The following is a 115,343-nucleotide window of genomic DNA, read 5'->3' as shown; positions in this document are numbered from 1 at the left end:
GACCTGGCCGCACCAATCCTCGCCCAGATGCTGCAGGGCCAAGGCCGTATCGGAAAAATCCGCGGAGGGGCGGAACAGGACAACCCGCTCCAGGTCGCCCACCGACAAGGTCTCCTCCCACACCTGGTGCAGGCCGCGCTCGTCCTCGCTAAAGCCCAGGGTGTAGGCGTCCGATCCTGTGCCCACGGTCAGCTTCAGGGCACCATCGCTCACGGTGCCGATGATGGGCAGCGCTGGGCGCGGATCGCCTACCGGCGCGGCCAGGGTGCCCGTCACTTTGCCACCATCGATGTCGAGCGTCGCGATCCCCACCCGGTAGGGCTCGAACAAAGGCAGGCCCAGCGTCATGTAGTGCTCCGCCGCAGCGGCGGCGGCCGTGGCGCCCCCCAAGCCCGCCGCCAAGGCGAAAGCCGCGAAGAGCGGCGCCCGGACGCGCCACGAGGCGCGAAGTGGCTTGAGGCATCCCCACATGATGAAATCCCTTCCTTCCCTGGCTCAGCCGCTCGCCCCGCCCACCGCGGCACGGCGGGCGCCGACGGCCGGCCCACAGGCGCGCCCGCGAGGCGCGACGGCTTCTCTTCCTGCTGGAAATGGATTGCGGATACTTTAATGCCGGGAGGTGCAATCCAAGAGGTGCACGGCCCAGAGCCCACGCCGCCCCATCCGGATATCACGCCATGAGCGCCCCCTTGAGCCTTCCGCGCAGCTTCACCGCCACGACGGCGGACCAGCTTTCCATTCACATCCAGGACTGGGGGTCCGGCGAGGGGCCGGAAATGCTGTTCATCCACGGCTTTTCCCATTGCGGCCTCGCCTGGATGCGGCAGGTGGGCGCGCCCGCGCTTTCCGGATTCCGCAAGGTGACATACGATTTTCGCGGCCACGGCGGCTCCGACAAGCCGCTCGACGCCCATTTCTACAAGGAACCGGAGCGGTGGGCCGACGAGCTTGCCACCGTCATCGCCGCGAGCGGACTGAAGCGCCCGATCCTGGTCGGGTGGTCCTATGCGGGACGCATCATCGGCGATTACCTAAAGGTTCATGGCCACGCCGGGATCGGCGGCATCGTGTTCGTGGATGCGGCCACGGCCAACGACCGGGCCTTCTACGGCACCTGCAACCGCCTGATGCGGCAGATGTGCTCTGCCGACCTCGCACAGAACATTGATGCCACCCGGGCCTTCGTGCGCCGCTGCTTCGCGGGCGAGCAGCCGCAGGAGCTGCTCGAGACCCTGGTCGCCCTCAACATGGTGGTGCCGGCGCAGGTCCGCGCCGCACTGTTCGACCGGCCCGCCGACTATGAGGACGTGCTGCGCCGCCTCGATATCCCGGTGCTGGTGATGCAGGGCGAACAGGACGACGTGGTCGCCCCGGCCATGGCCCATCACATCGCGCAGATCGTGCCCGCCGCTCGGCTCGCCCTATTTCCCGTGGGTCACGCCCCCTTTCTGGAGGCCCCCGACGCCTTCAACACCATCCTGGCGGACTTTGCCCGCGGCGTCGCCACCTGACACGTGCGCTGCAACGCAAGCGTGGCTTTTGAATCGCACCCCCGCAAAAAGCGAGCCCGCCCTCGCCAAGGGCGGAACCAGGGCGCCACAAAGCGGTTGCGGCCATGCCCATTCGTGGCGGAAAAATGGATGCCGCGCACGCGGGGGCGGCGCGCATCGCAGACATTGAGTTCCACTGGCCCGGTGATCCCTCACCCGGCCAAGGACACGAGGCTGAACGCCATGATGCACCTGAAAGCCATCGCCGCCGTTGCGATCGCGGCCGCGCTGGTTTCCGCGGGCCACGCCCGGGCCGATGATCGCTATGAGCTGTTCCCGTTCGCGAAGCTGTTCCTCACCACGCCATCCGACGTGGGGGTGGCGAGCGGCTCCTCGCCGATCCCGCGCCAGATGGTGTCCTTCGACAAGAAGTACAAGCCCGGCACCATCGTCATCTCCACCCCCGAGCGGCGGCTTTATTATGTGACCGCGCCGGGCCAAGCCATCCGCTACGGGGTGGGCGTCGGCCGCGACGGATTTCAATGGTCGGGCGTGAAGACCATCAGCGCCAAGCGCGAATGGCCCGGCTGGACGCCGCCGGCGCAGATGCTGAAGCGCCGTCCCGACCTGCCGCGCTACATGCCCGGCGGCCTCGACAATCCCCTCGGCGCGCGCGCCATGTATCTCGGCTCCAGCCTCTATCGCATCCACGGCTCCAACGAGCCGGAAACCATCGGGCAGGCGGTGTCCTCCGGCTGCATCCGCATGACCAATGATGATGTGGTGGACCTCTACGGCCGGGTGCGGGTCGGCACCGTGGTGTACGTGCTGCGCTGACCGCGCGGCCGCCCAAGACTTCCCTGTTGCGGAGCGGCCGGATCCGCCCTCGGGCGCGGGCGCCCGCAACGGGGAGACGACTGGAGCGGCGTGTAGGGACGTGATGCAGAGCGGGTAAACGGCTTGCCGCCCGTTTCATGATCCCGGCCAAGGCGCCCCGAAGCACGAGCAGAACACGGACCGATGCCACGACGGATGGGAACGCTCACGCCCACCCTTTGGCGCCCTTGACCTACCGGCGGTTCCCGGCGCGGCGCTCAGAGGTCGTCGCGCTCGGGCAGTGCCACCAGGATGAGCACGCCGATTACCACCGTATAAATGTGAAATGCCCCCTCCTGGCCGTTCCACTCCCTGGACTGCCACATGGCGAAATATTCGCCGGCCACCACCATGAAGCCGAAGAACCACAGGAGGAATGCCAGCGCGGCCCCAAGATAGACCAGGCCTTTCGCCCGCCCGAAGGCGATGGCGGACGCGCGCAGACAGAGCGCCATGGCCACGGCGCCGCCGGCCAGCAACAGCCCGCTCATGGCCTCGGTTGCGATGATGGCGGCGTAGACCGCGCGCCACACCCGCTCGTCGGTGATCGCACGGCCCATCAGGGCATTGCCCGGAAAGGTCGTATCCATGCTCAGCACGTGGCCGACGAAGGCGTAGTTCGACCCATAATCAATGATGTTGTCGTAGGCGACAACCAGCGCGTAGGCGGCAAGCGACGCCGCCGTCACGATCTTCGCGATTCGAAGCTCCATCCCCGCCTCCCGTGCCTTGGCGCATAACAGCATGCGGGCGAGGAGGATGCCTCCCCGCCGTCAGTGCAGCCGGAGGCAGGATAGCTCAGCGCCGGCGGAAATTCTGCTGGCGGCGGGCGCCGGGAGGCGGCGCGGAACCCTCGGCCTTGTGACGGAAGTTGATGCGCCCGCGGTCGAGATCATAAGGTGACATCTCCACCACCACGCGGTCACCCTCGATGGTGCGGATACGGTTCTTCTTCATCTTGCCGGCGGCATACGCCAGGATCTGGTGATCGTTGTCGAGCCGCACGCGGAAATTGCCGTCGGGCAGCACCTCGGTCACTGTGCCCTCGAACTCCAGCAGTTCTTCCTTCGCCATATATAGTCTTCTCCAATAACCCTCCGTGCGGAGGTGGAATGGCGGGCCTTATGCCACGTTTGAACGTTCGGGCCCATAGGGTGTCGTGCACGCGGGGCGCATTTCAGTGCCCCGCGCGTTTTTCAGATCAACGGACGGGGCGCTTGGCGCCACCGCCACGGGTTTCCTTCTGCTGGCCCTGCCGGTTCGGCACCGCCTTCATGAAGCCGATCCCGCCCATCTCGCCACCGCCGGCCCGCGTCGTGCGCTCGCCCCTGTTGGCGCGGCCCTCGGACGGACGCGCCTCGGAACGGCCACCGGGGCGGCCTTCATCATGGCGCGGCTTCGCGGGACGGGCCTGCTGCGATCGCGGGGCCTGGGCCTCGCGCCCCTCGCCACCACGCGCGGCACCATCGCGAGTCTCCGTACGCGCCGCGGCCGGGCGCTTCTCGCGCCGGGCTCCGTCCTCGCGGGCGCCATCGCGGCGTCCGCCGCCGTCCTGACGGCTCTCCTGGCGCGTCTCCTGGCGGGTGTTATCCCGCCGTTCGCCGCCCTGGCGCGACCCGCCACCGTTGCGCCCGCCGTCGGGGCGGCGCTGACGACCGCCGGGGCGCGATCCCCGCGCCTCTTCCATGGCATCCACCGGTGACACGGCGATAGGCGTGCCCGCGGGCACGTCGAAGGCCGCGCCCGCACCGCGTCGGTCGGTCGAGGGGATCTGAATCTTGATAAGCCGCTCGATGGCCCGCAGGAACGCCCGCTCCTCCTGATCGCAGAACGAGATGGCGATGCCTTCCCGGCCCGCGCGGGCGGTGCGGCCGATCCGGTGCACATAGCTTTCCGGCACGTTCGGCAGATCGAAATTGATGACGTGGCTCACGCCCGTGACGTCGATGCCGCGGGCCGCGATGTCGGTCGCCACCAGGGTGCGCACGGCACCGTCACGGAAGGCCGCAAGCACGCGATCACGCTGATTTTGCGACTTGTTGCCATGGATCGCCTCGGAGGCGATGCCCACCTTGGCGAGCGCGCGCACCACCTTGTCGGCGCCATGCTTGGTGCGGGTGAACACCAGGGCCCGGTCGATCTCCTCCTTGGAGAGAACCTCGGCCAGAAGCAGAGCCTTGTTCGCCTTGTCCACCAGCAGCACGCGCTGGTCGACCCGGTCCGCGGTCTTCGCGACCGGGGTCACCGCCACCTGCACCGGATCACGCAGCATGGTCCCGGCCAGTTCCGCGATCGCGGACGGCATGGTGGCCGAGAAGAACAGCGAGTGCCGCTTGTGGGGCAGGCGGCGCACGATGGCGCGGATGGCATGGACGAAGCCCATGTCCAGCATCTGGTCGGCCTCGTCGAGGACGAGCACCTCGACCTGATCGAGCCGCACCGCATTGTTTTCCGCAAGGTCGATGAGGCGACCGGGGGTGGCCACCAGCACATCCACCCCGCGCGAGAGGGCGCGGATCTGCCGGCCCATGGGGACGCCACCGATGGCGAGCGCCACCGAGACGTTCGCATGGCGGCCGAACTTCAGGAAATTGTCCACAATCTGGCCGGACAACTCACGGGTGGGCGAGAGCACCAGGGCCCGCACCGCCTTCGGCTCCGGACGGCGCGCATGGCGCACCAGGCGATCGAGAATGGGAAGAGCGAACGCGGCGGTCTTGCCGGTGCCGGTCTGGGCAATACCGATCAGGTCGTGGCCGGCGAGGATTTCAGGGATGGCCTGGGCTTGAATGGGGGTCGGCGTCACATGCCGCTCTTCGGTGAGGGCACGGACGATAGGCTCGGCAAGGCCGAGGGAAGAAAAAGAGGTCAAGCTCTGTCTTTCATGGGCGAACGGCGCCGCGGCGCGCACGCGTGGCGGTCACGCGGCGACACTGCTCGCGAGGATCTTCGACATCCCGCGTGGCCAGGGGTGTCCAAAAGAAACATGGAATTCGGGCTAAGCCGCCTGAGACGCTTCCAGGATTGAAGCTCCGAGCGGTCTCCGCTACGCGGCCCGACAGTGCCGCCCTGTTCCGAAATCGCTCACAGTCCAGTCCGGACATCGGAGGCGATCACCTAAAGGCGGATCACTATGACAGTGCATATGACGCATCCCCATGACGATTTCAAGGCGAGCCGCCGAAACCCGCGCTCTTTTTCGGTGCGCCGGTTTCGGCGGCACGCGCGGGCGCATCGTCGGCGACCGGCAACCGCCGTTCGCTTTTCCGCCGCACTGCGAGGCCATAAACATCTCGCACATGCCACATTGGAGTGTGCGAGGCGACCCTCACGGACCCGGACCGCAACGATAGGGGTGCCGGGAGGAAGCAAGCATGTTCGATCCGCAGGTATTGATCAGCGCAACGCAAACCTTCGTGCAGCAGCATCAGGCGCTCGCACCGGCGGTGGTGTTCGCGCTCGCCTTCGGCGAGTCGCTGGCGCTGGTGTCCTTTCTCGTTCCGGCCACGGTGCTCCTGCTCGCCATTGGCGCGCTCATCGAGGCATCGGGGCTCCATTTCTTTCCGATCTGGCTCGCGGCGGCGGCCGGCGCCGCGCTGGGCGATGCCATTTCCTACTGGTTCGGCTTTTACTACAAGGACCGCGCGAAGACCTTCTGGCCCCTGTCGCGCCGGCCCGATCTGGTGGCCAAGGCCGAGGATTTCTTCACGCGTTTCGGCGTTTGGGGCGTGGCGGTGGGGCGGTTTTTCGGCCCGGTGCGGGCGGTGGTGCCGCTGATCGCCGGCATCCTGGCCATGCGCCAGAGCCATTTCCAGATGGCAAACGTGGCCAGCGCGGCGATCTGGGCCTTTGCCATGCTCGCCCCCGGCGCGGTTGCGCTCCGCCTCTTCGGCGGCTGACCGCCGGCAGCTTCAGATCCGGCGGTGGGCTCGAACAGAGCCTGCCCTGACCGTGCGGCAATGCCGTACCTTGTCTCCCCTGCTGATCCTATATATGAACGGATACATCAATCGGGGAGAGTATTGCCATGATCGATTTTGCCATCCGGCGGCGCGGCCTCGTTCTGGGTCTCGTCCTCGCCACCGCCTTTTTCGGCGCCGCCCGCGCGGAGCAGCCGGCGACAGCGACCGCCGCCGCGGCCGACAGCACCGTCACCACCTTTGCCGCCGCCAGCCTCACCAATGCCTTCGAAGACATCGGCAAGGCCTATGAGGCCAAGGGCAAGCCCAAGGTCCGCTTCTCCTTCGCCGCCTCCTCGGCCCTCGCCAAGCAGATGGAAGCCGGCGCGCCGGCGAACATTTTTGCCTCCGCCGACCTGAAGTGGATGGACTATGTGGAGAAGAAGGACCTGATCGTGCCTTCTTCCCGCGTGGTGCCCATCGGCAACGCGCTGGTGCTGGTGGCCCCGGCCGACAAGGCCAAGCCCGTCACCCTCGCCAAGGGCATGGACATCGACGCCCTGCTCGGCCCCAACGGCCGCATCGCCACCGGCCTCACCGACAGCGTGCCGGTCGGCATCTATGCCAAGACCGCCTTCACCAATCTCGGCGTGTGGGACAAGGTGTCGCCGCGCATCGTCGGCGCCGAGAGCGTGCGCGCGGCGCTCGCCCTGGTGGAGCGCGGCGAGGTGCCTTACGGCGTGGTCTATGCCACCGACGCCGCCATTGCCAAGAATGTGAAGGTGGTCGCCATCTTCCCCGCCGACAGCCACCCGCCGGTGGAATACCCCTTCGCGCTGGCGAAGGGCCACGACACCGCCGAAGCCAAGGCCTTCTTCGCCTTCCTGACCAGCCCGGAGGCCAAGGAAATCTACAAAAAGTATGGCTTCGTGGTGAAGTGACCCGCCTCGGCCAAAGGCTCGGCCGTCAGCGCCCGTTTTAGCCCCGTCCGACCGAAGGGCGCCCGGTGTGAAGAACTTCTTCGCGCCGGGCGCCCTTCGGTTTAGAATTTTTTGCGACATTGCCGTCCGGAATTTTCACATGCTGCTGACCCCGGAAGAATGGACAGCGGTGGCCCTCAGCCTGAAGGTCGCTTTCTGGTCCACCATCTGGAACATGCCCCCCGCCATTCTCGTGGGGTGGATCCTGTCCCGCACCGAGTTTCCCGGTAAAGGCGTGTTTGATGGCCTGGTCCACCTGCCCTTGGTTCTGCCCAAGGTGGTCGTTGGCTACGTCCTGCTCATCACCCTCGGCACGCGGGGCTATCTGGGCCAATATCTCTACGGGTGGTTCGGCCTCAGCCTCATGTTCACCACCGCCGGTGCCACGGTGGCCGCCGCCGTGGTGAGCTTTCCCCTCACCGTCAACGCCATCCGGCTCGCCATCGACGGCGTGGACAAGGGCATCGAGACCGCCGCGCGCACCCTCGGCGCCAGCAAAATCGACGCCTTCTTCACGGTCACCCTGCCGCTGATGCTGCCTGGCATCCTCTCCGGCGCGCTGATCTCCCTGGCCTCGGCGCTGGGTGAGTTCGGCGCCACCATCACCTTCGTCTCCAACGTGGAAGGCCAGACCCGCACCATCCCCCTCGCCATCTACAGTGCCACCCACATGCCCGACGGCGATGCCATGGCCCTGCGCCTCACCATCGTCTCCGTCATTCTTGCCCTCGGCGCCCTGGTGCTGGCGGAAATGGCGGACCGCCGCATCAAGATCGCATTGGGGCGGGTATGATCGAGATCGACGTCAGCCTCGCCCGCAACACCGGTTTCACCCTCACCGCGCAGTTCACCGCGCCGCAGAGCGGCGTCACCGCTTTGTTCGGCCGTTCAGGTTCGGGCAAAACCACCATCATCCAGATGGTGGCGGGCTCCGTGCGCCCCGACCAAGGCCAGATCCGGGTCGGCGACGAGGTCTTTCTCGACATGGCCAAGGGCATCGACCTGCCCATCGAGAAGCGGCGCGTAGGCTATGTCTTCCAGGATGCGCGGCTGTTCCCGCACCTCTCGGTGGACAACAACCTGCGCTATGGCCAGCGCCGCGCCCGGCACGCGCATTCCATCGGCTTCGAGGCCGTGGTGGACATGCTGGGCATCGGCCATCTCCTGAAGCGCCGGCCGCACACTCTCTCCGGCGGCGAGCGCCAGCGGGTGGCCATCGGTCGGGCGCTGCTCGCACAGCCGCGCCTCCTGCTCATGGACGAGCCCCTGGCCTCCCTCGACGAGCAGCGCAAGCTGGAGATCCTGCCCTACCTGGAACGATTGCGGGACGACCTGAAGGTGCCCATCCTCTATGTGAGCCATTCCATCGACGAAGTGTTGCGCCTCGCCGATACGGTGGCGGCGCTGCAGGACGGAACGGTCCTGGCCTGCGGTCCGCTGGCCGACGTGCTCTCGCGGCCGGAACTGCTACCGGTACTCGGCCGCTTTGACCTTGGCACGATCTTCGATTGTGTGGTGAAAAGCCACGATGCGGACCTTTCCTTGTCCACCATCACCTTCGCCGACGGGGAACTCAGGGTGCCGCTGGTGGATCGGCCGGTGGGCGCCCCGGTGCGGGCCCGCATCCGCTCACGCGACGTGTCCTTGTCCCTGTCGCGGCCCATCGACGTGTCCGTGACCAACCGACTGGCCGGCACCATCGGCTCGCTTCGGCGCGAGGGCGGTCCTTATGTGAATGTCGAGGTGAAGCTCGCCAACGGCAAGCTGCAATCCCTCGTGACGCTGGAGAGCGTGGATCGGCTGGCCCTTGAGGAGGGGATGCCGGTGTGGGCCATGATCAAGGCGGTGGCGGTAGACAGCCGCTCGCCCACCTTTCCCGTGCAGAACGAGCCCTTCAACCCGCCTTCACATTCAGCGGGTCCGAACCTTCGTCTGGTCGCCGGACGTTCTCTTCCGCCAGGGCTTGAGTGAGTTCCCCGAGGCTGGCGCGCGTGGCCTTTGCGGCCTGACGCTCCATCGCCCGGTAAAGGGCAATGAGCCGCTCGCCGAAGGCGGTAACCTCCGTTCCGGCCCCGCGCCGTCCGGGAAACGTGAGGATCACCTTCTGCTCGAACATGTGGTCGAGTTCGTCCACCAAGAGCCATGCTCGACGATAGCTCATGCCGATCGCCTTGGCCGCCGACAGGATCGAGCGGTGCTCGCGAATGGCTTCCAGCAGCATGATCTTGCCGGGCCCGAGGCGCCGCCCGTCCGGGAAGTCGACGCGCAGGAACAGGCGGGAAGATTCGTCCTGGGTCACGGGCTCTCCTCTGCGGCTTGGCGCCAGCGCGGCGCGCTCCATGACATGGAAGCGCGGTGACGGAGGGCCGACACCGTGACCTCCGATCTCACGATCCTGCCGCCCGATGCCCACTTGCGCCACCACGGCGCCCGCTGCTGCCCATTGGAGAAGATGCGTCCAAGTGCCGTGCACGGCAAGAGCAGCCCCGTGTGATTTTGCGCCAATGGGTGCACTTTCCCGTGCCCTTCACCGGCGCGCGGCCCAATTGAAGCGGAGGGTGGAGGATCCCGCCCGTGCCGCCAGGCAGGTGTCAGGCCCGCGCCGGCCGGCTGAGCTGCCTCGCCTTGGCGATGCGGCTGTTGACGAGGTTGGACAGCACCACGATCACCGCCACCGTCGCCCCATAGGCGATCACCTGCATGCCCGTGGGCTGGGCGCGATATCCCACCAGGGTGCGCAGCACACGGCCGATGGCCCCCTCGTCGGACAGCAGCCAGCTTGTGTCCCACACCGGGTCGGCCAAGGACTGGATGAAGCCGGCATCCTGCAGGATGCCCACCACCTGAGCCGAAAGCCCGGCCGCCAGCAGGGTGATGACGAAGGCCGTCACCTTGAACAGATACTTCAGCGGAACAGCCACCAAGCCGCGATAGAGGATGAAGGCCACCACCGCCCCGGCGAGCAGGCCCGCCAGCCCGCCCACGACCACGTTGGGCACGCTCTCCATTCCGGTCGACATGATGCCATAGACGAACAGCACGATTTCCACGCCCTCGCGCAGCACCGCCATGCCGACCACAATGGCCAGAGCCGTGAGGGGCTTGCGACCCTCCTTCACGTCCTTGCCCACGGCCTGCATCTGGACGACCATCTCGCGGCCGTGGCTTGCCATCCACACCACGGTCCACACCAGCATCACCACCGCCACCGCCAGGATGGAGGCATTCAGCAATTCCTGGCCCGAGCCATCGAACAGATTGGAGATGCGCTCCGCGAACAGCGCCAGCACCGCGGAGCCCAGGATGCCGCCGAGCACGCCCGCGCTGATCCACAGCCCGCGCCCGCGAATACCCTCCGACGCGGCCAGCACCACGCCGATGACGATGCCCGCCTCCAGCACTTCACGAAACACCACGAGAAGGGCCGCCAGCATCTCACATCTCCTTATCAAGCCAAGCCAAAGCAGGTGCGCGGGCGGGTCCGCCCTGGGCCATCCGGACCGCGGCCGCGCCGCTGCCCGCGACCCCTGCGACGGCGCGGAAGCGCAAAACCGCTCCCCGAGAAGAGTTCACAACCAATTTAGAATATCTCAAAAGTAATGACGCGCGTCACCGGGCGAACCCGCATGAGCGCATGGCTCAGTCCTACCACCGAGCGTGCCCCATTGTCAGCCGGCTGGTCGCAATTTGGAATGAGTTTAAATTCAAGAATTCGCATCAGTCTGAGAATAAAATATGCTCTCCCATGGCTTTGCGAGAAATTGCACACAATCTGGCGTGCCTGCGCAAAGCGATCCGGGGCGATCACGAAAGCGCCATCCCCCGCCAGGCACCCGCATTTGTTCTTTTTGTCAAATCCAGAACAACGCGTCCGATCTCCGACATTTTTCTTGATTGGTGACGAATGGACTTCGATTTTACCCATCGGAATGGCTTTATAGAACAATTCCATCATTCGTGGGCGATCTTGCGGGGGGCAGAAGGCGTCCCTAATCTGCCGGCGCTGGGGAGGCGGGCCGATTGCTACCGCCCCTGACGTCCGAACGAGCATGACCAGAACCAGGAGACCAGGTTGATGCGCGCGCATTTCATTGCCGGCGCGATCGCCGCCGCGGTGAGCTTCGTGTCGCCGGCTTTTGCCGACGCGCCCAAGCCTCGCGATGTGATCACCCATTATGCGGACCTCGCGGAGGCGATGTACGGAGCCTCGTACGACACCGCAAAGCAGATGCAGCAGTCCATTGACGCCTTCGTCGCGGCGCCGAGCGCGGAAACCCAGCAGAAGGCCAAGGACGCATGGAAAAGCGCCCGCACCTTCTACCAGCAGACCGAGGCGTTCCGATTCGGCAACAAGCTCGTCGATGACTGGGAGGGCAATGTGAATGCCTGGCCGCTCGACGAGGGGCTCATCGACTATGTCGAAAAGTCGAAATACGGCGAGACCTCCGACGAAAACCCGCTCTACACCGCCAATGTGATTGCCTCCAAGACGATCCGCATCGGCAAGAAGACCATCGACGTCACCAAGATCACTCCTGAACTGCTGCACAACCTGAACAGCGCGGGCGGGGTCGAGGCCAATGTGGGCTCCGGCTGGCACGCCATCGAGTTCCTGCTGTGGGGGCAGGACCTCAACGGCACCGGCCCCGGCGCCGGCGCGCGCTCCTGGACCGATTACGACCTGAAGAACTGCACCAATGGCAATTGCGACCGGCGCGGGCAGTATCTGAAGGTTGCCACTCAGACCCTGGTGGCCGATCTCAAGGACATGACCGACCTGTGGGGGGCCAAGGGCGCCGCCCGCAAGGCCCTTCTGAAGAAGAAGGACAATGCCGGCCTCGCCGTCATCTTCACCGGCCTCGGCTCGCTGTCCTACGGCGAGCTTGCCGGCGAGCGCATGAAGCTCGGCCTCATCCTCCACGACCCGGAAGAAGAGCACGACTGCTTTTCGGACAACACGCACAACTCGCATTATTATGACGAGGTGGGCATCCGCGACGTCTATTACGGCCGCTTCACCAAGCCCGACGGCACCGCCGTCACCGGCCCGTCGGTGGCCGATCTGATCCGCGCCAAGGACCCCAAGATCGCCGACGAGATCGACCAGAAGTCGGACGCCGCCCTGGCCGCGATCAAGGCCATCAAGGACACCGCCGATTCCGGTGAAATGGCCTATGACCAGATGCTCGGCGAAGGCAATGAGAAGGGCGCCAAGCTCATCCAGGCCGGTGTCGACGCCCTGGTGGCCCAGGCCCACGCCATCGAGCGCGGCGTTTCCGCCCTGAAGCTGCAGATCAAGGTGGAAGGCTCCCAGAGCCTGGACGACCCCTCGGCCGTCAACAAGAAGTGAGGCGGTGACGGTGATTTCGCGTCGCGCAGTACTATGGGGAGGGGCCGCGGTGGGAGCCGCGGCCTTCGCGCCTTCTGCCCTCGGCGAAGAGGTGCCCAAGGCCATCGACACCCTGCCCCCGGACGCCCCTCAGCGCCGCCTGTCGCTGGTGGCGGACGAGATCGAGGTGCCGCTGCTCGGCGCGGACAAGCCGCCCACGTCCCGGTTCTGCGCGTATAACGGCAGGCCGTTTCTCACCTTGCGCGCGCCGCAGGGCACGCGCCTGATGGTGGAGTTCGAAAACAAGCTGCCGGACCCCACGACCGTGCATTGGCACGGCATCCGCGGCCCCTACATCTTCGACGGCGTCGCCCCCATCACCCAGCCGATCGTGCCGGCGGGCGGACGCTTTTTCTACAATGTGCCGCTGCCCGATCCCGGCTTCTATTTCTTTCACCCCCATTGCGACGAGACCGGCCAGGTGGGGGCGCGGGCTGGTGGGCCTGCTGTTCGTGGAGAACCCGCGCGAGGCGCAGGTTCGCTTCGATGTGGAACACATCATCGCGGTGAAGGACTGGCGGCTGGATGACGCCGGCCGCTGGCTCAAGATGTTCACGGACGAGGGCGCCTCGACGGCGGGCACCTTCGGCACCGTGCGGGCGGTCAACGGTTCTCCCGTGGCGCCGCGGGTGGAGGCCCCCGCCTATGGCGACGTGCGGGTGCGCACCATCATCGCCGACGCGACCCGCGTCATCGATTTCGGCTGCGATACCGACGACGCCGCTGTGATCGCCGTCGACGGACAGGCCATCAAGCCGTTCCTGCTGAGCGAAGCGCCCGACGACATCTGGCGCATGGGTCCGGCCATGCGGCTCGATGTGCATGTGCGGATGCCGGGTCCCGGCCAGGAGGTGAAGATCTACGATTATCGCACCGCCGAGCCCTATCTGCTCACGACCCTGGTGGCGGTGGACAAGGGACGGAAGAAGACCCCCTTCAAGCCCAAGGCCCTGCCGACCCCGACCGAGCTGCCCCTGCCTGACATCGCCAAGGCGACCCACCTCGACTTCCTGGTACAGACCGCGGCGGGGGCCACCGCCATCGCCCCCGCGTTGCCGCCAGACGATCCCCTCGCCAAGGCGCTGATCGATTCCCTTTGCGTCGGCGACAAGACCTTCTGGGCCATCAACCGCAACTCCTGGGGCGCGGGGACCGACCTGCGCCTGCCGCCGCCGCTCAACGTTCTGAAGGACGGCGAAAGCTATATTCTCACCATCACCAACGTGAGCAAGCATGTGCACCCGATGCACCTGCACGGCCATGTGTTCAAGGTGCTCTCCTCCTCCAAGAAGAAGAAGCTGCCGCAATTCCTGGCTGATACGGTGCTGGTCGAGCCCAACGAGAGCGTCGACATCGCCTTCAAGGCCACCAGCGGCAATTGGGTGTTTCATTGCCATATTCTCGAACACATGGATTCCGGCCTCATGGGCTGGTTCCGGGTGGCGTGATGGCGCCGCGCCGGCCGCATCGGTCGCCGCGCGCGCTGCGCGTCGCCACCCTCCTCGCCTGCGCGGTGACGCTCCTTGCCACGCCCGCATTGGCGCTCGACAATCTCGACATGCAGATCGGTAAGGCGCTGTTCAAGCGGCCCTGGACGCCGGCTCCCACCACGACCGAGGCCGACGACGGGCTCGGCCCCCTGTTCGATGCCCGCTCCTGCGCCTCCTGCCACCCCGGCAGCGGCCGCGCCGCCGCCGCCTTTGACGCCACCGGCCAGGTGGACGGGCGCGGCATGGTGCTGATGATCGGCCAGCCGGACGGGGCCGCCGACCCGGTCTACGGTCGCCGCCTCCAGATCGATGCGGTCCCCGGCCTCACCGCCGAGGGCATCATCGCCGTGGATGATGCCGCCCTGCCCGATGGACGCCGCGCGCGCAAGCCGCGCCTCGACGCCCTCGCCTATGGCCCCCTCGACGCCAAGAGCGGGCTGTCCCTGCGCGTCGCGCCGGACCTGCACGGGCGCGGCGCCATGGCCGCGGTGACCGACGCGACCCTGCTCGCCCTCGAGACGGAACAGGCCGCCGGCGCCGACGGCGTTTCGGGCCATGCCCGGCGCATTCCGCAAAAGGACGGCAGCGTGCGCATCGGCCGCTTCGGCTGGAAGGCGAACCACCCCACCATCGAGAGCCAGAGCGCGGAAGCCTTTTTCCTCGACCTTGGCCTGTCGAACCCGCTCCACCCCGAGCCCTGGGGCGATTGCACGGCGGCGCAGGCCGCCTGCCGCGCCGCGCCCCATGGCGCCCGCCCGGCCGGTCCCGATGGCGTTGCCGGCCTCGAAATCGGCGATGCGGTGCTTGATCGGGTGGTGGCCTATGTGGCGTCCCTGCCCACGCCGTCCGCCGGCACCCTGGCCAATGCCGGCGGCGCGCGGCTGTTCGCCTCCGTCGGCTGCGCCACCTGCCACCGGCCGGAACTGCCCACCGCCGACGGCGGCAAGGCCCGGATTTATTCCGACCTGCTGCTGCATGACATGGGTCCCGACCTGGGTGACACCATGCCGGAGCCCGGAGCGGGCGCGTCCGACTGGCGCACCGCGCCTTTGGCGGGTGTCTCCGCGGCCATTGCCCGTGATACCGGTCTTCTCCACGACGGGCGCGCGCGTTCGGTGTTGGAAGCGGTCGGCTGGCATGGCGGAGAAGCCGCCCCGGCGGCGGCCCGGTTCCGCGCCTTGTCCGACCATGACCGCACCGCGTTGATTGCCTTTGTGTCGTCCCTCTAGGTTCTGGAAGTCGCACCGGATGCTTGAGAACATTGCCCGCCCAGCCCTCGCCACGGCGCGCAAGGCCCTCGCCGGCCTCGCCTGCGCCGCCGCGTTCACGCTGTCGCCGGCCGCCCATGCCGCCAACCCCACCTTCGACGCGGCAAGCGTCATCGAGAGCTGGCTGCTGCCGCGTTACGACGCGCTCACCAGCGCCGCCGATGCGCAAAAGTCCACCTGGACCAGCTTCTGCGCCAAGCCGGACGCCACCGGCGTGCCGACCCTCAAGGACGCCTACGGCAAGGCCGCCGACGCCTGGAACGCCGTGGAATTCATCACCTTCGGGCCGATCAGCCAAAATCTGCAGGCCGACCGCTTCAACTTCTTTCCCGATCGGCGCAACGGCATCGCGCGCGGCATGGCGGAGATGATTTCCGACACCGACCCGGCCCGTCTCACCCCGGAGCGATTTCCCCAGGCCAGTGCCGCCGTGCAGGGCCTGCCCGCCCTGGAGCGGCTTTTGTACGAACAGGGCGCGGCGGACGCCCTGGTCTCGGGGCCGGAAGCGGCGCGGCGCTGCGCTTTCGGGGTGGCCATCGCCACCAATCTCGCCACCATCGCCCACGATGTGCGGGGCCAGTGGGGCGACCGCGGCGGCGGCCTTCTGGGGGGTCTGGCGACCGGCAAGGGCGACCCGGCCCTGTTTCCCGATGCCGCCGCTGTGCCGGGCATGATCCTCACCGACCTGTCCGGGGCCTTCCAGCGGGTGACAGACACCAAGATCCTGCCCGTGCTCGGCGCCGGCCCCAGCGAGGCCAAGCCCCTTTCGGCCGACAACTGGCGCTCGGGCCGTTCGGGCCGGGTGGCGGTGAACATGGTGAAGAGCGCCGACGCCCTGCTGCGCGCCATCTCCGCCCAATTGCCGAGCCGCCCGCAATGGGTGGTGAACCGCGCCGCCACCGAGGCCGATGCCGCCGCCGACAAGCTGCCGGCCGACCTCGGCGCCGCCGCGCAAACGGCAAGCGGAGCGGCGGCCTTGCAAACCGCCATCAAGGCCTTCAAGGCGGCGCAGATCGTGGTCTACCGCCCGATCGCCTCCTATTTCGGCATCTCCCTGGGCTTCAACGCCCTCGACGGGGATTGAGGCGCACCATGACCGACCTCCCGCTTTCCCTCCCGTGCCGAGATGCCCTGGCATCTCGGCGGCCGGACACGCGCCCATGACCGCCCTCTCCCGACGCGCCTTCGCCGCCGGCGCCCTGCTGGCGGTTCCAGCCTTCTCCGGTCTCCGCGCCGCCGAAGCGGCCCCCGGCGCGGGGTGGCTGTCCACCGCCGGCATGGGCGAGGGCTTTGCCGCGGTGTCGGTGGATGCCGCAGGCGAGGCCGAGGTGGACGCCCCGTCCGCGGCGCGGCTCCACGGGATCGAGGCAAGCCCCACGGCGCCGCTGGCGGTGGCGGTCGGTCGCCGGCCGGGCAAGCGCGCCGTGGCGTTCCGCCACGATGGGGGCGGCAGCATCGCCACCTTCGAGCCCGGAGCCGGCCGCGTGTTTTCGGGCCATGGCCGCTTCACGCCGGACGGGCGCTTCTTCCTCACCGCGGAAATCGAACACGCGCAGGATGGCGATGGCCGGCGCACCATGGGCCGGGGCATGCTGGCGCGGCGCGAGGTGGCGGCCGGGTTCGCCATTCGCGACGAGTGGCCGACATATGGCGACGGCCCGCATGATCTCATGCGCTCCGGCAATGCCCTGGTGGTCGCCAACGGCGGTATCGAGCCCAATACGCCCGAGGCCCGCGACGCCGACATCACCGGCTCCACCATTGCCCTCATCGACCCCCTGTCGGGCGCGCAACGGGGCGAGGGGCGGCTCTCCGCCGACCTGTCCAGCCTGTCGCTCCGCCATCTGGCGCGCGACGGCCGGGGCGGCACGGTGGTGGCCGCGCAGGAGCTGCTCAACGACGGTGTTGCCCGCCCGCTGTTGTTCCGCATCGCGGCCGACGGCGCCGTCACCCCGTTCGAGGCGCCCGACAATGCCTGGCGGGAGCTGCGCGGCTATGTGGGCTCGGTGGCCTATGACGCCTCCGGCCGGTTCGTCGCCTGCGCCTCGCCGCGCGGTGGGCGGGTGTCCGTCTGGCAGGCCGATGGACGGTATCTCGGCGCGGTCCCCCTCACCGACGGATGCAGCCTCGCCATGACCTATGAGGCCGGCGCCTTCATCGCCGCCAGCGGCTATGGCGAGGTGGTGCGCATCGCGGTGAGCGACGCCGGCGTCGCCATCGTGGCGCGGCACACCGGTGGCCCCCGCTTCGACAACCATATGGTGCGCATCGGCTGACGCACCCCTGCCCCGGGCACGATGGGCTCGGGGGTATGAACCAATGCGCGATTGTGCTCATGTTGCCGATGCCGGCGACCGGCCGGCGTGTGGAACATGAGGTCGCGCCATGAAATGGGTCGTTCTGGTGGGCAGCGTCCGCAAGGGCTCCTTCAACGCCGCCATCGCCCGCGCGCTGCCGGGTCTCGCGCCGGAAGGCGTCACCGTCGAGATCCTGCCGTCCATCGCCCTCCTGCCCATCTATGACGGGGACATCGAGGCCGCCGGCATTCCCGAGGCCGTGACCGCCCTGTCGCAGGCCGTGGCGGCGGCCGATGCCCTGGTCATCGTCACGCCCGAGTATAATTACTCGATCCCCGGCGGCCTCAAGAACGCCATCGACTGGCTGTCGCGGCTGAAGGAGAAGCCGCTGAAGGGCAAGCCCACCCTCCTCCAGTCCGCCTCCATGGGCGGCTTCGGCGGTGCCCGCGCGCAATATCACCTGCGCCAGGTTCTGGTGTGCCTCGACATGCCGGTGCTGAATGTGCCGGAGGTGATGGTCGCCCAGGTGCACACCAAGGTGACCGACGGCGCCCTGACCGACCAGAGTACCCAGAGCTTCATCGAGGGCCAGCTCGCCGCCTTCCACGATTTCGTGCGTCGCCAGAAGGCCGGCGCCAGCGCCTGAGCGGCTCCATCCGGCGCACCACGCCCCCCTGCGCAGCCCCCCGCCTGCCGGACGGGGCGGGCAAAAGGCGTTGCAATCCCTCGCCCGCTCGGCCAGCATGGCGGCCAATAAACGGGTTCTTTGCCATGGACCCGACAGCACCGCGTTCAAGACGGTGCCGGGAGGAAACACTGTATGCAGGGATTTGACCGTCGCGACGGCCGGATTGCGCCCGCGCTCGCCATGGACGGCACGCGGGACGGTACGGAAGGAAGCCCCTCGGCGGGTTCGGCGGCCGCGCACGACCCGCACGGCCCCCGTGGCGCGGTTTTCTCCGGCCCGCCCAACGCCCTCACCCGGAGCGCCAAGGCGGTCGAGGGGGTGCTGGCGGCGGTGGTGGAGATCCCCGCCGCGCTGCTGGTGGCGGCGGAGATCGTGATCCTGTTCGCCGGGGTCATGTCGCGCTACGTCTTCCACGCCCCCCTCATCTGGTCGGACGAACTCGCCTCCATCCTGTTCCTGTGGCTGGCCATGCTGGGGGCGGCGGTGGCCTTCCGCCGCGGCGAACACATGCGCATGAATGTCGTCGCCGGCATGGTGGGCCCCGAAGCGCGGGCGTTCCTGGAGGTGAGCGCGGTGGTGGCGGGCCTTGCCTTCTGCACCCTGCTGCTGCCCCACGCGCTGGACTACGCGCAGGAGGAAGCCTTCATCCGCACCCCGGCGCTGGACCTCCAGAACGCCTGGCGGGCCGCCGCCTTGTTCACCGGCCTCAGCCTCATGGCGGCGTTCGCGGTGCTGAAGCTCGTCCAGATCGGCCGCCCGCTGCTGGTGCTCAAGGCGCTGGCGGTGGCCGGGCTCATCATCGCCGGCTTCTGGCTGCTGGGGCCGGCGCTGAAGGGGCTCGGCAACTACAATCTCGTCATCTTCTTCGTGGGCGTGGTGGCCTTCTGCGTACTTGCGGGGGTGCCCATCGCCTTCGCCTTCGGGCTCGCCACCTTCGGCTATCTGGCGCTCACCACCCGAACCCCCATGCTCACCATGGTTGGCCGTCTCGACGAGGGCATGAGCCATCTGATCCTGCTGGCGGTGCCGCTGTTCGTGTTCCTCGGCCAGCTCATCGAGATGACCGGCATGGCGAAGGCCATGGTGGCGTTCCTCGCCAGCCTGCTCGGCCATGTGCGCGGCGGCCTGCATTATGTGCTGCTGGGCGCCATGTACCTCGTCTCCGGCATCTCCGGCGCCAAGGCCGCCGACATGGCGGCGGTGGCGCCCGTGCTGTTTCCCGAGATGAAGGCGCGCGGGGCCAAGGAGGGGGATCTCGTGGCCCTGCTCTCCGCCACCGGCGCGCAGACGGAGACCATCCCGCCCTCCATCGTGCTCATCACCATCGGCTCTGTCACCGGCGTGTCCATCGCCGCTCTGTTCGCCGGCGGCCTGCTGCCCGCCGTGGTGCTGGGCGCGGCCCTGTGCTTCGTGGTGTGGCGGCGCTATCGCCACGAAGACCTCTCCCACGCGGCGCGGGCCTCATGGGGCGAAATCGGCCGCGCCTTCCTCATCTCGCTGCCGGCGATCGCCTTGCCGTTCGTGATCCGCGCGGCGGTGATCGAGGGGGTGGCCACCGCCACCGAGGTCTCCACCATCGGCATCGCCTATTCCGCCCTGGTGGGGCTTCTCTTCTATCGCCGCTTCGACTGGCGGCGGCTGAAGCCCATGCTGGTGGACACCGCGAGCCTGTCCGGCGCCATCCTGCTCATCATCGGCACCGCCACCGCCATGGCCTGGGGCCTCACCCAGTCCGGTTTCTCGCGGAGCCTGGCCGAAACCATGACCCACCTGCCCGGCGGCGCCTTCACCTTCATGGCGGTGTCGGTGGTGGCCTTCATCGTGCTCGGCTCGCTCCTGGAAGGCATTCCGGCCATCGTGCTGTTCGGGCCGCTGCTGTTTCCCATCGCGCGGGCGGTGGGCGTGCACGAGGTGCACTATGCCATGGTGGTGATCCTCGCCATGGGCATCGGCCTGTTCGCGCCTCCCTTCGGGGTTGGCTATTACGCGGCCTGCGCCATCGGCCGCGTCGATCCGGTGGCGGGCATGCGCCCCATCCTCGCCTATCTCGTCGCCCTGTTCGCCGGGCTTGTGATCGTGGCGGCGGTGCCGTGGCTCTCCACCGGTTTCCTTTGACTTTCCAGCCGTTTCCCGCGCGGACGCAAGAGGCCGCGCACCAATGCGAAGGTAAAAGCATGACACGCGCGGCCATCGTGGGCTTCGCCCACTCTCCCTTCGGCAAGCTCGAAGACCCCGACACCGAGGCCCTCATGGCCCGCGTCACCGGCGCGGCGCTGGAGCATGCCGGCATCACCCCCGATCAGGTGGACGGCATCTTCGTGGGCGTGTTCAACGCCGGCTTTCAGAAGCAGGACTTCCAGGGCGCCATGCCGGCGCTCTCGGTGCCCGAGCTCGGGCAGGTGCCGGCGGTGCGCTTCGAGAACGCCTGCGCCACCGGCTCGGCCGCCATCAACGGCGCGCTCGACTTCATCGAAAGCGGGCGCGGGCGCATCGCCCTCGTGGTGGGGGCGGAGAAGATGACCGCCAAGTCCAATGCCGAGGTCGGCGACATCCTGCTCAACGCCTCCTACCGCAAGGAGGAGGCGGACATCGCAGGCGGCTTCGCCGGCGTGTTCGGCCGCATCGCGGAGAACTACTTCCAGCGCTACGGCGACCGCTCCGAGGAGATCGCCCACATTGCCGCCAAGAACCACCGCAACGGCATGGGCAACCCGTTCGCCCAGTTCCGCAAGGACCTCGGGTTCGAGTTCTGCAACACGGTCTCCGACAAGAACCCGCGCGTCGCCGGGCCGCTGCGCCGCACCGACTGTTCGCTGGTCTCCGATGGCGCCGCCGCCCTCGTGATCGCCGACGCGGAAACCGCCCGCGGCATGGCCCGCGCCGTGGCGTTCCGCGCCCGCGCCCAGGCCAACGACATCATGCCCATGTCGCGTCGCGACCCCATCGCCTTCGACGGTGCCCGCCGCGCCTGGGCAAAAGCCCTCGCGGAGGCCGGCATGACCCTCGACGATTTGAGCCTGGTTGAAACCCACGACTGCTTCACCATCGCGGAATTGATCGAATACGAGGCCATGGGCCTCACCGCCCCCGGCGAGGGCTATCGGGCGGTGCGCGAGGGCTGGACCCGCAAGGACGGCAAATTGCCCGTGAACCCCTCCGGCGGATTGAAGGCCAAGGGCCATCCCATCGGCGCCACCGGCGTCTCCATGCATGTGCTCGGCGCCATGCAGGTGCTGGGCGAGGCCGGCGACATGCAGATCAAGGATGCCGAGACCGTGGGCATCTTCAACATGGGCGGCGCGGCGGTGGCGAACTACGTCTCCATCCTCGAGCGGCTGAAGTGAGCGATACGCCGCCCGTCAGCCGGCGCGTGATGAACCTGGCGCAATTTCTGCGGCAGGCCGCGCGGCGCTTTCCCGATGCCATCGGCTTCGTCCATGGCGAGCAGGTGCTGACCTTTGCGCAGATGGACGCGCGGGTGGATGCGATGGCGGCGGCGCTGTCCGCCCGCGGCATCGGGAAGGGCGACCGGATCCTGGTGCAATCAAGGAACTGCCTCGAAATGTTCGAGAGCATGTTCGTGGCCTTCCGCCTGGGAGCGGTGTGGGTGCCCACCAACTTCCGCCAGACCCCGGAGGACGTGGCCTATCTGGCCTCCGCCTCGGGCGCCAAGGCGATGATTTGCCACAAGGACTTCCCGGACCATGTGACCGTCGCCCGGGCCGCGGCCCCCACCCTCACGACCCTGGTGGAGATCGGAAGCGCGTCCTTCGGGCCGGATTACAACGCGCTGGTGGCGGCCCATCTCGGCATGCGCTTTCCGGCCGCGGATGTGGAGCGGGACGATCCCTGCTGGTTCTTCTTCACCTCCGGCACCACCGGGCGGCCCAAGGCAGCGGTTCTCACCCATGGCCAGATGGCGTTCGTCATCACCAACCACCTTGCGGACCTGATGCCCGGCACCACCGCGCACGACGCCTCCCTGGTGGTGGCGCCCCTCTCCCACGGCGCGGGCGTGCACCAATTGGTGCAGATGGCGCGGGCGGTGAAGACGGTGCTGCTGGCGGCGGAGAAGTTCGACGCGGAAGAAGCCTGGCGCCTGGTGGAGCGCTGGCGCATCACCAACGTCTTCACCGTGCCCACCATCACCAAGCTGCTGGTGGAGCATCCATCGGTGGATGCCTACGATCATTCGTCCCTGCGTCACGTCATCTATGCCGGCGCGCCCATGTACCGGGAAGACCAGAAATTCGCCCTGCGAAAACTGGGCAAGGTGCTGGTGCAGTATTTCGGCCTGGGCGAAGTGACGGGCAACATCACCGTGCTGCCCCCCGCCCTGCACCACCCCGAGGACGGGCCGGGCGTGAAGATCGGCACCTGCGGCTTCGCCCGCACCGGCATGGAGATCCAGATCCAGGACGAGGCCGGGGCCGAGGTCGCCGCCTTCGAGACCGGTGAAATCTGCGTCTGTGGTCCGGCCGTCTTCGCGGGCTATTACAACAATCCCGAGGCCAATCTGAAGGCCTTCCGCGACGGCTGGTTCCGCACCGGCGACCTCGGCCACATGGACGACGAGGGTTTCCTCTACATCACCGGGCGCGCCTCCGACATGTACATCTCCGGCGGGTCGAACGTGTATCCGCGCGAGATCGAGGAAAAGGTGCTGGAGCATCCCGCGGTGGCGGAAGTGGCCATCCTCGGCATGCCCGACCCCACCTGGGGCGAGGTGGGGGTCGCGGTCTGCGTGCCGCGACCGGGCGCAACCCTCCTGGGCGCGGAGATCGTCGCCTTCCTGAAGGGCAAGGTGGCGCGCTACAAGCTGCCGCGCCACGTCTTCGTCTGGAACGAACTGCCGAAGTCCGCTTATGGGAAGATCACGAAAAAGCTGATCCGCGAGGAGATCACCGCGCGCGGCCTGATGCCGGCGCCGCCGGCCCCCTGACGGCAGGCCCGCCGCCCTTCGGCGACGGGCTCGCGCCTCATGCGGCGGAAATGAGCCCCCCCTCTGCCGTCACCCGGCGCTGGTGGAAGGACGTGTCGCCGAACATCACCTCGATCATGGCGAGGCGCCGGAAATGGTGGGCGCCGATATATTCCATGGTCATGCCGATGCCGCCGTGGAGCTGAACCGCCGTCTGCCCCACAAAGCGCGCCGAGCGGTTGATCTGCACCTTGGCGGCGGACAAAGCGACGCGCCGCTCGTCCGCGTCCTCCGCCTCCACCATCATGGCGGCGTAGAGGGCCATGGAGCGCGCCTGCTCCAACGCCACGAACATGTCCACCGCCTTGTGCTGGAGCGCCTGGAACGAGCCGATGGACACCCCGAACTGCTTGCGGGTCTTCAGATAGTCCACCGTCAGCGTGTTGAGTGCCTCCATGAGGCCCACCGCCTCGGCGCACAGGGCCGCGATGGCGCCTTCCACCACGCGCTCCACCACCGCAAGGCCGCCGCCCACCGCGCCCAGCACCGCATCCGCCGGCACCAGCACGTCGGAGAAGATCACATCGGCCGCGCGACCACCGTCCTGGGTGGGATAGGCCGAGAGGCTCACGCCCGCCGCGTCGGCCGGGACCAGGAACAAGGTGATGCCCGCCCCGTCGCGCCGTTCCCCGCAGGTGCGGGCGCTGACGACGAGGATCTTCGCCGCGTCGGCGTTCAGCACCACGCTCTTGCGGCCATCGAGGCGGAAGCCGCCCTCCACCGCGCGGGCGGTGGTGGCCACGTCATTGAGGTCATAGCGTGCCTGAAGCTCCGAATGGGCGAAGGCCAGCCGTGCCGTGCCGTCGATGAGGCCCGGCAGCACTGCCGCGCGCTGGGCCTGCGAGCCGGCAAGGCGCACCGCGCCGCCCCCTAGGATGACGCTCGCAAGGTAGGGTTCGGGCGCCAGCGCCCGGCCCAGGGCCTCCATCACCACCAGTGTCTCCACCGGCCCGCCACCGAAGCCGCCATCGCCTTCCGCGAACGGCAGCCCCAGGAGGCCCAGATCCGCCAGCTCTGCCCATTTTGCTTCCGCAAAGCCCAAGGGCGCGGCGCGGGCCGAGGCGAGATGCTCAATGCTGGAATAGGTGTCGGCGGCCCAGCGCTGGGCCGTGTCCTTCAACAGGGACTGTTCGTCCGTCAGATCGAAATCCATGCGTCCCTCCTCACAGGCCCAGGATCGCCTTGGCGACCACATTGTGCTGGATCTCGTTGGACCCGCCGTAGATCGACACCTTGCGGTGGTTGAAATAGACGGGCGCGGCCGCGTCCGCCCAGGCGAACAGGGCCTCGGCGTCATTATGCCCGGCATCGGGCCGCTCCGCCGGCAACGCCTGCGGACCCGCCAGCTCCAGGAGCAGTTCGGTGGTGGCCTGCTGGAGTTCCGAGCCCTTGATCTTCAGGATCGACGAGGCCGGATCGGGCTTGGTGGGATCGCGCGTCGCCTGCGCCGCCACCACCCGCATCTGCGTGATCTCCAGCGCTTTCAGCTCGATCTCGACGCCGGCAAGGCGGGAGCGGAAGTCCATGTCGTCCCACATGGTGCCGGCGCCGGCCGGCGTCACCTGCGCGAGGCGCTTGATGCGGGCGATGCGCTCCTTCGACATGCCGATCCGGGCGATGCCGGTGCGCTCGTTGGCCAGCAGGAACTTGGCATAGTCCCAGCCCTTGTTTTCCTCGCCCACCAGGTTCTCCACCGGCACCCGCACGCTATCGAGGAACACCTCGTTCACCTCGTGCCGGCCGTCGATGGTGATGATGGGCCGCACCGTGACGCCGGGGCTCTTCATGTCGATGAGGATGAAGGAGATGCCCTGCTGCTTCTTGGCGGCGGGATCGGTGCGGGCGAGGCAGAACATCCAGTCGGCATATTGACCGAGCGTGGTCCAGGTCTTCTGCCCGTCGATGATATAATGGTCGCCGTCCCGCACCGCGCGGGTCTTCAGCGAGGCGAGGTCGGAGCCGGCGCCGGGCTCGGAGAAGCCCTGGCACCACCAGTCTTCCAGGCTCTTGATGCGCGGCAGGAAACGCTGCTTCTGCGCCTTTGTGCCGAAGGTCGCGATCACCGGGCCCACCATGTGGCAGTTGAACTGCAGGGGCAGCGGTACCGCCGCCTGCATCAATTCCTCCATGAAGATGTAGCGCTGGACCGCGCTCCAGGGCTGGCCACCGTGCTCCACCGGCCAATGGGGCACCGCCCAGCCCTTGTCATTCAGGATCCGCTGGGAGGTCACATAATCCTCCCGCGCCAGCTTGCGGCCCTCGGAGACCTTGGCGCGGATCTCGACCGGGATCTCGTCGCGGAAGAAGCTGCGCACCTCCTCGCGGAAGGCGATTTCTTGTGGCGTGAAGCGCAGGTCCATGGCTCAGGCTCCCGGATGGATTTCAATGAGGCCCGCCGCGCCCATGCCGCCGGCGATGCACATGGTGACGACCGCATAACGGACGCCGCGCCGGCGCCCCTCCAACACCGCATGGCCCACCAGGCGCGCCCCGCTCATGCCGAACGGATGGCCGACCGAGATGGCGCCGCCATTGACGTTGCAGATCTCCGGATCAATGCCGAGAGTGTCGCGGCAATAGACGGACTGGGAGGCAAACGCCTCATTCAGCTCCCACAGGCCGATGTCGGACACCTTGAGCCCCTGCCGCTCCAGAAGGCGCGGCACCGCGAACACGGGGCCGATGCCCATTTCGTCGGGCGCGCAGCCCGCCGTGGCATAGCCGCGGAAGATGCCGAGCACCTCGGCGCCCCGCCGCGCCGCCTCGGTGGAGGACATGAGCACGGTCGCGGAGGCGCCATCGGAAAGCTGGCTGGCGTTGCCGGCGGTGACGAACTGATCGTCTCCCCGCACCGGCTTCAGCTGGGCGAGTCCCTCCAGCGTGGTCTCGGCCCGGTTGCCCTCGTCCCGGGCCAGGGTGACGCTCTCGCGCCGGGTCTCGCCGGTGTTCTTGTCGGTCACCGCCTTTTCAACCGTGATCGGTACGATCTCGTCGTCGAACAGGCCCGCCGCCTGCGCCGCCGCGGTGCGCTGCTGGCTGGCGAAGGAAAAGGCATCCTGCGCCGCGCGGGTGATGCCATAGCGCCGGGCGACGTTGTCGCCGGTTTCGATCATGGTCACATAGATGTCGGGCTTATGGGCCATCAGCCAGTCGTTGCGGAACAGTTCGCGATTGACCGGCTGCACCAAGGAGATGGACTCCACCCCGCCGGCCACCGCCACCGGAACCCCGTCCATGGCGATCCTCTTGGCGGCATGGGCGATGGCCTCCAGGCCGGAGGCGCAGAAGCGGCTGACGGTGACGCCGGTGGCGGTCACCGGAATGCCGGCCACCAGGGCCCCATGACGGGCGACATTGCCCCCCGTGGCCCCTTCCGGATAGCCGCAGCCCATGACAACTTCTTCCACCTCGCCCGGCTCCACCTTGCCGCGAGCGAGCGCGTGGCGGATGGCGTGGGCGGCCATGTCCGCCCCCTTGGTGATGTTGAGCGCACCGCGCTGCGCCTTGCCGATGGGCGTGCGCGCGGTGGAAACGATGACGGCTTCGACCATGAACGCTTCCTCGTGTGATTTTCAGTGTGTTTCGTTCGCCGCGCCGGCCTCGCCCGCGCGCATGGCCGCCTCGGCGGCGGCTTCCACCTCGGCGACCTCGGCCATGAGCACCTTGGGCAGGAGCTTGCCCACCGGGCTGCGCGGCAGCGCCTCGCGGAATTCCAAGGCGCGGGGCATCTCGTGGCGGCCCAGCCGATCGGCCAGGAAGTGCGTCAGCACATCGAGGGTGAAAGGCTCGGCACCCGCCTTCAGCTTCACATAGGCCTTGGCCGACTGGCCTCGATAGGCATCGCTCACGCCGATGACGATGACCTCTTCCACCGCCGGATGCTCGTAGATCGCGTTCTCCACCGCCGCCGGATAGACATTGAAGCCGGACGAGATGATCATGTTCTTGCGGCGATCGACGATCTCGAACAGGCCGCGCGCGTCCATGCGCCCCATGTCGCCGGTGAGGAACCACCCGTCATGGAAGGCGCCCGCGGTGCCCGCTTCGTCATTCAGATAGCCCTTGAACACGTTGGGTCCGCGGATGGCGATCTCGCCCACCTCGCCCGGCGGCAGGACACGGCCCGGCTCGTCCATGGCCACGATGCGCATGGCAAGGCCCGGCAGCGGAATGCCGATGAGCCCCGGCCGCCGCGCCACCTCCCATGGCACGCGCGATCCCGCCGGCCCGGTCTCCGTCATGCCCCAGCCATTGTTGAGCTGGGTGCCGATGAGGGTCTCGATCTTGGCCTGCACCTCGAACGGCAGCGGCGCCCCGCCCGACACGCACGATTTGAGCGAGGAAAAATCCACGCCCTCCACGCCCGGCCGGTTCAGCAGCGCCACCCACATGGTGGGCACACCGGAAAAGGCGCTGGCCTTCAATTCCGACACGTCGTGGATCAGCGTTTCCACGTCGAAGCGCTGGCGCAGCAGCACGGTGTTGCCATCGCGCAGATGGCGCAGCAGCACGGTGGTGAGCGCATAGATGTGGAACAGCGGCAGCACCGCCACCACCTTTTCGGTGCCCGCCACCAGCGGCCGTCCGCCATCGCGCCACAGCCGATACATGCTCACCGCCGCGGTGAGATTGCCATGGCTCAGCATCGCCGCCTTGGGCAGGCCCGTGGTGCCGCCGGTGAACTGGAGCACCGCGATATCATCGACGCCAGGCAGCGGCGCACTCAGGGGCTGGTCGCTGAACAGCGAAGCCAGATCACGCACCCCCGCGCGTTCGGGAACCGGCAATCCCACAGCCTCGCCCGCCCCCCAGCGGGCGTCGTCGCCCACCAGCACCTCGTCCACCACGCCATCGTCGAGCATCTCCAGCGCGCGCGGCAGGAAGCCCGGCAGGTTGGTGGTGACGAGCCGTCGCGCGCCGGTCACCTTCAGCTTGTGGACGATCTCGCGCCGGGCATCGAGGGCGCTGATGTGCACCACCCGCGCGGCAAGCCGCGTCAGCGCGAAGAAGGCCAAAGGATGATAGGGCGTGTTGGGCAGCAGCAGCGCCACATTGTCCCCGCCCCCGACTCCGGCTTGGGACAGCCCGCTGGCGAGCCGCTCCACGTCCCGCGCCAGCTCGCCATAGCTGAGCTGGGTGCCGCGAAAATCGAGCGCCGCCCCGGCGCCCCGCGCCGCGACGCCGGCCGACAGCAGCTCCGGCAAAGTGGTGATCTCCAGCGGCGCGCTCCAATCGCACGCGTCCGGAAACTGCGTTTGCCAGGGGGCGTTTCCGGGCGCGACGACGTGGTCCGGCGCCATCACGCGGCCTCCCGCGCGGCGAAGGAGCCGGCGCCCTCCGCCAGACGCTTCAGCAGCGGCGCGGGCTTGAGGCTGTCATCCCCGGTTTCGGCGGCGAGCGCCTCCAGCGCGGCAACGATCTTGGGCAGGCCCACCCCCTCGGCCCAATGCATCGGGCCGCCGGTGAAGGCCGGCCAATTGTAGCCGTTGACCCAGATGATATCGATGTCGCCCGCGCGCGCGGCAACGCCCTCTTCCAGGATCTTCGCGCCCTCGTTCACCATGGGATAGAACAGGCGCGCCTTTATCTCCTCCTGCGTGAAGCTGCGGCGGGCGATGCCCTGGGCTTGGGACAGGGAGACGATGAGCGCTTCGGTCTCCGGGTCGCGCGTGCCGGCGCGGGCGCCTTCGGGATAAAGATAGAAGCCGCGCCCGGTCTTCTGGCCGAACCGGCCCTGTTCGGCGAGGGCATCCGCCACCGGCGCCTTCACCGCCTTGGCCCCCGCTGCCTTGCGGGCGCGCCAGCCGATGTCGACACCGGCCAGATCCGCCATGGCGAACGGCCCCATGCGGAAGCCGAAATCGGTCACCGCCGCGTCCACCTCATGGGGCAGCGCGCCGGCCATGAGCAGCCGCTCGGCTGCCTCGGTCCGCTTGGCCAGCATGCGATTGCCCACGAAGCCGTAGCACACGCCCACCACCACCGGCAGCTTGCCCAGCTTGCGGCCGATCTCCATCGCTGTGACCAGGACATCGGGCGCCGTCTGCCCGCCGCGCACCACTTCAAGCAGGCGCATCACATTGGCCGGGCTGAAGAAATGAAGACCCACCACGTCCTGCGGCCGCGACGTGGTGGCGGCGATGGCGTCCACGTCCAGATAAGAGGTGTTGGTGGCGAGGAGCGTGCCCGGCCGTGTCAGCCTGTCGAGCGCGCCGAAGATGTCCGCCTTCACGCCCATGTCCTCGAAAGCGGCTTCCACCACGATGTCGGCATCCGCCGCCGCATCGAGCCCCACCGCCGGGGTGATGAGGGAGAGGCGCGCCTCCATGGCCGCCAGGGCGAGCGAACCGCGCTTCACGGACGTTTCGTAATTGGCGCGGATGCGCGCCATGCCGGCCCCCAGCGCCTCGGCCTTGACCTCGATCAGGGTGACGGGAATGCCGGCCTGGGCAAAGCACATGGCGATGCCGCCGCCCATGGTGCCGGCGCCGATGACGGCGGCCTTGCGGATGGGGCGCGCCTTCACCTCCTTGCCGATGCCGGGTATGCGCGCGGCCTCGCGCTCGGCGAAGAAGACATGGCGCAGGGCCTTGGAGGAGGGATCCGCCACCAGCGCCGCGAAATGCGCCCGCTCGGTCGCGAGGGCCGTGTCGAAGGGCTGGCTGAGGCAGGCGCGCACCGAATCGATCAGCGCCGGCACATTGGGGCTGCGCGCGGACTTCTTCAGGGCCTCGGCCGCCGCCGCCTCGAACGCCGCGCGGTCTTCATCGGTGAGCTTTTCGGCCCGGTCGCGGGTCTTGCTCCAGGTCCCCGCCGCGGCAAGGCGCAGGGCCGCCGTGGAGGCCGCGGCAATGAGGTCGCCGCTTGCCACCGCGTCGGCAAGGCCGAAGGCGAGCGCCTTTTCCGCCGGAATCGGGTCTCCAGAGAGCATCAAGGCGAAGGCCGGCGCGGCGCCGATGAGACGCGGCAGGCGCTGGGTGCCGCCGGCACCGGGAATAAGACCGAGCTTGATCTCGGGCAGGCCGAGCCGGGCCACCGGCGCCACCACCCGCCCGTGACAGGCGAGAGCCAGTTCGAGCCCGCCGCCGAGCGCCATGCCGTTGATGGCCGCCACCACCGGCTTGGGGCAATTCTCGATGGCCGCCACCACCTCGGGCAGCGCCGGCGGCAACGGCGGCTTGCCGAACTCGGAAATGTCCGCCCCGGCCACGAACACCCGTCCTTCGGCCGCAAGAACGATGGCCTTCACCGCGCCATCGGCCGCGGCGGCGGCAACACCCGCCGCAATCGCGGCACGCACCGCCGCGCCCAGGGCATTGACCGGCGGATTGACGATGGTGAGCACGGCGACGCCGTTCGAGACCGCGCTGCGAAGCGGAGCCATGGATCCTCCTACGGTTCTGCATTGCAGAATATAAATCTGCATTTTTAGAAGAGGTGCCCCGGAGATCGCATTCTGTCAAGCCTCACGCAGCCCACAATACGGCCACATAATACCTTTCACTCATTGTCGTTCTGATATGCGGAATTGTTGTCTGCATAAATTGACACGACGGGCGAGCGCATGGCATTGATCGATGGCCCTGTGGCGCGCCGCCGCCCACCGGGGTCAGAACGCGGAACAACCGCGCAGCGGGGAGAAGCGACGCAGCCGGGCCCATGGGCTTGCGCTGCCAGGAACGCCAGGACTGAGCGCGCCCTTCCCTTGCCGGTCGAATCGCGGGAGCCGGAATCGCATCCGCCGGGCCGCCCCCGGCCGCGCCTCCGTCCCCACCTGAATGAAGGACATTTTATCCGAACGAGCGCTCGATTGGAAAAATGTCCAGGCGTCGGACACGCTCTGGGAGGAAACTTATGGTCCGCAAGACATCGGCGATCGCGTCCGCGACCCTCGCCCTCGCCCTCATGGCCGGGGTCACCGGCGCCACGGCGCAGGATGCATCCAAGACCGAGCCGAAGACCTTCACCATCGGCGCCCACATGCCGCTCACCGGCTCGCTGGCCCGCTCCGGCCAGGCCTTCAACGAAGGCATGCAGGTGGCCGTGAAGCTGTGCAACGCCGCCGCGCCGAAATATCAGGTCAAGATCGACCTGATCGACGATGAAAGCACGCCCGCGAAGGCCGTCTCCGCGGTTGAAAAGCTGGCGTCCGACGGTTCGGTGGCCATCATCGGCGGCTATGGCTCGAACATCATCGGCCCGGCCTCGGACGCCTCCGACAAGCTCGGCAAGGTTTACATCACCGCCGGCGCGGTCTCCGACGAACTGACGAAGCGGGGCCTAAAGACCTTCTTCCGCATCAACAACAACGCCGGCTATCAGCGCGGCATCGCCACCCTCATCGGCGACCTGAAGCCGGAAAAGGTCTCCATCATCGCCTCCACCAAGGAGGCCCCCGCCCTGCTCGCCGAAGGCCTGGAAAAGGACCTCGCCGCCAAGGGCATCAAGGTGACGGTGCACAAGTTCGACCCCGCCATCACCGATTTCAAGCCGATCATCAACAAGATCAAGCTGCAGGACAAGCCGGACATCATCATGATGTCGGCCTACGAGAACGACTATGTGGGCATCATCCGCGCCGCCAAGGTCTTGAAGCCCAATGTGAAGCTGCTGGTGGGCACCTGGTCGCTCGCCACCCCGAAGATGTACACCGAGTTTCCCGACCTCATGAACAACGTGGTCGGCACCTCCTTCCTCCCGTTCCCGGTCGAGGTGAAGAGCGCGGAGGGCAAGACCTTCGCCGACACCTACAAGCAGATGTACAACAAGGACATCGAATATCTCTCCACCTTGAGCTTCGTGGAGACCATGGTGCTGTGCGACGCTCTCTTCCGCGCCGCCGACAACGGCACCTTGGAAAAGGGCGGTCTCGCCGACGAGATGCGCAAGACCGACCGCGACAGCCTGCTCGGCCGCATCCAGTTCGACGCCACCGGCGACAATCCGAACTTCTCGCTGTCCATGGGCCAGCATCGCAACGGCAAGATCATCCTGGTGTCGCCGAAGTCCGCCGCCAATGGCGAGATCGTCTACCCCGGCGTGCCGTGGTGAGCCCGAGCTGACGCGATCACCCGCGGGCGCACCGCCCCGCCCGCGGGTCCACCCTCCCGGCCCCCCATGTTCCCCCGTCGAGGCGACATGACCGAACTCATTCTGCAGGCGCTGTTTTCCGGCGTGCTCATCGGCGGTGTCTATGCGCTGGTGGCGCTTGGCCTCGCCCTCGCCTTCGGCGCCATGCGCATCATCAACCTCGCCCATGGCGAGCTGGTGCTGCTGGCCGCCTACATGGCCTATCTCGTGGAATCGCGTACCGGGCTCGACCCCTATTTCGCCATCCCGCTCGCCCTTGTGGTGGTGGGGGCCGCGAGCTGGGCGCTGTTCCTGCTGGTGGACAAGATCCAGGACCACCGCGAGCTCAATTCCCTGATCCTCACCTTCGCCATCGGCATCATCCTGACCAACGCCATCCTGCTGATCTTCGCCAGCGACATGCGCACCACCTCCTCGCCCGCCCTGCAGGACGCGGTGTCGCTGGGCGACGTGTTCGCCATGCGCGGCGAGATCATCGCCTTCGTGCTCTCGGTGGTGCTCATGGGCGTGCTGTGGTGGTGGCTGAAGTCGAGCTGGTACGGGCGCGCGGTCCGGGCGGTGTCGTCCAACCGCAACGCGGCGCGGCTGATGGGCATCAATCCCGCCCGCATCGAAACCGTGTCATTCCTGGTGGCGGGCGCGCTCGCCGCGTTCGCCGGCGTCGCGCTCTACACCATGAGCGTGGTGCAGCCGGCCACCGGCCATGCGCTCACGGTCAAGGCCTTCATCATCACCGTGCTCGCCGGCGTCGGCTCCATTCCCGGCGTGTTCCTGGGCGCGGTGCTGCTCGGCGTGACCGAGGCGCTCACCGTGACCCTCGCCTCCTCCGCCTTGCAGGAGCTCGCCGGCATGGTGCTGTTCCTGCTCGTCCTGTTCCTGCTGCCGAACGGCCTGTTCGGCGCGCGCGCCCGGCGCGGCTGAAAGCCAAGACCATGACCGTGACGTCCGCAACCTCCGTATCCGCCGCGATCCGCCGCTCCGGCGGCCGGGGCATGGCCCTCGGCGCCGGCCTCGTCGTGCTCGCGCTGCTGCCGCTGGCGGCCGGGGCCAGCCCCTATCTGCTGGGGCTCCTCATCTCGGCCCTGATCCTGTCGGGCCTCGCGCTCTCCTGGGCGCTGCTGGGCAATCTCGGCGGCATGGTCTCGTTCGGCCATGCCGCCTTCTTCGGGGTCGGCTCCTATGCCTCGGCGCTGCTGGCGGCGAAGCTCGGGGTGCCGGTGCTCCTGGCCATTCCCCTCGGCGGCGTCATCGCCACCCTCTCCTCGCTGGCCATGCTGCCGGCGCTGCGCCTGTCAGGGCCGTATTTCGCCCTGGCGATCCTGGCCTATGCGCAGATCTTCCGCATCCTCGCCACCGAGCTCGACTGGCTCACCGGCGGCGCGGCGGGCTTGCAGCGCTATCCGGGGCTGCCCACCCTGTTCGGCATCAACCTTGCCGACCGGGCCGGCTCCTATGTGCTGGTGCTGGCCTGCGTGGCGCTGTTCGCGCTGGTCTATGTGGTGCTGCGCAAGAGCCACATCGGCACGGCGCTGCGCGCCATTTCCGACAGCGAGGACGCCACCCGTGTGGTGGGGGTGAACGCCACCCTGCTGAAATCCTGGATGCTGTTCCTCTCGGCCTTCATCGCCGGCGTGTTCGGCGCGCTCAACGCCCACATCATCGGCTTTCTGGAGCCGGACTATGCCTTCTCCGGCATCTGGAGCGTCATGCCCATCATCGCCGCGGTGTTCGGCGGCTATCGCAGCGTGCTCGGGCCCATCTTCGGCGCGGTGGTGATCTATCTGTTCGACCAGGTGATCGCCAAGAGCCTGATCCCGGTGGGCCATCAGATCCTGCTCGGCATCCTGCTCGCGGTCATGGTGCTGCTGGCGCCGAACGGACTGTCCGGACTGGTCGCCCGCATCTTCTCGAAAACCGCGGAGAAGCACCATGCTGGAGCTTGATGCCGTCACGGTCCGCTTCGGCGGGCTCACCGCGCTCGCCAACATCTCGTTCCGGATCAAGGCCGGGGAGATCGTCGGGCTGGTCGGCCCCAATGGCGCCGGCAAGACCACCTTGTTCAATTCCATCTCCGGCCTGGTGAAGGCGCGCGGGCGCATCGCATTCGACGGCAAGGACGTCACCGGCCTGCCGCTGCACAAGAGGGCGCGCGCCGGCATCGGCCGCACCTTCCAGATTCCCCAGCCCATGCAGCATCTCTCGGTGCGCGAGAACCTCGCGGTGGCGCAGGTGTTCGGCGCCGGGCGCCACGACGAAGCCCGCATCGACGAGATCCTCGCGGTGATGGAGCTCAGCCACAAAGCGGAGGCGGACGCCGCCACCGCCCTGGCCCTGCAGGAGCTGAAGCGCCTGGAAATCGCCAAGGCCCTGGCGACGGAGCCCAAGCTCCTGCTGCTCGACGAGGTGCTGGCGGGCCTGGAAAGCAACGCCAAGAAGTCATTCATGGTGAAGCTGAAGGAGCTGCACAAATTGTTCGGCCTCACCATCGTGATCGTCGAGCACGACATCGAAACCATCTCGGGGCTCTGCACCCGCGCCGTGGTGCTCAACTTCGGACAGCTCATCGCCGACGGCACCCCCACCGAGGTCTTCAACAATCCGGCGGTGGTGGAAAGCTACACGGGGACCGCCCATGCTTGAGACACGCAACCTTTCCTCCGGCTATGGCGCCATCACGGTCCTGTGGGGCGTGAACCTCACCTTCCGCGAAGGGGCGCTGACCGCCATCGTCGGGCCGAACGGAGCCGGCAAGACCACGCTCCTGCGCACCCTCACCGGCCTTCTGCCCTACACCGGCGACATCCTGATGGGCGGCAAGCCCCTGAAGGGCAAAACCTGGGACCTCGCCGCCCAGGGTCTCGTCATGGTGCCCGAGGGCCGGCTCGTGTTCCGCGACATGAGCGTCGAGGAAAACCTGTGCCTGGGCGCCTATCCCGAGCGCTGCCGCGCCGACCTTGCCGCCAATCTGGAGCGCATGTACGCCTTCTTCCCGCGCCTCAAGGAGCGGCGCCACCAGCTCGCCGGCTCGCTCTCCGGGGGCGAGGCGCAGATGGTGGCCATGGGCCGCGGACTGATGGCGAAACCCCGCATCCTGCTCATCGACGAGCCCTCGCTCGGCCTGGCCCCGGTGATCGTCAACGAGGTGTTCGACATCATCCGCAAGCTGAAGGCGGACGGCACCACCATCGTGCTCATCGAGCAGAACACCCGCATCGCGCTCCAGGTGGCCGACGACCTGCACCTGATGCGCTCGGGCAAGGTGATCCTCTCTGAGAAAGCGGCCGGCATCGATCTGAACCGCCTGCACGACCTCTATTTCGCCCGTGAGGGCGCCAAAGAAGGAACAACGCAAGGAACAAGGGAAGGCACCGCCCCATGAGCACACGCGGAAGGACGCTGCCGGAGGTGTTCCAAGGCAAGCTCGCGCTGCCGGTCATCGCCTCGCCCATGTTCATCGTCTCGGGGCCGGAGCTGGTGATCGCTGAATGCCTGTCCGGCATCGTCGGCGCCTTCCCCGCCCTCAACGCGCGGGCGCCCGACACTCTGGACGGCTGGCTCACGCGCATCAAGGCGGAGCTGGCGGCCGCGCAAGCCGCCGATCCCGCCCGCCGGATCGCCCCGTTCGCCGTGAACCAGATCGTCCACGCCTCCAATGACCGGCTGGAGCGGGACATGGAGACCTGCGTCGCCCATGAGGTGCCGCTCATCATCACCTCCCTGCGCGCGCCCGGCGACGTGGTGCGCCAAGCCCACGCCTATGGCGGGCTCGTGTTCCACGACGTCACCACCGTGCGCCACGCGGAAAAGGCGCTGGAGGCGGGTGTGGACGGACTCATCCTGGTGTGCGCCGGGGCTGGCGGCCACGCCGGAACGCTGAGCCCGTTCGCGCTGCTCGGCGAGGTGCGGCGCTTCTACGATGGGCCGATCGCGCTGGCCGGCGCCATCTCCACCGGCGATGCCGTCCTCGCCGCCCAGGCGCTGGGGGCGGACTTCGCCTATATGGGCACGCGCTTCATCGCCACGACGGAATCCCGCGCCGCGGCGCCCTACAAGGAGATGATCGCCGCGTCCTCGGCGGACGACATCCTCTATTCGCCCTTTTTCACCGGCGTGCCGGGCAATTACCTGAAGCCCTCTGTCACCGCCGCCGGGCTTGACCCGGACGCCCTGCCCCATGCCGACAAAAGCGCCATGAACTTTGGCTCCGCCACGGTAAAGGCGTGGCGCGACGTGTGGGGCGCGGGACAGGGGGTCGGCACCATCGCCGACGTGCCGCCGGTGGCGCAGGTGGTGGCGCGCCTGGAACAGGACTACCGGGCGGCCCGCGCCCGCCTCGCGGCCAGCACCGCGGGATTCGCCGCTTGAGCGGCCAGGGACAGGAGACGCCCATGACGGACAGCCTCATCATCACCGACCCGCATCCGGGCGTGCGCCTCTTGACCCTGTCGCGGCCGGAGCGACGCAACGCCCTCGACCGCGCCACCTATCGCGCCCTGGGCGAGGGACTTGAAGCGGCGGCCGCCGACGAGGCGGTACGCGCCGTGGTGCTCACCGGCGCGGGCGGCTGCTTCACCGCCGGCAATGACCTGGCCGATTTCCAGGACACCTCCAATACGGGCGAGCCCAGTGCCGGGCTGACCTTTCTCAGCGTGCTCTCGACCTTCGAGAAGCCGGTCGTGGCAGCGGTGGAGGGCTTCGCCGTGGGCATCGGCACCACCCTGCTGCTCCATTGCGATCTCGCCTATGCCGGGGCGGGCGCGCGCTTCCGCCTGCCGTTCGTGAACCTCGGCCTGTGCCCGGAAGGGGCCTCCAGCTATCTGCTGCCGCGCATCGCCGGCACCAAGCGCGCCGCCGAGCTGCTGCTGCTGGGCGAGGCGTTCGGTGCGGACGAGGCGGCCGAAGCCGGCATCGTGAACGCGGTGACGCAGGCGGGGGAGGCCCTCGCCCGCGCCCTGGACAAGGCGCAGACGCTGGCGGCCCTTCCCCCTGAATCGCTCGCCACCACCAAGCGGCTCCTGCGCCACGCCACCGCCGCGCCCGTCGCCCGCGCCCTGGGGCTGGAAGCCCAGCACTTCCACGCGCTGCGGCTGCGGCCGGCGGCGCAAGCAGCCTTCGCCACCTTCTTCAAGAGGTAGGGGATGAGCGCTGCAACCGCTCCGAATCCTTGATAATGAGGACCTCCGAGGCCTCCCGCCGGCGCGCCCATGCGCGCGGGGCGGCCGTGGACGGAACCGAAAGCCCCGCCATGAGCCCGAACGACACGCCCCCGCCCGATCTCGACCCCGAAGGCGAGGGCAAGGACGACCGCCACTTCGTCACCGCCCTGGCGCGCGGGCTGGAGGTGCTCGCCTGCTTCAAGCGGGGCGAGACCTTCCTCGCCAATCACGAGATCGCCGATCGCTGCAAGCTGCCGCGCTCCACCGTATCGCGCCTCACTTACACGCTGACCAAGCTCGGCTATCTCCATTTCGTGGAGGAGGTGGGCAAGTATCGCCTCGGCACCCAGCTCATGGCGCTGAGCACGGTGGCGCTGGGGGGGCTGGAGGTGCGCCAGATCGCCCGGCCCGCCATGCGCGAACTGGCCAATTTCTCCAACGCCACGGTCGGCCTTGCGGTGCGCGACCACCTCTCCATGCGCTATGTGGAGTGCCTGCGGGGCCCCGCCGCCATCTCGCTCAACATCGATGTGGGCGTGCGCATGTCCATGGTGCGCTCGTCCATCGGCCGCGCCTACATCTCCGCCCTCACCGAGGCCGAGCGGGTGCCGCTGTTCGAGGAGATCAAGATGCTCGACCCGCTCGCCTGGCCCCCGGTGCGCGCGGATCTGGAAAAGGCGATGGAGGACCACGCGCGGCTCGGCTGCTGCTGCTCCTTCGGCGACTGGCAGGAGAGCGTCAGTGCCATCGCGGTGGGCTTCCGCCCCGGCGGCGGGTTGCCGCCCATGGCCATCAATTGCGGCGCCCCCACCGTCATTTCCGAACCCAGGTTCCTGCTCGACGAGGTGCGCCCGCGCCTGATCGAGATGGTGCGCCGCCTCGACGGCGTGATGGGCGCCTGACGCCTCTTCCCGGAGCCCCTTGCCCATGAGTGAAGCCGTGTCCGACCGTGACGCCCTCGATCTGCCCCTCGCCGGCGTGCGCGTGCTCGACCTGTCGCGCATCCTGGCCGGGCCATGGTGCGCCATGGTGCTCGGCGACCTCGGGGCGGACGTCGTCAAGGTCGAACACCCCGTACGCGGCGACGACACCCGCGACTGGGGCTTGAGGACCGGCGCCACCAACACCTCCTATTTCGACAGCGTGAACCGCAACAAGCGCTCCATCGGCATCGACCTCGCGACGGCGGAGGGGCTCGCCCTGGTGAAGGCGCTGGCGCGGGAGGCGGATGTGGTGGTGCAGAACTTCAAGACCGGCGGCGCCGAAAAGCTCGGTCTCGGCTATGCCGACCTGTCGGCGGAAAACCCGCGCCTCATCTATTGCTCCATCGCCGGCTACGCGCCCGACGGCGCGGAGGCCACCCGGCCGGGTTACGACCTGGTGGTGCAGGGCGAGGCGGGCCTGATGGCCCTCAATGGCGAAGCCAGCCAGCCACCGCTGAAGTTCGGCGTGGCGGCAGTGGATCTCTTCACCGGCCAATATGCCGCCCAGGCCGTGCTAGCGGCCCTCTACCAGCGCGAACGCACCGGGCGCGGCCGCAAGGTGGAGCTGGCGCTGTTCGACTGCGGCCTGACCCTCACCAGTTATTACGGCCTCGAAGCCCTGGCGGAAGCCAAGGACCCGCCCCGCTATGGCAATGCCCACCCCTCCATCGTGCCTTACGGCGTGTTCCGCGCCGCCGATGGGCCGCTGGTGCTCACCGTCGGCAACAACGCCCAGTTCAAGCGCTTCTGCGAGGCCATCATCGACCGCCCGGACCTGCCGGCCGACCCGCGCTTCGCCACCAATCTGGAGCGCTCGCGCAACCGCGCGGCGCTGCTGCCGATCCTGGAGGCGGAGCTGCTGAAGCGTCGCCGCGCCGACCTGCTCGCCGCCCTCAAGGCTGCGGATATCCCCTCTGGGGAAGTGCTGGGCCTGCTCGAAGCCCTCTCCTCCCCGCGCGCGGCCGAGACCGGCATGGTGGTGCGCCGTCCCGCCGAGACCGGCGCGGACCGGAACCTGCTCGGCCCGCCCTATCGCCTTGACGGGCATCGCGTACCGGTCCGCCGCATGCCCCCGCCCCTCGCCGCGGATACGGCCGAGGTTCTCACCCGGGAGCTGAACCGCTCGCCAGAGGAGATGGCGGACCTCGCGCAGCGCGCCATCGTGCGCTGAGACCAGGGGCCGCTGAGACGCAACAAAAAGGGCCGCCGAGACGGTCGGCGCCCGCCGCTCACAGCCGTTCGCGGACCCAGGCCACATCCTCGCGGATGACGCGGGCGGGCGTGCCGGCGCTCAGGGTGCGCGGGGGAAGGGAGCGCGTGAGCGTGGACCGCGCCGCGACGATGCAGCCCTCGCCCACCTCCACGCCCTTGTAGATGCGCACATCCTCGGCGATCCACACATCGTCGCCGATACGGATGTCGCGCGCCGGATTGAGCCGCTCCCGCGTCTTGGCGTCGATGATCGAATGGGAATCGGAGGTGCGCATCCGCACGTCGGACAGCAGGCAGCGGGCGCCGATGGTCACCTTGCGCCCCTCCACCGCCATGATCTTGCCCGCCGCGGTGAAGACCGTGTCCGGGCCGATCTCGATGCTCCCGCCCTCCTCCACCGCGAGAAAGGTGGACATGCGCGTTCCCGCGCCGATGCGGATGACGCAGCCGCCGCTCATGAAACGGATCTGCGCATGACGGAAGGTGACGCCGGCGCCGATGACGAGGTGCGATCCTGCCCCCTCGAACGTCATGTTCACGTCGGCATCGGGCGGCGGCATCGTGCCCTCGAAGCTGTTGCCCGCCTCAACGAACCGCCTCAAAGCCTCAGCAAAGGTCATGGCGTCTCGCCCGCCGTGTGCCGCGCGGCCCACCGACCGCGCTGCGGTGGCAGTCTAAGGAACGGCCTTGGAAGTGCAATCGAAAGCCGGGCTGGCGCCGGCCTCCCCTCGCGCCGGGGCCGGGGATCCGCGCGGCGCCCCTAAGACCTATCGCCGCGCCTGAGCCGGCTGCCATGGCCGTGCCATTCAAGGGGGTGATAAAGGGGCCTTAAGTTTCGACTCGCGCCTGCGATCGCCGGACCCGCGTCCCGGTCGTGGCGCGGCCCGCGCGAAAGCTGAACGAAACCGGCACCGCTTATGCCCTTAGGGCAGACGGGCCGGGGTCGCGCGGCGATCGCCGGAACGGTCCCGCCCCGCGGTCTCCGCCGCAGACATCCGATCCCGCGCCAAGATCCAGCGTCATGACAACGATCACCGCAACCCTGCTGCTTCTGCTCGGCGTCGTCCTCAGCGGCTCCATCAGCCGAGCCCTGCCAATCCCCGTGCCCCTGCCCTTGGTGCAGATCGCGCTCGGCTTCGCCATCACCGCCGTCGCCGACCTCGGCGTCGACCTGAATCCGGACATCTTCTTCCTTCTGTTCCTGCCGCCGCTCCTCTTTCTTGACGGCTGGCGCATCCCTAAAGAGGGGTTACTGAAGGACAAGGGCACCATCCTGGAGCTGGCCTTCGGGCTCGTGGTGTTCACGGTCCTGGGGCTCGGGCTGTTCATCAACTGGATGATCCCGGCGGTTCCGCTGGCGGTGGCCTTCGCCATCGCCGCCATCCTCTCCCCCACCGATCCCATCGCCGTGTCGGCGATCGCCGCCCGCGTGCCCATCCCGAAACGGTTGATGCACATTCTGGAGGGCGAGTCGCTGCTCAATGATGCTTCGGGCCTCGTGTGTATGCGGTTCGCCGTGGCGGCGGCGCTCACCGGCAGCTTCTCTGTGGTGGAAGCCACCGGCACCTTCGTCTGGCTCGCGGCGGGTGGCATCGCCATCGGCGTGGCGGTGACGCTCGGCGTGACCCAGGCCAAGAACTGGCTGACCCACCGGCTGGGTGAGGAAACCGGGTCGCAGGTGCTCATCAGCCTGCTGATCCCGTTCGCGGCCTATCTGCTCGCCGAGCATCTTCACTGCTCCGGCATCCTGGCCGCGGTGGCGGCGGGCATCACCATGAGCTACGCGGAGCAGACCGGCCAGGCGCTCGCCATCACGCGGGTGCAGCGCACCGCCGTCTGGGACATGGTGCAGTTCGCCGCCAACGGCATCATCTTCGTGCTGCTGGGCGAGCAATTGCCCTCCATCATCGCCGGCGCGGCGCGGGTGGTGCGCGAGGCGGGCCACCACGAGCCGGTCTGGCTGCTCATCTATGTGCTTGCCATCAACGTGGCGCTGGCGGCCTTGCGCTTCGCCTGGGCCTGGGTCTCCCTCGACTTCACGCTCTTTCGCGCCGCCCGGCGCGGCCACCATATGGAGCGGCCGAGCTGGCGGCTGGTGGCGGTGACGGCGCTTGCCGGCGTGCGTGGCGCCATCACCCTCGCCGGCGTCTTGACCCTGCCCATCTTCATGAACGACGGCTCCTTCTTCCCGGCGCGGGACCTCGCGATCTTCCTCGCGGCCGGGGTCATCATCGTCTCCCTCCTGGCGGCGAGCATCACGCTGCCCGTGTTGCTGAAGGGCCTGAAGCTGCCGCCCGAACCGACCCACAGGAAGGAAGAGGAGTGGGCCCGCGCCGGTGCCGCCGAGGCCGCCATCAAGGCCATCGAGCAGGCCCAGCACCAATTGGCCGAAGGCCGGCGCGATGCCGACCTCTACATCGAGATGGGCGCCCGGCTGATGGAGGTCTACCGCCGCAGGATCGACGGCCACGCCCGCGTCGGCGCCGACGGCGAGCGCTTTCGCCAGGCCGAGAGCATCGAGCAGGAGCTGCGCCTCGCCGGCCTGCAGGCCGAACGCCGGGAGTTCTATCGGCGCGGGCGGCTCAACGAACTATCCGATGAAATGGTGCGCAAGCTGGTGCGCGAGATCGACCTTCAGGAAACCCGCCTGCTGTCCGACTGAGGACCACCGCGCCCTCAGTCCTCAGCTCTCCGCCGGCGGATCGGCGGCGCGGGAGACCGCCACCAGGTGATCGGCCATCCAGCGGGTGGCCGGGCCGAGCGCGTCACGCGTGCGGTGCACCACGCACATGGGCAGGGACAGGCCCCCCGCCCGACCGTCCCAATCCTCGGGCACGATGCGCACCAGATCGCCCTTGGCCAGATCCGCCGCCACCATGTGGCGCGGCATGGAGCCGAAGCCGAGGCCCGCCCGCAGCATGGCCAGCTTGGCGCCCAGATCGCCGATACGCCACGTCTGGGTCGCATGCACGCCGCGATCGGGCGCGCCGGGGCCGGAGCGCTCGGTGAGCACCAATTGCACATGGTCGCGCAGCTCCGCCGCCGGCACCGGCCCGGTCCGCGCCGCCAGCGGATGGGACGGCGCCACCACCAGCGCCAGTTCCACACCCAGCAGAGGCCGGCGCGTCAGCACCGCCGTATCGGTGGCGGACGCGACAACGATGCCGAGGGCGCAGCTCCCGTCGATCACGAGCTGCGCCGACCGCGACAGGGTTTCCACATAAAGCCGGGTCTGCACCGTGGGGAAATGGGCACGAAAGCCCTTCAGCGCTTCCAGCAGCACCGCCATGGGGAACATGGCGTCCACCACCAGGGACAGTTCCGCCTCCAGCCCGCCGGCAATGCCCCGCGCCTCCATGCGCAGGGCCCCCACCGCCTCGGCGATGCGCCGGGCTCGCGGCAGCAGCGCGCGGCCCGCCTCGTTCAACACCGGGCGATAGCCGTCGCGGTCGAACATCGCCATGCCGCACTGCTCCTCGAGCCGCTGCACGGCATAGGTGACGGCGGACTGGGCGCGGTTCATGGCCCGCGCCGCCGCCGAGAAGCTGCCCGTCTCCACCACCGTGAGAAACACCTGCACCTGATCGAGGGTCAGTCCATCCATATCTTCATCGATTTTTCAGATGATAATTGCCGAATGTTTCTCAGTTTTTTTCGAGGCAGGGAAGACCCATATTCCGCTCATGCAAACGGCGCCCCACGCCGACACGCAAGAAAGGGACATCGCCATGTCCACCCCCCACGGGTCTTTCAGCGCCGGAACCACCACCGCCACGGCCGACCGCAGATGGCCCACCCTGTTCCTTGCCCATGGCGGCGGACCCTGGCCCTTCATGGCCCCTTCGGCCGACCCCGCCGCCCGGTGGGACGGCCTTGGCCAGTACCTCAAGGGCCTGGACGCCGCCCTCGGCGGACGGCCGAAGGCGGTTCTGGTGATCTCCGGCCATTGGGAAGAAAGCCGGCCGACGGTGAACACCGCACCCCACCCCGGCATGCTGTTCGACTATTACGGCTTCCCCGCCGACACCTACCGCCTGAGCTATCCCGCTCCGGGCTCGCCAACATTGGCGGCGCGGGTGCGCGGCCTGCTGGAAGGGGCGGGGATCGCCACCGGCGAGGACGATGCCCGCGGCTACGACCATGGCGTGTTCATCCCGTTCATGCTCGTCTATCCCGCGGCCGACGTGCCCTTGGTGCAACTGTCGTTGCAACGGGAGCTCGATCCCAAGGCGCATCTGGCCCTCGGCCGGGCCCTGGCCCCGCTGCGGGACGAAGGGGTGCTCATCGTCGGCAGCGGCATGAGCTTCCATAACCTGCGCGCCTTCTACAGCCCCGATCCGCGCGTCGCCGCCGCCTCCGAGGCGTTCGACGCCTGGCTGACCGATGCGGTGGAGGACAAGGACCCGGCCGCCCGCGAGGCCAAGCTCGCGGCCTGGGCCTCGGCCCCCGCCGCCCTCGCCGCCCATCCGCGCAGCGAGCATCTGGTGCCGCTGTTCGTGGCGGCCGGCGCGGCCGGTGCCGACATCGGCCGGCGCACCTTCCACGATCACATCTTCGGCAAGGCCTATTCCGGCTTCCAGTTCGGCTGAACGCTCAACCGGTCCACCTTCCGCGTCCCTGTCGGCGAGCAGGGCGCAGGCTGCCCCCGCCCTCGCCGGCTTCAATAGGATATCATCATGCTCTCGAACGACTTCTTCGATGTCTGGCGCCCCCGCGTCCTGTCGGTGCTGCGGATCGCGGCGGCGCTCATGTTCCTGGCCCATGGCACGGCCAAGCTGTTCGCCTTCCCGCAGGTGGCCATGTTCGCCAACCTCCAGCTGTTCTCCCTGTTCGGCCTTGCCGGCGCGATCGAGCTGCTGGGCGGCGTGCTGCTGGCGCTCGGGCTGTTCACCCGGCCGGTCGCCTTCATCCTCTCCGGTCAGATGGCGGTGGCCTATTTCCTGATCCACGCCCCGCAGAACTTCTTCCCGATCTTGAACGGCGGCGAGCTGGCCGCGCTCTACAGCTTCGTGTTCCTGTATTTCGCGGTGGCCGGCGGCGGTGCCTGGAGCCTCGACGCCCTGCGCAAGGCGGCCTGAACGGACCGCCGCGCCTCCCGGTCACCGACACCGACAAGCAAAAAGCCGCCCCGATAACACGGGGCGGCTCTCGCGCGTTCAGACACCGGAGGCGCGCCGGCTCACATCACCCGCCGCTCCGTCCACGCATTTCTTCACGCGGACCGGGCTCCAATCCGCTTGAAAAGGCCCTGGTGTCAGGCCGTGCGGAACATCATGTCGATGCGGGTCTCGCTGGCGCGGCGGATGTGGACGCGGGCCACCTCTTCCGCCTGCTCCGGCGCGCGGGCGGAGATCGCATCGAGGATGGCCCGATGCTCCGCCAGCGCCGACGGAGAGCGCCCCTCGGCCTCGAAGGTGGTGCCGGGCAGCAGGGTCAGCGCATCGGAGAGCTGTGCCAGGGCCTGCGACAGATAGCGGTTGCGCGCCGCCTCGTAGATCGCCTGGTGGAACAGGCGATTGCACCGGGCGGTCTCGCTCGGGTCGTCGAGCACGTCGGCGCTCTGGTCGAGCAGGTCGACCATGGCCTTAACCTCCGATGGCGAGGCGTATTGGGCGGCAAGGGCAGCGGCCGCCCCTTCCAGCACCGCGCGCAGGAAATAGATTTCCCGCACCTGCTGCATGCTGAACTGCGCCACGGCGAGGCCGCGGCCGGGCACCAGCTCCAGCAGGCCGTCTGCGGTGATGCGCCGTATGGCTTCCCGGATGGGGGTCCGGCTAACCTTGAAATGCTCGGCGAGGTCGGCCTCTCGCAGCCGCTGGCCCGGCTGGAACTCTCCCGACCGGATCGCATCGCGAATGCGCTGGTAGGCGTATTCCGCACGGGAAAGGTTGCTATCAGAAGGCTCGTCCATGGTCCTCTGCGCCGTCTGCCGAACGGCCGGCGACGTTCCGCCACCGGCGTCAGCCGTATTCTGTCGTATACTTCGTCTCTTCGCCGGCTGCACCATCGCTGTGCGTCCCAGTGGCAGCCGCGCGCTCTTGTCGCGGCTGCCTGGGGTCCCGGCGTCACCCGTGCGGACGAACCGCCACGATGGTGCGCCCGCGCACATGGCCCGCCAGGATGTCCCCGGCGAGGGCCGGCAGCGCCTCTAGCTCCACCTCATGGGTCACCAAGGCGAAATCCGCTTCGGTGAGCAGGGTGGCGAGGCGCTCCCAGGCCGCGAGCCGCCGCGCCGTGGGACAATTCACCGAATCGACCCCCAGCAGCGCGACATTGCGCAGGATGAACGGAAACACGGTGGTGGCAAGCTCGGAACTTGCCGCAAGGCCGCAGGCGGCCACCGCGCCACCGTAAGCGGTCGCCGCCAGCACATTGGCGAGAATCGCCCCGCCGGCCGTATCCACGGCGCCGGCCCAGCGCTCCCCCGCCAGCGGCTTGCCGGGGCTGGCGTAATCCGCCCGATCGACGATCGCGCTGGCGCCGAGGCCGGTCAGGAAATCCGCTTCGCCGCGCCGCCCGGTCAGGGCGCTGACCTTGTAGCCGAGGCGCGACAGCACCCGCACCGCCACCGAGCCCACACCACCGGCGGCGCCGGTCACCAACACATCGCCGCCGGGCGTGATCCCGTAGCGCTCCAGCGCATCCGCGCACAGCATGGCGGTGAGGCCGGCGGTGCCGATGGCCATGGCCTGCCGGGTGGAAAGCCCCACCGGCAGCTTCACCAGCCATTCGCCCTTCACCCTGGCCCGCTCGGCGAAGCCACCGGACCAGGATTCGCCCACGCCCCAGCCGGTGAGCACCACCTTGTCGCCCGCCTTGAACCCGGCATTGTCGCTCGCCCGCACGGTGCCGGCGAAATCGATGCCGGGGACCATGGGGAAGGTCCGAAGGATGCGCCCGAGCCCCTTCAGTGCCAGCCCGTCCTTGTAGTTGAACGAGGAATATTCCACGTCCACGGTGACATCGCCGGCCGGCAGATCCGCCTCGGTGATCTGCTCCAGGGCGATCGCCTGCCCGCTCTCGGTCTTGCGCGCCAGCAGTGCGCGAAATGCTTCGCTTGTCATGCGACGTTCCCTCCCCTGCCTCATTTGCGGCGGAAGATTCAAAGCCCCGCCGGCATCAGCCCGCCCGAGCGCCTTCCGAAGCGGAGCGGAACCCGTTTCGCGCGGAGACATGCGAGACCGCGACGGACTGGAGCGGACGTCGCACACATCAGGGCGAAGCCCCGCTCCGGCCTTGCCTAGTGCGGCCGGCGCGCCGGCACAAGCCCTGCGCGGGGTCACGGCGCCCGCCGCTCGCGACGGCTTTCGCCCCACCGCCTCCCGGCGTTATAGGTGCGGCGCGCTCCGGCGCGTGAAGGCCAATACGAGGATCAGCCATGCTTGCCGATGTCACCTATCCCAGCGTCCAGCTCCATATCGACGGGGTCTGGCGCGATGCCGAGGGCCGGCGCAGCATCCCGGTTCTGAACCCGGCGACGGAAGAGGAGATCGGCGCCGTCGCCCACGCCTCCCGCGCCGATCTCGACGAAGCCCTGGCCGCCACCACCCGCGGTTTCGACCTGTGGCGGAAAACGTCCGCCTACGACCGCTCCAAGCTCATGCGGCGCGCCGCCGACATCGTGCGCGAGCGGGCCGGCTCGATCGCCCGGCTGATGACGCTGGAACAGGGCAAGCCCCTGGCCGAAGCCCGCGCCGAGACCCTGGCCGCCGCCGACATCATCGACTGGTTCGCGGAAGAAGGCCGTCGCGCCTACGGCCGCGTCATCCCGGCCCGCGCGCCGGGGGTCTACCAACTGGTCATCAAGGAGCCGGTGGGTCCGGTGGCCGCCTTCACCCCCTGGAATTTCCCCCTCAACCAGGTGGTGCGCAAGCTCTGCGGCGCGCTGGCGGCGGGCTGCTCCATCATCGTGAAGGCGCCGGAAGAGACCCCCGCCTCCCCGGCTGAGCTGATCCGCGCGTTCGTGGATGCCGGCGTGCCGGCGGGCGTCATCGGCCTCGTCTACGGGGTGCCGGCCGAGATCAGCGCATACCTCATCGCCCATCCGGTCATCCGCAAGATCACCTTCACCGGCTCTACCCCGGTGGGCAAGCAGCTCGCCGCGCTCGCCGGCACGCACATGAAGCGCGCCACCATGGAGCTGGGCGGCCATTCCCCCGTGATCGTGTTCGACGACGCCGACGTGCAGGCGGCGGCCAGGCAGATCGCGGCGGCGAAGTTCCGCAATGCGGGGCAGGTCTGCGTTTCCCCCACCCGCTATCTGATTCAGGAGAAGGTGTACAACGAGTTCGTGGACGCGTTCGTGGCCGTGGCCAAGCAGGTGAAGGTCGGCAACGGCCTCGACCCCGACACCACCATGGGCCCGCTCGCCAACGAACGGCGCATCCCCGCCATGGAGGCGCTCATCGCCGACGCACGCCAGAGAGGCGCTGAAGTCGCCACCGGTGGCGCGCGCATCGGCAACAAGGGCTATTTCTTCGAGCCCACCGTGGTGACCGGCGTCACCCGCGACATGCGGATGACGAACGAGGAGCCGTTCGGCCCGCTGGCCATGATGCTGCCGTTCTCCGACTTCGACGAGGCCATCGCCGAAGCCAACCGCCTGCCCTACGGCCTCGCCTCCTACGCCTTCACCCGCTCCGCCAAGACCGCCAACGCCGTGGCGAACGCAGTCGAGGCCGGCATGATGACCATCAACCACCTCGGCCTTAGCCTGCCGGAGGTGCCGTTCGGCGGCGTGAAGGATTCCGGCTACGGCTCGGAGGGCGGTTCCGAGGCCATCGAGGCCTATCTGAACCCGAAGTTCGTGTCCCAGGCCGGGGTGTGAGCGCCCAGGCGATCGCCTGAAACGCGGAACGGCGGCCCCAGGGGCCGCCGTTCGTCTTGATGCAGCTATGGCCGGGACAGCCGCGCCGGAGCTCAACCGTCCAGCCGGTCCGTCTCCGGGGCGATGCCCTTGGTGGTGGGGACGCCGTCATCCATGGGGGCCAGATAATCCACCACCATCTGCCGGTAACGGGGCATGCCCTTGTACTCGGCCAGGGCCGGATGCAGATCGCGCAGCACCCGGTGCAGGCGGCGGCGCCACTTGGGCACCTTCACCAGGTCGTTCACCGAGGTCAGGTAGCAGCGGATGCCGAACAGGATGGCGTTGGAGCGCGGCAGCCGGAACAGCGTCTGCAGCTCCACCCGCAGATGCACCTTGTCGCCCACGTTCTCGGGGGTGACCGTGGTCCGGTCCGGCCCCCACACCGGATAGTTCTCCGGCGAGGTGTCGAGGCGCGGGTTGATGGTCATGGTCCAGTTGAGGCGCCGCACCGGCTGGCCGCACTGCAGCCGCAGCAGATACTTGAGGGCGCGCTCGAAAACGCCCTTCTCGTTGGCCAGCGGCACCGGCCCGTGCCACTCCATGAAACTCATGCCGATGTTGAACTCGAACGACCAGTCGGCCTGGGTCGTGACCATGCCGCCGTCCACATAGAGCATGTCCTCGCGCTGGTCCTGGAGCGTGAAATCACCCTGCACCTGGCGCGTGATGTACTCGAACGGCCCGTAGGGCAGGGTTTCCACCTTGCCGAAGGTGAAGGTCTGGTGGAGGCCCAGCGGACGGTTCACCCAGGTCCACACATCCCCCGCCTTCGACAGCGAGAAATGCTCGGGATAGTCCACCGCCAGGCTCTCCATGATGAGCTCCAGCGCGTCCCATTCGGCGGTGAGCATGTGGGGCAACACCTGGCAGCGCTTGGGGTCTTCCTTCAGCACCCGCTCGCGCTCGCGGCACTCGGCCACATAATGCTCGTCGATGTCGAACGCCGCATTGAAGGCGGCCGTGGGGCCACCCTTCACATGCGGCTCGATGTTCACCGAGTACATGTACTCGTCCTCGGGGAACGGGAACGGAAAGCGCAGGATGTCTTCCGCCGATTTCTTGTAGGTGAAGGTATCGCGGAAGGTTTCAGTGGGCTTGAACTGGACGGTCATCGTCTTCCCTCCACGGCTCAAAGATCAAGAACGAGGCGTGGTCCGCGGGCGCGGGACACACACAGCATGATGAGCTTGCCAGCGGCCTTTTCCTCCGCGGAGAGGAAATCGTCGCGGTGGTCCACCTCGCCCTCTTCGACAGCGGTGGCGCACTGGCCACAGGCGCCGCCCCGGCACAGGCAGGAGGCGGCGACACCGGCCGCCTCGATGGCGTCGAGCAGGGTCTCGTTCTCCTTGACCTCCACCTCGAGCCCCGAGCGCTTCAGCACCGCCTTGAACGGCAGACCACCGGTGGCGCCACCGAAGCTTTCCTTGTGCACCTTGCCCGCGGGCCAGCCGAGCGCGAGCGCGGTCGAGGTCACCGCATCCATCAGGGCGTGCGGGCCGCACACATAGACGTGGGTGCCGAGCGGCTGGCGCGCCAGCAGGCCGGCGAGGTCGAATGCCGCGCGACCGCCGGTGTGGATGTGGATCTCCGCGTCGTCGCCGAAGGGCGCCAGCAGCCGGTCGAACACCGGAGCCTCGTCCACCGACGAGAGCTGGTGCATCTCGCAGCGCCCGCCGCGCGCCTTCAGCTCCCCGAGGAAGGAGAGCATGGGCGTGATGCCGATGCCGCCGCCGATCAGCAGGTGCTTCTTCGCCGTGGAGGCCAGCGAGAACAGGCAGGAGGGCATTGCCATGTCCAACACGTCGCCGGTCGCGACCTTGGCGTGCAGGAAGGCGGAGCCGCCGCGCGACTGGGCCACCTTGCGCACGATGATCTCATAGCGCGTGCGCTGCGCCGGCGCGGACACCAGCGAATAGGCGTTCTTCATCACCCTGCCGCCGTCGCGCAGGGTGAGCATCACATGCCCGCCCGCCGGAGCGGTGGGAAACTCGCCGCCATGGGCCGGCTCGAAGGAAAAGCGCTTGAGGGTGGGCGCAAGCTCGGTGATCTCGCGCACGCGCACGCTGAGGGTTCCGGCGGCGGTCATTTATAGAGCTCCTCGGCTTGCGGCACCTCACCGGGGGCCTCGGCGTCCACCTGCACGCCCATGTAGGCGGCGAGGCGCTTGGAGAAATGGTCACGCACGAACAACGCGGCGCCGCAGCCCTTGCAGGTGACGATGGAGGTGGTGACCCCCTCCATCATGGTGCGACAATGGACACAATAGATGCGTCGAGCCTTGGGACCGGCATGGGCAAACTGCATCTCCTGCCGCGACAGGCCGGCGGCGGAGGCGATGTTGAACGCGTCCCACAGGAACGGCTCGGTGCCGATGGCATAGAGGCGCAGGCCCATGGTCTCGCGGTCGAGCCGCTCCTCCAACGCCGACAGCAGGTGCTGCGTGGAGCGGAAAGGCCGCACGGCTCCCGGCGCCTCGTCCATCATGGGCGCCGCGGGCAGCGCGCTGGCATGCGCCACGGTCCAGGTCTCGAAGGCGGAGGGATCGCCCCCCTCCGCCATCGCCTCGCTGGGAATGCCCGCCCCTTCGACCAGCAGAAGCTGATAGCGGGCGGCTTTGTCGCCCGCGATCTTGCTGTAGGTCGGTTTACTCTTGATCCCTTGGTCGCTCATCTCTTTCCCGTTCAGTAGACTGCGATGGAATGGGCGACGATGACAACCACCGCGCCCAGGAGGAGCGCCAGGTAGGGCAGCAGCCCGGCGCGGGTTCCAGAGCCTTCCTCGGCCTTCAGGTGCATGTCTTCCAGCATGGCCGCCGGGAACTGGCCCTTGTCGGTCACATAGTGACGATAGATGAACACCGGCAGGATGAGGGCGGCACACACGAGGCCCGTCACCAGCGTGCCCGCGCCCCAGATATCGGCACCCATGCCGAGCAGGAACATGTTCACATAGGCGAGAACCGCGCCGGTCCCGAGCAGCCAGGTGGGCGCCTTGAACGGACGCTCCCAGTTGGGACGGTCGATGCGGTGAATCCAGGCCGCGTTGAGGTTGAGGAAGTTGAACAGGATGTAGCAGCAGTTCGAGATGGCGAGCACGAACACATAGTCGGACATCAGCAGCAGGATGAGATTGAAGCTCAGGTCCGTCCACATGGCGCGGGTGGGGGCGCCGTTCTCGTTCACATGGGAGAGATACTTGGGCAGCCAGCCATCCACCGACGCCTGATAGAGGGTGCGGGACGAGCCGGCCATGGAGGTGATGATCGCCAGCATGAGGGCGAAGATCAGCATCACCACGATGACATTGTGCACCACCGGGCCGCCCTTGAGCATGCCCGCCATGGCACTGGCTACGCCCATGCCCGAATAGATGTCGGCGGAGAGGATGCCGTCATAGACCGCCGGCGTCACCACGGCGCCCTGCGCATCGAGCACCGCCGGCGTCACCAGCTGGCCCAGACCCAGCACGCCCTGAAACGCGATCGGCACCAGCGTGAACACGAAGATGCACAGAAGGCCGGAATAGAGGATGGCCTTGAAGGTGTCGGTGGCCGGATTCCTGAACTCGCGCGTGTAGCAGACCGCGGTCTCGAAGCCGTAGGTGGACCATGCGGCGATGAACAGGCCGCCCGCCATCAGGGTCACGCCCGCCATATCCCATTGGCCGGCGATCACATGGCCCGCCTCGTCCTTGGCGAGCGGCGCGAACGGGCCGAGATTGGCAAGCAGCACGTCACCGGTCAAAAGCGGCACGAGGCCGATCAGGACCAGCGGCAGCAGCGCCGCGACGCCCAGGATCACCTGCACCCGCGCGGTCTGGCTGATGCCGCGATGCTGGATGGCGAATGCCACCAGCAGCAGCGCGGCGCCCAGGAAGAAGGTGGCGTTGACGCGCAGCGCCAGGCCGGCCTTCAGCCAGCCGAGATCAACCAGCGTGAGCGACCAGGTGTTGATAGCGGAATCCGCGGGGAACAGGATAGAGAGCACATAGCCCGCGGCCAGGCCCGAGCCGATGGACAGCACCGGCGACCAGGCAAGCCAGTTGCACCATACCGAGAACGGCGCCAGCAGCTTGGAATAGCGCACCCAGGCAATGGCGCCATAGACTGAGGCTCCGCCTGACTTATGCGGGAACAGGCCCGCGATCTCCGCATAGGTGAAGGCCTGGAGGAAGCCGAACATGATGGACACGATCCACACCACCCAGGCCGGCGCGCCGACGGTGGCGCCGATGGCCCCGATGGAGAACAGGACGAGCGCCGGGACGCCACTGGCGATCCAGAATGCCCCGGTCCAACTGATCTTTCGGTGAAGCGCGCCCGCCGCTGGGGCAGACGCTGCTTCATTAAGCGCTGCGATGCTCATGGTTTGACCCCTCTTTATGGAGGAGAGTTTCTCCATAAGAAAATTTCTTGTCAATCACGATGTACATCTGACCTTGAGTAAGATCGAGCGGAATTTTTGCCCATTTGTCAGCCTATTTTGAAGGCATGCAGTCCATTTGATGCGCAGCGATGTAGGGCAGTGAAGCTGACGCAGATGTTCCCTGCATCAATACTGCTCACCTCAGCCCAAACAGCAACCATAGCATGTAGCGTATGCGCTAAAGGTTGAGGTGAGGGAGCAGACTGCGGCGTGAGCCGCGGACCTTGAAGCTGGACATCCGCGGAAGCCGGCATCGCCCTGCAGGCGCCCGCCGCGCGCTCAGATCCACATGCGGCGGATCCACATGCGGCAGGTCCGGCTCCGGATCGCCCGCAACGCCCAAGGCCCGCCGGGCGGGAACGCGACTTGCAGCCCCATTCCCGCGATGGAACCAGCGCCTGGCGGCGCTGGACTTTGTATATTTCTCCTCAAGAAAAGTAATTGACACATAATGGGTGTCCTTTCAGGATGCGCGCCACAGGCGGGGGCGAAGGCCTGACGGCCACCCCTGTCGGGATCCACAACCGGGCCATCGGGCCGGCGGTGCGTGCAAATAAGGGGACACGAATGACTGAAAGCGTCTGGCGCCAATCGATTCTCAACGAGCGTCACCGCGCGCTCGGCTCGAAGCTTGAGGAATCGTGGAACAACATGGCGCTTCCCCAGCACTACGCCACCTGCCCCTATGAGGAGACGGCGGCGGTGCGCTATCGGGCCGGCCTCTTCGACGTGTCGGCGCTCAAGATCATCAATGTGAGCGGCAAGGACGCCCTCGCCTTCCTCAATGAACTTGTCACCGCCGACCTCGCCAAGGTGCCCGCCGGCCGCTCCATGATCGCCTCGATCGTGAACGAAGAGGGCGGCCTCATCGACGACGTGCTCGTCTATGTGGACGGGCCGGAGAACTTCCGCCTGTCCCATGGCGGCGGCGCGCTGGAAGAAGCCCTGCCGGTGGTCGCGAAGGGCTTCGACGTCTCCTTCGAGCGGGACGACGACATCCACATTCTCTCGCTCCAGGGGCCCAAGGCGCTCGACATCCTCAGCCCCCACACCCCCATGGACCTGAAGGCCCTGCCCTATTTCGGGCACGGCAAGACCACCTTGTTCGGCGTGCCGGTCTCGCTCGCCCGCGGCGGCTATTCGGCCGAGCGCGGCTATGAGGCTTTCTGCGCCGCCAAGGATGCGGTCGGCTTGTGGGACAAGATCCTGGAAGCCGGCCAGCCGTTCGGCATCATGCCCGTGTCGTGGGACTGCCTCGACATCGTGCGGGTGGAAGGCGCCCTGTTGTTCTTCCCGTTCGACATGCCCCATCCCGACACGACCCCCTGGGAGATCCTCATGGACTGGTCGGTGGACCTGTCCAAGCCGTCCTTCCGCGGCAAGGAGGCCCTCATCAAGCGCAAGGGCACCGAGCGCACCCACCAGGCCGGCCTCGACGTGCTCGCCCCCAAGGCGGTCACGCCCGGCTCCAAGATCTTCAAGGATGGAGCGGAAGTGGGCGTGGTGAACTCGGTCACCTACAGCCAGCACCTCATGAAGTCCCTGGCCCTCGTCTCGCTGAAACCGGAACTTACCGCGCTCGGCACCGCCTTCACCATCAAGGACGGCGACGAGACCTTCGAGGCCAATGTGGTGCGCACCCCCTTCTACGACCCCATGCGCCTGCGCACCCACCCGCTGGACGAGCGCGCCTGAGGCGCTCCCATCTCCTTCCGGGGCGGCGCGACGTGCCGCCCCGGACGGCCCGATCTGGCTCTTGCGCGGGCAGATCACTGTTCAAAATTTCAGCACCGTGCCCACAGAACAATATTGATTTCAGGGCTGGCTCTGATTTTATTAATGCAATGAGTTGGCGGCTAGGGTTCCGGCCTCTGAAGAGGCGCTGGTCCGAGAGCTGCTACCCGAGCGGGAGACATCCGCTTGGGCACGGCGGGGCAAAATCCCGGGAGACCTCAGTGGCCAGGAATTGGCATCACTAAAGGTCTCGCCAATTCCAGGTCTCGATTGGAACGCTCGTCAGCAAGACGCGCATCGTACCACGAGGGGAATTGGCGATGTCAGGCAAATACCACATCAAGACCGTCCTCAAGGCCGGCGCGCTGGCGCTCGGTGTGCTCGCGGCGACCCTGCCGCTGACGGCGCAAAGCGCATTCGCCGCGCCGAAGAAGGACTTCAAGCTCGCCTGGACCATCTATGTGGGCTGGATGCCCTGGGGCTATGCCAAGGACGCCGGCATCGTCAAGAAATGGGCCGACAAATACGGCATCAACATCGATGTCGTTCAGGTGAACGACTATGCCGAATCCATCAATCAATACACGGTGGGCGGCTTTGACGCCTTGACCGTCACCAACATGGACGCCCTCTCCACCCCGGCGGTGGGCGGTGTGGACACCAGCGCCGTCATCATCGGCGACTTCTCCAACGGCAACGACGCGGTGATCCTGAAGGACAAGGACAAGCTCGCCGACATCAAGGGCCAGAAGGTGAATCTGGTCGAGTTCTCGGTCTCCCACTATCTCCTCGCCCGCGCGCTGGCCTCCATCAGCCTCGCGGAGAAGGACGTGAAGGTGGTCTCCACCTCCGACGCCGACATGGCGAGCGCCTGGAAGACGCCGGACGTGACCTCGGTCGTCACCTGGAACCCCATTGTCTCCGAGATCCTGGCCGATCCCAAGGCGCACAAGGTGTTCGATTCGTCCCAGATCCCCGGCGAGATCATGGACCTGACCGTGGTGAATACGCAGACGCTGAAGGACAATCCCGCCTTCGCCAAGGCGCTGGCCGGCATCTGGTATGAGACCCTCGCGCTCATGACCGCCGATACGCCGGCGGGCAAGGCGGCCCGCGAAGCCATGGGCAAGGCCTCCGGCACCGACCTTGCCGGCTTCGAGGCCCAGATGGCCGCCACCAAGCTGTTCGCCAAGCCGGCCGAGGCCGCCGCCTTCGCCCGCTCGCCGGAAGTGGGCGCAACCATGGACAAGGTGCGCAACTTCCTGTTCACCCACGGCCTGCTCGGCAATGGCGCCCCGTCCGCGGACGTGGTCGGCATCGCGCTCGCCGACGGCAAGGTGCTGGGCGACAAGGCCAATGTGAAGTTCCGCTTCATCGACACCTACATGTCGGACGCCGCCGCCGGCAAGCTGTGAGCATCGGCCGGGTCGGGGTTCCCCGGCCCGGCGCCTCCCCGCACATCCCCGCGGCACCGGTTCCACCGGCGCAGCCCACCCGACCCCCGCTGAGAGAGGATCGTCGATGCGTCTCGTCAATCGGCTCCCCGCCCCAGGATGGGCCAGAGTCCTGGCGCTGCTGCCGTTCGTCGCGGTGCTGGTGCTTTACCTGATCGCCTCGGCGATGCGCCTCGCCGACAATCCGGCCGACAAGCTCCTGCCCTCCTTCGCCACCATCGGCGACGCCATCGTGCGCATGGCCTTCACGGTGGACATCCGCACCGGCACCATTCCGCTGTGGTCCGACACGATTGCAAGCCTTGGCCGCCTGTTCGCGGGGCTTGGCATCGCCACCCTCATCGGCGCGGTGCTCGGCATCGCCATCGGTGTTCTGCCCTATCTGCGGGCATTGCTGGGGCAGTTCGTGGCGGTGGTGTCCATGGTGCCGCCGCTCGCCATCCTGCCCATCTTGTTCATCACCATGGGGCTGGGCGAAGCGTCCAAGATCGCACTGATCGCCATCGGCATCGCCCCGCTGCTCATCCGCGACATCGCATTGCGCGTCACCGACATGCCGCCCCAGCAATTCGTGAAGGCGCAGACGCTGGGCGCCTCGTCCTGGACCTTGGTGCTGCGGGTGGTGCTGCCGCAGATCCTGCCCCGCCTCATCGATTCGGTGCGGCTCCAGATCGGTCCGGCCTGGCTGTTCCTGATCTCGGCCGAGGCCATCGCCTCCGAAAGCGGGCTCGGCTATCGCATCTTCCTGGTGCGCCGCTATCTCGCCATGGACGTGATCCTGCCCTACGTCGCGTGGATCACGCTGCTCGCCTTCGTCATGGAGATCGCATTGGTGGCGCTCCAGCGCCGCGCCTTCCCCTGGTTCGCCGCCGCGAGGACCGCCCAATGAGCCTCATCAGCGTGCGCCACCTGTGGAAGGAGTACGACGACAAGGTCGTGCTCGAGGACATCAACCTGGAGATCGAGGAGCGCGCCTTCGTGGCCCTGGTCGGTCCCTCCGGCTGCGGCAAGACAACCTTCCTCAAGATGCTGCTGTCGGAGGAGATCCCCACCCGCGGCATCATCGAGCTGGACGGCAAGCCCATCCCGAAGGAGCCCGGCCCCGATCGCGGGGTGGTGTACCAGCGCTATTCCGTGTTCCCGCACCTCACCGTGCTGGGCAACGTGCTGCTGGCCAAGGATCTCGGCGCCCGCGGGCCCGGCACCCGCCTGCTCGGCCGCGTGTTCGGGGCGGCGCGGCGGGCCGCCACCGAAAAGGCGCGCGAGCTGCTCGCGGCGGTCGGCCTCGCCCATGCGGCGGACAAGTATCCGAGCCAGCTTTCGGGCGGCATGCAGCAGCGCCTCGCCCTCGCGCAGGCGCTGATGGCGGAACCGCGCGTGCTCCTGCTGGACGAACCCTTCGGCGCGCTCGATCCCGGCATTCGCGCCGACATCCATGTGCTGATGCGCAAGCTGTGGCACGAACGCGCGCTCACCGCCGTGATGGTGACCCACGATCTGCCGGAGGCCTTTGGCCTCGCCACCCGCGTCATCGCCTTCGAGCGGCGGCGCGACGAGCCCTCGGACGGGGGACGCTACGGCGCCCGCATCGCCAAGGACATCGGCATCTGGCCGCCGCGCGTCGCCGGCGCGCCGAAAGCCGTCTAACCCACCCTTTCCACCCGGCCGGGACGACCCGGCGCGCGCACGGGAACCTGAAGCGGGACGACCCGATCATCCAAGGCGTTGAGACATGACATCATCTTTCGACACCCCCGATGCCGAAAAGGCAGCCCTGATCGCCACCCGCCGCCAGCGTTACGAGCAACTCAAGGCGGCCGGCGACGCCGTCACCCCGCGCGTGCTGCCCGCCCCCACCGCGCGCGACGGCGCGCCCATCGCCCCCGCGAGCGTGCGCCACGCCGAGACCATCCCCGGCGGCTGGTATTGGACCAAGGTGATCCGCCGGGGCGAGGGCCTGCGCCTGCTCAACACCTGCGGCAATCCGGGCGTGTCGGTGTTCGCCTGGAACCTCTCCGACCCTTCCGAGCGCTACAACAGCGCCGACACGGTGAAGGTCCAGTGGACCGCCGACATCCGCAAGGGCCGGGTGCTGTTCTCGGACATGGGCCGGGTGCTGTTCTCCATCGTGGAAGACACCTGCTGCGCCCATGACACCATCATCGGCGGCTCCACCCCCGCCTCGAACCTGAAGAAGTACGGCAACGCGGCGGAGCGCAACACGCGCGACAACATGTGGCTCGCCGCCGCCAAGCACGGCCTTGGCCCGCGCGACGTGGCGCCGGTGATCTCCTTCTTCGCGCCGGTCTCATTCGTGGACCACAAGCCGGTGTGGCGCGATGGCATCGTGCAGCCCGGCGATTTCGTGGACCTGCGGGCCGAATTGGACCTCATCGTCGCGGTCTCCAACTGCCCCCACCCGCTGGCGCCGGACACCCGCTTCGCCCCCGGCCCGGTCGAGGCGATCGTGTTCCAGCTTCCCGCGCCCGCAGCCGACGACCTGTGCCGCACCGCCACCAGCGAGGCCGCACGCGGCTTCGAGAACAACGCCACCTGGCTCCAGGCCTGAGGGAGGGACCCATGACCGCGCTCAACACCGCTTCCGCCACCCCCTTCTTCGCCGCCCCGGTGCTCGATGAAGCCAAGGCCGTCTACGATTTCACCGTGCCCGCCAATCGGCCATGGTCGAAGGTGATCCAGAAGGGCCAGATCCTGCGCATCATCGACATCAAGGGCTGCCAGGCCGTGGACACCCTCGTCTATGACGCGCACGACACCTCGGAACGCTATTCGGCCCAGGACACCATCCTCGCCCAGGGCGCGCCTTATGTGACCACCGGCACCCGGCTCATGTCCAACTTCGGCCATGTGCTGGCCGTGGTGGTGGGCGACAGCTGCGGGCGGCACGACACCTCGGCCGGGGCCTGCTCGTGCGAGGCCAATACGGTGCGCTTCGGCCACCACACCCGCTACATGCACGCCTGCCGCGAGAACTTCGTGATGGCCGCGGCCGCCCACGGCATGACCAAGCGGGACATCGTGCCCAACATCAATTTCTTCATGAACGTGCCCATCGAGGCCGACGGCAAGCTCGCCATCGTGGACGGGGTCTCGGCGCCCGGCGACCATGTGGACCTCTTGGCGGCGCGCGACATGCTGGTGCTCATCTCCAACTGCCCGCAGGTGAACAACCCCTGCAACGATTTCGACCCGACGCCGATCCGCGTCCTGGTGTTCGATCCGGCCACCGCCTGACGCCGGAGACAGCGCCATGTTCAAGAAGGTTCTCATCGCCAACCGGGGCGAGATCGCCGGCCGCGTCATCCGCACGCTCAAGAAGATGAACATCCCATCGGTGGCGGTCTATTCCGACGCCGACCGCTTCACCGCGCCGGTGCTGGCCGCGGACGAAGCCTTCCACATCGGCCCGGATGCGGCCAAAGACAGCTACCTGAAGGCCGACGCCATCCTCGCCGCCGCCAAGGCGACGAGGGCGCAGGCGGTGCATCCCGGCTACGGCTTCTTGTCCGAGAACGCCGCCTTCGCGGAACGGCTGGCGGCCGAGGGCATCGCCTTCATCGGCCCGCGCCCCGAACATTTGCGCGATTTCGGGCTGAAGCACACGGCCCGCGAGATCGCGAAGGCCGCCGGCGTGCCGCTGCTGCCCGGCTCCGGGCTCCTGGACGACGCCGACGCGGCGGTGGCCGCGGCGGAAGCCATCGGCTATCCGGTGATGCTGAAAAGCACCGCCGGCGGCGGCGGCATCGGCATGCAGCTCTGCGCCGATGCCGAGGAGCTGCGCACGAAGTTCGCCAACGTGCAGCGCATGGGCAAGGCGAGCTTCGGCGATGCCCGCGTCTATCTCGAACGCTTCGTTGCCACCGCCCGCCATGTGGAAGTGCAGATCTTCGGCCTCGGCGACGGGCGGGTGCTGACGCTGGGCGAGCGCGACTGTTCGCTTCAGCGCCGCAACCAGAAGGTGATCGAGGAGACACCGCCCCCCGGCCTCACGGTGGAGCAGCGCGCCCGCCTCACGGACGCCGCCCGCAAGCTTGGTGAGGCGGTGTCCTATGAAAGCGCAGGCACGGTCGAGTTCATCTGGGACGTCGCCCGCCAGGACTTCTATTTCCTGGAGGTGAACACCCGCCTGCAAGTGGAACATCCGGTCACGGAAGAAGTCTTCGGCGTCGATCTGGTGGAATGGATGATCCGCCAGGCAGCGGGCGCATTCACCCCGCCGGAGCGCCTCGCGCCCAGGGGCGCCGCCATCGAGGCACGCATCTATGCGGAGAACCCGCAGGCCGATTTCCGCCCCTCCACCGGCCGCGTCACGGCGCTGAGCTTCCCCGAAGGCGCGCGCGTCGATGGCTGGATCGAGCGCGGCAGCGAGGTCACCGCCCATTACGACCCTATGCTGGCCAAGCTCATCGTCCACGGCGCCGACCGTGCCGAGGCGGTGGCAAAGCTCCAGGCCGCGCTGAAGGGCGCGCGGATCGACGGCCTTGAGACCAATCTCGACTATCTCGGCGCGGTGGCGGCGGGCGAGGCGTTCGTGTCCGGCGCCGTCGCCACCAGCGTGCTGAAGGATTTCGCCTTCACGCCCCGCGCCATCGAGGTGCTCGCCCCCGGCGCGCAGACCAGCGTTCAGGACGTGCCGGGCCGGCTCGGCCTGTGGGACGTGGGCATTCCCCCCTCCGGCCCCATGGACGCGCGCTCCCACCGCCTCGCCAATGCGCTCGTCGGCAACGCCGAGAGCGCGGCGGCCCTCGAATGCACCCTCACCGGCCCGACGCTCCGCTTCCACCGCGACGCGGTGATCGCCCTCACCGGCGCCGACATGAACGCGAAGATCGACGGACGCCCGCTGGCGCGTTTCGCACCGATCACCGTCAAGGCCGGCGAGACCCTGGTCATGAAGGCGGTCGCCGGCCCCGGCCAGCGGGCCTATCTGGCTGTTGCGGGCGGGCTGGATGTGCCGGACTTCATGGGGTCCAAGGCCACCTTCGGCCTCGGCGGCTTCGGCGGCCACGCCACCGGCACGCTGCGTGCCGGCGACGTGCTGAAGATGGGCGAGGAGCCGACCACACCCGCGCGTATCGCGACGCCAGAGGAGATCCCCGAGCTGACCGGCGAATGGACGCTCACGGTGCGCTCCGGCCCCCACGGCGCACCCGACTTCTTCCAGGTCGAGGACATTTCCGACCTCTTCACTCACCGCTACGAGGTGCATTTCAACAGCGCCCGCACCGGTGTGCGGCTCATGGGTCCGCAACCGCGCTGGGCGCGCGCCGATGGCGGGGAAGCCGGCCTCCACCCTTCCAACATCCACGACAACGCCTATGCCGTCGGCGCCCTCGACTTCACCGGCGACATGCCCATCATCCTGGGACCGGACGGGCCGAGCCTCGGCGGCTTCGTGTGCCCGGTGGTGGTGGCGAAGGACGACCTGTGGAAGGTCGGCCAGCTCAAACCCGGCGACGGCGTGCGCTTTTCCTGCGCCGATGGCTATGTGGCCGACAGCCCGCGCGTCACCGCCCCCGCCATTCTGCCGGCGGCCGAAGGCCTGACCCAGAGCCCCATCCTGGGCTCCATTCCCGATGGCGAGGTGCCGGTGGTCTATCGCCGCGCGGGCGACGACTACCTCCTGGTCGAATACGGCCCCATGATGCTCGACATCGCCTTGCGCCTCAGGGTGGGGCTGCTCGCGCAGGCCATCCGCGCCGCGAAGCTGCCGGGCATCGTGGATCTCACCCCCGGCATCCGCTCGCTCCAGGTGCATTTTGATCCGGACCGCATCTCCGGCACGAAGCTGGTGGCGGCGCTGGCCGAGCTGGAGGCGTCCCTGCCCCACGCCGAGGACGCCACCGTGCCCTCGCGCATCGTGCACCTGCCGCTGTCCTGGAACGATCCCTCGGTCCAGCTCGCCATGCGCAAGTATCAGGAGCTGGTGCGCCCCGATGCGCCCTGGTGCCCGTCCAACATCGAGTTCATCCGCCGCATCAACGGCCTCAATTCCATCGAAGACGTCCATCGCATCGTGTTCGAGGCGGATTACCTGGTGCTGGGCCTGGGCGATGTGTATCTCGGCGCGCCGGTGGCGACCCCGCTTGATCCGCGCCACCGCCTTGTCACCACCAAATACAATCCGGCCCGCACCTGGACCCCGGAGAACGCGGTGGGCATCGGCGGCGCCTATCTGTGCGTCTATGGCATGGAGGGGCCGGGCGGCTACCAGCTGTTCGGCCGCACGGTGCAGATGTGGAACTCCTGGCGCTCCACCCGCGAGTTCGAGCCCGGCCACCCGCATTTGCTGCGTTTCTTCGATCGCATCCGCTTCTACCCCGTGGACGAGACCGAGCTCGCCGAGGCGCGCGCCGCCTTCCCCCATGGGCGCTATCCCTTGAAGATCGAGGAGACGGAATTCTCCTGGCGCACCCACGCCCGGTTCCTCGCCGCCAACACAGCCGAGATCGACGCCTTCCAGGCCCACCGGCAGGCCGCCTTCGAGGCCGAGCGGGCGGATTGGAAGGCCCGCGGACTCGACAGCTTCGTGGCCGAGGATGCCCTGGTGCTGGCCGCCGGCGAGGAGGAGCCCCTGCCCTCCGGCGCCACCGCGGTTGCCGCCCACATGACCGGCACGGTCTGGAAGGTGGTGGTTGAGGAAGGGGCCGTGGTAAAGGCCGGCGAGCCCATCGCCATCCTCGAATCCATGAAGATGGAAATGGAAGTGCTCGCCCCCGCCTCGGGTCGGCTTCTGGAAGTGCGCTGCAAGCCCGGCCGCACGGTGCGGGCGGGCGATGTTATCGCCGTCATGGAGGAGGAGGCCTGATGCTGCCGGACATGCTCGACATTTCGACCTTGAAGGCGGGCTACGCGGCCGGCACCGTCACGCCGCTCGACGTCATCGAGGAGGTGATCCGTCGCCTCCACGCGGGCACCGACCCCGCCGTATGGATCTCCAGATTCGCGGATGACGACCTGCGCGCCGCCGCCCGCGCGCTCATGGCCGAGGGCGGGCGCGAGGCCCGGCCCTTGTGGGGCATCCCCTTCGCGGTGAAGGACAATATCGATGTGAAGGGGCTTGCGACCACGGCCGCCTGCCCCGCCTTCGCCTATGCGCCGCAGCGGGATGCGGCCACCGTGGCGCGGCTGAAGGCAGCGGGCGCGCTCGTCATCGGCAAGACCAATCTCGACCAGTTCGCCACCGGCCTCAACGGCACCCGCTCGCCCTATGGCGCGCCGCGCAGCGTGTTCAATCCCGACTACGTTTCGGGCGGCTCGTCCTCCGGCTCGGCGGTGGCGGTCGCCTCCGGCCAGGTCGCCTTCGCGCTGGGCACCGACACCGCCGGCTCCGGGCGCGTGCCGGCGGCGTTCAACAATCTGGTGGGGGTGAAGCCCACCAAGGGGCTCGTGCCCAATACCGGCCTGGTGCCGGCCTGCCGGAGCATCGATTGCATCTCCGTGCTCGGCGCCACCGCCGGGGATGCCACCCTCGTGCGGCAGATCATGCAGGGGGAGGACGAGGGCGATGTCTATTCCCGCGCCGCCGCCCCGCGTTCCCTGCCCCTCGCCGGATTCCGCTTCGGCGTGCTCAGCGGCAAGGAACGCGTCTTCGCCGGCGACACCGAGGCCGAGGCCCTCTACGACGCCGCAGCCGCCCGCCTGACGGCCCTCGGCGGCACCATGGTGGCGATCAATTACGCCCCCTTCCGCGATTGCGCGAGCCTGCTCTATGGCGGCCCCTGGGTGGCCGAGCGGCTGGCGGCGGTTCAGACCTTCTTCGATGCCCACGCCGCCGACATCGATGCCACCGTGCGCACCATCATCGAAGGCGCGCGGCAGTTCTCGGCGGTGGACGCCTTCTGCGGCGCCTATGCCCTCGAGGCCTATCGCAAGGCCACCGACGCCGAATGGGCGAAGATGGACGTGCTGCTGCTGCCCACCGCGCCGCGCATCACCACCGTCGCCGAGATGCGGGCCGACCCCATCGGCCTCAATGCCATGCTGGGGCGCTACACCAATTTCGTGAACCTGCTGGACTGCTGCGCCGTGGCGGTGCCCTCCGGCTTCCGGGCGGACGGGCTGCCGGTGGGCGTCACCCTGGTCGCCCCCGCCTTCTGCGACGATGACCTCGCCGTGCTGGCGGACCGGCTGCACCGGGCCGCCGCCACCGGTCTCGGCCACGACCGTGCCGCCGCGATCCCCGAACAGGCCCGCCTCGCCCCCTCCCGCGAGGGACTGGTTCCGCTGGTGGTGGTGGGCGCCCATCTCACAGGCATGCCGCTCAATCCCGAGCTGACGCGGGCCGGCGGCGTCCTCCTGAAGGCCTGCCGCACCACGCCGGATTATCAGCTTTACGCCTTGCCCGGCACCCTGCCGCCCAAGCCGGGCCTGATCCGGACCCCCGGTTTCTCCGGACCCGGCCTGGAGGTGGAGGTGTGGGGCCTGCCGCCCGCCGCCTTCGGCGCATTCGTGGCCGCCATTCCGGCCCCCCTCGGCATCGGCAAGATCAGCCTCGATGACGGCACCAGCGCCAGCGGCTTCCTGTGCGAGGCCCATGCGGTGGCCCAGGCCGAAGACATCACCGCCTTCGGCGGCTGGCGCGCCTGGCGCGCGCGGGGTGCGGCATAAGACAGAACACCCGCGCGAACACCTGCGGGAAAGGTTCGCAGAAGTGGCCTATATACCTAGCTAGCCGAGCCGCGCCACGGCCTATGCCATGGCGATGATGGCCTCCGCGAGACGGGTATAGACCATGTTAGCTTCTTCAATGTTCACCTTGATCCCATGCTCCTTACCCTTGGCATCCTTTCGCACCCAGCGCGCACCGGTCCATTGGCCGTCTGCTGACGTTAGTTCAAAGATAGGCTTCGAAAGTTTTTGAGAGACTGGTATCAAACCGCTGAAATTCTGAACCCCTGCGAGGTGGTAAGGTTCATCATATCCAACTGCATCCCGAAATTCCTGCTCGTTAATAATCATGCCCTTGCTCTGCAGAACGGGGACAAGCTTTTCTGATACAAGTACTTTTATCTTTTGGAGCCACTCAACATAGGCTTTCGACATTTGCTTTTGATCCGACGTTTCAGTCTTATCTTCTACCGTGTAAATTCTGTAGTTTTGAGATATATATCCAAGCATTTTTGGATTGTTGACAGGCAAAGAATCTGCACCTCCGTCTTTAAAGCTTGATATTTCATCAACCCACCGCGGAAAAACGTTGCTAAGCGAATCCATAGCCTGATAGCAGAAGAAATCAGGAGAAATTGGAATTATGAAATAGTCTGAACTCATTAGAATGCAGTGATTTGTGGCCGATACGCTCGGGCTCATATCGATCAAAACTATATCAACGGCATTCTCTTTTGCGACTCGGCGTATCAATTCGTTAAATGCGCTTACAAACCGGCGCAGAATCGGAATTGTCGCGCTGCTGGTCAATGCGGTGGCAATTTGAGTGTCGATCTCCGAAAATCGTATGTTCCCAGCAAGGATGAACAGGTTTGGATTGTTGGTCTTAGTAATCGGCGTCTTCCCTCCCTGAGAAGATACCGTGTCACCGCCCAGCGCGAACACCGGGGCAAGACTGCTGAAAATGTCTGTGTTCTGCTTGCTGTCGTAAAAAGCGAACAGCGAGTCGTAATCCTCTATTCCCAGCGTTAAGCCAGTTAGGTTGCATTGCGGATCGGCATCCACAATCAGAACCCGTTTCCCGAGCCGGGCCAGCTTCCACCCAAGGTGAAAGGCGGTAGTGGTCTTGCTGACGCCGCCTTTGTGATTAAAGAGCGAAACGACTTTGGCTACTGGAATCTCCCCCGCGGAGGTTGAACTGCGAATCGAAGTGCTGGCCCCCGCCGTGCCACGGGGGGCATCCTGACCGCTAGATTGAGTTTCTAGCCGATCCCGTGGCGCGGGGCTTTTTGGAGTGGCTGAAGGACCATCAGTCAGGTTCGACACCATGGCCTTGGCGACCGCATCAAAGTCCGCGTTGATCGGCTCGATCATCTTCTTGTCGTCAGGCATGGATCAGGCCCTTGTAGGTGAGGCGCTTCCCGACCGACCGGCGAAGCGTCATGTCGATGAACGGCATGGTGCCAGCGCGAGCGGTGTTGTGGCGGAATGAGTACTCGTTGACGTAGCGATGCAGGTGCTTCGCGCTCATGTAGTGGTAGATACCGATGTAGCCGCGCTTGAGCAGCGACCAGAAGCTTTCGATCCCGTTGGTATGGGCCATGTCGCGGACGTACTCGCCAACCGAGGGATTGATGCGGATATGGTTGAAGCCAGCGGCTTCAAGCTCAACGTAGCCGCCGTCGGTGTCAGTAACGACCGTAGCGCCGGGGTTGGCATGATCCTGCACGAAAGCGCCGAGCGTCCCGGCCTTGGTATCAGCGACGACGACCGCGCGGACTTCGCCAGTCTCCGAGCGGATGCCGGCAACGGCGGTCTTACCGACCGACCCGCGACCAGCGCGAAGCTTCTTGTCGGCGTGCTTGTTCTTCTCGCGACCGCCGACATAGGTTTCATCGACCTGGACATGATCGCCCATGCCACCCCATTGGCCGGCCAGCCAAGTTTCGCGGATGCGCTGCGCAAGGAACCAAGCCGACTTTTGCGTGATGCCGAGTTCGCGCGCCATCTGCGTGGACGGAATGCCCTTGCGCGCCGTGGTCATCATGTAGATCGCCATGAGCCACTTTTGCAGCGGTAAGCGCGATTCGGCCAGAACGGTGCCAGTGCGGACGCTGAAGTGCTGGCGGCAGCCCCGGCAGCGGTAGGGCATCGGCTTGTGGTTCTTGACCTCCGCCACCGACAAGCTGCCGCAATGGGGGCAGCAGACTTCACCGGTCCAGCGGTTGTTCTCGAAGTACTTGCGAGCAGTTTCCTCGTCTGGGAACCGCTGGAAGAACTGATACAGGCTGATGGTTTCAGGATTGTCGGTCATGAAACCTAACTAGCCACCGCCGTGGCGCAGGTCAAGTAAGTTTTGGCTAGTTAGGTATACAGGCCCCAAATTTATGTGATGCCGATCCCTCCGTGCAGAGCGGCCGGACACTGCCCCAGGCGCGCGGGGGTGGACAGGCTCTCCGAGGCGCGGGCCACCACATAGACCTCGTAACTGGGCAGCAGCTCCGGTGCGAGCAGTGGCCAGCAGGCGGCATCCCCCCGCTCCCGATTGGCCACGTCCGTGGGCAGGAAGCCGAGCCCCACCCCCAGCAGGATCAGCCGCCGCACCTCCGCCAGCGTCTCAGCAAATCCCGAGGTGCGCGCGCCAAGCCCGTAGCGGCGGCGAAAATGCTCCAGCTCATCCGGCTCATCCTCGCCGGTCAGGATGAAGCCCTCGTGGCGCAGCTCGGCCGGATGCAGCGGCGCGCTGCCGTGGCAGGGGTGGCCCGGACCGCAATAGAGCTGCTGGATCTCGCGCATCACCGGCACATATTGCAGCGCCATGTTGGGCGCGCTGTCACAGGTGATGCCGATCTCCGCATCGCCGGTGCGCAGCGATTTGATGATGGCGCGCCAGGGCGCCACCTCCAGTCGCAGTTCCACGCCCGGAAAGGCGACGTGGAAATCGGCGATGGCCCGATCCAGCAGCGGCGAGACGAGGTCGGAAATCATGCGGATGCGCACCGCGCCATCCACCAGACCATTGGCCTTGGCCACCTCCAGCGGCATCCGGTTCACCTGGGCGCGCAGCCCCGCGCACAGGTCGAACAGGGCATTGCCGGCCGCGGTCAGCTCCACCCCCTTGGCGGAACGCTCGCACAATTCCACCCCCAGATGCCCTTCGAGCCGGCGCAGCGCGGCGCTGATGCTCGGCTGCTGGCGGTTCATGGCCCGCGCGGCGGCGCTGATGCCGCCCCATTCCACGATCTCCAGAAAGGTGCGGAACAGGTTCCAGTCCACATTGCGGGTGAAGGCGCTCGCGCGCTCGCTGCGCCGGGAAACCTGAGCCATGGCCGACCTCCGCCCCGCGCAGGAGCCGCAGGGGATAGATCCACTCTATGACTGACATTGACCGGACGTGTCTACCCGGCTCTCCCCGCCGATGCCCATAGTGCCGCCCTTCGTGGAGGAACAGCCTTGCTCGACATCGACCAGCTCGGGGGCCTGTGGCGGCGCTCCCTCATCGTCCAGCCCGATGGGCGGCGGGATACCACCACCGAGGTGTATTGGCTCCAGGGGCCGGAACACTATATCGACCTGCGCCAGCCGGCGGACCGCCCCTCATTCGCCGGTGTGCGCGCGCTGCGCGATCTCACCGCGCCACAGATCGGCTGGCTCGCGCGGCAGGACGGCTTCGCCGGTCGGCTGGTGAAGGCGGGTGCCTTCTTTGAATGGCAGCGCCACCTGGATTTCCAGCCCCCATCAGCGCTCGCCGATGCCGGCCGCCTGTGGCTGGAAGACGGCATCATGAAGGAAGAGGGGCGAGACGTGCCCTATCTGGAGCATTGGCATCGGGCGGAAGGGGATCGCACCCCCGCCGCGGCCTTCATTCTGCGGGATGCACGGAGCGGCAGCGCGGGGTCATTGGTGGTGGTGGGCGACCGCTTCATGCTGGCGCGGGCGCGCCCGTTCGCCGTGCCCGGCGGCCGCTCCCTCGCCGATCTGGTCGCCGAGGCGCCCACCCTGTCCCACGCCCAGGACCTCGTCGATTGCGAGATTTCGTTCGGCACCGTGGGCGACGGGGAATGGCTGATCCGCGTCTCGTCCCTCCCCTTCCGGGAAGGCTGCGCCCTGGGCGTGAGCCGGACCGGCGGCGGACAGCTCGCCACCCTCGACACCGGCCCGGCGGGCGGCACACTGACCCGGCGTTGGAGCATCCTTCATGGGGAGGGCGCGCCGCTCGACATCTGGCTGAGGCAAGACCTCGCCGCGCACGCCACCTGAGCCCGCCGGCCTCGGCTTCCGACCGCCCCCGAGGCAGGCGGAACACGCCGGCGCCCAAGCCCCATACCCAAGCCCCCGCCAAACCGGAGCGCAGGCCCGACAAAAGGCCCGTGAGTCGAACTCACGGGCCTTTTGGGATGATGACCTGTTGGCGCGCGCAGCGTTCAGAAGAAGCGATCGAACCGCACCCGTTCCGCGGACAGGCCCGCATTGCGGACCAGAAGGTTTTCCACCGCCTGCGTCATCGGCGGCGGACCGGCGCAATAATAATCAAACCCGTCCACCGACCCATCGAGCCAGGCTGCGGCGACGTCGTGCACCAGCCCGTGGGCAAGCCCGCGAATGGCCTCTCCCGACACCACCGGCACATAGGTGAGACGCGGGCCGAGCCCCGTCAGGGCATCGATGCGGGCCACATCCAGCACATCGGCCCCGGTGCGCCCGCCATGAAAGAAGACGACGCGCCGAGACGTCGGCTCCGCCGCCACGGCGCGGGCGATGGACACCATGGGCGCAAGGCCGGAGCCCCCTGCAAGACACACGACATCCCGCTCCCCCGGACGGAGGAAGGCGAGGCCGAACGGCCCATCGATCGTGACCGCGTCGGGGGGCGTGCCGAACAGGCGCTCCCCCATCCGCCCGCCCGGCACGCGCCGCACCATCACCTCGAACACGCCGGCCGCGTTGGGGAGATTGGCGAGGGAATAGGCCCGCTCCAGGCCGTCCGGCAGCGTCAGCATCACATATTGCCCCGGCAGGAACCGGGCCGGTCCCTCGCTGCGAAACCGGAAGCTGCGGATATCGTGGGTGATATCCTCGACGCCATCCAGCACCGCCCGCCGCCGCTCCGGCGGCACCGGCGGCACGCAGGCCGGGTCTTCCCGCACCTTCAGCCGGCAATCGGCGAGCGGGCGGCATTGGCACGCCAGCACCCGGCCCTTGCGCCGGTCGCGATCGGACAGGCCCGGCGCATCCGGCCACAGGGGCTCCACCACCCCGGCCAGGATCTCCACCTTGCAGGTGCCGCAGCCGCCCGCATTGCATTCATAAGGCAGCCCGAGCCCGGCCCGCAGGCCCGCGCGCAACACGGTGTCGCCGGCGTCGCATTCATAGCTGGCGCCGCTCTCCAAAGTGATCCGCGCCATGTCAGGGCACCAGCACGATGTCGCCGCCGCGCAGCTCGAAACGATGCACGCGCAAGGCGATGGTGCAGGGCGCCCCACACGGGGCGCCGGTCGCCAGATCGAAGGCGCCCGAATGCCACGGGCATTCCACCAGCAATTCCTCGGCGTCGATCTCGCCCTCGGAAAGGGAGGCCTCGCCATGGGTGCAGGTGTCGTCGGTCACATAGAAGCGCCCGCCCACATGGAACACCGCCAGCGGCGGCCCGTCGTCCCGCTCAACCCGCAGCGCCCCGCCCTCGGGCACGTCGGCGGCGCGGCAGAGCACGGCTTCGGCCGTCAGGATGCCCGTCATCACAACAACTCCGTCAGGGAAAGGCCCCGCCCTTCCGGCCCCAGGGCCAGATAGCCGCCATCCACCGCCACGGTGGTGCCGGTGATGAGCGAGGCACGCGGCGAGGCCAGGAACAGCACCGCTTCCGCCACCTCTTTCGGATCCCCCACCCGGCCGGTGATGTGCAGCGGGCCGGCGATGCGATCCGCCTTCGCCCGGTCGGCCTTCACCATCGCGGAGATGGGCGCGGACCAGGTCCAGCCCAGGGACACCGCATTCACCCGGATGCCGTCGCCGGCGAGATCGAGAGCCTGTGAGCGCGTGACCTGCTCGATGGTGGCCTTGGTGGCGGGATAGACCCAGCGCCCGGCCTGGGCGATGCGCCCGGAGACGCTGGTGAAGTTCACCACCGCCCCGCCGCCCTGGGCCGCCATATGCGGCCGGCACGCCTGAACCAGGGCCACGCCGCCGAACACATTGACATTGAAGGCCGCCGCCCAGTCCGCGCGGGGCGAGGCCGCACCCTGGTCGATGTAGCAGGCCGCCGCATTCACCAGAACATCGATGCGCCCGAAACGAGCGAGGGTGGCCGCCACCGCGGCGGCGATGGCCGCGTCATCGCCCACATCCGTGGGGATGAACAGGCCCCGCGCGCCAAGCCCCTCGGCCACCCGCGCGCCGCGGTCCGTATCGATGTCCACCACGACGACGCACGCGCCCGCCGACACCAAGCTTTCCGCGACGGCGGCGCCGATCAGGGTCGCGCCGCCGGTCACGATGGCAACCTTGCCGGAAAACTCAGCCATGAGCCACCTCCCGCAGTCCGGACCAGTTCCGCAACGCTCCGTTGCAGAACACCAGCGCATCGGCGGCAGACCCGCGCGTATGGGTCAGCACCTTGCCGATGAGAATGACGTGGTCGCCGCCCTCCACCACCTCGTGCCGGGCGCACTCGAAGGTGGCGAGGCAGCCAGGCAGCAGCGGCGCCCCGCCGGCGCCCGCATCGAGATCGAGCCCAGCGAACCGGTCGGCGCCAGGACGGGCGAAGCGGTTGCACAGCTCCTCCTGGGCGCCCGACAGCACATTGACGGCGAAATGGGTCGCGCCCCGGAACACCGGCACGCGCGGCGACGTCCTGGCGAGGCTCCACAGCACCAGCGGCGGATCCAGGGAGACCGAGGCGAACGAATTCACCGTCAGCCCCACCTTCTCGCCATCCGGCGCCAAAGTTGTGATCACGCAGACCCCCGTGGCGTAGAGGGAGAGGGAGTGGCGCAAGGCGCGCCGCTCCGCTTCCGCACCCGCCACAGCGGCCACCGTCGCCACCCCGGTCTCAGGCGACACATCACGCGACATGGGCCACCTTCGACGCCACATAGCGCTTGGCCGCGTCGAGATCGGCGATCGCCGGCCAAAAGCGGGGGGGATCGTTGAAATTGCCGCAGAATTCGTCGGCGATGACCGGCACCTTGGAGGCGGCGCCCAGGATCTCCAGCACCGATGGCGGCGGCGGCACCAGAAGCGCATTGGTGAAAGCGCAGGTGTACTGCCCCGAGGTCTCCCAGAAGCCGTTGAACAACTCCTCCATCCACGCGCGATCGAAAGGCTTGTCGCCGTGTTCCAGGATGGCGGAGAGATAGGCCTTCACCATGCGATTTGCGTTGTTCGCGCCCTGGCCGGCGATGGGGTCGTTGAGCACGAGGGCGTCACCGACGCCGAACACGATGTTGCCCGAGGGCAGCACGCCCACCGGCTTGCGGATGACGGGCGTGAACGACCCCTTCAGCCAGGCGTTGGCGTCGGTGATCTCCATGTCGTCGGGCACATGCTCGGCCTGGTCCGGCGTGAGGCGCTTCACCACCTCGCGCACGGTGGCCACCATCTCCGCGCCGTCCTTGACGTCCTGGAACACATCCATGGGTCCGCCAGGAATGGCCTCGAACAGGAAGCTGCGGCACTCCCCCTTGGTGTGGGTGTAGAAGGGCAATGAGAAGTATTCGCCTGCCCCGGCGATGAAATTGAAGCGCAGCGGGCGGAACGGAATCTCGCGCCACGGCCGGTCGCCGGTGAGGTTGGAGCCGGTCACCAGCACCGCGGCGAGATTGCGCGGCGGCACCTTGTGGGGCGAGCGGGCGTCGTCGCGCTCGAACAGGGCGGTGATGGCCCCCTTGCCGGCCGCCACGATGGTGAGGTCGTTCTCGGCCGAGATCCGCTCGAGATCGGCGATGGTGATGGCCTGGATCACGAGCCGCCCGCCGCGCCGGGCGAATTCGTTCATCCAGCGATGGAACTTGGTGCGCACGTCCAGCGCCTGCCCGTGGTTGACCCCGAGCCGGCCCTGCACCGAGAGCCCCACCATGCCGTCGGGGGCGCGGAAGTCGACATGGATGCCCTCGCCATAGGGGCCGAGGTCTTCCCAGAAATTGAGGCACAGGTCGCGCTCGATCTTCAGCGAGCTTTCAAACAGGAAGGCGGTGGTGGCGAGGCGCGAATGCAGCACCTGCTCCGCCGTGCGGTCGGAATAGATCGTGACGTCGTAGCCTTTGTCGATCAGGCCGAAGCCGAGCAGCAGACCGGCCTGCCCGCCGCCGATGATGGCGATCTTGCGCATGGGATGTTCCTTGAAATCGGGAAGGTCACGGCCGGGTCTTGAAGCCTGGCGCGTGGGGACTGACGAGGGGCAGATCGAGCACGACGCGGGAAAAACGCCAGCCGTCCGGCGTCCGTTCGAGCCGCGTGTCGTAGGTGCCGCCCAGGAAGTGGGCGACCGGCTCGGCGCCCGGCTGATCCTTGATCTTGGAGAGCTCCCACAGCCACCAGCGGCAGCGGGCGCCTGTTCCCTCCTCGTCGATCTCCACCACCGGCGAGGTCATGTAATGCAGGGTCCAGACGATGGTTTCGCGGCCGATGCGGGCGAGTTCCGCGACGATGAGGTCGCGCCCCTGGAAGCGGCCGAAGCCGGCCGCCTCCCATTCCGCATCGTCCGTGAACAGCCCGGAAAAGATCTCCGGGTCGTTGCGGCGATCCGCGCCGAGGGCATAAAGGCCGACCAGGTTGCGGATCGCTTCGGCGCTTTCGAGCCGCGCCAGCCGCCTCTCCAGTCCGCCGGCCGCGTTCATGCCGGCACCCGTCCGTGCTCGGCCACGAAGCGGGCCTCGTCGAACGAGTGGGGCACCTTCGGATCGCCGCGGTACAGTTCCACATGGGGCGCGACCTCCGCCATGGAGAGCGCCATCCAGAACACCGGCTTGGCCTCGGCGGGCACCTGCCCGAGGGGATACTGGTCCACATACTCCAGCATCTTGGGCAGCTCGGGCAGCACCGCGTCGTAGAACGCCTTCAGCTCCGCCTTGGTGGAGGTGATGCGCTTGTGCTGGCGCGCGTCCTGGGTGCCCAGCGCCCAGGCGGTGAAGGGGGACAGGCTTGCGAAAGCCGCGGGAAGAGTCTCAGTCATCGGTTCGTCCTCACTCGGCCGCGGTCATGAACTGTTCGAGGGCGTGGTAGCCGTGGCGGATCAGTACCTCGTCATCCTGAAGGTGCATGACGGTCTTGGCGCCGGATTCGAGGGCGTCCTGCGTGTCCTCCATGGTCGCGGTATCCTCGAGCCACGCATTGCGCTGGAGCACCTGGGAGAACTCCTGCGCCCAGACTTCCGAATTGGTCTTCGGCGCGGGCAGATAATAGCGACCTTCCCAGCGGGTCTTGTTGTGGGCCAGCGGCCAGAACTGGTGGGTGAACCAGATGCCTTCGGAAACATGCAGCAGCAGGTTCGGGAACAGCACCGACAATTCGAAGGAGAAGTCGGGCCGGCGATCCGGATTGACGGTGGGCGGCAGCATGGAGGCGCCGCGATTGGTGACCAGCGAAGCGCCGGTGATGGCATTGGCGAGCTTGGCCACCGGCTTCGCTTCCGCATTCATGGACAGGCAGATGGCCGTGGTGCGGTGGGGCCCGAACAGCTGCACGTTCTGGAGGCCGGAGGTGAACACGTTCGGGAACGAGCCGGCGTGGATGGTGGCCACGTGATAGGCTTCCGCGAACGCGTCGTGGGCGACCTTCCAGTTGCAGTTCAGCACCGTATTGTAGGCATAGGCGCGCGGCATCTTCTCGTAAGGATAGGCGCCGAGGTGCCGGCCGATGCCGCCCAGGAAATCGGTGAGGCTCTCCTTGCCCTCCGCATCCAGGTTGACGAAGACGAAGCCGGCCCACACCTCGGTCCGCACGGGGGCAAGGCCGTTCTCGCCGCGATGGAAGCAGGCGTGGAACTTCTCTTCCTCCGGCACCGAGACCAGATCGCCCTTGGCATCATAGACCCAGCCATGGAACCGGCAGGTCACCACCGCCGCCTTGCTGGACCCGAAGGTCTCGTCGCCGGTCTCCACCACCACCTTGTTGCCGCGATGGGAGCAGGTGTTGTGGAAGCCGCGGATGGCGCCATCCTTGCCCCGGATCAGGATGACCGAGGTATGGGCGAACGAGAGCTTCTTCACCTTGAAATCGCCGGCGTTGGGGATTTCCTCCACCCGCGCCACCTTCAGCCAGGCCTTCTTGAATACCTTCGCCATTTCGGCGTCGAAGAAGGCCGGAGACACGCAGGGCTCCACCGGAATGGGGCCAGTGCCGAGCTCCGGGTAGGCGGTGGCCCACTTCTGCTGGGTCTCAGACATGGAAATACTCCTCAAAGTCCGTATTGCGCGCGCACGAGATGGGCGATCCCGAGGCGCTCCAGGATCGGCATGGGGCAGAGGAAGGTGACGCGCACCACGCCCGGCAGACGGCTGATCTCGATGGAGCCGGTGATGGTGGCCCGGTTCAGGATCTCGTCGTAGGGCAGGCCCGTGATGGCGGCGGCGCGCTCCAGGCCGTTCCTGGTGGCGTCATTGAGGTTGGCGGCGGAGCCGATGAAGGTGATGGGGCCGTTCTCCTCCACCTCCATCTGCCCATAGCGGGCGCCCAGCGCCTTCACCGCCGCCTTCTGGGCTCCGGTCATGGGCCGCGCCATGGGGGGCAGGTCGTCGGGGCGCTGCAGCAGGATGGGGCCGTCGATGCCGAGCCCCTTGATGACCTCCACCTCCACCTCGGTCTCGCCGGAGACGTCGGTGGCGTGGCCCGCGATCTCGCCGTTGCCCTGCTGGGCGTGCATGTCGCCCATGTAGATGCCGGCGCCCTTCACCTTCACCGGGCAGATCAGGACCGCCCCTTCCCGCACCGAATTGGTGTCCATGTGGCCATCGGTCTTGGCGGCGGCGAGCGCCTCCGCCGTCAGCGCGTATGTGTGGGGCGCGTCGATGAGGAAGGAACCGAAATCGCCCGCATTGTGGGAGTCCGGAAGGTCCGCCGATGGGGTGGTGCCGATATTGCCCAGGAACGGCTGCATGTGGGCGGCAAGGCCCGCGATGTCGGCATGGGCGAGGGTGAGGACGGAATGCTGCTGCGCCAGTTCCGGCAGCGCGGAGAAGGTGCTCGCCTCGCCCGCCAGCGTCTCCGCCACCGCCTTGCTCACGGTGAGGCTGACGCCCGCCTCCCGGTCCAGCACGATCACATAGCCGTTGGAGACGCGGAACGCGTTCACCTCCGAGCCGCACACATCGCAATGGATCGCCTCGTCGCCGATGCCCTCCACATGGCTCGGCGGGCTCATGGTGCCGCAGACGGGGCACAGCTTGGCGACGAAGGGATCGCCGCGATAGCGCCCTTCCACGAATTCCATCACCCCCGAGGCGGTGGCGAGCGAGGTGACCTGCATCTTGCGGATCTTGATGGCGACCGCGTCGCCCACCTCGGCCCCCTCGACCGCGACCGGCTGGGTCACCTCATGCCCGCCCTGGAACTTTGGCGTAATCATGGGGCCCCAACAGCCGGGGGGCGTTCCGGTGCGGATGGTGCCGCCATCGGCCACCGGGCCAAGCATGGGAACGGAGGGGCCGACGATGCCGCCGGAATAGGAAAACACATCGATGACGGGCAAAGCCGGCATGATCTTGAACTCCAGGAAGACGTATGAAAAATCAGAAGGCGGCGACGATGTTGATCCAGATCTTGTCGCCCTGCGGCCGGTTTTCGACCGCGAATTCGCTCATGAATTTCGCCACGGCCGTGATTTTTCCGGACGTGTACATGAGCTGCGGACCAAGAGCGACCGCCTGCCCCTCGAACCCACCGAACACCGCGCCAAGGCCACTGTCGGGCGTGGTCTGCTTGTAGGCATAGCCGCCGACGCCGATGGCGAACGGTCCGAAATGCTTCGCCGCCACGAAGTCCGTATGCAGTTCCTGGCCTGACTGGTAGTTGGTGTCCTGGTTCTCTGTATTGAAGTCATACATGATCTTCGCGGAAAGCTCCCACCCCTCCTTGTTCAGGTAGGTGAAGGCGAAGACGGGCGTGAACGTGAAATAATTCCGGCCAGGATTGGCGATGGACTCCGGGTCATACTTTCCAGTAGGCAAGGTGATGTCGAATCCGGTGACGACATTCCACTCGCCGAAGTGCCAGCCCAGGATGAACGGATCGATGATGATGTCGCCGATGCCGGAGGAGCGGCCAGACATGCCGCCGAATGCGGCATCCACGCTGGCGATGGGCAGGAACGCATGCATCGCCCAATTGGCACCGAAGACCTGCACGTCGCTCACATAGATCGCGCGGAACACGGTGGCCGCCACATCGACGCTGAAATCGTTGAAGATGGGGCTGCTGTTCTTGAAGCTGCTTGCGGTATAGTACTCGTTGTAGCTGACAACATAGAAGCCGGGCGGCGGCAGATAGCCGGTCATGAAGCTTTCGGCGCCGTTGGGATAGGCGCCACCGCCGCCCTCGGTGGCGTGCGCGGCACCGGCGCCACAGAATACCAACGATACGGCAAGACAAATGCGCTGTGCTGTGTGAGACATCGTGACCCCAGTGTCAGGTTTCGCCGCCGGATTTAAGCTCTGGCTGACGCCCGCAATATCGCGGGTTCTGGAGTCACTTTAGAAAGCTGGAATGAGTCCTCTCAATTGGGGACGATCGCAGACGACTAGGGGTTTTCCCTAAGGGCGATCGGGAAGTTCCCCAGCCGACGGCTTCACACCGAACACGATCTGCATGATCTTCGCGAGGCTGTCGGTGCCCAGTTTCTGGCGAATATTGGCGCGATGCACCTCCACCGTCTTGGGGCTGATGCCGAGCTCGTGAGCGATCTGCTTGGTTTGGTGCCCCTCGATCATGAGGTCAAGCACCGACCGTTCGCGCGGCGACAGCGACAGCAGCCGGGCGGCGCGCCGCGAGTTGCGCTGCGCCTCGGTGAAAAGGCGCACCCCCTCCGCCAGCGCGGCCTGGATGGTGTCGATCATCACCTGGTAGTTGAACGGCTTCTGGATGAAATCGAAGGCGCCGCCCTTCAACGCCCGCACCGACATGGGCACATCCCCGTGGCCGGTGATGAAGACGATGGGCAGCGGCGCGTTCCGCCGCAGCAACTCCTTTTGCAGATCGAAGCCGCCCATCAGCGGCATGCGCACGTCCAGCACCACGCAGCCCGGACGACGCGGGTCATAGGCATCCAGGAACTCCCCGCCGCCGGCCGACACCCTCAGCTCGCAGCCCACCGATTCCAGCAGGAAACGCAAGGACGTCCGTACCGCGTCGTCGTCGTCCACGATGTACACCACGGGCACCGGAGCGGGGCTTGATGAATCGGCGCGCGGCTGCAAGCTCATGCGTGGCCCTCCTCCTTGGCGACCGGCAATGCCACATGGAACACCGTGCCGGTGGCTCCGGACGTCGCCCACATGTGCCCGGCGTGGGAATCGACGATGGTGCGGCATAAGGCGAGGCCGATGCCCAGCCCTTCCTTCTTGGTGGTGTAGAAGGCGTCGAAAATCTGATCGGGGTTCATGCGCGGCAGGCCGTGGCCATTGTCCTCGATCGAGATGCGGACCGCCCGCGGCAGCCGATCGGTGGCGATGCGCAGAATGCGCCGCCCTGGCTCGGTACCGGCCATGGCCTCGATGCCGTTGAAGGCAATGTTGAGGATCACCTGCTCGATCAGGATGGGATCGGCCACCGTGCCGACCGGCGTGGCGCTGAAGCGATATTCCACCCGCGCATCGGAACGCTCCGCCTTCAGGTCGATAAAGGACGCCACGTCCCGCACCATTGCGTTCACGTCCACCTGCTGGCGCTGGGGATCGTTGCGACGGGTGAAGTTGAGGATGGAGCTCATGATGCGCCCGGCGCGCTCGGCCTGGGCGTTCACCTCGCGCAGGGCGGTCAAGGTTTCACCCGGATCGAAGCGGCCGCTTTCCAGCCGGTGGATGCAGCCGCCGATGTAATTGCCGATGGCGGCGAACGGCTGGTTCAGCTCGTGCGCCAGCGCCGACGCCAGCTCGCCCATGGAGCGGCACCGCGCCACATGCTCCAGCTCCCGTTCGCGCTCGCGCGCCTTGCGCTCGGCCTCCACGCGCTCGGTCACGTCGCGGTAGTTGACGAGGATGCCTTCCATTTCCGAGGCGCGCACCAGATCCTTCACCGTCGCCTCATGATGCCGCCAGCCGCCGTCCCGGTGGAGAATGCGGTAGGTGACGTGGTGCGCCACGTCGGCGTCCGGGCACTGGGAGCCCTCACGCCTCAAGAGGCGGCGAATACGCTCGATGTCGCTCGGGTGGATGTAGTCCAGCACGTTGCGGCCGGTGGCGCGGCGTTCATCGTAGCCGAGCACCGTCGAGACCGAAGGCGACACATAACGCAGCCGCCCATTGGGCAGCACGATGGCGATGCCATCGGAGGAATGCTGGATCAGCCGGCGGAAATGCGCCTCGCGTGCAATCAGGCGCTCCTCGTACAGCTTGCGCTCTCGGATGTCGCGAAACAGCGCCAAGACCAGGCCGCGCCCTTCCACCGTAATCAGCTTCAGGTTCACCTCCACCGGCAGCTCGTCGCCGCCCCGTGGCTGGATCGTCCATTCGAAGGTGTAACCGCCCTGCTCGGTGGCGCGGCGGATGCGGCGCAAGGCCTGATCCAGGCTGAAAGGCGTGCGCGCCGGGCTGATGCCCGCCACGGTCATGGACAGCAATTCGGACCGGCTATAGCCAGTGAGCAATTCCGACGTCTCATTCGCCTCGAGGATGTGCCCATCCTCGGGGTCGTGAATGAAGATGGCGTCGCTCGCATTCTCGAATGCGGTCCGGTAATGGCTATTCGAAAGCTGGGTCATGGGAGGCCACCGGGCGACCGCCCCGGCTCTACAGGGCTTGCGACAGTCATGTGTCGTTTCTCCGCCCATTTTCAAGCCGCATAAGCGAATTGCATATTTTTTCAGCAAACCATCACGCTATTAAGCGCTGGAATAGCCGCGCGGGTCCATTCCATACGCAGCCGCAGTGTCCCATCCCGCTCCCGACCCTCGCGGAACGGCCGCCGCGCTGGTCGCGCCGCGTTCGGACCGATGTCGCAGGGCAAAGCCGACCGCGAAGGCGAATCACAGGCATACATGACACGACATCACTGGTGGCGCAGTAGATGATCGCTACGGAAACCTTCCTAAATGGACACCACGCCGCAAATGAGAGGCATGGCGAAGAGGCCCCGCAACATAACCCTCAAATACAACGTAAGACTGGAATTCATTGTATATATTTGAATATAGCGCCGTCTATTGATGGCCACGGAATACCGCAAAAACACGCGGAATACATTCTTTCCGTTCCTGTAAAAAATTGCTAAAATAATCAGAACGTGTGCTGTTGGCCGCCGACGCAGAGACGAGCGGACCAACTCGATGTGAATTGAGCTACCCGTGCCAAGCCCTGACCGGCATGGGTTAGCGGGCCGGATGGTGAGCCCCCATATCACCGTCCGGCCCGATATCTCACTGCCGCGGCAAGACCATAGCGGTAAGACGATGGCAGTAGGACGATGGCGGCGTGCCGGGATCCGGCGCCACGGGTACCCCTCGGACGGACCGACGCTGTCCTCGCACCTCCACCCCATCCCGCGTGCCCTGCGGGGCCAGGCCGCTCCGACGGCGGTCCGCCACCCCCACCGTCACGCAACCGCCAAGCGCCGCGCGCTGGTCGTGGAAGCCGGTCCGCACCGGCCTGAGCCAAAATGCGGCCCCGCCAGGCCGCTCAGGCCCGCTCCAGGGTGCGCTTGGCTTCCGCATAGCCCTCCGCCGTGTTGGTCTGGATCGCGAGATCGGAAAAGTCGTAATCGCGCGAGGCATGCTCTCCGGTCTGTCCCTGGCGCACGATGCGGGTGATGGTGCTCGCCGCGCCGTCCCCCATGAGCTGGATGAAGGCCGGCAGACGCTTCACCTTCGCCGCCTCGGCCTCGTCCAGGCGCGAGAGCAGATGATCCACGAGCTTGCGGTAATATTCGATCTGCTCCCGGTAGTGCAGATCACTCTGCACCCGCTCGGAGTAAACGATCTCGTCGCGCCGCGCGAAAACCTCCATCATATTGGCGGGCAAGGCGCGGCGCCCGGAGAACAGATCGACGATGAACACCCGCTTGCCGTCCGGCCCGCAGCGCTCGAGCAGCAGGTCCAGGGGCGAATTGCTGATGATGCCGCCGTCCCAATAGGCCTTGCCGTCGACGATGGTCCAGGGGAAGCCCGGCGGCAGGCTGCCGCTCGCCAACACATGATCGGCGGTGAGGTCATCCACATAGCTGTCGAACACTTCGAGCGCCGCGGTAGTGACATTCACCGCGCTCATCAGAAGGCGCACCGGACTATCCTTGAGAGTGGAAAAATCAACATATTTCGAAAGCAACGCCTTCATGGGCGAGGTGTCGTAATAGCTGGTCCAATTGGCGGGCCAGTCCTCCGGACCCTTGGGCGGGATCACCCAGCGGGGGGTGAAGAAATTGGGCACGCCCATGGTCAGGATCTTGGATGCCGCCGCCGCGCGGCGCATCTCGACGAAGGGCAGTTGGGGCGTGGTCACCGACAGATCGTTCCAGAACGATTCCAGGGCCTGCGTCGCATGGCGCGGATTGCCCGCGATCACCGCCCCATTCAGCGCCCCGATGGACACCCCGGCGACGATGTCCGGAAAAATGCCCTCCTCTTCCAGCGCCTTCACCACCCCGCACTCGAAAGCGCCGAGCGCGCCCCCGCCTTGCAGGATCAGCGCGGTCTGGGTGGGGATATGGTCGAGCACGAAGCCCGGCTCTCGCAGCCGGTGCTTCACGTCACCGAGGGCCACGCGGTAGCGGATCAGCCCCTCGCTCACCCGGATTTCGTCGGGCGGACGACCCACGGAGAACAGGGCGCGCGGCACATCGCCCTTCATGTAGAACAAGGCGAACGATCCCTTCTCCAGGGACCCGCGGGCAATCCAGCTGTCAGCTTCCTCGGTGGCGCCGAGCACGTTGAAGCCGATATCGCCGACCTCGCAGTAAAAATACGACACCTCGTCATAGCGCAGCCGGCGGCCGAGCATGTTGCGGGCGACCACGCGCCCCTGCTTCACCGCATTGTCCCAATGCTGGAGATGGCGGCGGCGAGCGAACACCGGGTCGGGGAAGTTGGTGATGTCGCCGGCGGCATACACGTTGGCGACGCCGGTGCGCAATTGCTCGTCCACCAGCACATAGCCCTCGTCGTCGAGAGGGATGCCGCTGCCGGCGAGGAAGGAGGTGGCTGGTGTCACGCCGATGGAGACCACCACCAGGTCGCACGGCACCAGCCGCCCGCCGGCGGTTTCCACGCCCTCCACCTTGCCGCGGCCGCGCACGGCGGCGATGGAATCACCGAGCAGAAGCGTGGCCCCGCGCGCCTCGGCATATTGCTCGAAATATTGGGAGAGGCGCGGCGCCTCCAGGTGCGGCAGAAGCCGCGGCCCCTGGTCGATGATGGTGACCTTGAGGCCCCGCTCCAGCAGCGACATGGCGATTTCCATGCCGAGATAGCTGCCGCCCAGAACCACCGCGCGCGACGCGCCCACCATGGCGGCGCGAATGGCATCGGCATCGGTCTTCTGGCGCAGGGTGAAGACGCCGGAGAGATTGGCCCCCGCCACATCGAGCGGGCGCGGTTTGGAGCCGGTGGCGACCAGAAGCTGGCCATAGCCGATGCGCTCGCCAGTGGTGGTCACCACCTCCTGTTTGGCGCTATCGATCCGCTGCACCTTGGTGCTCAACAGCAGAGCAATGTCGTTTTCGGCGTAGAAGCTGTCCGGGTGGATGTAGATGCGCCCCTCCGGATCGTCACCCAGCAGCAGGCCCTTGGACAGGGCCGTGTGGTGGTAGGGGGGCACATTCTCCGCCGAGAGCATGATCACCGAACCGGTGGCGCCCTCCGCCCTCAGGGTCGCCGCCGCCGAAGCCCCGGCGATACCTCCCCCCAGCAGAAGGAAATCCGCATAGCGGGTGGCGCCGCCCTGCACCGGCTCGTGCGCTGGCACACCTGCGTTCATGACTTCCCCTCGCCCGTCGGCATCGGGACCGGCGGCTCAAGGCACCGGTCCCGACGCAGGTTCACTTGGGCAGAGGATAGCGCACCGGCGTGACAGGCGATCGAAAATGATTGCTCCGCCGCGCCCCCGCTCCGGGTCGGTCAGTTGCCGGTCCGACCCCCGTAATACTTCGCGATGGCGATGATCTCGCCCACGATGCCGCGCCGAAACAGGGACACCGCAAGCACGAAGATGGTCCCCTGGATCACCAGCACCCATTCGCCGAAGCCGGCGAGATAGTTCTGCATGGTGACGATGACCGCGGCGCCCACCACCGGGCCGAGGATGGTGCCCATGCCACCCACCAAGGTCATCAGGATCACCTCGCCCGACATCTGCCACGCCACGTCGGTGAGCGAAGCCAGCTGGAACACCAGCACCTTGGTGGACCCGGCAAGCCCCGACAGGGCGGCCGACAGCACGAACGCCAGAAGCTTGTACTGGTTCACCCGATAGCCCAGCGAGATCGCCCGCGGCTCGTTCTCGCGGATCGCCTTCATCACCTGCCCGAACGGCGAATGGATGGTGCGGTAGATCACCAGGAAGCCGAACAGGAAGATGGCCAGCACCAGGTAATAGAGGTGGATGTCTTGGGTGATGTCGATGAAGCCGAACAGCGGACGGCGCGGCACCGATTGCAGGCCATCCTCGCCACCGGTGAAGCGGGCCTGCAGGCAGAAGAAGAAGAACATCTGCGCCAGCGCCAGGGTCACCATGGCGAAATAGATGCCCTGCCGACGGATGGCCAGCAACCCGGTCACGAAGCCCAGCGCCGCCGCGAACACGACGCCGGCAAGGATCCCCAATTCCGGCGAGAAGCCCATCTCCTTGATGGTGTAGGCGCAGATATAGGCGGAACCGCCGAAGAACATGGCGTGTCCGAACGACAGCAACCCGGTGTAGCCCAGCATCAGGTTGAAGGCGCACGCGAACAACGCGAAGCACATCACCTTCATCAGGAACACGGGATAGACGCCGAACGGCGCCACCAGGAGCACCGCGACCGCAAGCAAGCCGAGCACCGTCAGCGTGGAGGAGGAGGTCGCCGCGACGCCGGACGCGGCGGGGGTCGAAGAGCTGGAAGACGCATTCATGGCAGCCGCCTCAATTGGCTCTCACTTGGCCGTGCCGAACAGGCCGGCGGGCTTCACCATGAGCACGATGGCCATGATGACGAAAATCACGGTGGAGGACGCCTCCGGGTAGAACACCTTGGTCAGGCCCTCGATGACGCCGAGCCCGAAGCCGGTGAGGATGGCCCCCATGATCGAGCCCATGCCGCCGATCACCACCACCGCGAACACCACGATGATGAGGTTGGAGCCCATGGTGGGGCTCACCTGATAGGCGGGCGCGGCCAGCACGCCGGCGAGCGCGGCAAGGCCCACGCCGAAACCGTAGGTGAGGGTAATCATGCGCGGCACGTCGATGCCGAATGCCTGCACCAGGTCCGGCCGCTCGGTGGCGGCGCGCAGGTACGAGCCGAGCTTGGTGCGCTCGATGACGAACCAGGTGGCGAAGCACACCACCAGCGAGGCCACTACCACGAAGGCGCGGTAATTGGGCAGGAACATGAAACCGAGATTGGTGCCGCCCGGCAGCGGATTGTTGTAGGGCAGGCCCGAGGAACCGTATTGCCGCCGGAACAGCCCCTCGAAGATGAGCGCGAGGCCGAAGGTCAGCAGCAGGCCGTAGAGGTGATCGAGCTGGTACAATCGCCGCAGCAGCGTGCGCTCGATCACCATGCCGATGATGGCGACGATGATGGGCGACAGCACCAGCGCACCCCAGAACGGCACGCCCAGATAGTTGAGCAGCATCCACGCCCCGAACGCGCCCATCATGTATTGCGCGCCGTGGGTGAAGTTGATGACGTTCAACAGGCCGAAGATCACCGCGAGCCCGAGGCTCAGCATGGCGTAGAAGGCGCCGTTGATAAGGCCGAGCAGCAATTGCCCGAACAGGGCCTGGGGGGGAATGCCGAGAAGCTCGAACATGGAAGATCCGTCTCGTCAGGGGAAAGCGGGCCGGCTCGCGGGGGAAAGCCGGCCCGTCTTGAGTTGGGCTCAGCCCTTCTTCACCAGCGGGCAGTCGCTCTCGCTCAGGGGGCGGAACGCTTCATTGGCGGGAATGGTCGCCTTCAGGGTATAATAATCCCACGGTCCCTTCGACTCGGAAGGCTTTTTCACCTCGTAGAGATACATGGGGTGGATGTGGCGCCCGTCGATACGCACCTCGCCCTTGCCGAACAGCGGGTCGTCGGTGGGGATCTTCTTCATCTCGGCCACCACGGCCGCGCCATCCTTGGCGGACTTCAGCGCCTCCACGGCCTTCAGATAGTGCAGCACGCCGGAATAGACGCCCGCCTGCACCATGGTCGGCCGCTTGCCGCCATTGGCCTTGGCGAATGCGTCGGCGAAGGTGCGGTTGGCGTCGGTCTGGTCCCAGTACCAGGCCGCGGTGAGGTTCAGCCCCTGGGCGGTCTTGAGCCCCAGCGAGTGCACGTCGGTCAGGAAGATGAGCAGGCCGGCGAGCTTCTGCCCCCCGTCCACGATGCCGTATTCAGACGCCTGCTTGATGGAATTGATGGTGTCGCCCCCGGCATTGGCGAGGCCGACGATCTTGGCCTTGGAGCTTTGCGCCTGGAGCAGGAAAGAGGAGAAGTCGGCATTGTTGAGGGGCACCTTCACCGAGCCCAGCACCTTGCCGCCGTTGTCGGTGACCACCTTGGAGGTGTCGCGCTCCAATGCGTGGCCGAAGGCATAATCGGCGGTGAGGAAGAACCAGGTGTCGCCGCCGGTCTTCACGATCGCCTTGCCGGTGCCGTTGGCGAGCGCCCAGGTGTCATAGGTCCAGTGCACGGTGTTGGGTGTGCAGGCCTTTCCGGTGAGGTCCGAGGTGGCGGCGCCGGAATTGATGAAGACCTTGTTCTTCTCCTTGGTCACCCCGGAAACGGCGAGCGCTATACCGGAATTGGGCGTGTCGACGATCACGTCCACGCCGTCCACGTCGTACCACTGGCGGGCAATGGAGGTGCCCACATCCGCCTTGTTCTGGTGATCGGCGGCGAGCACCTCCACCTTGAGGCCCTTGGCGGCGGCGCCGAAGTCTTCCACCGCCTTCTTGGCGGCCCACACCGAGCCCGGCCCGCCGAGATCGGCATAAAGGCCGGACTGGTCGTTGAGCACGCCGATCTTGACCGGAACGGGGTCGGCCGCCTGTGCCACGCCGATGCCGACGAGGCTCGAGGCCGCCAGGAAAATGGCAGCAAGACGCATGGTATTTCCTCCCAACCGGACTTTTTCGCCGGCATTTTTCTCTGTCAGGGGCATTGAGGGCTTCAGACGCCCAGAAACGCTTCGAGACGCGCCGCGTTTTCCGCGATCTTGTCGTTTTCCACCATGTCCACCACCCGGCCATGCTCGACCACATAATGACGGTCGGCGATGGTGGAGGCGAAGTGGAAGTTCTGTTCCACGAGCAGCACGGTGAAGCCGCGCGCCTTCAGGGTGCGGATGATCTCGCCGATATGCTGCACGATCACCGGGGCAAGCCCCTCGCTCGGTTCGTCAAGCAGCAGCAGCTTCGCCCCGGTGCGCAGGATGCGGGCGATGGCCAGCATCTGCTGCTCGCCGCCGGATAGCTTGGTGCCCTGGCTGTTGCGCCGCTCTTCGAGCCGCGGGAACAAGACGTGGACCTCGTCCACCGAAAGCCCGCCCGGCAACACCACCGGCGGCAGCAGCAGATTCTCGCGCACCGAAAGCGAGGCGAAGATGCCCCGCTCCTCCGGGCAGATGGCGATGCCGAGGCGCGCGATCTTGTTGGGCTGGAGGCCGATGGTCTCGGTGCCCTCGTAGCGGATCGAGCCGGCGCGCTTGCGTAAAAGGCCCATGATGGCGCGCATGGTGGTGGTCTTGCCGGCGCCATTGCGGCCGAGCAGGGTCACCACCTCGCCGGGATGGACGTCGAAGGTCATGCCGTGCAGCACATGGCTTTCGCCATAATGGCCCTGCAGGTCCTTCACCTGGAGCAGGGGCGTTGAGTTCGCGTCGACCATGTCAGTGCGCTCCGTGCCCGGTGCCCATGTAGGCCTCGACGACCTGCGGGTTCTTGGAAACGTCCGAATACGGTCCTTCAGTGAGGATCTCGCCCCGCGCCAGCACGGTAATCATGTCGGACAGGTCCGCCACCACGGACAGGTTGTGCTCCACCATGAGGATGGTGCGGTTCTGCGCCACGCGCTTGATGAGGTCCGCGGTGCGGGCGATGTCCTCGCGGCCCATGCCGGAGGTGGGCTCGTCCAGCAGCAGCATTTCCGGGTCGAGCGCCAGGGTGGTGGCGATCTCCAGCGCGCGCTTGCGGCCATAGGGCAATTCCACCGCCAGATGATCCTGATAGGCGGTGAGGTCCACGTCGGCGATCAGTTCCATGGCGCGGTCATTGAGCGCGTCGAGCGAGGTCTCGGACTGCCAGAAGCGGAAGGAGTTGCCGAGCGGCCGCTGCAGCGCGATCCGCACATTCTCCAGCACGCTCAGATGCGGAAAGGTGGCGGAGATCTGGAACGAGCGCACCATGCCCAACCGTGCGACATCCGCCGGCAGCGTGCGGGTGATGTCGCGCCCGTTCAACCGGATGGTGCCGCGCGTCGGCTCCAGAAACTTGGTGATGAGATTGAAGCAGGTGGTCTTGCCCGCGCCATTGGGCCCGATGAGGGCGTGGATGGTGTGGCGACGGATCTTGAGATTCACGTTCTTGACAGCCGCGAACCCCTTGAATTCCTTCGTAAGACCCGATGCTTCGACGATGTAGGGCACGTCTGAGACGGTGTCCATGATCGGTGGGCGCCCTTGTGTTGAGGCCAAGGGGACACTCAGCGCTCGCGCGCGGCGCTCCCTTTGGCGATGTCCTCCGGATCGGCACCTTGAGCGGTGCGCTTTATCGTGCGACGCACCCTAGCACGCACGGGCGCGGATGCGTCAACTGGCGCTCCGGACCGGCAGCGGCTGGACAGGAGCACCTGAGGTTTCATACCACACTGCGGAATAAAACGAGCGTACGCTCGAAAAAATTTTTGTGATGTCCGAGGCCGCATGCCCCTGGCCGGCGGCACCCGCGCCGCCGGCCGTATGGGGTCGATCACAGCGGAAGGGTACGCGCCTGCTCGTGATAGGCCGCGTTGGGCCGCATGTCGGTGGCGGAGGCAATGCGGTTCGTCATGTTGAAAAACGCCGTCACGGCGCCAATGTCCCAGAGGTCGCGTTCGGTGAAGCCCACGGCGCGCAGGGCCGCCCGGTCGGCCTCCTCCACCTCGAACGGACGCTCTGTCAGCTTCACCGCGAAGTCGAGCATGGCGCGCTGGCGGGCATCGAGCCGCGCGGCGCGATAATTCATCACCATCTGCTCGCCGAGCACGGGGTCGCCCGAAAGCTGGCGCACCGCCGCGCCATGGGCCGTCAGGCAGTAATAGCAGCGATTGACGCTCGAGACCGCCACCGCGATCATCTCGCGCTCCAATTTCGAGAGGCCGGAGGGCGCCAGCATCAAATCGTTGTACATGGCGGAGAAGGCGGACAACTTGGACAGGTCGAAGGCGTAGGCCTGAAGAACATTCGGCACGAAGCCGATCTTGGTGCGGCACTTGTCGAAATAGGCTTCGGTCGCCGGGTCGAGTTCCGCCATGGGCAGGTCGAGGACGATCGCGGGTGTATCGTCGGGGCCTCGCGTCGCCACCGGGGCCGTCACCGGCGCCTTCTTTGCGGGCGTGCCGGTTTTTTTCGCGGGGGCACTTTTGGTCTTTGCGGGCGCGGCGGGGGGCTTCACTGTGGGGGCCATTGGCGTTTCCTCGTCATCTTTGCGTCGTGGCTCTTGGCCGAACTTCACCCGCCGAGAACCAGCCGCTCCCGCGGGAGCCGGCGCCGGCGCGACATGAGGGCGTCCATTCGGGGGAGTGGCCATGACTGTGCAAGGCGTTCAGACTGCCGAAACCGACCACGACCTGCAAGGACGCCTGGCGGCCATCCGCACCGCCCTTTCCGCCACCGGCCCCGAGGTGCCCGATCTGTTCGCCCGGACCTTCCTCGCCGCCATCGCCCCGGAAGACCTCGCACCGCTCGATCCCGCCCTTGCCGCCGGCCTGATCCGCGATGCCTGGGCCCATCTGCTCAGCCGCCCGCGCGGGGTCGGCGACGTGCGCGTCTTCGATGCCGGCGCCGGAGCCATCACCGTGATCGAGGCCATCAACGACGACATGGCCTTCCTGTTCGATTCGGTCGTGGGCGAAGCCGCCGACCGCAAGCTGGAACTGAAGCTCGCGGCCCACCCCATCTTCCATGTGCTGCGCGATCGCGACGGGCGGGCGTCCGGCCTCGCGGAACCCTCCCGCAAGGAGGAGGAGGACAATCGCGAAAGCCTCATCCACCTGCACGTGACCGCCATCGACGCGGCCGAGCAAGCGCAGCTTCGCACAGGGATCGCGGACACCCTGGCCGACGTGCATGCCATCAACGCGGACTTCCAGGCCATGCGCCGACAGGTGAAGGGCCTCGCGAAAAGCCTGCGCAAGGACAAGGCCCCCTATGCGGACAAGGATCGGCTGGAATCGGCCGACCTCATTTCCTGGCTCACGGAGGATAATTTCATCTTCCTGGGCCTGCGCGCCTACACCCTCGACGATGCCGGCACCCTGAGCATGGAACCCGGCTCCGGCCTCGGCGTACTGCGCGATCCGCAGGTGCGCGAGCTTCGCCTCGGCGACGCGCCGGTGGCGACCTCACCCGAGATCCGCGCCTTTCTCGATGGCCCCCTGCCGCTGATCTTCTCCAAGGCCAGTCTGCGCGCGCGGGTGCACCGGCGCAATATCATGGATTATGTGGGCATCAAGACCCATGACGAGAAGGGGCGCCTGTCCGGCGAGGTCCATGTGGTGGGCCTTCTGACCTCCACCGCCTACACCCATTCGGTGCAGGAGATCCCCTATCTGCGCCTCAAGGCTGAAGCCGTGGTGCGCGCCGCCGGCCTCGAGCCCGAAAGCCATTCCGCCCGCGCCTTGGAAACCGTGCTCGAAACCTATCCGCGCGACGACTTTTTTCAGATCGACGTGGACACCCTGGCCGTCCACGCCCGCGCCATCCTCTCGCTCTATGATCGGCCGCGGGTCAGGGTGCTGCCGCGCCTCGACCGATTCGGCCGGTTCGCCTCGGTGCTGGTCTATGTGCCGCGCGAACGCTTCGACACCGCGGTGCGCGGGCGCATCGGCGTGCTCCTGGAGACGGCTTTCGGCGGCACCATCTCGGCCTTCAACGAAAGCTTCCTCACCGGCGTGCCCCTCACCCGCGTACACTACACGGTGGACCGTCGCGGCACGGCCCTGCCCCCGCCCACGGAGGATCTTCCCGCCCTCGAACGGGCCGTCGCCGCCGCTACCCAGTCCTGGAGCGACCGCCTGTGCGGCGCCATCGCCGCCGCGCCCGGCCTTGCGGGCACCGATGCCAGCGTGCTGCGCCACCGCTACGCGAACGCCTTCGGCGTCGGCTACCAGGACGCCTTCAACGTGGACGCGGCCCTCACCGACATCGAACGCATCGAACGCCTGTCGCCCGAGCGGCCCATCGCCATCGATTTCGATCGCCGGGTCGAGGATCCCGACACCCGCATCTCCCTGCGCCTGCTGTCCTACGGAGCACCGCTGCCGCTCTCCATCCGCGTGCCCATGCTGGAGAACATGGGGCTCAAGGCCATCAACGAGCGCACCTACCGCATCGAGCCTCAGGACGGGGACGGCATCGGCGACGACTTGGAGGACGCGCCGAGCGTGGAGCGCTGCTGGCTCCACGACATGACGCTGGAGCGGGCCGACGGCGGCACCATCGCCATCTCCGGCTCCGCCGAGCGGCTGGAGGACTGCCTCAACGCGGTGCTGCGCGGCGCCGCCGAGAACGACGGCTTCAACGCCCTGGTGCTGGATGCCGGCCTTTCCTGGCGGGAAGCGGCGCTGGTGCGCACCCTCGGGCGCTATCTGCGCCAGGCGGGGATTGCCTACAGCCCCGATTATCTCTGGCGCACCCTCGCCCGGCACGAGGCCATCGCGCGCGACATCGTGGCCCTGTTCCACGCGCGCTTCGACCCCGCGCACGCCGCGACGCCGGAGGCCCGTCTTGCCCGCGAGACGCCGCTGCGCGAGGCGCTTTCCGGTGCCCTCACCCAGGTGTCGAGCCTGGACGAAGACCGCATCCTGCGGCGCTTCATCAACCTCGTGGATGCAGCCCTGCGCACCACGTTCTACCAGAGCGACGAGGAGGGCCGTCCGCGCGAGGCCATCGCCGTCAAGTTCGAGAGCGCCAAGGTGGAAGGCCTGCCCCTGCCCCGCCCGCTCTACGAGGTATTCGTCTATGCGCCGCGCGTGGAGGGCGTGCACCTGCGCTTCGGCAAGGTGGCGCGCGGCGGTCTGCGGTGGTCCGACCGGCCGCAGGACTTCCGCACCGAGATCCTCGGCCTGGTGAAAGCCCAGCAGGTGAAGAACGCCGTGATCGTGCCGGTGGGCGCCAAGGGCGGCTTCGTGCCCAAGAGGCTGCCCGCCGGCGGCACGCGCGAAGCCATCTTCGCCGCGGGCACGGCGGCCTACGAGGTCTTTGTCTCCAGCCTGCTCGACCTCACCGACAATCTCAAGGGCGGCGCGGTGGTGCACCCGGCCGACACCGTCCGCCTCGACGGCGACGACCCCTATCTGGTGGTGGCCGCCGACAAGGGCACCGCCACCTTCTCCGATACCGCCAACGCCATTTCCGCGCGGCACGGCTTCTGGCTGGACGACGCCTTCGCCTCCGGTGGCTCGGTTGGCTACGACCACAAGGCCATGGGCATCACCGCCCGCGGCGCCTGGGAGGCGGTGAAGCGCCACTTCCGCGAGATGGACATCGACATCCAGACCACGCCGGTCACGGTGGCCGGGGTGGGTGACATGTCGGGCGACGTGTTCGGCAACGGCATGCTGCTGTCACCCGCCATCAAGCTGGTGGCGGCCTTCGACCACCGCCACATTTTCCTCGATCCGGACCCCGATCCGGCGCGTACCCATGCCGAGCGCCGGCGCCTGTTCGACCTGCCCCGCTCGTCCTGGGCGGACTATGACGCGCGCCTGATCTCGGCCGGCGGCGGGGTGTTCGCCCGCTCCGCCAAGAGCATCGCCTTGTCGGACCAGATCCAGGCGCTGCTGCGGTTCCCCAAGGCCCAGGCCACCCCGGCGGAGCTCATCAACGCCATCCTGAAGGCGTCGGTGGACCTCCTGTTCTTCGGCGGCATCGGCACCTATGTCCGCGCCTCCACCGAAACCGACGCGCAGGCCGGCGACCGCGCCAACGACGCGGTGCGCGTCGCCGGCGCCGAGCTCAACGCCAAGGTGATCGGCGAAGGCGCGAACCTCGGCATGACCCAGCGCGCGCGCATCGAGGCGGCGCGCCGGGGCATCCGCCTCAACACCGACGCCATCGACAATTCGGCCGGCGTGAACACCTCCGACGTGGAGGTGAACATCAAGATCGCCCTCGCCCACCCGCTGGAGAGCGGCGCCCTGCCCCCCGACGCCCGCGCGGACCTCTTGAAGGAGATGACCGGCGAGGTGGCGGAGCTGGTGCTGCGCAACAATTATGCGCAGACCCTGGCGCTCTCGCTGGCGCGACGTTCGGGCGGGCGCGACCTCGCCTTCCAGCAGCGGCTGATGCAGATGCTGGAGGCGCGCGGCGAGCTGGATCGGGCGGTGGAGTTCCTGCCTTCCGACGCGGAAATCGCCGACCGCCGCGCGCGGGGGGACGATCTCACCCGGCCCGAGCTGGCGGTGCTGCTCGCCTATGCCAAGCTCGCTTTCGATGCAGACCTCGTCGCCTCCGGCGTGCCCGACGATCCCTATCTGGCGCGGGAGCTGGTGTCCTATTTCCCGACCCAGATCGAGGCCCGCTTCCCCGAAGCCATCGCCCATCACCGTCTGCGGCGCGAGATCATCGCCACCGGGCTTGCCAATGCCATCGTCAACCAGTGTGGCCCGTCCGCGCTCGCCCGCATCACCGACCAGACCGGCGCGGACGCCGCCGCCATCGCCCGCGCCTTCGCGGTGGTGCGCGACAGCTACGGCCTGCCGGAGCTCATGGCCGGGATCGACGCCCTCGACACCAAGGTAAAGGGCGCCACCCAGCTCGCCCTTTACGCGGGGGTGGAGGAGCTGACCTTGAGCCGCATCGTCTGGTTCCTGGGCAATGTGTCTTTCGCGGAGGGGATCGCGACCGTGGTCGAGCGCTATCGCCCCGGCATCGCCGCGGTGGCCGCCGCCCTCGACGAAAGCCTGCCCGAGGCCTGGCGCCTGGCCCGGCAGGCGCGCATCGCCGAACTGACCGCCCAGGAGGTGCCCGAGGCGCTGGCGCGGCGCATCGCCTCCACCCAGGCCCTGGCCGCCGCGTCCGACATCGCCCTGCTCGCCCACACCACCGGCCGCCCCATCCCGGACGTGGCCAGCACCTTCTTCGCCGCCGGGCGCTATTTCGACGTCGACGATCTGGTGATCCAGGCGCGTGGCATCGTCGCGCCCGATTATTACGACCGGCTGGCCCTCGACCGCGCCCTGTCACAGCTCGAGAGCTTCCTGCGGCGCATCAGCGGCCGGATCCTGGCCGAGGGCGGGGCCGGCGCGGGGGGGCTTGATGCCTATGTCGCCGCCCACCGCGATGCGGTGGAGCGCATGCGCGCCACCGTGCGCGACATCGCGGCCTCCGGCCTCAGCCTCTCCAAGCTCACCCTCGCGGCGAGCCTTTTGGGCGACCTCGTCCACAGCTGAGCGGGCGACAGCTTCCCATCCAGCCGGCGCGGTATCGCGCCGGCTGACCCAAGGCCCATGAGTAACGCTCACGGGCCTTGGGCATCAGTAGCCCACGGTCATGCGCGCCCGCACATGGGCCGGCTTCTCAATCTCATCGAGGAGAGCAACCGCATAATCCTCCGCCGAAATGGCGCTGCGCCCGTCCGCGCCCACCAAGAGCTGATCGCCGCCGACGCGGAAGACGCCGGTGCGCGAGCCCGGCTCGAAAAAGGCGGAGGGCGAGATGAAGGTCCACTCCAACCCGTTTTCGCCGTGCAGCGCCGCCAGGAACTCCACGCCGGGGCGGGCGAACGGCTTCCAGGCCTCCGGAAATTCCGGCGTGTCGATGAGCATCACGCCCGGCGCCACCTCCAGGCTCCCCGCACCGCCCACGATCAACACCCGCTTCACCCCCGCCGCGTTCAGGATCGCCGCCAGCGCGGGTTCGGACAGGGTCTGGAAGTGAAGGGCGCTCACGACCGCGTCGTGGCCGCGCAGATGTTGGGCGAAACCGGGGTCGGTGACATCCGCCGCCACCTTGGCGAGGCCGGGATGATCCTTCAGGCCCTCGGCCTTGCGGGCAATGCCGGTGACCTGATGGCCACGGGCGAGAGCCTCGGCCACGATGCGCGAGCCGGCCATGCCGGTGGCCCCGAGAACGGCGATTTTCATACTGTGCTCCCTGCTGCGGAAACCGCTCTCCACCCGCCGCGGGCCTGAAGCCCTTGACCGAAGCGTTCGTTGGCGGTTCCGATCAGGAACCATATGCGCAATCGGAACCTGGTTTGAAGAAGGCACCTCACGCGCACCAGGTCACACCGGAGGAACCCATGGCCCTTCACAAAGCCGCGCCCTTGACGCCGGCCCCCCCTGCGTTTGCCGTATTGGAGCCGCTGGAAACCGCGACCCTGGCGGCGGTGGCCGGCGTGGGGCGCTGCCCCACCCGCGACGTGCTCGACCGCATCGGCGATGCCTGGAGCGTGCTGGTGGTGGTGAAGCTCATGGCCGGTCCCTGCCGCTTCAACGCCCTGCGCCGGCAGATCGGCCCCATCTCGCAGCGGATGCTGACGGTCACCCTGCGCGCCCTGGAGCGGGACGGGCTGGTGGCGCGCACCGTATTCCCCACCACGCCGCCCCAGGTCCAATACGCGTTGACTCCCCTCGGTGGGTCCCTGGCCCAGGTGCTGGAAACGCTGAACCGCTGGGCCCTTGCCCATGCGGACGAAGTCGCGGACGCCCGCCGCCGCTTCGACGCCGGAGCGGCGCCGGACGCGCCCTGACCGGGCAGCCCCAGGCCGAAGCCGGCCAGCCCGAAGGGATCAGGTGCGAAGGATCACGCGTGGGCGGGCAGGTCGCGCCAGCGCTCCACCTCCCGCAGTTCGGTCTCCAGCCGGTCCACCGCGATGCGTCCGCGCTCCCGATAGACGGCGCCCGCGCCCCCATCCACGGAGAGCCAGTCGCCTTCCACGATCCGTGTTTCACCCACCCACGCCACGCCGGCCTGAGGGTCCACCGCCAGTTCCGAGCAGCCGGCCACGCAGGGCTTGCCCATCTGCCGCGCCACCAGCGCCGCATGGGCGGTGCGTCCGCCCACCGCCGTCACGATGCCGGCCGAAACCGAGAAGCCCGCCACGTCCGAAGTGGAGGTGTCGGGACGCACCAAGATCACCGGTTCGCCGCCATCGGCGAGACGCTGGGCGCTCTGGGAGGAGAAGGCCACGCGCCCCACCGCCACCCCGGCGGAAGCGCCGGTGCCGTGCAGGAAAGGCGCGCCCACATCGATCAGGCGCGCCTCGACCAGGGCTTCGGGATCAAGCGCGCCAACCCGCGCCAAACCCTCCTCCGGCGAGATGATGCCCTCGTGCACGAGATCGATGGCGATGCGCAGCGCGGCCCGCGGCGTGCGCTTGGCGGAGCGGGTCTGGAGCATCCACAAATTCCCGTCCTCGATGGTGAATTCCACGTCCTGTACATCCCGGAACGCCTGTTCCAGGGTGACCAGGATCCGGCGCAGCGCCTGGGCCGCCTTCGGCACCGTGCGCGCCAGCGCCGTTTCGGTCTGGGGCGAGCGGCTGCCCGACACCACGTCCTCCCCCTGGGCCTCGAACAGCACGTCGATGACCGGCTCGGGCGCGCCGCTCGACGGATCGCGGGAAAAGGCGACGCCCGAGCCGGAAGTGAGGCTCCGATTGCCGAACACCATGGCCTGCACCGTCACCGCAGTGCCTTCCAGATATTCGAGGTGCTCCAACGCCCGATAGGTCCGCGCCCGTTCCCCCATCCAGGAGCGATAAACGGCCTGGGCGGCCGCTTCGAGTTGCGCCATCGGGTCCGCGGGGGCGGCATCGCCATCGTCGTCCAGCGCCTCCGCATAGGCGCGGGTCAGGCGCTCCAGGGCCTCGCCATCCAGGTCCTCGACCCGTGTCGCGCCCTCGGCCGCCACCAGCGCGGCGCGCGGCGCCGTCAGCATCGCCGGATCGACGCCGAGCACGACGCTGCCGAAGCTTTCCAGGAAGCGGCGTCGGCAATCCCAGGCAAAACGCGGATTTCCGGTGCGGCGGATCAGCCCGTGCACCGCCTCGGGCGTCGCGCCCACGTCGAGCACGGTGTCGAGCATGCCGGGCATGGAGCGCGCCGCCCCCGAGCGCACCGACACCAGCAGCGGCCGCCGACGATCCCCCAGCACGCGGCCGGTGGTTTCCTCCAGGAAGCGCACGCCCTCTGCGAGGCCCTCACGCAGCTTGGCGCGGGCATCGCCATCACCGCGCACGATAGCGGCACACAAGCGCACCGGCAGCACGAAGGCCGGCGGCACCGGCAGCCCCAGGGCCGCCATCTGCGCCAGATTGGCCGCCTTGGCGCCAATGGTGTCGGCGGAAGGAAGGGAAGCGGGCTCGGCCGGCCTGCTCGTCGCACCAATGCGCACGATCGTCATGGGGGAGCCCTTCTATTTGGTGAGATCGGCGAGGACGTGGGCATGGAGCAGGTGACCGAACCCGGCCAATTGATCGGTGGAGCGCTCCAGCGCGCGCGCCAGCTCCAGCGCGGACAAGGCCACCTTCAGCTCGTAATCGCCCCGCAGCACATGGGTGGTAACGGCCCGCTCCATGGCATCGCCGTCGTGCTCGATCTCCACCAGGCGGCCGAACGCGGCGAGGGCGTCCTCGCTGTCCACGCGATTGCCGTCGGGGATCTCGGCCGCGGCGGCGACGCCCATGGCGGCCGCCTCGCTGCCCGCCACCGCGAGCCGCGCCAGCCGCAGCAACAGCTCGGCGAGATCGGCATCGAACGCCGACGGCAGCAGCGAGGCGATGAAGGCCGCCTGCTCCAGCTCGTCGATGGCCTCCTCGATGCGGTTGACGAGCCGCTCCACCGCGCGGTCGGCATCGAGCCGCGCGATCTCGCCGCGCACGTCCAGGGCGATCCGGTCGGCCTTCTGCTCGATGCGGCGCGCGGTCGCGGCAAGCGCCTCGCCATCGGTCTCCCGGCCGTTGGCGAGGGCATCCACATGCTGGGCAATGGCCACCGCCACCTCCCGCGCAAGGCCCGCTTGGCGGATCACCACGGCCAGCAGCGCCGTGTCCACCCGCTCCAGGCGCCAAACGAGATCCGCCTCGATCCGGTCGCGGGCGAGGCGCAGCGAACTGCCCTCCAGCAGCGCCTCCGCCGATATGCGCAGCACCGCCTGAAGGAAACCGACCGCCGCCTCGCGCCCGAGCACGGCATCGAGCCGCTCGCCGAAGCCGATGCGGGTGGGGGCCGCATGGTGCACCGCCGCCGCCACCAGTTCGCTGCCGCCAAGCTCCAGGAAACCGCGATGGCCCACCCGGTTGCGCGCCGCCCATTGCAGGATGCGCACCGCGTCCGCCTTCGGCACCCAGGCCCTGAGCACCTTGCGCGCCTTGTTCCAGTCGATGAGGAACACCAGCGCCGCGCCGAGCGCCTCCAGGAAGGCGAAGCGCTGGGCCTCGTCGGCATCGGTCAGCCGGCCGGACACGAGATAGAACACGCCGCCCTCGGCGAGACCTTCCGCGTGGCGGGCGTCGAAATCGCTCCATTTGGCGCCCAGGCCATCGAAGCAGGCGACGAAAAACTTGGCGCGCGGCCGGTGCACGTCGGAATAAGTGACGCTCACCGTGTCCTTTTCCACCACGATCACCACCACATGGGCATCGGTCTCCCCGATGTCGTTCTGGATGGTGAGGCGGGAGCCGGCGCGGGTGGCCACCGTGGCAAGGCCCGGATGGTCGAACTTCAGCTTCCGGGTGGCCTCGACCCCGCGCATGAAGGCTTCCACCGCCGGCTTGTCCTGCGGCAACAGGCCATAGGCGTGGGCGCCGGCCACCACCTCCTCCGCGTGCGCGGCCGCCAGGCGGTTGAGGTCCTTGTGCAGATCCATGATGAGACGATGCAGGCTGTCACCGCCATTGGCGGACAGGCTGGACAGGGCCAGAATCTCGGCCTCGGACAGGGTGTCGCTCTGGCCGAGGGCCGTATGCCCGCGCAGCGCCGACAGACGGCGCCCCGCGACCTCCCCGGCCGCCGCGTCGCCGGCCGCCACCGCCCGCGCCATGGTCGCGACATCGTCCCACACGCCCACCCCAAGCGCGCCGATGCCCGGTGCGCTCACCTCATCCCCGGACGCCCGTCCCGCCCGCGTGACCAAGGCATCCATCGCCACCGGGTCGAGCCCCACTTCACGACATTCCTCGGTGAGCGCGAAACGCGGCGCGGCCGGCGCGCGGGCGTGGCGACCGGCATCCTGCAGCACGCTCAGGCGCACCTTCACCCGGTCATTCGCCCGAAGGCCATCGGCAATGAGGGATGGCAGGAGAATCTCGCCCTGGCCAAGTTCCTCGACAATTTGGGACTTCATGCACGTCTCCCGCCCTTGCCGCCAACGCACCCCGGTCGGCACCCATCGGCAATTGAGGGGCCAGGACCGATCAAAGCTCGCAGAGACATAGCCACGGGAACAACAACATCCAATTACATCATGGTCGATGTCAAAAAAAAACAGAGGTAACTGATTGTTGCGCGTCATGAATCTGTCATGACTTGAACGTGGGGGCCAATTGCTCCGCAACAACGGACCAACATCAGTGATCGCGGCGCCAAACCTGGACATCCCAGCACTTCCAGGCGGACTCGCAAGGAACTGCGCGGGTTTCCAGTTCACGAAACGCCGGCAAACGGGGCTATTCGGCCGCTCCCGAAGCTAGACAACCCACGCCACGACAAGACGCAATACACGCTAACATTGCATAAATGCCGCAGACCTCGCGAAAAGCGCGACACCCGGATCGCGCGCAGGGCAACACACATGGGGCCGCCCGCTGCGATCGAACCGCTCCCAAGGAACGACGAAAAAAGCGTAGAAAGGGGACGAGCCAGCGCGGGCGCCGCGCTCTCGGCCCCGTGCCGGTCTCAGGCGCGCCGGATCTCGCGTTCGGCCGATGCTTCGCCATCACCGCACGGGCGTTTCCGGCCTCGGTTCCGGGCCGCGCGCAGGTCGGCATCCGCCTGGGCGAACAGATCGTCGGCAGCCCCGTGCCCCTCGGTCCGGCCGATGCCGATCGCGGCGGCGACGCTGAAGACATGCCCGTCCGCGGCAATGGGCGCGCTGATGGCTTCAGCCGCCGCATGGACCCGCCCTTCCAGCTCAGCGACCGCCTGCGGGCCCTGAGCCAGAACCGCGAATGCGTCGCTGCCGATCCTGGCGATCAGGTCCATGCCCCGGAACACCCGCCGCAGCCGCGTGGCCACTTCCAGCAGACAGGCATCGCCCACCTTGCGCCCGAAGCTGTCGTTCACCCCCTTGAAGCCGTCGAGGTCAACGAGCAACAACGCGCGCGGGCACCCTTCCCGCACCTCGGCAAGGACCTGTTCGAGCATGACCCGGCTGGACAGGCCGGTGAAGGCATCGCACTCCGTGTGGCGGCGCAGCTGGTCGCGCAGGCTCCGTTCGGCGGTGATATCCTGCTTGAGGCCGAAGATGCGCACGGGTTGCCCGTCGTCCGCCTCCACCTCGCCACTCACGCGCACCCATTTGAGGACGCCCCGCAGGTCGCGGATGCGCGCATCGAGGGTGAAGCCCCCGCAGGTTGCTATGGCCTGCTCGCGCAGGCGCTCCAGATCCCGGCGGGAGGCGTGGTCATACAGCGTCCAAGCGATCTCGCCCGTGATCCGGGTGCCACGGGGCACGCCGAAAATGTCGTAGACCCCATCGGTCCAGGTCAGTTGGCGGGTCCGAAAGTCGAACTCCCACACACCGATCTTGCCGCACGCCGAGGCCCGTTCGTACATCTTCTTATAGCGTCGCGCGGCCGCCGCATGCTGGCGTGCGGCCCCTTCGGCCTGGGCGAGATCGAAACGAAGCGCCGCCACCGACGCGCTTTCGGCTTCGGCCGTCAGCAGCGGCACCAGCAGCCGCGCGGCCTCCTCCATCTGCCGGGTCAATCCGGCATCGCCGGCGCGCGGCTGCGGATCAACCACGCACAGGGCGCCAAGACCGGCTCCCGCCGACGAAACCAGAGGCGCGCTCGCGAAGAAGCGCAGCGGCTGCGCCGCGCCGTCGATCCGCGTGGCGTGATAGGCGGGACTGTCGAGCAGGTCGTCGATGGTCAGGCGCTGCCGCAAGGCGGCCGCCACCTGGAACAACGGCGGCGCATCGACCATCCCATCCATCCGCGCGTCGGCGTGCGCCACCTGCAGCCGCCGGCCGGGGCGGGCGAGGACCACGGCCCCCATGCCGAGGGCGCGGCGGACAAACCTCAACAGTGGCCACGTCTCTTCACCCGCAAGGGAACTGTCATGCTCAGGAACAATCAGCCCCATGGCCTTAAGACCTTCGCTTGGCGCCGACACAACAGCGCCTGGACTTCCTGGATGCCGCCCACCGTTCGACTTGGCGTTCCCCCGACCGCAGCACCGGTGCGGCCTTCAGGCATTCGTGCACCGTGAGACGTTGCCCATGGCGGGTCAGTGGTGAAAATGTACGCAATCCCCCTGCGCGTTCAAGGCGGAGCACGCTTTATAATGAACAAACCCCTTGCGATGTCTCGCGGCCGACAATCCTTTCGTATAAGGTCAAAAAATCACACTGGTGTGTCAGCCCCTCCCCTCTAGAATTTTATTTTCATGCTCCCGATCTTTACTGATTCCGAAAGACGACGGGCGACGCTTGGCTGGATCCTGTTCGACCCGGCGTGCCAGCCTTATTTCACGCTCATCACCACCTTCATCTTCGCCCCCTATTTCGCCTCCGCGGTGGCGCCGACCCCGGCGGAAGGGCAGGCGCTGTGGGGCTTTGCCACCGGCGCGGCGGGACTTTTCATCGCCTTCTGCTCGCCGGTGCTGGGCGCCGTCGCCGATGCTTCGGGCCGACGCAAGCCGTGGATCGCCCTGTTCGGCGCCATGCTGATGATCGGCTCCGGCCTGCTGTGGTTCGCCACGCCCGGTGACGAAAGCCGCATCCCGCTGATCCTCGTCGCGTTCGCGGTGGGCACCATCGGGGTCGAGTTCGCCACGGTGTTCAACAATGCGATGATGCCAAACCTCGCGCCGCCCGAGCGGCTCGGACGGCTGTCCGGCATCGGCTGGGCGGCGGGCTATTTCGGCGGGCTGGTGTCGCTGGCGGTGATGCTCGCCTTCTTCTCCACCCGGCCCGACACCGGGCTGACCCTGCTCGGGGCGCCGCCGGCCTTTGGGCTCGATGCCGCCACGCGGCAGGGCGACCGCCTGTCCGGTCCGTTCACCGCCGTGTGGTTCGCGGTGCTGGTGCTGCCCCTGTTCCTGCTGGTGCCCGACCCGCCCGCGGCCATGCCCATGACAGTCGCCGCCAAGACCGGCCTTTCCCGAATCCGCGCCCTGCTGCCGCGCCTGCGGACCCGGCCGATGCTGGCGCGCTTCCTGATCGGCAACATGATCTATGCCGACGGGCTGGTGGCCCTGTTCGCCTTCGGCGGCATCTATGCCGCGGGCGTGTTCGGCTGGGGCTCCGTGGAGATCGGCATCTTCGGCATCCTGCTCACCATCACCGGCACCCTGGGGGCCCTGGCCGGCGGCTGGCTGGACGACAGGTTCGGCTCCCGCATCGTCATCCTGGTGGCGCTCGGGTGCCTGATCGTCGCCTGCGTCGGCCTCCTGTCGCTGGCCCGCGACTCGCTATTGTTCGGCCTCGTGCCCACGGCGCCGGGCACCGGCCTGTTCGCCACCGTTCCGGAGCGCGCCTATCTCGGCCTCGGCCTGCTCATCGGTGCGGTGGCGGGGCCGCTTCAGGCCGCATCCCGCACCCTGCTGGTGAGGCTCGCGCCGCCGGAGCATCTGGCCGAATGCTTCGGCCTGTTCGCCCTATCGGGCCGCATCACCTCCTTCGCCGCACCCACCACGGTCGCGGTGGTGACGGCAATCACCGCCAGCCAGCGGGCAGGCGTGGGGGTGCTGCTGGTGTTCTTCGGGCTCGGCGCATGGCTCATTGCCGGCCTGCGCGGCGTGCCCCGGCCCGGCCGCGCCTGAGCCCGGCCATGGCTTGTCCTTGCCCGCGCCGGAATCCTCGGCCAAGGATTAGGCTGGAACATCGCACCCACTGCGCCGAGATCGCCATGACGCTCCGCTCGATCCGCTTCAACCCCGCGCCCCATGTGGACCCGGCCTCGGCCACCACGGTCCACGAGTGGTATCAAGACACAACCGGCGCCTTCTCCGCCGGCTTCTGGGGCTCGGAAAGCTCGACCCTTTCCGTCCATTACGAAGAGGACGAATTCTGCGTGCTCCTGGAAGGCACGGTGGAGCTCACCGACGCCTCCGGGCACATGGAGGTGTATCAGGCGGGAGAGTCCTTCCTCATCCCCTCCGGCTTCAGCGGCACCTGGCGCAACGTGACGCCGGTGCGCAAATTCTATGTGGTGCACCTGCCGAAGCCGACGGCCGGGGGCGTGCCCGGAGACATCGACGGCGGCATCCTCTGAGCCGCCCCTGCCGGCGGGAACCTATGGGACGCCCGGCTTGTTTCCTTCCGAGACCTGATTTTCGGATAAGGAAAAACGTCATGTCCGTGCGACTTCAGATTTCGGCCATGCTCTTCCTGATGATCCAGGCGCTGGCATTCTTCGCCGCCACCTTGGTGCTGCTGCTCTCCCCCTTCTCGCGCGAGGCCATGAGCCTGATGCCGTGGGTGGTCGCGGGCACCGCGCTGGTGTCGATGCCGCTGTCGTGGTGGCTCGCGCCGCGGCTGCGCGCCCGCACCTGGCGCAGGGACGGCGCCATGGACCTGCTGAAATAACGAGCGGCCCCTGTGGCCTCATGTCGGGCGCCCTCGCAATCGCCGTGATTGAGTGCCATTTTGTTCTCGACAGAGAATCACGCTCCCGCGAGACAGTGCCCTTGACCCAGTTGCCCCTATCGCGCCGGCATCCGGCCGAACCGGCGCCCGACAGTCCCTCCCCGCGGCCCGGTGGCATCGCCGCGCGGGCGCTGGCGGGGGCGGCTCCGGCCGCGCCGGAGACCCCCTATCTTTCCGGCCTCAATCCCGAGCAGCGCGCGGCGGTGGAGACCCTGGAAGGCCCGCTGCTGGTGCTGGCCGGCGCCGGCACCGGCAAGACCCGCGTGCTCACCACCCGCATCGCCCACATCCTCGCCACCGGGCGCGCCTATCCGTCCCAGATCCTGGCCGTCACCTTCACCAACAAGGCGGCGCGGGAGATGAAGGACCGAATCGGCACCATGGTCGGCGATCTGGTGGAGGGCATGCCCTGGCTCGGCACCTTCCACGCCATCGGCGTGCGCATCCTGCGGCGTCACCACGAATTGGTGGGGCTGAAAAGCGGCTTCACCATCCTCGACACCGACGACCAGATCCGCCTGTTGAAGCAGTTGCTGACCGCCGAGAACATCGATGACAAGCGCTGGCCGGCGCGCCTGCTCGCCGCCACCATCGACGGTTGGAAAAACCGCGGCCTGTCGCCGAAGGACGTGCCGGCCGGCGAGGGGGCCGTGTTCGCCAACGGCAAGGGCGGAACCCTCTATGCCGCCTATCAGGCGCGGTTGAAGGCGCTCAACGCCGTGGACTTCGGCGACCTGCTGCTGGAAGGCATCCGCCTGTTCCGCGAAAATCCCGACGTGCTCGCCGAATACCACCGCAAGTTCAAATATCTGCTGGTGGACGAGTATCAAGACACCAACGTCGCCCAATATCTGTGGCTGCGACTTCTCGCCCAGGGCTCGAAAAACGTGTGCTGCGTGGGCGACGACGACCAGTCGATCTATGGCTGGCGCGGCGCCGAGGTGGACAACATCCTGCGCTTCGAGAGCGATTTCCCCGGCGCCGCCGTGATCCGGCTGGAACGCAACTACCGCTCCACCGGCCATATCCTGGCCGCCGCGTCCCACCTCATCGCCCATAACGAGGGGCGGCTCGGCAAGACCCTGTTCTCGGAAGGAGACGATGGCGAGCGCGTCACCGTCACCGGCGCCTGGGATTCAGGCGAGGAAGCGCGCGCCATCGGCGACGAGATCGAGGCCCTCCAGCGCGCCGGCCACCCGCTCTCGCAGATCGCCATTCTGGTGCGCGCCTCGTTCCAGATGCGCGAGTTCGAAGACCGCTTCGTCACCCTCGGCCTGCCCTATCGGGTCATCGGCGGCCCGCGCTTCTACGAGCGGGCCGAGATCCGCGATGCGCTGGCCTATCTGCGCTGCGTCAATTCCGGTTCCGACGATCTCGCGTTCGAGCGCATCGTGAACGTGCCCAAGCGCGGCATCGGCGATGCCACCTTGAAGCAGATTCACGATGTCGCCCGCGCCGCCCGCGTGCCGCTCCAGGATGCGGTGCGCGTACTTACCGAGAGCGAGGAGCTGAAGCCCAAGGTGCGTTCCACCTTGCGCGGCCTCCTGGACATGTTCGCACGCTGGCGCGAGCAGTCCCGCGTGCTCTCGCACACCGAATTGGCCGAGATCGTGCTCGACGAGAGCGGCTATACGGAGATGTGGCAGAAAGACCGCTCGGCGGAAGCGGCCGGACGGCTCGAGAACCTGAAGGAGCTGGTGCGCTCCATGGAGCCGTTCGAGAATCTCGGCGGCTTCCTGGAGCACATTTCCCTGGTGATGGATGTCGACAACGGCGCCGGCGAAGACGCGGTGCAGGTGATGACGCTGCACTCCGCCAAGGGCCTGGAGTTCGATACCGTCTTCCTCCCCGGCTGGGAGGAGGGCCTGTTCCCCCACCAGCGGGCGCTGGACGACCAGGGCAAGGCCGGGCTCGAGGAAGAACGCCGCCTCGCCTATGTGGGCATCACGCGGGCGCGCGCCTCGGCGCGCATCTATTTCGCCTCCAACCGGCGCATCCACGGCCTGTGGAACTCGACCCTGCCGAGCCGCTTCCTCGACGAGCTGCCGGACTCCCATGTCAAGGTGGAAGAGAGCCGTGGCGGCATGGGCTGGGGCGGCTCCGGCTATGGCGGATCAAGCTATGGCGAGAGCCGGTTCGACCGCGCGGGCGGCTCCTTCGGAAGTTCGTCCTACTCGACCCCCGGCTGGCAGCGGGCGCAAAGCCAGCGCGAGGGCGGCTTCAATGCTGGCGCCGGCAATGTTGGCGCCGGGCGTGGCGGAGCCCGCGGCGCCCATGGAAGCACTCATGGGAGCACTCACGGGAGCCCGCCGCTGATCGAAGGCACACTGGTGGCCTCGTCCACCGGCGCGCCCTCCACCTTCAGCCGGGGCGAGCGGGTGTTCCACGTCAAGTTCGGCTATGGCGAGATCACAGGCATCGACGGCAACAAGCTCACGGTCCAATTCGACAAGGCCGGTGAGAAGCGGGTTCTGGAAACCTTCATCGAAAAAGCCTGAGCGCGGGTCCCGCCGGGCTGGGCCTGCTTGTCTTTTGCAGCGTCATGGTGGCTTAGTTCGCAGGTTGCCCGGCATGACGGCGCCCGCCAACCGGGGGAACGGCGGACGGTGTACCCCTTTTTTCTCTCCTGCGAGCGGCGATGGCGCCGGGTCGCACGGTGATGCGCGCAACCCCATGGCCCTGTTCACCATCCCCCTGCTGGTCATCGCGCTCCTCGTCTATTTCGGGGCGATGCTGGCGCTATTCCGCCTGCGCGCGACACTCGGCATCGGCACGTTCTTTTGCGCCCTGGGCAGTCTCCATTTCATGGAGACCTACCTTGCCGCATCTTTATACCTCTCTCTACCGTTCGGAATATCCTTGTCGCCCGGCTCGGTGGTGATGTTTTCGGGTAAGCTTGCACTGCTGCTTCTGGTATACATCCGCGAAGACGCGGAAGTCGCGCGCCAGCCCATCTATGGCCTGCTTCTGGGCAACGCGATCCTCGTCGCTTTGGTGTCAATCCTCAGGCTGGAGCTTCCCGGCAGTCCCCAGCCGGCGACGAGCGACCTTGCCTTCATGGACCAGATCGGCGGGCTGATGCTGTGGGGCACGGCGCTGCTGTTCGCGGATTGCATCGCCATGATCCTCATCTACGAACGGCTGTCGCGACAGCTCAACAAATGGCCGGTCCTGGTGATCTGGCTGACCCTGGCGGTGGTCCTCACCTTCGATCAGGCGGGCTTCTTCGCGGTGCTGCACCTCAGCGTTGGCGTGCCGTTTTCGGCGGGGCTCGGGGGCTGGATCGGCAAGCTGGTGGCGGCGGCGCTCTATGCGTTTCTCCTGGCTGTTTACCTCAAGCGTTTCGAGATGATCGCGCAGGTCGCGCCGCGCCGGCTCCGCGATGTGTTCGGCATCCTCACTTACCGCCAGCGTTATGAGGACTTGAGCCGCGCCGCGCGCCGCGATCCGCTCACCCAGGTGCTGCATCGCGGTCAGTTCGAGCCGGTGGGGCGGGACCTCATCACCCTGGCGCGGACCGCCCACCGGCCCATGAGCCTGCTGCTGGTCGACATCGACAATTTCAAAGAGGTGAACGACCGCTTCGGGCACCCGGTGGGCGACCAGGTGCTGCGGCGGGTGGCCGAGACCCTCAACGATGGCCTGCGGCAGTCGGACTATGTGGTGCGCTACGGCGGCGACGAGTTCGCCGCCTTCGCGCCCGGCGTCGACCACGCGGGCGCCATGGCGCTTGCCGCCATGCTGCGCGATCGCATCGCCGCCCTCGAACTGCCCGAGGGGGTGCCCGCGCTTACCCTCTCCATCGGCGTCGCCACCGCGCCGGAAGACGGCGAGACCTTGACGGATCTGCTCGGCATGGCCGACAAGCGCCTCTATGCGGCCAAGGCCGGAGGGCGCGACACCTTCGTCGGCGCCTTCACGCCCTGAGCCGTCCCTGAAGCGCGGATACAGCCCCTGATGCTCGAAGGTCTCCCCCCGAACGACGCCACCCATGTCATGCGTGTCGCCGCGCCGCGCACCACGGCGATGCGGATCTCCGATCTCATCTCGGAGAGCTTCGATCCGGCCGACGTGACAGTCGCGATTTTCGAGCAGGCGGAGGACGACTGGCTGGTGGAGGTCTTCGCCGGAGACGCCTTCGACGCTGAGCGCCTGCGCGAACTGGTGGGCTTCGCCGCCGGCGAGGAGCTGGCAGCCGCGGTCACCTTCTCGGCGGTGGAGGAAAAGGACTGGGTGGCCGCCAGCCTGGAGGGCCTCGCGCCGGTGAAAGTCGGCCCTTTCATGGTGCACGGCGCCCACGACCGCTGCCGGGTGCCGGCCAGCGCCATCGGCATCGAAATCGAGGCGGCCCTTGCCTTCGGTACCGGTCACCACGGCACTACCCAGGGCTGCCTTGCCGCCATCGCGGACATTGCCCGCATCGGCCGACCGCAACGGGTGCTGGATGTGGGCACCGGCACCGGCGTGCTCGCAATCGCCGCCACCCGGCGGTTCCACACCCAGGTCGTGGCGAGCGACATCGACATCGTCGCCGTGCGCACCGCCAAGGTGAACGCCCGCGCCAACAAGGCGGGCGCCGGCATGACCCTGCTGCACGCGGCGGGCGCCGATGCCCGCAACATCACGGCAGGGGGCCCCTACGATCTGATTCTGGCCAACATCCTGCTGCCCCCGCTGAAGCGCCTCGCGCGGCCGCTGCGCGCGCTGCTGGCGCCGGGGGGGCGCATCGTCCTGTCGGGCCTCCTCGTGTCGCATGTGCCCGCGGCGCTGGCGGCCTATCGCAGCCAGGGCCTGCATCTGGTGTCGCGCCGGCACATCGAGGGTTGGGCAACCCTCGTTCTCGCCGCCGATCGCTGAGCGTGCCGCGCGCCTGCGACGGCGCGCGCCCAACCACAGGCCGCGACAGCGGCTCCAGACGGCAAGCGGAACACTCAATGATGGAGGTCGGGATGATCCTCGACCCGACGGGCAAGGTACCGCGACACCTCGCGCTCGGCCTGGGCGGCGCGGGCGGCGATGAGGGCGTCGAACAGGCGCCGAAAAAGACCCTTCGCGGGCATTTCGGCGGCGCTCGCGTCGCGGGAGAGAGAGAACGACTTCGCGGGATAGGTCACGGCACTCATGGAGGCCTCCTGTTCCGGGTCATGTCATCCGGGCAAGATCGCCCTTGATGCCGGTCAGGATATGTTGCGTCGCACCAAAGGCGGAAGAGATAGGTCAGCATAGCTGCCCTGCATTGCACGCAATGACGGCGCGCCTGTTCCGGCCCGCTCCTTGCAGGTGCAAAACGGCATGATTTTCAAAGGGATTTCGGCACCGCCGCAAAACTAGGCAGATGTAGCGGAAGGGGAGATACCCACCGCGCAGCCCCCTGTCAACCGTCGATCGGGATCGCCTCCGGCGGGTCCCCGACCGGAGAGAGCGGCATCAGGCGCCATGGCGGGAACCCGGCGGGCGCCCGGAAACCCGCCACGGCGGCGGGGCCGCCCGCTCAGCAGCGGGCGCCCATGCAGACCTTCCGCCCCAACCCGTCCGGTGCCGGCAACGCCGCATGGGTGGCGCGCATCAGCGCGATACGCTCCAGAACGTCGTCGGGAAACGGCGTCACATGGCGCGTCTTCAGGTTGACATGCAGCGCCACCTGCTCGCAGGTGGCGGAAACCCACCCCTCGGCAGCATGATGCAGCATCTGGTAGAGATGGATACGCTTGTCGTCGTAATCCATGAGGCGCAGGGTGACCCGCACCGGACATTCCGGCGTGATCTCCCGGAGATAGCGAATGTGCGCTTCCGCGGTGAAGAAGGATGATCCGCGCTCATGCGCATATTGCGCACCCAAGCCAAGAAGAGTTAGCGCCTCTTCCACGGCCTGATCAAAGACCAGATTGTAATAAGCCATCTTCAAATGGCCGTTATAATCCATCCACGCCCGTTCCACCTTCCTGCCGGAGGAGACAAACGGGGCGAAGAATACAGGCTCGAAATCCATCCGATCCAGCATGGCCGTCGCTCCCTGTCTTGAAGTTTGCTTGAGCGGTAGTCACTGTGCCGTGAGACGCGCCCATCGTCACGCCGGAAATGGATCAAAATCTGGCGGACCGAGCGAATCAGAAATATCACTGTCAAATTGAAAACATCGACGCACGGCTATCTCCTACCATTCCCCGTCTTTTTCGATTCGCCGGCCCAACCTGAGCGTCGCAGCCAAAGTTAAGGAAAAGTAAATGCTTGCCGCAGATGCACACTCGAGCCCCCCAATCGGCGACCGTGTCGTTTCCGCCACAGCAGAACTCAAATCCGCGCTTGATCACAAGGTCGTGACGACAACGGCGGTCCGCGAGCAGCATGCCAATGTGACCACCTACCTACCCAACGAACCGGCGGATGCGGTGGTGTTCGCCGCATGCACAGAAGACGTGCAGACCACCGTTCGCATCTGTGCGGCCCATGGGGTTCCCGTCATCGCCTGGGGGGCGGGCACCTCCTTGGAGGGGCAGGTGAACGCGCCAAGGGGCGGGGTCTGCATCGACCTCTCGCGCATGAACCGCATCCTCGCCGTAAACAGCGCCGACCTCGACTGCGTCCTTGAGCCGGGCGTCACCCGCAAGCGCCTGAACGAGGACCTGCGCGACCAGGGCCTGTTCTTCCCCATCGACCCGGGTGCCGATGCCACCCTGGGCGGCATGGTCTCCACCCGCGCCTCGGGCACCAACGCGGTGCGCTACGGCACCATGAAGGACAATGTGCTGTCGCTGAAGGTGGTAACCGCCGACGGGCGCCTCATCACCACCGGCACGCGCGCCCGCAAATCTGCCGCCGGCTACGATCTCACCCGCCTGTTCGTGGGCGCCGAAGGCACGCTCGGCATCGTCACCGAGATCACGCTGAAGCTCTACGGCATTCCTGAGGCCATTTCGTCCGCCGTGTGCCCCTTCCCCAGCATCACGACGGCTTGCGACGCGGTCATCGCCACCATCCAGAGCGGCATTCCGGTAGCGCGCATCGAATTGCTGGACGAGGTGCAGGTGAAGGCGTGCAACGCTTACGCCCGGCTGAGCCTGGCCGAGACCCCCACCCTGTTCATGGAGTTCCACGGCACCACGGCCGGCGTGCACGAGCAGGCCGAGCTCTTCGGCGCCATTGCCGCCGAGTTTGGCGGCGGCCCCTCGGAGTTTTCGGTGAAGCCCGAGGAGCGCTCCCGGCTCTGGCAGGCCCGCCACGACGCCTATTGGGCGGCACTGCTGCTGCGCCCCGGCGCCAAGGCGGTCGCCACCGACGTGTGCGTGCCCATCTCGCGCCTCGCCGATTGCGTGGAGGCGACCAAGGCGGACATCGTGGCGATGGGCCTGGTCGCGCCCATCGTGGGTCATGTGGGCGACGGCAATTTCCACACCGTCCTGATGGTGGACATGGACGATGCCGCCGACCTCGCCAAGGCAAAGCAGTTCATGGCAAGGCTTGTGGAACGCGCCCTTGCCATGGGCGGAACCGCCACCGGCGAGCACGGCATCGGCCAGGGCAAGATGAAATACATGGCGGCCGAACACGGCGAAGGCGCGCTCGACGCCATGCGCGCCATCAAGCGCGCCCTCGACCCCCACAACATCATGAATCCAGACAAGATCTTCACCCTCTGATCGCGATCGGAAGGCACCCCCGGAACAAGATCCGGATGCCGCCGCCGACATCGTCCGATCATGCGAAAAGACAGGCCGAGCGGCTTTCGCGCTGCACCATTGACGCGAAGATGCGCCACAATGGAGTCATCACTGCCCGCGGTTCATCCGGCGGGCGATCGAGGAGACGGGCGTGCAAGGGATCCTCATCAGCCTCGCGACAGCGGTGACGCTCGCCATCCTCGGCGCCTTTGCGGCACCGCTGGTGGTGGACTGGAACGCCTGGCGCGGCACCTTCGAGCGCGAGATCGGCCGGACCCTGGGCATTCCGGTGGTCATCCGCGGCGCCATCGAAGCGGAGATCCTGCCCGCCCCGCGCCTCACGCTCAAGGATGTGACCCTGGGCGATGTGGTTTCCACCGGAGGCACCGTCCGCGAGTTCCAGGCGGAACTGTCCCTCGGCGCCCTCATGCGTGGCGAGGTGCAGGCCACGGGTGTCACCCTGGTGAAGCCGCAGATGCGGCTCGTCATCGACAGCAGCGGCCGCGTCGCCCTGCCCACCGGCGCCAGCCGCGCCGCGGAGATCGGGATCGCCCGCCTGGAGGTGCGCGACGGAACCCTCGACGTGCTCGACCGCGCCTCCGACCATACCGTCACCCTGGACGATCTGGACCTGCGTGGCGAAGCCCGTTCCCTGTCCGGTCCGTTCAAGCTCGACGGGGAGGTGGAAGCCTCCGGCGCCCGCTTCGGCCTGCGCTCCACCCTTGGCAAACTGGACGCCACCGGCAGCGGCAAGCTGCGCCTGACGCTCGACGGCCGCAGCCGGCCCTATAGCGTGGATCTCGACGGCACCTTTTCCGCCGCCAATGGCATGCCCGGCTTCGACGGACGCGCCAGCGTCACCCGCAAGGGCGCGGCCAGCCTCGATTCCTGGCAGCTCGCGGGGCACTTGAAGGCGTCCCCCGCCCAGATCCTGGCCGACAGCCTGGAACTCGCCCTCGGCGGTGCGGCGACGCCGGCCCAGCTTTCAGGCGCGGCGCGGCTCACCCTCGGCCGCGCCATCGGCCTCGACGTGGTGCTGAACGCCCGCAGCCTCGACCTCGACGCGCTCGGCGCCGGCGGCACCGCCACGCCGGGGACGAGCCCGGCCATCCGCCCGGCGGAAGCGCTGGCGCGCGGCCTGTGGATGCTGGCGGACCTGCCCGCCCCCGACATCGCCTCCAAGATCGGCGTATCCGCCGAACAGCTGGCGCTGGGCGGCACGGTGGTGCGCGATGTGCGGCTCGACCTCACCGGCAGCTCGTCCGGCTGGCGCATCGACACCGCCGAGGCCCTGTTGCCCGGCAAGGCCGCGCTGAAGGCGTCCGGCGCGCCCGATGGCGGAAGCTTCGCCGGCGCCCTCTCCTTCAGCGCCGAGGACCCGGCCGCCTTCGTGCGCTGGGCCGTGCCCGAGGCCGCCCGCGACATCAGCGCCGCCCTCAAGGCGCCCGTGCGCATTGCCAGCAAGGTGCGGCTGTCGCCGGGCGGCATCGCCCTCGACGGTCTCAACGCGGTCATCGGCCCCGGACGGCTCACCGGCACCCTGGCCGCCGCCCTGCCGGCCACTGGCGGGCCGAAGCTGGACATGACCCTCACCCTCGACAGCTTCGACCTCGATCCCCTGATCGCGGCCTTGCAGCGGGCGGCCACCACCGTGGGCGGCGGCGCCGATGCCAACCTGAAGCTCGACGGGCGGAACCTCACCATCGCGGAACAGCCCCTGGGCCGTCTCGTCCTCGACGCCTCCGCCACCGGCGGGAGCTGGCGGGTGAAGCGGATGGTCATGGACGACCTGGGCGGGCTCCATCTCGAAGGCGCGGGCTGGATGGAAAACTTCTCCACCACGCCGCGCGGCGAGTTCAACCTCACCATGAGCGGCGCCAAGGCCGATGGCCTCGTCCCCGTGGCCCGCCTGATGGCCGGACCGGAGATCGCCGACGTGCTCGCCCGCCTTGTGCCGGTGGCGGCCCCGGTGAAGCTGACGAGCGCCGTGGAGTGGCGCGAGGCCGGTGGACGCCGCGTCTCCAGCGCCGGCAGCCTCGGGCGCATCACGGGCCAGGTGGCGTTTACCCGCAGCACCGCGGGCGTGCCGCTCGCCATCGACCTCACCGCAGATGCGGAGGATGGCGCCCAGCTGCTCGGCGCGCTCGGCATCGAGGGGCTCAACCCGCGCCTCGGCGCAGTGCAGGGCGCGTTCAGCCTCGCGCCGCTGACCCCGGGCGAGGGCGATGTGAAGGCGCGGCTCTCCACCCCCACGCTCTCCCTGACCGCCGAGGGCAAGGCGCGGCTCGTGAATGGCACCCTCGAGCCCGCGCTCTCGGTGCGCGCCGATGGGGCCGATCTGGGACGGCTGCTGCCCCAATTGGCCGCGGCGGCCGACAATGCACCGGTGCCCGCCGCCCTCGCCTTCAACCTGTCGCGGCGCGATGGGGTATGGCGCGCCGCGAACGTGGAAGGCTCCCTCGGCGGCGCGCCGGTGACCGGCGCCGTGGACCTCGAGCCCGGTGCCGTCCCCCGCCTGACCGGGCGCCTGGCCTTCGACAGCTTGTCGGTGCCGGCGGTGGTCGGCCTGTTCGGTGCCCGCGCGGCCGCGCCCGAGCAAAGCGGCGCGTTCTGGAGCAACGCCCGGTTCCTCCCCAATCCCGTGAGCGGGGTCGCCTTCGGCCTCGATCTCGTGGCCGGACGCCTCAACCTGATCGGCCCCTACACCCTCACCACCGCGAAGATGCGGCTCGTCAGCGACGGCGTGGACCTCGACCTGCGGGACATTTCCGGCAGCTTCGGCGGCGGGACGGCCGGCGCCCACCTGGAGGTACGTCGGCGCGGCGAGGGCGTGGAAGCCGATGGCCGCGTGCTGCTCGACAAGGTCGAAATCCCCGCCCTCATCGCGCCCACCGCGGCCAGCGCCCCGCCCCGGGGCCGCCTCAGCCTCTCCCTCGACCTGGGCGGCAGCGGCCGGACCCCGCTGCAACTGGTGCAGAGCCTGTCCGGCCAGGGCACCATCGTGGTGCAGAACCTCGAGGTGGGCGAGGCCGATCCCTCGGCCGTCTCGGTGGTGCTGGCGGATACGGCGGGCCTTGCCACCCCGCCCGACGAGCGGCACACCGCCTTGTTGTTCGACCGCGCCCTGATGCGCGGACCGCTGCGCATCCCGGCCGCGGAATCCACCCTCAGCACAGTCGGCGGGGTCGTGCGCCTCTCGCCGGCGCGGGCCCAGGCGGGCGACACCCGCCTCGCCTTCAGCGGCAGCCTTGACCTTTCCCGCCTGCTGATGGACAGCGCCATCGAATACGAGGGTCCACCCCAATCGGGCACCAGCCCGACCGGAACGCTTTCCTGGCGCGGGACCGTCATGGCACCGGACCGGCGCGTCGGCGCCACCGGCCTCACCAGCGTCATCGCCCTGCGCGCCATCGAGCGCGAGACCCGGCGGCTGGAGGACCAGCGCGGAGGCGTCACCACTCCAGCGGCGCCAACAGCGGCAAGCTCGTCCACTCCAAGCTCGTCCACTCCAAGCGCCATCCTACCAAGCCCGCTCGTGCCGGCCCCGGCGGCGCCCGCCGCAACCACGCCGGCACCGCGCCCGGCCGCCCCCGCGCCACGGCCCGCGGCGGCGCCAGCGCCACAGCCGGCACGGCCCGCGCGCGCCAGTGACGCCATTGAACGGCGCGACCTGCCCGCCCCCACGGCAACGCCCCGGCCCACACCGTTCGGAACCGGCACCAGCACGCCGGCCGCCGGTGCCGGCACCGCGCCGGCGACCGCGTCACCGGCCCAAGCGTCACCTGCACCGTCGTCGCCCACACAGGCATCCCCGGCTCAAACGTCACCTGCGCCGGGGGCCGCTTCGCCCCCATCGCCGGGCCACACACCGACGGTCCGCCGGCCGCTACCGGCGGCCCCGCCCCCGGCGACCGCGGCCCAGCAAACGCCGGCACGGACCAGCGAACGCCCGCCGGCATCGGTTGTGCGCCCCCCGCTGCCCCTGGAGCCGACACTGCCGCCCACCCGTGGCTTCGGCGATCTGCCGAGGCCTCCGGGCCTCGTGGGCGAATGATCTGAGGCGCCCCGCACAGCGGAATCCGAAGGCCGCCATGGACGATCCGGGCAGCCGATTCGGGTAGCGGTTGTTCAAAGTGCCTTCTGCGGCCAGGCCCCCGTTCCGGCCATGGCGACGCAACGGGAGCAAGGTCCAAGGACAGGTCGCACCGGCGGGCTTCATGCCAAAGGCCCATGAGCCCGACGCGTCAGCCTTCGGCAATGCCTTCGTGGCGCTTGAGCCGACCCACTTGGCCGACCCACTTGGCCGACCCACTTGGCCGACCCACTTGGCAGCAGTCAAAGACCGGCGCAAATGGTATAAAAGTAGAGACGAACGGGACGCCCCGCCATCGGACGCAGCACGCGCGCACAAAAGGCCGCCGCCGCCCGCGACCATGGCG

96 protein-coding genes and 1 riboswitch (1 of these 97 running past the window's edge) are annotated in these 115,343 nt (G+C 67.7%); of the genes, 48 read left to right on the top strand and 48 right to left on the bottom strand.

Going from position 1 to position 115,343, the window contains the following annotated elements:
- Positions 1-390, bottom strand: the start of a protein-coding gene (locus HUW53_RS05090; protein WP_237344675.1) for a hypothetical protein. Its footprint begins 849 nt before the window's first position; only the first 390 of its 1,239 coding nucleotides appear in the window; the start codon lies at positions 388-390; its stop codon lies beyond the left edge, outside the window.
- A gap of 287 nt (positions 391-677) precedes the next feature.
- On the opposite strand from HUW53_RS05090, the gene HUW53_RS05085 reads away from it, so the two are divergent.
- Both HUW53_RS05085 and HUW53_RS05080 read left to right on the top strand, forming a co-directional pair.
- Positions 678-1,511, top strand: coding sequence for an alpha/beta fold hydrolase (locus HUW53_RS05085; RefSeq protein WP_237344674.1), 834 nt, complete (start codon positions 678-680; stop codon positions 1,509-1,511).
- 222 nt (positions 1,512-1,733) lie between these two features.
- Entirely contained in the window at positions 1,734-2,327 is a 594-nt protein-coding gene (locus HUW53_RS05080; RefSeq protein ID WP_237344673.1) for a L,D-transpeptidase, read from the top strand.
- A 257-nt stretch (positions 2,328-2,584) separates the two neighbouring features.
- Here the strand turns inward: HUW53_RS05080 and HUW53_RS05075 are convergent, their stop codons facing one another.
- From HUW53_RS05075 to HUW53_RS05065, 3 genes are all read right to left on the bottom strand, one after another.
- The gene (locus HUW53_RS05075) at positions 2,585-3,079 is read right to left on the bottom strand and encodes a DUF2165 family protein (protein ID WP_237344672.1); all 495 of its coding nucleotides are present in this window, start codon (positions 3,077-3,079) and stop codon (positions 2,585-2,587) included.
- 85 nt (positions 3,080-3,164) lie between these two features.
- Complete coding sequence (gene infA, locus HUW53_RS05070) at positions 3,165-3,440, bottom strand: translation initiation factor IF-1 (protein ID WP_188578066.1); 276 nt, start codon at positions 3,438-3,440, stop codon at positions 3,165-3,167.
- A gap of 127 nt (positions 3,441-3,567) precedes the next feature.
- A complete protein-coding gene (locus HUW53_RS05065; protein ID WP_237344671.1) occupies positions 3,568-5,238 on the bottom strand; it encodes a DEAD/DEAH box helicase in 1,671 nt (556 codons plus the stop codon).
- A 502-nt stretch (positions 5,239-5,740) separates the two neighbouring features.
- On the opposite strand from HUW53_RS05065, the gene HUW53_RS05060 reads away from it, so the two are divergent.
- From HUW53_RS05060 to modC, 4 genes are all read left to right on the top strand, one after another.
- Positions 5,741-6,265 carry a DedA family protein gene (locus tag HUW53_RS05060; protein ID WP_237344670.1) on the top strand — a complete coding sequence of 175 codons (525 nt, stop codon included), beginning with the start codon at positions 5,741-5,743 and terminating at the stop codon, positions 6,263-6,265.
- Positions 6,266-6,393: 128 nt separating this feature from the next.
- Positions 6,394-7,206, top strand: a complete 813-nt coding sequence (modA, locus tag HUW53_RS05055) for a molybdate ABC transporter substrate-binding protein (protein ID WP_237344669.1) — start codon at positions 6,394-6,396, stop codon at positions 7,204-7,206.
- A 139-nt stretch (positions 7,207-7,345) separates the two neighbouring features.
- Entirely contained in the window at positions 7,346-8,038 is a 693-nt protein-coding gene (gene modB, locus HUW53_RS05050) for a molybdate ABC transporter permease subunit (RefSeq protein ID WP_237344668.1), read from the top strand.
- Entirely contained in the window at positions 8,035-9,216 is a 1,182-nt protein-coding gene (gene modC / locus HUW53_RS05045; protein ID WP_237344667.1) for a molybdenum ABC transporter ATP-binding protein, read from the top strand. The genes modB and modC overlap by 4 nt, the downstream gene beginning before the upstream one ends.
- Here the strand turns inward: modC and HUW53_RS05040 are convergent.
- The 3 genes from HUW53_RS05040 to HUW53_RS05030 form a co-directional block, all read right to left on the bottom strand.
- Positions 9,140-9,544 carry a winged helix-turn-helix domain-containing protein gene (locus tag HUW53_RS05040; RefSeq protein WP_237344666.1) on the bottom strand — a complete coding sequence of 135 codons (405 nt, stop codon included), beginning with the start codon at positions 9,542-9,544 and terminating at the stop codon, positions 9,140-9,142. The two genes, modC and HUW53_RS05040, sit on opposite strands and share 77 nt — an antisense overlap.
- A gap of 292 nt (positions 9,545-9,836) precedes the next feature.
- Complete coding sequence (locus HUW53_RS05035; protein WP_237344665.1) at positions 9,837-10,679, bottom strand: FTR1 family iron permease; 843 nt, start codon at positions 10,677-10,679, stop codon at positions 9,837-9,839.
- Between the two features lie 146 nt (positions 10,680-10,825).
- A complete protein-coding gene (locus HUW53_RS05030) occupies positions 10,826-11,200 on the bottom strand; it encodes a hypothetical protein (RefSeq protein WP_237344664.1) in 375 nt (124 codons plus the stop codon).
- 120 nt (positions 11,201-11,320) lie between these two features.
- Between HUW53_RS05030 and HUW53_RS05025 the strand changes: the two genes are divergently transcribed.
- From HUW53_RS05025 to HUW53_RS04980, 10 genes are all read left to right on the top strand, one after another.
- Positions 11,321-12,595 (top strand): imelysin family protein, encoded by a 1,275-nt coding sequence (locus HUW53_RS05025; RefSeq protein WP_237344663.1) that lies wholly within the window; start codon positions 11,321-11,323, stop codon positions 12,593-12,595.
- Between the two features lie 49 nt (positions 12,596-12,644).
- On the top strand, positions 12,645-13,163 hold the full coding sequence (locus HUW53_RS21950) for a multicopper oxidase domain-containing protein (RefSeq protein WP_237344662.1): 519 nt from the start codon (positions 12,645-12,647) through the stop codon (positions 13,161-13,163).
- Positions 13,072-14,082, top strand: a complete 1,011-nt coding sequence (locus HUW53_RS05015) for a multicopper oxidase family protein (protein ID WP_237344661.1) — start codon at positions 13,072-13,074, stop codon at positions 14,080-14,082. Before HUW53_RS21950 ends, HUW53_RS05015 begins: the two co-directional genes overlap by 92 nt.
- Positions 14,082-15,353 carry a di-heme oxidoredictase family protein gene (locus HUW53_RS05010; RefSeq protein WP_237344660.1) on the top strand — a complete coding sequence of 424 codons (1,272 nt, stop codon included), beginning with the start codon at positions 14,082-14,084 and terminating at the stop codon, positions 15,351-15,353. Before HUW53_RS05015 ends, HUW53_RS05010 begins: the two co-directional genes overlap by 1 nt.
- Before the next feature lie 19 nt (positions 15,354-15,372).
- A complete protein-coding gene (locus tag HUW53_RS05005) occupies positions 15,373-16,476 on the top strand; it encodes an imelysin family protein (RefSeq protein ID WP_237344659.1) in 1,104 nt (367 codons plus the stop codon).
- Positions 16,477-16,552: 76 nt separating this feature from the next.
- On the top strand, positions 16,553-17,668 hold the full coding sequence (locus tag HUW53_RS05000; protein WP_237344658.1) for a DUF1513 domain-containing protein: 1,116 nt from the start codon (positions 16,553-16,555) through the stop codon (positions 17,666-17,668).
- A 109-nt stretch (positions 17,669-17,777) separates the two neighbouring features.
- Positions 17,778-18,335, top strand: a complete 558-nt coding sequence (locus HUW53_RS04995) for an NADPH-dependent FMN reductase (RefSeq protein WP_237344657.1) — start codon at positions 17,778-17,780, stop codon at positions 18,333-18,335.
- 222 nt (positions 18,336-18,557) lie between these two features.
- Entirely contained in the window at positions 18,558-20,492 is a 1,935-nt protein-coding gene (locus tag HUW53_RS04990; protein WP_370877800.1) for a TRAP transporter large permease, read from the top strand.
- Positions 20,493-20,551: 59 nt separating this feature from the next.
- Complete coding sequence (locus HUW53_RS04985) at positions 20,552-21,721, top strand: acetyl-CoA acetyltransferase (protein WP_237344655.1); 1,170 nt, start codon at positions 20,552-20,554, stop codon at positions 21,719-21,721.
- Positions 21,718-23,319, top strand: coding sequence for an acyl-CoA synthetase (locus tag HUW53_RS04980; protein WP_307500056.1), 1,602 nt, complete (start codon positions 21,718-21,720; stop codon positions 23,317-23,319). The genes HUW53_RS04985 and HUW53_RS04980 overlap by 4 nt, the downstream gene beginning before the upstream one ends.
- Positions 23,320-23,356: 37 nt before the next feature.
- Here the strand turns inward: HUW53_RS04980 and HUW53_RS04975 are convergent, their stop codons facing one another.
- From HUW53_RS04975 to HUW53_RS04955, 5 genes are read right to left on the bottom strand one after another with little or no spacing between them, the layout of a single operon-like run.
- The gene (locus HUW53_RS04975; RefSeq protein ID WP_237344654.1) at positions 23,357-24,511 is read right to left on the bottom strand and encodes an acyl-CoA dehydrogenase family protein; all 1,155 of its coding nucleotides are present in this window, start codon (positions 24,509-24,511) and stop codon (positions 23,357-23,359) included.
- A gap of 10 nt (positions 24,512-24,521) precedes the next feature.
- The gene (locus tag HUW53_RS04970) at positions 24,522-25,718 is read right to left on the bottom strand and encodes an acyl-CoA dehydrogenase family protein (RefSeq protein WP_237344653.1); all 1,197 of its coding nucleotides are present in this window, start codon (positions 25,716-25,718) and stop codon (positions 24,522-24,524) included.
- 3 nt (positions 25,719-25,721) lie between these two features.
- Positions 25,722-26,909, bottom strand: coding sequence for an acetyl-CoA C-acyltransferase (locus tag HUW53_RS04965; protein ID WP_237344652.1), 1,188 nt, complete (start codon positions 26,907-26,909; stop codon positions 25,722-25,724).
- A 21-nt stretch (positions 26,910-26,930) separates the two neighbouring features.
- The gene (locus tag HUW53_RS04960; protein ID WP_237344651.1) at positions 26,931-28,658 is read right to left on the bottom strand and encodes an AMP-binding protein; all 1,728 of its coding nucleotides are present in this window, start codon (positions 28,656-28,658) and stop codon (positions 26,931-26,933) included.
- On the bottom strand, positions 28,658-30,742 hold the full coding sequence (locus HUW53_RS04955) for a 3-hydroxyacyl-CoA dehydrogenase NAD-binding domain-containing protein (protein ID WP_237344650.1): 2,085 nt from the start codon (positions 30,740-30,742) through the stop codon (positions 28,658-28,660). Before HUW53_RS04955 ends, HUW53_RS04960 begins: the two co-directional genes overlap by 1 nt.
- Positions 30,743-31,212: 470 nt before the next feature.
- Here HUW53_RS04955 and HUW53_RS04950 point away from each other — a divergent pair, with 470 nt between their 5' ends.
- From HUW53_RS04950 to HUW53_RS04910, 9 genes are all read left to right on the top strand, one after another.
- Positions 31,213-32,409, top strand: coding sequence for an ABC transporter substrate-binding protein (locus tag HUW53_RS04950; protein ID WP_237344649.1), 1,197 nt, complete (start codon positions 31,213-31,215; stop codon positions 32,407-32,409).
- 87 nt (positions 32,410-32,496) lie between these two features.
- A complete protein-coding gene (locus HUW53_RS04945) occupies positions 32,497-33,369 on the top strand; it encodes a branched-chain amino acid ABC transporter permease (protein WP_237344648.1) in 873 nt (290 codons plus the stop codon).
- A gap of 11 nt (positions 33,370-33,380) precedes the next feature.
- Positions 33,381-34,391, top strand: a complete 1,011-nt coding sequence (locus tag HUW53_RS04940; protein WP_237344647.1) for a branched-chain amino acid ABC transporter permease — start codon at positions 33,381-33,383, stop codon at positions 34,389-34,391.
- Positions 34,378-35,088, top strand: coding sequence for an ABC transporter ATP-binding protein (locus HUW53_RS04935; RefSeq protein WP_237344646.1), 711 nt, complete (start codon positions 34,378-34,380; stop codon positions 35,086-35,088). Before HUW53_RS04940 ends, HUW53_RS04935 begins: the two co-directional genes overlap by 14 nt.
- On the top strand, positions 35,081-35,827 hold the full coding sequence (locus HUW53_RS04930) for an ABC transporter ATP-binding protein (protein WP_237344645.1): 747 nt from the start codon (positions 35,081-35,083) through the stop codon (positions 35,825-35,827). The genes HUW53_RS04935 and HUW53_RS04930 overlap by 8 nt, the downstream gene beginning before the upstream one ends.
- The gene (locus HUW53_RS04925; RefSeq protein ID WP_237344644.1) at positions 35,824-36,813 is read left to right on the top strand and encodes an NAD(P)H-dependent flavin oxidoreductase; all 990 of its coding nucleotides are present in this window, start codon (positions 35,824-35,826) and stop codon (positions 36,811-36,813) included. Before HUW53_RS04930 ends, HUW53_RS04925 begins: the two co-directional genes overlap by 4 nt.
- Positions 36,814-36,836: 23 nt before the next feature.
- Positions 36,837-37,583, top strand: coding sequence for an enoyl-CoA hydratase-related protein (locus HUW53_RS04920; RefSeq protein WP_237344643.1), 747 nt, complete (start codon positions 36,837-36,839; stop codon positions 37,581-37,583).
- 35 nt (positions 37,584-37,618) lie between these two features.
- Positions 37,619-38,506, top strand: a complete 888-nt coding sequence (locus tag HUW53_RS04915; RefSeq protein WP_237344642.1) for an IclR family transcriptional regulator — start codon at positions 37,619-37,621, stop codon at positions 38,504-38,506.
- A gap of 25 nt (positions 38,507-38,531) precedes the next feature.
- Positions 38,532-39,758, top strand: a complete 1,227-nt coding sequence (locus HUW53_RS04910; protein ID WP_237344641.1) for a CaiB/BaiF CoA transferase family protein — start codon at positions 38,532-38,534, stop codon at positions 39,756-39,758.
- 58 nt (positions 39,759-39,816) lie between these two features.
- Here HUW53_RS04910 and HUW53_RS04905 read toward each other — a convergent pair whose 3' ends face one another.
- Positions 39,817-40,419 (bottom strand): acyltransferase, encoded by a 603-nt coding sequence (locus HUW53_RS04905; protein ID WP_237344640.1) that lies wholly within the window; start codon positions 40,417-40,419, stop codon positions 39,817-39,819.
- Positions 40,420-40,820: 401 nt separating this feature from the next.
- Here HUW53_RS04905 and HUW53_RS04900 point away from each other — a divergent pair, with 401 nt between their 5' ends.
- Complete coding sequence (locus HUW53_RS04900) at positions 40,821-42,461, top strand: Na+/H+ antiporter (protein ID WP_237344639.1); 1,641 nt, start codon at positions 40,821-40,823, stop codon at positions 42,459-42,461.
- Between the two features lie 21 nt (positions 42,462-42,482).
- Here the strand turns inward: HUW53_RS04900 and HUW53_RS04895 are convergent, their stop codons facing one another.
- Entirely contained in the window at positions 42,483-43,403 is a 921-nt protein-coding gene (locus HUW53_RS04895) for a LysR family transcriptional regulator (protein WP_237344638.1), read from the bottom strand.
- A gap of 124 nt (positions 43,404-43,527) precedes the next feature.
- On the opposite strand from HUW53_RS04895, the gene HUW53_RS04890 reads away from it, so the two are divergent.
- Positions 43,528-44,388 (top strand): DODA-type extradiol aromatic ring-opening family dioxygenase, encoded by an 861-nt coding sequence (locus tag HUW53_RS04890; protein WP_237344637.1) that lies wholly within the window; start codon positions 43,528-43,530, stop codon positions 44,386-44,388.
- An 87-nt stretch (positions 44,389-44,475) separates the two neighbouring features.
- Positions 44,476-44,877, top strand: coding sequence for a DoxX family protein (locus tag HUW53_RS04885; RefSeq protein ID WP_237344636.1), 402 nt, complete (start codon positions 44,476-44,478; stop codon positions 44,875-44,877).
- A gap of 176 nt (positions 44,878-45,053) precedes the next feature.
- Here the strand turns inward: HUW53_RS04885 and HUW53_RS04880 are convergent, their stop codons facing one another.
- Entirely contained in the window at positions 45,054-45,710 is a 657-nt protein-coding gene (locus HUW53_RS04880; RefSeq protein ID WP_237344635.1) for a GntR family transcriptional regulator, read from the bottom strand.
- A gap of 154 nt (positions 45,711-45,864) precedes the next feature.
- Complete coding sequence (locus HUW53_RS04875; RefSeq protein ID WP_237344634.1) at positions 45,865-46,863, bottom strand: MDR family oxidoreductase; 999 nt, start codon at positions 46,861-46,863, stop codon at positions 45,865-45,867.
- Positions 46,864-47,177: 314 nt separating this feature from the next.
- Here HUW53_RS04875 and HUW53_RS04870 point away from each other — a divergent pair, with 314 nt between their 5' ends.
- The gene (locus tag HUW53_RS04870) at positions 47,178-48,626 is read left to right on the top strand and encodes an NAD-dependent succinate-semialdehyde dehydrogenase (RefSeq protein ID WP_237344633.1); all 1,449 of its coding nucleotides are present in this window, start codon (positions 47,178-47,180) and stop codon (positions 48,624-48,626) included.
- Between the two features lie 92 nt (positions 48,627-48,718).
- On the opposite strand, the gene HUW53_RS04865 is transcribed toward HUW53_RS04870, so the two are convergent.
- Genes HUW53_RS04865 through HUW53_RS04850 form a run of 4 tightly spaced genes read right to left on the bottom strand, consistent with a single transcriptional unit; the run spans position 48,719 to position 53,032 of the window.
- The gene (locus tag HUW53_RS04865) at positions 48,719-49,780 is read right to left on the bottom strand and encodes a heme-dependent oxidative N-demethylase family protein (RefSeq protein ID WP_237344632.1); all 1,062 of its coding nucleotides are present in this window, start codon (positions 49,778-49,780) and stop codon (positions 48,719-48,721) included.
- A gap of 17 nt (positions 49,781-49,797) precedes the next feature.
- Positions 49,798-50,754, bottom strand: a complete 957-nt coding sequence (locus HUW53_RS04860; RefSeq protein WP_237344631.1) for a PDR/VanB family oxidoreductase — start codon at positions 50,752-50,754, stop codon at positions 49,798-49,800.
- Positions 50,751-51,338 carry a dimethylamine monooxygenase subunit DmmA family protein gene (locus HUW53_RS04855; protein WP_237344630.1) on the bottom strand — a complete coding sequence of 196 codons (588 nt, stop codon included), beginning with the start codon at positions 51,336-51,338 and terminating at the stop codon, positions 50,751-50,753. The genes HUW53_RS04860 and HUW53_RS04855 overlap by 4 nt, the downstream gene beginning before the upstream one ends.
- Before the next feature lie 11 nt (positions 51,339-51,349).
- Positions 51,350-53,032, bottom strand: coding sequence for an APC family permease (locus HUW53_RS04850; protein WP_237344629.1), 1,683 nt, complete (start codon positions 53,030-53,032; stop codon positions 51,350-51,352).
- Between the two features lie 627 nt (positions 53,033-53,659).
- Here HUW53_RS04850 and HUW53_RS04845 point away from each other — a divergent pair.
- From HUW53_RS04845 to atzF, 8 genes are all read left to right on the top strand, one after another.
- A complete protein-coding gene (locus HUW53_RS04845; RefSeq protein WP_237344628.1) occupies positions 53,660-54,787 on the top strand; it encodes an aminomethyl transferase family protein in 1,128 nt (375 codons plus the stop codon).
- 150 nt (positions 54,788-54,937) lie between these two features.
- Positions 54,938-55,043: riboswitch (guanidine-I (ykkC/yxkD leader) on the top strand.
- Positions 55,044-55,146: 103 nt separating this feature from the next.
- On the top strand, positions 55,147-56,241 hold the full coding sequence (locus HUW53_RS04840) for a putative urea ABC transporter substrate-binding protein (RefSeq protein WP_237344627.1): 1,095 nt from the start codon (positions 55,147-55,149) through the stop codon (positions 56,239-56,241).
- 106 nt (positions 56,242-56,347) lie between these two features.
- Positions 56,348-57,169 (top strand): ABC transporter permease, encoded by an 822-nt coding sequence (locus HUW53_RS04835; RefSeq protein WP_237344626.1) that lies wholly within the window; start codon positions 56,348-56,350, stop codon positions 57,167-57,169.
- The gene (locus HUW53_RS04830) at positions 57,166-57,927 is read left to right on the top strand and encodes an ABC transporter ATP-binding protein (RefSeq protein WP_237344625.1); all 762 of its coding nucleotides are present in this window, start codon (positions 57,166-57,168) and stop codon (positions 57,925-57,927) included. Before HUW53_RS04835 ends, HUW53_RS04830 begins: the two co-directional genes overlap by 4 nt.
- Before the next feature lie 85 nt (positions 57,928-58,012).
- Positions 58,013-58,849: an urea amidolyase associated protein UAAP1 gene (locus tag HUW53_RS04825; RefSeq protein ID WP_237344624.1), complete on the top strand. Its 837-nt coding sequence runs from the start codon at positions 58,013-58,015 to the stop codon at positions 58,847-58,849.
- Positions 58,850-58,860: 11 nt separating this feature from the next.
- The gene (locus HUW53_RS04820; protein WP_237344623.1) at positions 58,861-59,535 is read left to right on the top strand and encodes an urea amidolyase associated protein UAAP2; all 675 of its coding nucleotides are present in this window, start codon (positions 58,861-58,863) and stop codon (positions 59,533-59,535) included.
- A gap of 16 nt (positions 59,536-59,551) precedes the next feature.
- Complete coding sequence (gene uca, locus HUW53_RS04815; protein ID WP_237344622.1) at positions 59,552-63,109, top strand: urea carboxylase; 3,558 nt, start codon at positions 59,552-59,554, stop codon at positions 63,107-63,109.
- Positions 63,109-64,911: an allophanate hydrolase gene (gene atzF / locus HUW53_RS04810; protein WP_237344621.1), complete on the top strand. Its 1,803-nt coding sequence runs from the start codon at positions 63,109-63,111 to the stop codon at positions 64,909-64,911. The genes uca and atzF overlap by 1 nt, the downstream gene beginning before the upstream one ends.
- 81 nt (positions 64,912-64,992) lie before the next feature.
- Here the strand turns inward: atzF and HUW53_RS04805 are convergent, their stop codons facing one another.
- From HUW53_RS04805 to HUW53_RS04795, 3 genes are all read right to left on the bottom strand, one after another.
- Complete coding sequence (locus tag HUW53_RS04805; RefSeq protein ID WP_237344620.1) at positions 64,993-66,303, bottom strand: ParA family protein; 1,311 nt, start codon at positions 66,301-66,303, stop codon at positions 64,993-64,995.
- Complete coding sequence (locus tag HUW53_RS04800; protein WP_237344619.1) at positions 66,296-67,225, bottom strand: IS1595 family transposase; 930 nt, start codon at positions 67,223-67,225, stop codon at positions 66,296-66,298. The genes HUW53_RS04805 and HUW53_RS04800 overlap by 8 nt, the downstream gene beginning before the upstream one ends.
- A gap of 71 nt (positions 67,226-67,296) precedes the next feature.
- The gene (locus HUW53_RS04795) at positions 67,297-68,238 is read right to left on the bottom strand and encodes a LysR family transcriptional regulator (protein ID WP_237344618.1); all 942 of its coding nucleotides are present in this window, start codon (positions 68,236-68,238) and stop codon (positions 67,297-67,299) included.
- Positions 68,239-68,364: 126 nt separating this feature from the next.
- Between HUW53_RS04795 and HUW53_RS04790 the strand changes: the two genes are divergently transcribed.
- Positions 68,365-69,171 carry a hypothetical protein gene (locus tag HUW53_RS04790; protein ID WP_237344617.1) on the top strand — a complete coding sequence of 269 codons (807 nt, stop codon included), beginning with the start codon at positions 68,365-68,367 and terminating at the stop codon, positions 69,169-69,171.
- A 164-nt stretch (positions 69,172-69,335) separates the two neighbouring features.
- On the opposite strand, the gene HUW53_RS04785 is transcribed toward HUW53_RS04790, so the two are convergent.
- The 19 genes from HUW53_RS04785 to HUW53_RS04695 all read right to left on the bottom strand — a co-directional run bounded on the left by HUW53_RS04785 (position 69,336) and on the right by HUW53_RS04695 (position 88,742).
- Positions 69,336-70,316 (bottom strand): 2Fe-2S iron-sulfur cluster-binding protein, encoded by a 981-nt coding sequence (locus HUW53_RS04785; RefSeq protein ID WP_237344616.1) that lies wholly within the window; start codon positions 70,314-70,316, stop codon positions 69,336-69,338.
- 1 nt (position 70,317) lies between these two features.
- Entirely contained in the window at positions 70,318-70,647 is a 330-nt protein-coding gene (locus tag HUW53_RS04780) for a non-heme iron oxygenase ferredoxin subunit (protein WP_237344615.1), read from the bottom strand.
- Positions 70,647-71,432: an SDR family oxidoreductase gene (locus HUW53_RS04775; RefSeq protein ID WP_237344614.1), complete on the bottom strand. Its 786-nt coding sequence runs from the start codon at positions 71,430-71,432 to the stop codon at positions 70,647-70,649. The genes HUW53_RS04780 and HUW53_RS04775 overlap by 1 nt, the downstream gene beginning before the upstream one ends.
- Entirely contained in the window at positions 71,425-71,982 is a 558-nt protein-coding gene (locus tag HUW53_RS04770; RefSeq protein WP_237344613.1) for a flavin reductase family protein, read from the bottom strand. The genes HUW53_RS04775 and HUW53_RS04770 overlap by 8 nt, the downstream gene beginning before the upstream one ends.
- Positions 71,972-73,237 carry a styrene monooxygenase/indole monooxygenase family protein gene (locus HUW53_RS04765; protein WP_237344612.1) on the bottom strand — a complete coding sequence of 422 codons (1,266 nt, stop codon included), beginning with the start codon at positions 73,235-73,237 and terminating at the stop codon, positions 71,972-71,974. The genes HUW53_RS04770 and HUW53_RS04765 overlap by 11 nt, the downstream gene beginning before the upstream one ends.
- 25 nt (positions 73,238-73,262) lie before the next feature.
- Positions 73,263-73,745 carry a nuclear transport factor 2 family protein gene (locus HUW53_RS04760; protein ID WP_237344611.1) on the bottom strand — a complete coding sequence of 161 codons (483 nt, stop codon included), beginning with the start codon at positions 73,743-73,745 and terminating at the stop codon, positions 73,263-73,265.
- Positions 73,742-74,080, bottom strand: coding sequence for a hypothetical protein (locus HUW53_RS04755; RefSeq protein WP_237344610.1), 339 nt, complete (start codon positions 74,078-74,080; stop codon positions 73,742-73,744). The genes HUW53_RS04760 and HUW53_RS04755 overlap by 4 nt, the downstream gene beginning before the upstream one ends.
- Positions 74,081-74,090: 10 nt before the next feature.
- Positions 74,091-75,293, bottom strand: a complete 1,203-nt coding sequence (locus HUW53_RS04750; protein WP_237344609.1) for an aromatic ring-hydroxylating oxygenase subunit alpha — start codon at positions 75,291-75,293, stop codon at positions 74,091-74,093.
- A gap of 11 nt (positions 75,294-75,304) precedes the next feature.
- Positions 75,305-76,603, bottom strand: coding sequence for an acetamidase/formamidase family protein (locus tag HUW53_RS04745; RefSeq protein WP_237344608.1), 1,299 nt, complete (start codon positions 76,601-76,603; stop codon positions 75,305-75,307).
- A gap of 31 nt (positions 76,604-76,634) precedes the next feature.
- On the bottom strand, positions 76,635-77,516 hold the full coding sequence (locus HUW53_RS04740) for a SphA family protein (RefSeq protein WP_237344607.1): 882 nt from the start codon (positions 77,514-77,516) through the stop codon (positions 76,635-76,637).
- Between the two features lie 138 nt (positions 77,517-77,654).
- Entirely contained in the window at positions 77,655-78,323 is a 669-nt protein-coding gene (locus HUW53_RS04735) for a response regulator transcription factor (protein WP_237344606.1), read from the bottom strand.
- Entirely contained in the window at positions 78,320-79,819 is a 1,500-nt protein-coding gene (locus HUW53_RS04730) for a PAS domain S-box protein (RefSeq protein ID WP_237344605.1), read from the bottom strand. Before HUW53_RS04730 ends, HUW53_RS04735 begins: the two co-directional genes overlap by 4 nt.
- Before the next feature lie 913 nt (positions 79,820-80,732).
- Entirely contained in the window at positions 80,733-83,024 is a 2,292-nt protein-coding gene (locus tag HUW53_RS04725; RefSeq protein WP_237344604.1) for an FAD-dependent oxidoreductase, read from the bottom strand.
- A gap of 140 nt (positions 83,025-83,164) precedes the next feature.
- The gene (locus tag HUW53_RS04720) at positions 83,165-84,157 is read right to left on the bottom strand and encodes a branched-chain amino acid ABC transporter permease (RefSeq protein ID WP_237344603.1); all 993 of its coding nucleotides are present in this window, start codon (positions 84,155-84,157) and stop codon (positions 83,165-83,167) included.
- Positions 84,158-84,178: 21 nt separating this feature from the next.
- Positions 84,179-85,060 carry a branched-chain amino acid ABC transporter permease gene (locus HUW53_RS04715; protein WP_237344602.1) on the bottom strand — a complete coding sequence of 294 codons (882 nt, stop codon included), beginning with the start codon at positions 85,058-85,060 and terminating at the stop codon, positions 84,179-84,181.
- Between the two features lie 69 nt (positions 85,061-85,129).
- Positions 85,130-86,341, bottom strand: a complete 1,212-nt coding sequence (locus HUW53_RS04710; RefSeq protein WP_237344601.1) for an ABC transporter substrate-binding protein — start codon at positions 86,339-86,341, stop codon at positions 85,130-85,132.
- 62 nt (positions 86,342-86,403) lie between these two features.
- Positions 86,404-87,120 carry an ABC transporter ATP-binding protein gene (locus HUW53_RS04705; protein ID WP_237344600.1) on the bottom strand — a complete coding sequence of 239 codons (717 nt, stop codon included), beginning with the start codon at positions 87,118-87,120 and terminating at the stop codon, positions 86,404-86,406.
- 1 nt (position 87,121) lies between these two features.
- Positions 87,122-87,937 (bottom strand): ABC transporter ATP-binding protein, encoded by an 816-nt coding sequence (locus HUW53_RS04700; RefSeq protein ID WP_370877801.1) that lies wholly within the window; start codon positions 87,935-87,937, stop codon positions 87,122-87,124.
- A 262-nt stretch (positions 87,938-88,199) separates the two neighbouring features.
- A complete protein-coding gene (locus HUW53_RS04695; RefSeq protein ID WP_237344765.1) occupies positions 88,200-88,742 on the bottom strand; it encodes a peroxidase-related enzyme in 543 nt (180 codons plus the stop codon).
- Between the two features lie 274 nt (positions 88,743-89,016).
- Between HUW53_RS04695 and HUW53_RS04690 the strand changes: the two genes are divergently transcribed.
- Positions 89,017-93,882 (top strand): NAD-glutamate dehydrogenase, encoded by a 4,866-nt coding sequence (locus HUW53_RS04690; protein WP_237344598.1) that lies wholly within the window; start codon positions 89,017-89,019, stop codon positions 93,880-93,882.
- 84 nt (positions 93,883-93,966) lie between these two features.
- Here HUW53_RS04690 and HUW53_RS04685 read toward each other — a convergent pair whose 3' ends face one another.
- Complete coding sequence (locus HUW53_RS04685; protein WP_237344597.1) at positions 93,967-94,575, bottom strand: NAD(P)-dependent oxidoreductase; 609 nt, start codon at positions 94,573-94,575, stop codon at positions 93,967-93,969.
- A gap of 158 nt (positions 94,576-94,733) precedes the next feature.
- Between HUW53_RS04685 and HUW53_RS04680 the strand changes: the two genes are divergently transcribed.
- Positions 94,734-95,183 (top strand): winged helix-turn-helix transcriptional regulator, encoded by a 450-nt coding sequence (locus tag HUW53_RS04680; RefSeq protein ID WP_237344596.1) that lies wholly within the window; start codon positions 94,734-94,736, stop codon positions 95,181-95,183.
- A gap of 53 nt (positions 95,184-95,236) precedes the next feature.
- Here HUW53_RS04680 and HUW53_RS04675 read toward each other — a convergent pair whose 3' ends face one another.
- The 3 genes from HUW53_RS04675 to HUW53_RS04665 form a co-directional block, all read right to left on the bottom strand.
- Entirely contained in the window at positions 95,237-96,838 is a 1,602-nt protein-coding gene (locus HUW53_RS04675; RefSeq protein ID WP_237344595.1) for a PEP/pyruvate-binding domain-containing protein, read from the bottom strand.
- A gap of 12 nt (positions 96,839-96,850) precedes the next feature.
- On the bottom strand, positions 96,851-98,779 hold the full coding sequence (locus HUW53_RS04670; protein WP_237344594.1) for a DUF47 family protein: 1,929 nt from the start codon (positions 98,777-98,779) through the stop codon (positions 96,851-96,853).
- 551 nt (positions 98,780-99,330) lie between these two features.
- Positions 99,331-100,680 (bottom strand): sensor domain-containing diguanylate cyclase, encoded by a 1,350-nt coding sequence (locus tag HUW53_RS04665; protein ID WP_237344593.1) that lies wholly within the window; start codon positions 100,678-100,680, stop codon positions 99,331-99,333.
- A gap of 363 nt (positions 100,681-101,043) precedes the next feature.
- Here HUW53_RS04665 and HUW53_RS04660 point away from each other — a divergent pair, with 363 nt between their 5' ends.
- The 6 genes from HUW53_RS04660 to HUW53_RS04635 all read left to right on the top strand — a co-directional run bounded on the left by HUW53_RS04660 (position 101,044) and on the right by HUW53_RS04635 (position 108,103).
- Complete coding sequence (locus HUW53_RS04660) at positions 101,044-102,420, top strand: MFS transporter (protein ID WP_237344592.1); 1,377 nt, start codon at positions 101,044-101,046, stop codon at positions 102,418-102,420.
- An 86-nt stretch (positions 102,421-102,506) separates the two neighbouring features.
- A complete protein-coding gene (locus tag HUW53_RS04655) occupies positions 102,507-102,872 on the top strand; it encodes a cupin domain-containing protein (protein WP_237344591.1) in 366 nt (121 codons plus the stop codon).
- 80 nt (positions 102,873-102,952) lie between these two features.
- Positions 102,953-103,186 carry a hypothetical protein gene (locus tag HUW53_RS04650; RefSeq protein ID WP_237344590.1) on the top strand — a complete coding sequence of 78 codons (234 nt, stop codon included), beginning with the start codon at positions 102,953-102,955 and terminating at the stop codon, positions 103,184-103,186.
- A 101-nt stretch (positions 103,187-103,287) separates the two neighbouring features.
- Positions 103,288-105,744 carry an ATP-dependent helicase gene (locus HUW53_RS04645; RefSeq protein ID WP_370877794.1) on the top strand — a complete coding sequence of 819 codons (2,457 nt, stop codon included), beginning with the start codon at positions 103,288-103,290 and terminating at the stop codon, positions 105,742-105,744.
- 175 nt (positions 105,745-105,919) lie between these two features.
- Positions 105,920-107,173 (top strand): GGDEF domain-containing protein, encoded by a 1,254-nt coding sequence (locus tag HUW53_RS04640; RefSeq protein ID WP_237344589.1) that lies wholly within the window; start codon positions 105,920-105,922, stop codon positions 107,171-107,173.
- Between the two features lie 30 nt (positions 107,174-107,203).
- Positions 107,204-108,103, top strand: coding sequence for a 50S ribosomal protein L11 methyltransferase (locus HUW53_RS04635; protein ID WP_237344588.1), 900 nt, complete (start codon positions 107,204-107,206; stop codon positions 108,101-108,103).
- A gap of 74 nt (positions 108,104-108,177) precedes the next feature.
- Here the strand turns inward: HUW53_RS04635 and HUW53_RS04630 are convergent, their stop codons facing one another.
- Together HUW53_RS04630 and HUW53_RS04625 are read right to left on the bottom strand one after the other, a co-directional pair.
- A complete protein-coding gene (locus tag HUW53_RS04630) occupies positions 108,178-108,369 on the bottom strand; it encodes a hypothetical protein (RefSeq protein ID WP_237344587.1) in 192 nt (63 codons plus the stop codon).
- A 368-nt stretch (positions 108,370-108,737) separates the two neighbouring features.
- Entirely contained in the window at positions 108,738-109,247 is a 510-nt protein-coding gene (locus HUW53_RS04625) for a thioesterase family protein (protein ID WP_237344586.1), read from the bottom strand.
- 223 nt (positions 109,248-109,470) lie between these two features.
- Here HUW53_RS04625 and HUW53_RS04620 point away from each other — a divergent pair, with 223 nt between their 5' ends.
- Both HUW53_RS04620 and HUW53_RS21945 read left to right on the top strand, forming a co-directional pair.
- Positions 109,471-110,883 (top strand): FAD-binding oxidoreductase, encoded by a 1,413-nt coding sequence (locus tag HUW53_RS04620; RefSeq protein WP_237344585.1) that lies wholly within the window; start codon positions 109,471-109,473, stop codon positions 110,881-110,883.
- Between the two features lie 172 nt (positions 110,884-111,055).
- On the top strand, positions 111,056-114,958 hold the full coding sequence (locus HUW53_RS21945; RefSeq protein ID WP_307500075.1) for an AsmA family protein: 3,903 nt from the start codon (positions 111,056-111,058) through the stop codon (positions 114,956-114,958).
- The last annotated feature ends 385 nt before the right edge of the window (positions 114,959-115,343 follow it).

The sequence above is a fragment of the Xanthobacter agilis genome (assembly GCF_021730435.1).
Taxonomy (GTDB): domain Bacteria; phylum Pseudomonadota; class Alphaproteobacteria; order Rhizobiales; family Xanthobacteraceae; genus Xanthobacter; species Xanthobacter agilis.
Note: the sequence above shows the minus strand (reverse complement) of the source record. Positions and strands in the feature narration are given on the sequence as shown.

Coding starts and splice junctions, on each gene's coding strand:
- HUW53_RS05085 (WP_237344674.1), top strand. CDS start 678: ATGAGCGCCCCCTTGAGCCTTCCGCGCAGCTTCACCGCCACGACGGCG.
- HUW53_RS05080 (WP_237344673.1), top strand. CDS start 1,734: ATGATGCACCTGAAAGCCATCGCCGCCGTTGCGATCGCGGCCGCGCTG.
- HUW53_RS05075 (WP_237344672.1), bottom strand. CDS start 3,079: ATGGAGCTTCGAATCGCGAAGATCGTGACGGCGGCGTCGCTTGCCGCC.
- infA (WP_188578066.1), bottom strand. CDS start 3,440: ATGGCGAAGGAAGAACTGCTGGAGTTCGAGGGCACAGTGACCGAGGTG.
- HUW53_RS05060 (WP_237344670.1), top strand. CDS start 5,741: ATGTTCGATCCGCAGGTATTGATCAGCGCAACGCAAACCTTCGTGCAG.
- modA (WP_237344669.1), top strand. CDS start 6,394: ATGATCGATTTTGCCATCCGGCGGCGCGGCCTCGTTCTGGGTCTCGTC.
- modB (WP_237344668.1), top strand. CDS start 7,346: ATGCTGCTGACCCCGGAAGAATGGACAGCGGTGGCCCTCAGCCTGAAG.
- modC (WP_237344667.1), top strand. CDS start 8,035: ATGATCGAGATCGACGTCAGCCTCGCCCGCAACACCGGTTTCACCCTC.
- HUW53_RS05035 (WP_237344665.1), bottom strand. CDS start 10,679: ATGCTGGCGGCCCTTCTCGTGGTGTTTCGTGAAGTGCTGGAGGCGGGC.
- HUW53_RS05030 (WP_237344664.1), bottom strand. CDS start 11,200: ATGATGGAATTGTTCTATAAAGCCATTCCGATGGGTAAAATCGAAGTC.
- HUW53_RS05025 (WP_237344663.1), top strand. CDS start 11,321: ATGCGCGCGCATTTCATTGCCGGCGCGATCGCCGCCGCGGTGAGCTTC.
- HUW53_RS05010 (WP_237344660.1), top strand. CDS start 14,082: ATGGCGCCGCGCCGGCCGCATCGGTCGCCGCGCGCGCTGCGCGTCGCC.
- HUW53_RS05005 (WP_237344659.1), top strand. CDS start 15,373: ATGCTTGAGAACATTGCCCGCCCAGCCCTCGCCACGGCGCGCAAGGCC.
- HUW53_RS05000 (WP_237344658.1), top strand. CDS start 16,553: ATGACCGCCCTCTCCCGACGCGCCTTCGCCGCCGGCGCCCTGCTGGCG.
- HUW53_RS04995 (WP_237344657.1), top strand. CDS start 17,778: ATGAAATGGGTCGTTCTGGTGGGCAGCGTCCGCAAGGGCTCCTTCAAC.
- HUW53_RS04990 (WP_370877800.1), top strand. CDS start 18,558: ATGGACGGCACGCGGGACGGTACGGAAGGAAGCCCCTCGGCGGGTTCG.
- HUW53_RS04985 (WP_237344655.1), top strand. CDS start 20,552: ATGACACGCGCGGCCATCGTGGGCTTCGCCCACTCTCCCTTCGGCAAG.
- HUW53_RS04975 (WP_237344654.1), bottom strand. CDS start 24,511: ATGGATTTCGATCTGACGGACGAACAGTCCCTGTTGAAGGACACGGCC.
- HUW53_RS04970 (WP_237344653.1), bottom strand. CDS start 25,718: ATGGACCTGCGCTTCACGCCACAAGAAATCGCCTTCCGCGAGGAGGTG.
- HUW53_RS04965 (WP_237344652.1), bottom strand. CDS start 26,909: ATGGTCGAAGCCGTCATCGTTTCCACCGCGCGCACGCCCATCGGCAAG.
- HUW53_RS04960 (WP_237344651.1), bottom strand. CDS start 28,658: ATGGCGCCGGACCACGTCGTCGCGCCCGGAAACGCCCCCTGGCAAACG.
- HUW53_RS04955 (WP_237344650.1), bottom strand. CDS start 30,742: ATGGCTCCGCTTCGCAGCGCGGTCTCGAACGGCGTCGCCGTGCTCACC.
- HUW53_RS04950 (WP_237344649.1), top strand. CDS start 31,213: ATGGTCCGCAAGACATCGGCGATCGCGTCCGCGACCCTCGCCCTCGCC.
- HUW53_RS04945 (WP_237344648.1), top strand. CDS start 32,497: ATGACCGAACTCATTCTGCAGGCGCTGTTTTCCGGCGTGCTCATCGGC.
- HUW53_RS04940 (WP_237344647.1), top strand. CDS start 33,381: ATGACCGTGACGTCCGCAACCTCCGTATCCGCCGCGATCCGCCGCTCC.
- HUW53_RS04935 (WP_237344646.1), top strand. CDS start 34,378: ATGCTGGAGCTTGATGCCGTCACGGTCCGCTTCGGCGGGCTCACCGCG.
- HUW53_RS04930 (WP_237344645.1), top strand. CDS start 35,081: ATGCTTGAGACACGCAACCTTTCCTCCGGCTATGGCGCCATCACGGTC.
- HUW53_RS04925 (WP_237344644.1), top strand. CDS start 35,824: ATGAGCACACGCGGAAGGACGCTGCCGGAGGTGTTCCAAGGCAAGCTC.
- HUW53_RS04920 (WP_237344643.1), top strand. CDS start 36,837: ATGACGGACAGCCTCATCATCACCGACCCGCATCCGGGCGTGCGCCTC.
- HUW53_RS04915 (WP_237344642.1), top strand. CDS start 37,619: ATGAGGACCTCCGAGGCCTCCCGCCGGCGCGCCCATGCGCGCGGGGCG.
- HUW53_RS04910 (WP_237344641.1), top strand. CDS start 38,532: ATGAGTGAAGCCGTGTCCGACCGTGACGCCCTCGATCTGCCCCTCGCC.
- HUW53_RS04905 (WP_237344640.1), bottom strand. CDS start 40,419: ATGACCTTTGCTGAGGCTTTGAGGCGGTTCGTTGAGGCGGGCAACAGC.
- HUW53_RS04900 (WP_237344639.1), top strand. CDS start 40,821: ATGACAACGATCACCGCAACCCTGCTGCTTCTGCTCGGCGTCGTCCTC.
- HUW53_RS04895 (WP_237344638.1), bottom strand. CDS start 43,403: ATGGATGGACTGACCCTCGATCAGGTGCAGGTGTTTCTCACGGTGGTG.
- HUW53_RS04890 (WP_237344637.1), top strand. CDS start 43,528: ATGTCCACCCCCCACGGGTCTTTCAGCGCCGGAACCACCACCGCCACG.
- HUW53_RS04885 (WP_237344636.1), top strand. CDS start 44,476: ATGCTCTCGAACGACTTCTTCGATGTCTGGCGCCCCCGCGTCCTGTCG.
- HUW53_RS04880 (WP_237344635.1), bottom strand. CDS start 45,710: ATGGACGAGCCTTCTGATAGCAACCTTTCCCGTGCGGAATACGCCTAC.
- HUW53_RS04875 (WP_237344634.1), bottom strand. CDS start 46,863: ATGACAAGCGAAGCATTTCGCGCACTGCTGGCGCGCAAGACCGAGAGC.
- HUW53_RS04870 (WP_237344633.1), top strand. CDS start 47,178: ATGCTTGCCGATGTCACCTATCCCAGCGTCCAGCTCCATATCGACGGG.
- HUW53_RS04865 (WP_237344632.1), bottom strand. CDS start 49,780: ATGACCGTCCAGTTCAAGCCCACTGAAACCTTCCGCGATACCTTCACC.
- HUW53_RS04860 (WP_237344631.1), bottom strand. CDS start 50,754: ATGACCGCCGCCGGAACCCTCAGCGTGCGCGTGCGCGAGATCACCGAG.
- HUW53_RS04855 (WP_237344630.1), bottom strand. CDS start 51,338: ATGAGCGACCAAGGGATCAAGAGTAAACCGACCTACAGCAAGATCGCG.
- HUW53_RS04850 (WP_237344629.1), bottom strand. CDS start 53,032: ATGAGCATCGCAGCGCTTAATGAAGCAGCGTCTGCCCCAGCGGCGGGC.
- HUW53_RS04845 (WP_237344628.1), top strand. CDS start 53,660: ATGACTGAAAGCGTCTGGCGCCAATCGATTCTCAACGAGCGTCACCGC.
- HUW53_RS04840 (WP_237344627.1), top strand. CDS start 55,147: ATGTCAGGCAAATACCACATCAAGACCGTCCTCAAGGCCGGCGCGCTG.
- HUW53_RS04835 (WP_237344626.1), top strand. CDS start 56,348: ATGCGTCTCGTCAATCGGCTCCCCGCCCCAGGATGGGCCAGAGTCCTG.
- HUW53_RS04830 (WP_237344625.1), top strand. CDS start 57,166: ATGAGCCTCATCAGCGTGCGCCACCTGTGGAAGGAGTACGACGACAAG.
- HUW53_RS04825 (WP_237344624.1), top strand. CDS start 58,013: ATGACATCATCTTTCGACACCCCCGATGCCGAAAAGGCAGCCCTGATC.
- HUW53_RS04820 (WP_237344623.1), top strand. CDS start 58,861: ATGACCGCGCTCAACACCGCTTCCGCCACCCCCTTCTTCGCCGCCCCG.
- uca (WP_237344622.1), top strand. CDS start 59,552: ATGTTCAAGAAGGTTCTCATCGCCAACCGGGGCGAGATCGCCGGCCGC.
- atzF (WP_237344621.1), top strand. CDS start 63,109: ATGCTGCCGGACATGCTCGACATTTCGACCTTGAAGGCGGGCTACGCG.
- HUW53_RS04805 (WP_237344620.1), bottom strand. CDS start 66,303: ATGCCTGACGACAAGAAGATGATCGAGCCGATCAACGCGGACTTTGAT.
- HUW53_RS04800 (WP_237344619.1), bottom strand. CDS start 67,225: ATGACCGACAATCCTGAAACCATCAGCCTGTATCAGTTCTTCCAGCGG.
- HUW53_RS04795 (WP_237344618.1), bottom strand. CDS start 68,238: ATGGCTCAGGTTTCCCGGCGCAGCGAGCGCGCGAGCGCCTTCACCCGC.
- HUW53_RS04785 (WP_237344616.1), bottom strand. CDS start 70,316: ATGGCGCGGATCACTTTGGAGAGCGGCGCCAGCTATGAATGCGACGCC.
- HUW53_RS04780 (WP_237344615.1), bottom strand. CDS start 70,647: ATGACGGGCATCCTGACGGCCGAAGCCGTGCTCTGCCGCGCCGCCGAC.
- HUW53_RS04775 (WP_237344614.1), bottom strand. CDS start 71,432: ATGGCTGAGTTTTCCGGCAAGGTTGCCATCGTGACCGGCGGCGCGACC.
- HUW53_RS04770 (WP_237344613.1), bottom strand. CDS start 71,982: ATGTCGCGTGATGTGTCGCCTGAGACCGGGGTGGCGACGGTGGCCGCT.
- HUW53_RS04765 (WP_237344612.1), bottom strand. CDS start 73,237: ATGCGCAAGATCGCCATCATCGGCGGCGGGCAGGCCGGTCTGCTGCTC.
- HUW53_RS04760 (WP_237344611.1), bottom strand. CDS start 73,745: ATGAACGCGGCCGGCGGACTGGAGAGGCGGCTGGCGCGGCTCGAAAGC.
- HUW53_RS04755 (WP_237344610.1), bottom strand. CDS start 74,080: ATGACTGAGACTCTTCCCGCGGCTTTCGCAAGCCTGTCCCCCTTCACC.
- HUW53_RS04750 (WP_237344609.1), bottom strand. CDS start 75,293: ATGTCTGAGACCCAGCAGAAGTGGGCCACCGCCTACCCGGAGCTCGGC.
- HUW53_RS04745 (WP_237344608.1), bottom strand. CDS start 76,603: ATGCCGGCTTTGCCCGTCATCGATGTGTTTTCCTATTCCGGCGGCATC.
- HUW53_RS04740 (WP_237344607.1), bottom strand. CDS start 77,516: ATGTCTCACACAGCACAGCGCATTTGTCTTGCCGTATCGTTGGTATTC.
- HUW53_RS04735 (WP_237344606.1), bottom strand. CDS start 78,323: ATGAGCTTGCAGCCGCGCGCCGATTCATCAAGCCCCGCTCCGGTGCCC.
- HUW53_RS04730 (WP_237344605.1), bottom strand. CDS start 79,819: ATGACCCAGCTTTCGAATAGCCATTACCGGACCGCATTCGAGAATGCG.
- HUW53_RS04725 (WP_237344604.1), bottom strand. CDS start 83,024: ATGAACGCAGGTGTGCCAGCGCACGAGCCGGTGCAGGGCGGCGCCACC.
- HUW53_RS04720 (WP_237344603.1), bottom strand. CDS start 84,157: ATGAATGCGTCTTCCAGCTCTTCGACCCCCGCCGCGTCCGGCGTCGCG.
- HUW53_RS04715 (WP_237344602.1), bottom strand. CDS start 85,060: ATGTTCGAGCTTCTCGGCATTCCCCCCCAGGCCCTGTTCGGGCAATTG.
- HUW53_RS04710 (WP_237344601.1), bottom strand. CDS start 86,341: ATGCGTCTTGCTGCCATTTTCCTGGCGGCCTCGAGCCTCGTCGGCATC.
- HUW53_RS04705 (WP_237344600.1), bottom strand. CDS start 87,120: ATGGTCGACGCGAACTCAACGCCCCTGCTCCAGGTGAAGGACCTGCAG.
- HUW53_RS04695 (WP_237344765.1), bottom strand. CDS start 88,742: ATGGCGGAACTCGACCCGGCGACCGAAGCCTATTTCGACAAGTGCCGC.
- HUW53_RS04690 (WP_237344598.1), top strand. CDS start 89,017: ATGACTGTGCAAGGCGTTCAGACTGCCGAAACCGACCACGACCTGCAA.
- HUW53_RS04685 (WP_237344597.1), bottom strand. CDS start 94,575: ATGAAAATCGCCGTTCTCGGGGCCACCGGCATGGCCGGCTCGCGCATC.
- HUW53_RS04680 (WP_237344596.1), top strand. CDS start 94,734: ATGGCCCTTCACAAAGCCGCGCCCTTGACGCCGGCCCCCCCTGCGTTT.
- HUW53_RS04675 (WP_237344595.1), bottom strand. CDS start 96,838: ATGACGATCGTGCGCATTGGTGCGACGAGCAGGCCGGCCGAGCCCGCT.
- HUW53_RS04670 (WP_237344594.1), bottom strand. CDS start 98,779: ATGAAGTCCCAAATTGTCGAGGAACTTGGCCAGGGCGAGATTCTCCTG.
- HUW53_RS04660 (WP_237344592.1), top strand. CDS start 101,044: ATGCTCCCGATCTTTACTGATTCCGAAAGACGACGGGCGACGCTTGGC.
- HUW53_RS04655 (WP_237344591.1), top strand. CDS start 102,507: ATGACGCTCCGCTCGATCCGCTTCAACCCCGCGCCCCATGTGGACCCG.
- HUW53_RS04650 (WP_237344590.1), top strand. CDS start 102,953: ATGTCCGTGCGACTTCAGATTTCGGCCATGCTCTTCCTGATGATCCAG.
- HUW53_RS04640 (WP_237344589.1), top strand. CDS start 105,920: ATGGCCCTGTTCACCATCCCCCTGCTGGTCATCGCGCTCCTCGTCTAT.
- HUW53_RS04635 (WP_237344588.1), top strand. CDS start 107,204: ATGCTCGAAGGTCTCCCCCCGAACGACGCCACCCATGTCATGCGTGTC.
- HUW53_RS04630 (WP_237344587.1), bottom strand. CDS start 108,369: ATGAGTGCCGTGACCTATCCCGCGAAGTCGTTCTCTCTCTCCCGCGAC.
- HUW53_RS04625 (WP_237344586.1), bottom strand. CDS start 109,247: ATGCTGGATCGGATGGATTTCGAGCCTGTATTCTTCGCCCCGTTTGTC.
- HUW53_RS04620 (WP_237344585.1), top strand. CDS start 109,471: ATGCTTGCCGCAGATGCACACTCGAGCCCCCCAATCGGCGACCGTGTC.